This window comes from Winogradskyella sp. ECml5-4 (assembly GCF_036903175.1).
Lineage (GTDB): Bacteria > Bacteroidota > Bacteroidia > Flavobacteriales > Flavobacteriaceae > Winogradskyella > Winogradskyella damuponensis.
In genome coordinates, this window is sequence record NZ_JAYJLF010000005.1 from 115,344 (window position 1) to 230,686 (window position 115,343).

Below are 115,343 nucleotides of genomic sequence, written 5' to 3' on the forward strand. Positions count from 1 at the left end.
ATGCAGCTGGTAACTTCTATATTAATGACAAGCCAACTGGAGCAGTTGTTGGTCAACAACCATTTGGTGGCGCAAGAGCATCTGGAACAAACGATAAAGCTGGTAGCGCACAAAACTTAATGCGTTGGGTGTCTCCAAGATTAATAAAAGAAACTTTTGTAACTCCTGTAGATTACAAATATCCTTTCTTAGGCTAAGGCTTTACAATCTTTTAAATACTAAATCCTTAAAAGCGCTTTTGCTTTTAGGGATTTTTTTATGTCTTATAGAAAGTTGATTTAAAAAAAAACCTTGAATCCTAGCTAAACTTTGTATCTTGTACAAACACAATTAATTAGAACATACCATAAGCACCCTCAAAACTTTATGAGCACAAAAACACTAAATGTAAGATTAGCTTTTAAACATTGAGGAACAATAACTCTAAAGCCATGAAAAAAAATCACCTTTTTATCTTGCTCTTTTTACCTTTTTTTCTAACAGCACAAAACACAATTACATCTAGTATAACTCCAAATTTATCTGCTTATGGAGAAACCACAAACTATCCTGGCGAAGGTGAATATGAAATATTCTTAAGTGCAGATAATATTTTAGACAAACCCATTTTTCTTGTTGATGGTTTTGACCCAGGAGACACAAGAGGCATTACTGATTTATATAATTCATTAGACTTTATTGGAACATCCGGAACCCAAAATTTAGCAGATTTAGTTAGAGCTGAAGGTTTTGATGTCATAGTTCTAAATTTCCCAACTTACACAAGAACTGCTGATAACGAAATTATTGATGGAGGAGCTGATTTTATGGAACGTAATGCCATGGTTTTGGTTGAATTAATAGATATGATTAATACCGACAAAGCAGCCAACAATCCTGATCAAAATGTCATTATTGGACCAAGTATGGGAGGTATAATTTCACGTTATGCCTTAAACTACATGGAGGCAAATTCACTAAATGCAGATACAAGACTTTACATTTCTTTTGATTCTCCTCACCATGGAGCAAATGTACCAATTGGCTTACAGCACCAATTAAACTTTTTAGCCTTTAACAACACTAATGCGGCTACAGAAGTACAACCGCTAATTAACGGCTTATTAAAATCGGCTGCAGCCAAACAATTACTAACAGACCACTTAGATGCCCATTTATTAGGAACAGATTTAGTAACCTTTGATCCTGCATTAAAATTACCAACGGCTCACCCGTTTAGAGACATATTTGAAACTTCAATTAATGCATTAACTCCTTCTGGATTTCCTGAAGATGTTCGTAATGTTTCTATAATTAATGGTAGTGGCAATAATACCCCTTACTTTGCAATAGGGAATTCTGGGCCAACTGTTACAAATGATTACTCCGTAATAAACACAAGTATAGCTATGCCTATTGGCACATTTACAGCAGATATTATTATAGCTATAAACTTCACTCCTGCTGCGGGAATTACAAATACGGCAAGTAGTATTTCCATCCAATTATTTAGTATTGAAATTGATGATTCTATTGCAGAAAGCGAAGCGTTTTCATATTCGGATGGTATTGATGCTGCACCAGGAGGCTTATTTGATTTAGGCGGAATAACAGGAACCTTAGGATCTGATGGAGGAATTGGAGGCGACTTTATAAACGCACTTAATATTGATAAGTTTAATTTTGTTCCTTCAGTTAGTGCATTGGCTTTAGAATTTCCTAATAACGAAATTGATTGGCATGCCACAATAGACTTAACAACGTCGCCATTTGCAAACATATATTTACCTGAAGAAAGCGAACCTCATGTTTTGCTAACACAAGAAAATGTAAATTTTGCTTTAGAAGAAATATTAAATCCGCCATTACACATTTCTAACCATGAATTGTTTGCTTTTCAATTAGAGAAAAATCCAGTAAAAAATGAATTAATATTAAAGTCCAACAGCAGTACTAATGCAAATATTAGTATAACAGATTTAACAGGAAAGACTGTATACAACTCCAATTTAAAATTAGATAACAGCACAATAATACCTTTAGATATAGCTTCTGGATTTTATATTCTCAATATAATTGGCGAAAACAATTCAATATTTACTACAAAATTTATAATAAATAAATAGTACCCTAAATACTAGGTATAAATAAAAATAAAAAAAAACCTGAACGCTAAAATTAGTGTTCAGGTTTTTTCTTATAGAAATTCAGCAAAAGAAATTATTCATAAGACTTATCTTCTCCAACATGTGCATGCTGTGAATTTTTAGCCGTGTTATCAGCACCAACAACCATAGCAACAATACTCAAATTTTCCACAACATAATTTGAAGGAAGTGTAATTGTATTTGACCAAATATGCTCAGTTAATTCAGCTGTTACAGGAATTGCATCTCCCAAAAGACTGGATAAAGAGTTTCTTAAGACCTCGTTATGTTCAAAATCTGGGATTATATCTCCCATATTATAAAAAGGACTTGTAGCATCATCATTATAATAATTAAATTGATCACTTATAATACCATCTTCTAGCAAATAAACTACTAATTTATCTCCTTGAACTGAGCCTTCCTCATAAACCACATTGACTTGAACTTGTAACTCGCCTTCTTCAACCTCAGAGTTTATTGCTATTGCTAAATTAGTATCTAAACCAGCCATACTAGTAACAGCACTATTTGGGTGTGGTGTTGCCCAATCTTCAGTTCTATTTAATCTCGCTGCAGGTAAACCATCGACACCAAAAGCATCTTTTAACAGTTGTATTTGTCCAAAATGCATTGGTTCAGGAAAATTGTTATTTGTTTCATGTATAGCAACAACCGTAATATCATTTGTTTCTTCACTTAATGAATAAATTGCACCCGCAACTCTCGGACAAAAGCCACACCATGTACCAGTGTAATCTTCTACAACAACTTTTCTTTTGGGTATGATAACACTAAATGTTTCTGTATTAGTAGTAACTTCTACTCCATCCTGCATATAAACAGCATACACTTCAAAATCTCCTATAGTATCAGAAGAGAATGACGTCCCTTCAATAGGCTCCCCATTTACATAAAACACCAAGTCGGTAATTTCTCCCGCTTCAGAATCACTTGTAATTGTAAAAGGAATCTCTTGATTAATTAATGACGCTTTACGCACCAACTTATCTACAACAATTTGAGTGGTTGGAGTGTTTAAAGGTACATTATCTTCCGTTTTACTACATGCGACACTTACTAAAACAATTAGTAATAAAAAGAACTTTGGCATTTTTTTTGAAATCATAGCAATTATATTGTTTTTTGCTAAAATAATTAATTTTTAGTACATCACTACATTTGAAAATAATTTAACTAATATTGTGAAACACAATTTCAAAATTATTACTATACAAGCTTGTTAAATGTATTACCTCCTTCTGGAATATATTATAACAAACAGCATGTACTAGTTAAAAACGACAAATTATAAATACATGAAAAAACTAATTTTTATTTTTTGCTTAAGTCTATTTAGTCTAAACGCTATGGCTCAAAACGACCTTCCTAGTGTAGACTTAACCTCTATTGACGGTAAAACCATAGTGTTAAAAGATGCCACTAATAAAGATGGCATTACCATTATTTCCCTTTGGGCAACCTGGTGTGTACCTTGCTTAAAAGAATTGGATGCCATTAATGATATCTACGACGAATGGCAAGAAGAAACCAATGTAGAACTTCTAGCTGTATCAGTAGATGATAGTAGAACTGTAAAGCGTGTAAAATCAATGGTAAATGGTAAAGGTTGGGATTACACCGTTTTACTAGATACGAATAATGATTTAAAGCGTGCACTAAATGCTTCAAGTATTCCGCTTACAATTTTAGTTAAAGACAATAAGATTGTTTATAAACATTCTGGCTACAGTCCTGGTGCAGAACTAGAACTGTACGAAAAAATTAAAGAATTTTCTAAATAATAAAACCCAAGACTAACTTACCGCTAACAACCATATTATAATGAAAAAAATAGTTATTCTAGTTACACTATTGTCAAATCTCTACCTTATAAATGCTCAAGAAAATGGTTCATTTTACGGTGGATTAGAATCTAATTCACAATGGCTTCAAACAGATAAAGGCTTAAATTTTGTAGCACCAGAAGACCAATTTAGAGCTAACAATTACGTTTTAATGAATTACAATCTTGGTAAATTTACTGCTGGTGCTCAATACGAATCATACTTACCATCAGGATTACTTGGTTATAGCCCTATCTATGATAATCAAAACGATATAGCAACTTATTATTTTAATTATAAAGACGAAAATTTAGATGTTACCGCAGGCTATTTTTACGAGCAATTTGGTAGTGGATTAATATTGCGTTCATGGGAAGACAGACAATTAGGACTAAATAATGCTATAAAAGGATTGAACATAAAATTTAATGCAACTAAAGACTTAAGCCTTAAAGCTGTTTTTGGAAAACAACGTTATGGTTTTGAAGAATCTGCAGGTACTATTCAAGGTATAGATGCCGATTTAAGTCTAAGCGGAGCTTTAAATATAGAATCTGTAGATATACAACTAGGTGCTAGTTATGTTGGCAGGTATCAAGATACTAATGGAAACGAAGCACTTCCCACTACAGTTGGAGCTTATGGTGGACGTTTAGATTTTATTATCGACAACTTTTATGCTGGTGTTGAAGCCATTGTAAAAGATCCAGATGTTATTGTAAATGAAGAACAGATTTCATCCAACAAACTTTATGATGGAACAGCTTTACAAGTTAACGCAGGCTATGCAAAAAAAGGATTAGGAATAAATGCTACGTTTAGACGTTTAGAAAACTTTAGCTTTTATTCAGACCGCTTTGCCGAAGGTAATATTTACAACCAACAAGTTGTAAACTATGTACCTGGACTTACCAAACAGCAAGATTATTTATTAACAAATCTATACGTTTACAATCCGCAGCCAAGACTAATTATTGAGTCTTTTGACCAACGCTCTGGAGAAGTTGGCACACAATTCGATTTATTTTACTCTTTTAAAAAAGGCACATCTTTAGGCGGAAAATACGGAACAAAGCTAGCGATGAACTTCTCTTATTGGGGAGGATTAGATGCTGAATATAATATTGAAAACCGATGGTACAAAGCCAAATTTATTGGCAAAGGTCACCAATTGTTCAGAGATTTTAATCTTGAAATTAAAAAGAAATGGTCTAAAAACTGGAGTTCTGTTTTAACCTATCAAAATGTAATAGTAGACAAAGCTATTGTTGAAGGAGGTCCACTTGGAAAAAAATCTATCCTTGCAAATATTGGTGTTATTGAAGCTACAAGACGATTTGACAACGGAAAAGCAGCACGTTTTGTAGTACAACACCTATGGAGCGAAGACGATCGTAAAAACTGGGCAGCCGGAGTTGTTGAATATAATTTTTCTACACGTTTAGCACTTTATGTAGCAGACAACTATAATTACGGTGGAGTAGACAAAATACATTATTATAGTGTTGGAGGAAGTTACAGTAAAGGCAATACTAGATTAGGCATTAACTATGGAAGACAACGTGGTGGTCTAATATGTATTGGTGGTGTATGTAGATTTGTACCTTCAAACACAGGACTTAGCGCTAACTTAACCGTTGCTTTTTAATTTTATCCGAGATAATAGTACTTAGACGGTATTTATTTATAAATACCGTTTTTTTTATGTTAATTTTTTGCAAAAATTAGCTATTTAAGTATCTTCAAGCTCTTTTATTCTCAAATATTAACTAATACTTAAAAACATGATTAAAAAAATTACGCTCTTAACTTTGCTTAGTTTTGCTTTCTTGCAATTCACTACAGCACAAACTTACTTCTATGATGATTTTTCATCAGGAAATATGGACAACTGGACATTAACCGACGCTGATGGAGACAACAATGGTTGGTATTCAGCTGATTTAGATGACGGAGTACAAGAAGAACACGCCACATCAGCATCTTGGATTCCTACACCGCCATTAGGAGAAGCATTATTTCCTGATAACTGGATGGTTTCAAAAGCTATTGATTTAACAGGAGCAAGTGGTTCTGTTTTATTACAATGGAAAGCTTATGGACAAGATCAAGCTTGGGCTAACGAAAATTACACAGTTTATGTAGCAACAGCTTCAGATATTGCAACGTTAGGCGCATCTACAACGACTTTCAACGAGATTATTGGAGCTACAGGAGCGTATGTTGAGAGAGATTTAGATGTATCTTCTTTTGCTGGTCAAACTATATATGTAGCTTTTAGACATCACAATACTACTGACCAATTCCGATTAAATATTGATGACGTTTCTGTTAGAACCATTCCTACTCCAACGGACGTGCTCTTACAATCTCTAAGTTTAAACAGATACTCTTTAGTTTCTGTTGACAATCAATTATCAGTTAATGTTAAAAATATAGGTACAAATCCTATTACTTCTTTAGAAATTAACTGGAATGATGGCACTACAGATCATATCTCTACTATCAATACAAACATTGCAGCAAATGCTACAGCAACATTAAACCACCCAATAATGGTTAACTATCCTACTGCTGAAGAAAAAGATATTAATGTTACAATAACAGAAATTAATAATTCTACCAACCCTAGTCCTTTAGTCAATTCAAAAAACACTAAATTTAATACCATGACTCAATCTGGTACAAAGACTGTACTTATAGAGGAATCTACTGGTACTTGGTGTGGATGGTGTCCTAGAGGTACTGTAGGATTAGATTATATGGCTACAACTTATCCAAATACAGTTGTTGCAATAGCTGTTCATAATGCAGATCCAATGACGGTAGCAGAATATGACACTAACTTAGTTAACACTATTGGTTCTGGATGGCCTAACTCTGGTCTTGATAGAAAATTAGTAGGTGTAGATCCAGGACAAGCTTCTTTACAAGAAGGTTATGATATTCAGATTAATGAAATTGTTCCTGTAGATTTATCATCTAGCGCTATTCAATCTGGGAATACTTTAACCATTTCTGCTCAAGCTGTATTTTATACTTCTTTTAGTGCTGCTAATTATAGATTAGGTGTTATCATTACCGAAGATGGTGTTACAGGTACAGGTGGTACTGGTTGGGGATACAACCAAGTAAATTACTACTCTGGAGGATCAGAAGGACCAATGGGTGGCTATGAAAATTTAGCAGATCCTGTTCCTGATACTCAAATGGTTTACAACCATGTTGGTAGAGCATTATTAGGAGGATTTAATGGACAAGAAAACTCTGTACCTGCAGTTATTAATGCTGGTGAAAATGTATCCTATGATTTTAACTATACTGTTCCTGCCACAAGTGACGTTAACAATATGAATATTGTTGTAGTATTAATTGATGGAACCGACGGTACTATTGTAAGCGCAAAACAAAGCACTGTAGCGCAAGCATTAAGTATTGAAAAAGTATCAGGAATAGATTCAATTAAATTATATCCTAATCCTGCAACAGATACACTTAATATTGCTTTCCAAAATGGAAATGGCAATTACAACATTACTGTAACTGATATGTTAGGAAGAACCGTTATCAACAATAACTACGAAGGTTTATTTGGAACTCAAAACATAGAGTTACCAGTATCTCAGTTAAACGCTGGACATTACATCATGAATATTAATGATGGAAAGGCTTCGTACAGTACAAAATTTGTAGTAAGTAAATAATACAGTATGCTACTATAACATTAAGGGAAGTTCTTCAAAAAAGACTTCCCTTTTTTATTACATACAAAAAAACCTATCTTTGAAAAGATATTTTCAATACTAAAAATCAAAATATTATGAAAAAAACATTACTTTTTTTAGGCTTAGTTTTAGCCGCATTCTCTGCAAACGCACAATTTGAAGTTAGAGACAAAAGTGACGACAGTATTGTCACTGATGGACAAACTATCAGTTTTTCTGAAGCAGGCTGTGGTTATTCTGACCCTTGTAACTGGAAATTTAAAGTCACAAATACTTCTACCGAAAACATATATATGAGAATTTTTGTTGACAATCTTGTAGGAACCGATGGCTCATTGTTTCAGTTATGCTTTGCTGGTGTATGCTTAAATAATGTGACCTTAAATAGTGGTTACCCAAATACAGCAGCTATGATTGCCCCTGGAGCAACCAATAGTGCTGGTAATAATTTTTGGAATCAAAATGCACCTACAACAACAACGCCTATGAGTTGGTCGCTTAGATTTCAAGCATTTAATGCTAGTGGTACAGCAATTGGAACACCTTTAAACGTAACATACAATTTTGACCCAAGTTTAAGTATTAACGAATCTTCATTAGCGACTCTAGATGTTTATCCTACAAATACGAAGAATGAACTTAATGTAAACTCTAATGAAAATTTAACTGCTGATTTTTATGACTTATTAGGAAAAAACATTAAACAAGTTAACATCGTTTCTGGTGACAACACTATTGATATTTCAGATTTATCTGCACAGCCTTACATTATTCGTTTTACTAACGAAGAAGGCAATAGTATCATTAAAAAAATAGTTAAGCAATAACGTACTATTACAATCATAAAAAAAACCGTTTGAGATATATTTCAGACGGTTTTTTTATGATTTTCACTTTGGTAACACCACTAATACAAAGATTCAGGTGTTAAATTATAAATGTATAAATTTAACTTATTAATATACTTACTTGTATACCCCTGTTCTAACCTTTCTTCTGCAAAGAACACGACTTCATCTTCACTAGTCTTCATTGTAACCGTTAGTTTGTCTTGTTGTTTATTAAAAATAATATAAGCAATACGTTTATCATATAAATCTCGAGACGTGAGATAAACGACACCAGACTCTAACTCATTATTTTTAAATACAGCTTTGTGTTCTACTTTTCCATTTATATCATAACGAATGACTTCACCATTGATATAATATCCATCTACAGTATAGCTTAATCGCTTTTTGTCTGAATCTTTATGATAAGCTATAGTTTGCACTTCTTTACCATCTTTGTATTGAGACACACGCTTTCCTTTTTCATCATATATAACACGCTGAGTCACCAAACCATTATAATAACTTTCCTCAGTTGGTTTTTTGTTATAACCTGAGGCAATTACTTTGACTCCCTCGAAAGGCTTACCATCTTTATAAATTAAACTTGAAGTTTGATTTCCTTCGCTATCATAATAGATAGTTTCGCCATGCAACTTATTATTTAAATAGGTCTCTTTAGATTGTAATTGTCCGCTATAATTATATGTTTTAACAACACCCTCTCTTTTATCATTTACAACCTGCCCTACTTCTAAAACAGCTTCTTGATTATAATCAAATACCTTATATACTCCATTTGTTTTGCCGGCTTTAATTGTGACTTTGGTTCGTTGTGTTGCATCATACACAGTACCTTCCCAAGGTTTTCCATCTTTATAAACTGCCTCAGCAAAAACATCTCCATTTTTTTTATATGATTTTGAACAACACGCAACATCGATTTCTTCTATTAAAACTCTGTTTATATGTCCGTATTTTCGATATGGTCCATAATCGTATCGTGTTAACTTTGTTATACTTCCATCAACTTCTTCTTGTATGAGGCGAATAACATTAGACTCTGGAAAGAATTCATATAACGTCCCATTTTTAGTCACATAATCATAAGTACCAATCTGTTCATTGTTATCATTATAGAATTTACCATGAACTTTGTCATAGCCCTTAAATTCAGTATCGCTCTGCCTAGAACCATTACTGTAATACACAACTTCCCTTATTTTACTATATCCATTATCTTCTAAATACTCTGTTCGTTTAAAATCTACTTTTTCATTTTCTCCCATGAATTTTGAGATAAACACTGTTCGCTCCTTAACAAAGCCATTTACATATGTTTCAATACTAGAAATATCTGTATCATAGCCCACATAATACCTTTTTCCATTTATAGGTTTTGCGTATTTATTTTGATACTCAATTTCTAAAACACCCATAATTTTGCCCTGCTTATCGTAATAAGTTTCTTTGTCTTGCGTCTTTTCACTAAACACGATATCAGTTCCATTATAAAAATGAATCTCTTTAACAAGTTCTCCATCAAGATATGTAACCTCTTTATTTAGTGAAATTTCAGTACCTGTTAATGGGTAATAGTTATCATATACCATACGAGCAATTTCCTCTCCCTTTTTATTGTAACTGATTTGCAATTCTCTAACCGCATCTTTATAAGTGGTTAAGGCTCTAACTGTACCATCATTATAACGCTGTTCGTCTTTCTGTAATTTTCCGTCCTTATACGTTTTTACTGAAATTACCTCATTAGCTTTTGTATCCTTATAACCATACGAAAAATTATATACTGTACCATTCTCAGGTTTAAGATAACCGTTATTAATAGTATAGGTTACGCTTCCTAATTGTGTTCCATCCTTGGCATAAAATGTACTTTTATATGTTGGAGACAATTCAAACAGTGCTCTTACTTGACCATTTTCGTAAAAAAAGGTTTCCCCTAATAAATGTTCATAGGGATAGTACCTTATTTGTTTCACTCGCATTGGCTCGTAATAATAAAACACCTCAACACCTTTAGTATAACCATTGTCTAGAGTTTCAAGCTCACCTATAAGTTTACCATTTTCACCATAGTATTTAGATAAAAATCGAGCTCCTTTAGCTACACTATAATTTTCATAACGAACACCTTTAATATCTCCATCATAAATGACATCCTTAATGGTATCATTCGCAATTTCCATGTAATAACCGTAACTCCCTTGATCTCTATTTAAAGCACCTTCTACAACATAACCATTCTTGTATATTGCCACTAGTTTCTGTTGGTTTAGAAATGTTACAAACTCGCCTTCTAATCTATTGTTTTCATAATTAGCAATTTGATAAATTTCACCATTTTCTTTATACCAACTGACTTCTCCATGCCAAATAGACTTTTCTGAGTCTTTAGACAAGCCACTCATTTGAAGCTGTCCAGAAGCATAGTAATCTTTAATCCGAAATAAACCGCCTTCCTTTTTAACTGGTGGACGAAAAAAAGCTGCACTATCTTTTACCGTTTCTTTCCAAGCTATATTGTAATAAATAGTGTCTTGCTGTGCATTTATTTTTGAAGGCAGAAAAAACATTCCGACAAAAACCAGCACTAGGTAGGTCTTAATGCGCTTTTTTATAAAAATCATTGTAGTATAAATTTAAAATGAATAATTAGGTAAGCCTGAAATTTTAAAAACGTAAACACGCATTTATTTTCAGGTTGTAAATTTCCGAAACATACAGATTTAAACCCCTACTGTTTTCAGGGGTTTTAATATTACTGAAAACAACTAATCTGGTTAGACTTTATACTTTAAAGGTAAATGAATTACTTTTTTAGTTTCAAAAAATGGTTCTTTAAAATAATCAGATAACAAGAAGGCCTTTACCGTTTTGTACTGTTTTAATTCTTCCGTTAAATCACCACCTTTAAGATATAGGATCCCATTTTTTAATTCATTTTTTTGGTTTTTTGCAATTTTACCCTTAACCCAAGTGGTAAACTCTGGCATTGTAGTTACAGCTCTACTCACAATAAAATCGAAGTGTTCATCAATAGCTTCTACTCTACTATGCGTTGTTTTTACATTGGTAAGTTCTATTGCTTCGCAAACAGCATTAATTACTTTTAATTTTTTATTAATACTATCTACCAAATGAAATTGGCTTTCTGGAAATAAAATAGCCAAAGGCACACCAGGAAACCCGCCACCTGTACCAACATCTAAAATAGAAGAACCTGGAGCAAAATTTATGACCTTTGCAATCCCTAAAGAATGTAACACATGTCTCAGATACAATTCATCTATATCCTTGCGTGAAATTACGTTTATCTTACTGTTCCATTCTTTGTACAAGTGCTCTAAAGCTTCAAATTGTTGAATTTGGTTTTCCGTTAAATTGGGGAAATATTTTAGAATCAATTCCATAAGTTGTCTTTCTGCAAAAGTAATTCTTTTTAAGATTTACAATTTAACATTCTTCAATAATGGTTGCTTTTTATTTATTAACTATCTTTGTATTGTTATAATGAATTAAAATCCCTTACGTTATAACAATAAATAATTTATATTCTAATGGCACAACAAACAGTAAAATTCTCTAGAACAGACTCTGCTAAGTTCTTTAAAACCCTAAACAAACGCGTTAACAACTACTTCAAAGAAAATAACATTAAAAAAACAGGCAACTGGAAACTCTACATAAAAGCAATAATAATGTTTGCTTTATTACTTGGCCCTTTAGTCGTATTGTTGACAGTTGATCTACCAGCATGGCTACAGGTTATATGCATGATGGTTATTGGTATTGGAATGGCAGGTGTAGGCATGAATGTTATGCACGACGCAAACCATGGCTCATTTTCTAGTAAAAAATGGGTAAACAAACTTATGGGAAGCAGCATACATATACTAGCTGGTAACGACTATAACTGGAAAGTACAACACAACGTTTTACACCACACTTACACAAATATTCAAGGGCACGATGAAGACATTGATGCAGGACGAATTATTCGTTTTTCTAAACATTCTAAATGGTTAAAAATTCATCAATATCAAAAATATTATGCCTTTTTATTATATGGTTTATTAACAGTTAACTGGGCTATTACTACCGATTTTAAACAAACCTACCAATACCTTAAAAGAAAATTATCTTATGGTGAATTTCCTAATCCTGCAACACAATGGACAAAGTTAATTATTGGTAAAATATTATACTACTCTATTTGGGTGGTATTACCTTTAGTTTTAGGTTACGCATGGTGGCAAGTTTTAATTGGATTTCTAATTATGCATTATACAGCTGGAATTATTCTAAGTGTTATTTTTCAATTAGCACATGTAATGCCAAATACAGAAATGCCTTTACCAGACCAAGATGGAAATATGAAAAATACTTGGGCTATTCATCAATTATTCACAACCTCTAATTTCTCACCTAAAAGTTGGATTGTAGAGTTTTACACTGGTGGCTTAAACAGACAAGTAGAACATCATTTATTCTCAAATATTAGCCATGTGCATTACAAAAATATTGCAAAAATAGTAAGAGAAACTGCTCATGAATTTAGTTTACCTTATAACGAGTACAATTCTATTTGGACAGCTATTTCGGAGCATTATCAGCAATTAAAAGAATTAGGTAAAAAGCCAAGCATGGCTTAAGTCACTTCGCAGATTAAAAACAACGAATAATTACAATGATGAACCAACTATCAGATAGAATTAACAACCTAGCGACATCAGCTACGTTAGCTATGGCTGCAAAAGCCAGAGAATTACGTGCAGAAGGAAAAGACATTATTGGACTAAGTTTGGGAGAACCCGACTTTAACACACCCGATTTTATTAAAGAGGCTGCGATTGAAGCTATTAACCAAAATTATAATAGCTACACACCTGTTGATGGTTATGTAGAATTGAAAGAAGCTATTATTACCAAATTTAAACGCGATAATAACCTCAACTATTCATTACCGCAAATTGTAGTGTCTACTGGAGCAAAACAAGCACTTGCAAATGTCGCTGCAGTAATGATTAATCCTGGTGATGAAGTTATTTTACCTTGTCCTTATTGGGTAAGCTACAGTGATATTGTAAAATTGAGTGATGGAGTTCCTGTGGAAGTTCAAACCTCAATTGATAATGATTTTAAAATGACAGCTGAACAGTTAGAAGCTGCCATTACTCCAAAAACCAAAATGATTTGGTACAGCTCACCTTGTAACCCAAGTGGTTCTGTGTATAGTAAAGAAGAATTGAGAGCGTTAGCAGATGTTCTAAAAAAACACCCTCATATCTATGTCGTTTCAGACGAAATCTACGAACATATTAATTTTAAAGGAGGTCATTTTAGTATGGCTGAATTTGAAGATATGTACGACAGAACTGTGACTGTAAATGGGGTTTCTAAAGCCTTTGCTATGACAGGCTGGAGAATTGGTTATATTGGAGCTCCAGATTGGATTGCTAGAGCTTGTAACAAAATGCAAGGCCAAATTACTAGTGGAGCTAATTGTATTGCTCAACGCGCTGTAATTACAGCTTTAGAAGCAGATCCATCTCGTATAAAGTATATGGTTGATGAATTCAAGGAAAGACGTAAACTTATACTTGATTTATTAAGTGAAATCGAAGGATTTAAAACAAATGAACCAGAAGGCGCCTTTTATGTCTTTCCAAATGTATCATCATACTTTGGAAAAACCATTAAAGGAAAAACAATAAACAACGCTTCTGACTTCTCTCTATTTTTATTAGAAGAAGCTTTGGTGGCAACTGTTACAGGTGAAGCTTTTGGAAACCCTGATTGTATAAGAATTTCTTATGCCGCTTCTCAAGACAATATCAAAGAAGCTATTAAGCGTATTAAGTCTGCTTTAAGCTAAATAAAACATATTATAATAGATATAAATAAGTTGTAACGTTACTGTTGCAACTTATTTTTTTATACAGAACCTTAGCTTTAAAGAACTATATAAACTACACTTTATACACAAGCCACAAGAGCTACACATGCAAACACAGCTATTTTTAAGGCCATTGAAGTTGTATGGCTTGTCTTACACAGTTTTGGAAATTTAGAACGCCTCCTAACACCAAATATCGATTTATTACACGCCTTTTTTAAATTATATTTTACAACGCGTTTGTATCTAGAATTCAATAAGCCTTTTGTTGCTAAATGAGACTTATTAGAACGCTTCGTATTCGTTTCTGCTTCTTCGGTTTTATTTAATCTCATAATTGTTGTTTTAAATATTTCAGATAAAATACAAATTATTAATTAAATCTCAAAAAATGAGTCTAAATTCTGCCATTATCACAATAAACAACTATAGAATCTAACAATTCAAAGCATGCAATTTAAAATTCATTAAAATAATTAGAAACACAAATTATGTTACTTTTTTAATTGACTAATACATCTGTTAAATATGTAAAGCCTATTAAAAGAAAAACAGACAAAATAATAGTAAACAATATTACTTTTAGCATTCTAACTTTACGTTCTTCTTTTAAGCGCTTGCCAATTTCCTTTAATTGTTTTGTTGACGCTTTAGGTAAATTATATTCCGTTTTACGGCTACGCTTATAACCACCAAGCAAGTTTTTGAACTTCTCTCGCTTAGGCAACTGATTCCTATTGTAATTAATAACATTCATTGAATTGGATGGCATAGCAGTAAGGTTTTAAATTTAAAAAATAAGCGAGAACAAATTGCATCAATACCTAATGTAATATGCGATTGTAGAGATAAAAGACACAAATACAAGTGTATTAGGTCAGTTAGAAAGAGCTGTACAAAGGCTTTATTTTATTAAAACAAAGCGATGAGCGCAATGGCAAAGACAGATAGTTTTAAAATAACAGCTGTATAATTTACCATGTGACTTTGAATACGCTTTGTACGTTGTCTAATTGCAAATACTGATTTTGACTCTAAAGTTTTAAAGTTTTGTTTCACTACAGATTTGTAATTTGAATTTAATAAGCCACGTGTTGTAAAATGAGATACCGCAATGGGTTCTGGTACAAATTCTAATGACGAGTTTAATGATAATTCCATGATTGATGTTTGTTTGGTTATACAAATATGACGTATTAACATTTAAAATGTTACAGTCTAGAGGTCACAGCATTACAACACCAAACCCTCTAATATCACAGAATTATTAATGAGAATATAGGCTAGCTCAATTTTAAAATAGTAAAAAAAAAGAATAGAATTATTGATTTTCTTTAACCAACGTATAAATAAAAAGTCCTAAACCTATCATTTTAAGAAGTAGGATGAATGGATTAAATTCTAAATCATTTAGAAAAAGCAAAACCGATCCTAGAATTATAAATACTGCCGCTAATAATTTAATTTTATTTACAACCATCCTATTTAATTTATCGATTACGCCAGAAAAAAGGAGTTAACAATATCAAAACTGTAAATAATTCTAATCTACCAATAAGCATTAAAAAAGAAGCCCACCATTTTCCTAAAGGCGGTAAAGCAGCATAATTATTTACAGGTCCAAATTCACCTAATGCTGGCCCTACATTTCCTAAACTAGAGGCCGAAAGTCCTATGGCTGAAGTAAAATCCATATCAAACATTGAAAACACTAAAGCCCCTACAATAAATGACAACATGTAAAGAATAAAGAATCCAAGAACATTGAATACAATATCTTTAGAAACCGATTTACCATTATAACGTACAGGAATAATAGCATTGGGATGTAAAGCACGCTTAAATTCTAAAAAACTATTTTTAATTAAAATTAATTGACGCATTACTTTTACACCACCAGAAGTACTTCCCGCAGAACCACCTAAAAACATCATTCCAAAAAAGAATACTGTCAAAAATGGAGTCCACATAGTATAATCTGCACTTACAAAACCTGTTGTTGTAATTACAGTCAACACCTGAAATAGAGCATGTCTTAATGCACTTTCGGCTTCTCCTAAAACCATTGGGTGTGTTATGGTGGACTGAGACACATCTGCTTTAAAATAGATTAAAACGGCCGCGATTAGAGTAAAAATGATAATAAATTTAAAATAGAGTTTAAATTCTTCATCTTTTAAAATTTTAGAAACTTTACCTTTAAAAAGATAGTAACTTAATACAAAATTAGTACCAGCCAAAAACATAAAGAATATAATAATATACTGTATTAACGGATTATCATTCCAATAAGCAACACTAGCATTTTTAGTAGAAAAACCACCTGTAGATAATGTACTCAACGCATGATTTACAGCGTCAAAAAAAGACATACCTGCAAGTTGCAATAGTAATGTTTCTGCCACGGTATAACCAACGTAAATAAGCCATAATCGTTTAGCCGTATCTGTTATTCTTGGGTGCAATTTATCTGCACTCGGCCCAGGAGCTTCAGCTGTAAATAATTGCATGCCCCCAACACCAAGCAAAGGCAATATCGCAATCGCTAAAACAATAATCCCCATACCACCTATCCAATGTGTCATACTTCGCCAAAACAAAACACCTTTTGGCACTATTTCAATATCATTTAAAATACTAGCACCGGTAGTTGTATAGCCAGACATGGTTTCAAAAAAAGCATCTGTGAACGAAGGAATAGCTTCTGTCGCAATATAAGGTAAGGCGCCGGTTATTGACATCACAATCCAACCGAAGGCAACGACGATATAACCTTCGCGCTTATTCATTTCCTTACGATGGTTTTTTGTTCTAAACATTGCCAAAACACCAATTAAAAATGTTGTAACACCTGCTAAAAACAATTGAAACGTAACACCATCTTTATAAATAAAACTTATCAACGTTGCGATAAGCATAAAACCACCATTAAACAGTAATAGCAACCCTAGGAAATGGAAAATAATCTTATAATTAAGTTTTATTCTAGACATGCTCTTATTAAGAAAAAAAACGTTCTACTTCAGAAATAGACCGAGGCAAACAACAAACTACAACACGGTCACCAGGTTGAATTTTGAAACTTCCTAATGGAATTGATCCTTTTCCATCTCTAATTACACCACCAATGATCGCGGATTTTGGAAATTTTACATCTTTAATAACCTTATTCGTAATTTTAGATTTTTCCTTAACCACAAACTCTAAAAGTTCTGCATTCATATTGGTTAATTTAGTCATGGCTACAACCTCTCCTTTTCTAATGTATCTAAAGATATTATTTGCCGCTAATAACTTTTTGTTGATTAAAGTATCAATCCCAATTGATTGCGATAATTGATAGTAATCCATATTTTCAACCAAGGCTATAGTTTTCTTTACACCTTTAGACTTTGCTAAAAGGCACGACATAATATTGGTTTCAGAATTACCCGTAACAGCAATAAAGGCATCCATATCTGAAATATTTTCTTCATCTAAAATGTCCACATTTCTGCCATCACCGCAAATAACTAAAGCACTTGGTATATCTTCTGCTAATTCTTCAGCTTTACCTCTTCTACTTTCTACCAGTTTCACATTAAACTTACTCGAACACAAATCTTTAGCCGTTTGAAAGCCTATTTGACTTCCTCCAAGAACCATAACATTTTTAATCGTAACTTTAACTTTTCCTGATAATTTAAATAATTCCTCATCACCACTTTTAGAAGTCATAAAAACAACTTTATCGCCTTCTTTAAAAATAGTATCACCACGAGGTATTATAGTATATTGCGTTCCCAATCGTTGAATTGCAATAGGGATAAAATTTAATTCCGGATAAATTTCGGCAGCTTCTTTTACTGTTTTATCAACAAAGGTTGCTGTTCGAGACAAACGTAAACCCAACATGGTTAATGCTCCGTTTTCAAACTCATAGGTATCATTAAAACCATACTGATTTAAAAGTAATCCTATTTCAGAAGCAGCCAAAGATTCTGGTGAAATTAATTCATCAATCCCAAATTTTGAAAACCCAACCGTTTCTTTATTATCTATAAATTCGGTATTAGAAATACGAGCTATCGTTCGTTTAGCTCCAAGTTGTTTTGCTAACACACAAGCTGTAATATTTGTGGTTTCAGAAGATGTAACCGCAATAAAAAGAGCTGCAGTATCTATTCGCGCATCTCTTAAAATAGCAATAGATGTAGCATCGCCTTTAATAGTTTTGATATCTAAATGCTCACCAGCATATCCTAAACTCTCTTTTTTTGTATCAATTAAAGTGATTTCTTGCGACTCGTAAGACAACAATTTTGCCAAATGAAATCCTACTTCTCCTGCACCTGCAATAATTATTTTCATGTGTTTACATTTATTGTTTTTAAAAAGTCACATGCGGCTCGCAATTAATCATACCCTTAGGCTGATCTCTTTTTGAACATGCTCGTTTCATTTTACTTCATTGAAATAAGCGTACAAATATACTAAGAAGTTATAAGTGCAACCAAAAGTTGCAGATTAATAAGTGGCTAAAGCATTTAAAGTTATAAGTAGTTATAACTTCTTAGTATATTTGCAAAAAATTTTTAATGACCAAAAAAATAAATCCATATAAGGACAGTGACCAAACCAAAAAGGTTCAGGTTACTAAAATGTTCGATACAATATCTAAAGAATACGATGGCTTAAACCGTGTCATCTCTTTTGGTGTTGATGTCAAATGGAGAAACAAAGTTGTAGAATTAGTGGCTAAAAATAATCCTGAAAACATTCTTGATATTGCTACAGGAACAGGCGATTTAGCGATTAGTTTAACAACAACAAATGCTAAAGAGATCATTGGATTAGATATTAGCGATGGCATGTTAGAAGTTGGACGCAAAAAAATTAAAGCAAAGCAATTAGATAACGTAATCTCGATGGTTATTGGAGATTCTGAAGATTTGCCTTTTGAAGACAACACTTTTGATGCTATTACTGTAGCATTTGGAGTTCGTAATTTTGAACACTTAGAAAAAGGACTAGCAGAAATTTTAAGAGTCTTAAAACCCAATGGTATTTTCGTTATTTTGGAAACTTCAGTACCTACTAACCCTATTTATAAAGCAGGCTACAACTTCCATTGTAAACTAATTATGCCAACTATAGGAAAATTATTTTCTAAAGATAAAGTGGCCTATAGTTACCTCAGTGAATCGGCCTCTGTTTTCCCTTATGGAGAAGCTTTAAACAATATTTTATCAAAAATTGGGTTTATTAATGTGGAACACAAACCACAAACTATGGGAGTAGCGACAATCTACTCAGCATCTAAAGCATAATATGAGGAAAATAATATATCTAGTACTATTTTTATTAACGTGTCAAAACGTTACTGCTCAACTTTTTACCAAAGAAAAGGTGGCTAATAACCCAGACAATATTGATCAAAAGTTTTTGTCTTGGGGATATTTCATTGGTTTTAATCAGTATGACTTTAATTTTGATTATAATGAAAACTTAGAAGATATTCTGGTTGATAAGTCTTTTGGTTTTCATTTAGGACTTATTGGAGACATGAGAATTAATGATTATTTAAATTTAAGATTAGAACCTGGTGTTTTCTTTACCACTAGGAATTTGCGTTATGACGAAAGTTATTTTGAAGGCATGGAGTTTAATGATTCTGATTTGCTAAGAGAAGTCAAATCTACTTACGTTCACATTCCACTATTATTAAAAGTATCTACCAAACGTATTAACAATTTTAAACCCTTTATTATTGGAGGGATTTCTACCGCTTTAAACCTGTCTAGTAATCAAGACAACCCAAACGACAATAGTTCTGGAGAATTTAGAATGACAAAAAACACGTTTTTCTATGAACTTGGTTTTGGTATAGACCTTTACCTACTCTATTTTAAATTCACCCCTTCAATTCGTGGTGTTTTTGCTATGAATGATGAAATCGTTAAAGATGTAGATCCCAACAGTCCGTGGACAGGTAATATTTCTAAAATGCAAACTAGAGGCATTTTTATTAATTTTACGTTTCAATAGTACGTCTCCTAAATTCGCTTAACAGTATTGCTGTGGCATTGGCCACATTTAAACTTTCTGTTGCTTTAATATGACCAAATTGAGGAATTGTTACTTTCCTTGACACCTCGGCTTCAATGGATTCTGAAATGCCGTTGGCCTCATTCCCTAATACAATTATACCTTTAGTAGGTAAATCTGCAGTGTAGATATTTTCTCCTTCTAAAAAAGTACCAAAAACAGTAGTCTTACAAGATGTTAAATAGTCGTTTAAGTTCACATATTGCACATTTACCCGCGTTAAAGAGCCCATTGTAGCTTGTACAACTTTAGGATTGTAGCAATCTACAGTATTATAACTACAGACCAAATCTTTAACACCATACCAATCGCAAAGCCTAATTATTGTTCCTAAATTACCTGGATCTCTTACATCATCTAAAGCGACAATCAACCCCTTTTCTTGTGTTGATTCTTGGTTTGAAATTTCGAAAACAGCTAAGGCTGTATTAGGATTTTTTAATGCTGAAATTTTTTTTAATTCAACTTCTGAAATTTCAAAAACTAAATCTTTCGGAGCCTCAAAAATGGATTTTGTCGTAAATAAACTTTTCAACTTAAAATCAGATTTTAGAAATTCTGAAATCCCTTTTATACCTTCAACTATAAACAACCGTTCTAGTTGCCTGTTCTTTTTTTGACTTAACCCCTTTATTAACTTTATTTGATTCTTTGATAACGCTGAACTCATCGTAATTTTTTCTGATTTGTTGCAAAATAATCATTTTGCTCTCATATTTCATCTTTTTATGACTTTGTAACACTAGTACGAAGTATAAAAAAGAATTCTTCTAAAAACAAAAGCATCATTTTTAGTTTAAATAAAAAAAGTGAACATGAGTTCTTTAAAATGTCTTTACATTTGTTAGACGAAACCCATAATACTAATTAATAAATCTTTTTTAGTGTTGTTTGATTTCTAAATTAAAGTGATTGCTATTTCATAACAAGAAATGGTATTATTTTTGTTTCATTAACACGTCATTTAAAATTAAGATATCTCAATTGAGTTTACAAGATTTCACTTTAATACCATTTACCAATTACAATGTGCGACACCGCAATGTGTTGCTTTGGCTATGTATTATATTACTAAGCTCTTGTAACGTCGTAAAACGTGTTAAAGCAGACGAACATCTTATAACAAGTAATACCATCTTAGAGGATGGAGATAAAATAAATAGTGAACGCATTAACAATATCATTACACAACGCACCAATTCTGGTATGCGAAAGTTTTTTGGGTTTCCTTTAAAACTCTATATCTACAATCTCGCTAGACCTAACATAGATTCTATAATCAATGCTAATATTTTAAGTGACTCGTCTAAAGTAAAACGAAAAACCGCACTTCTCTCCAAAAAGCAATTTGATAATCTTATTGAATCTAAACGCAATTTTAATGCTTGGTTAAAACGCACGGGTGAAGCTCCTGTAATTTATGATGAAAACAAAACCATTAAAACTGTTAGCAATCTTAGAAAGTATTACTATAGTAAAGGATGGTTTAACAACGAAATAACTTACGAGGTAGAAAAAGACAGTAATAAACTTGCCCAAGTAACTTACAAAGTCACAAAACATAAGCCTTATATTTTAGATTCGCTAAAACCTTTTATAAGTAGTCCTGCCATTGATTCGCTCTACAATAAATTTAGTAAAACAACATTACTAAAAAAAGGAGAACAATACGACGAACAAAATTATGAGAACGAACGCGAACGTATTAACAGTTATTTGAGAAATGCTGGTTTTTATTATTTTGGACAAGATTATATCCGTTTTGAAATGGATACAATTAAGACAAATCATAAAGTCCATACCGATTTAATTATAGCCAACAGAACCATTAGAGGTGATGATTCTACAACCACAACACCTTTTAAAATTTACAAAATAAAAGAGGTTAATATTTTTACAGATGATAATTTTAATAACCGCTTTAAACCTATAGTAGACACAACAACATACAAAGACTTTAACCTCTACAGTAAAGAAAAATTAAGGTTTAGACCCAAAGCACTAACTGATGCTGTTTTTATTAATAAAGGCGACATTTATAGTGATTTAGCACGAAGTAGAACGTCGCGTTACCTCAACGATTTACAAATGTTTAGATACCCAAACATAGAGTATATTGAAAACGAAGAAGACACGACATTAACCGCCAATATTTTTTTAGAACCTAAGAAAAAATACGCTTTAAGTTTTGATCCTGAAATTAATCAAAGTAACATACAAACCATAGGCTTCTCTTTTAGCACAGGTTTAAAAATTAGGAATATTTTTAAAGGTGCAGAAACTTTGGAAATCTCTGGAATTGCAGCTATTGGAGCTTCAAAAAACAGAAATGATCCTGAAGCTGCTTTTTTTGACATTAATGAATTTGGTGGTAATATTCGTCTAACAATCCCACGATTATTTAGTCCTTTTAATACAGACAAAATCATCCCTAAGTATACGTCTCCAAGTACCATTATAAATGTTTCAGCTACGAGCCAACAAAATATAGGTTTAGATAAACAAACGCTTTCTGGTATGTTTAGTTACAATTGGTCTCCATCTAATACTGTAACTAATACCTTAGAATTGTTTAATGTAAATTTTGTAAAAAACTTAAATACAAGTAACTACTTTGGAGTCTACCAAAATTCTTTTGGACGCTTAAATTCTATTGCTCAAGATATAGGATATATAGGTAATGACAGCAGTTTGTATGATGAAACATCAACAACAAACAGGTACGAACCTGCAGATGTCTTCATCAATGAGGTTTTGGCTGGCAATACAAGCTTAACATCAAATGATGATGACTATTTAACCGTAAACAACATCGAAGAACGCAAAGAGCGACTCACAGAAAACAACCTTATTTTTTCTACAAGTTTTAATTATAAAAAAGACAAGCGTAAAAACATCTTTGATAACGATTTCTCTGTTTTTAAATGGCGAATTGAATTAGCTGGCAATTTACTATCTAATATTTCTAGTATTTTAGGATCACCTAAAAACGATGCCGATAATTACGAAATTTTTGGAGTGGCATTTTCGCAATACATAAAAACAGATATAGACTATGTAAAATATGTAGATTTAGGCAGAAAAAATGTATTAGCTTTTCGTGGTTATGCAGGTATTGCTATTCCTTATGGCAATTCTAATAGTATTCCTTTTTCAAAAAGTTTTTTTGCAGGAGGTCCTAACGACAATAGAGCATGGACAGCTTATAATTTAGGACCTGGAGGATCTAAATCTACAAACGAATTTAACGAAGCCAACTTTAAACTTCATTTAAGCGCAGAACAGCGCTTTAGTTTATTTGGCGCATTTAGAGGTGCTGTGTTTATAGATGCTGGTAATATTTGGAATGTTTTAGATAACGTAGAAGAAGACGCAGCCACCTTAACCAGTTTCGATTCTTTAAAAAATATTGCAATAGGCTCAGGCTTTGGTTTGCGTTACGATTTTGACTTCTTTGTGCTGCGTTTTGATATTGGCTTTAAAACTTACGACCCTTCTAATGATGAAGGCAATCGCTGGTTTAAAACCTATAACTTTAGAAATGCAGTTTACAACATTGGTATTAACTATCCTTTCTAAATTTTAATAAAAATCCTTTTGAAGTTTTTCATTATAAGATTTAATCATTCTTTTTTAGAAAAACTTAAACCGCATTAAAAACGATAACGTTTTCGGTTATTTATGGCAATTCTCGTCTAATAAATACTCAAAATTATGTATTTTTGATATCTAAACTTTTTCAATTATAAAATTATGAGTCATAATATTAAACCTGGAGTTGCAACCGGAAGAGACGTTCAAAATATTTTTAAACTAGCTAAGGAAAAAGGCTTTGCCTTACCTGCAGTAAATGTTATTGGGTCTAGTTCTATAAATGGTGTTTTAGAAACTGCAAAAGCATTAAATGCACCAGTCATTATTCAATTTTCTAATGGTGGAGGCGTTTTTAATGCTGGTAAAGGTTTAAGCAACGACAACCAAAAAGCTGCCATTGCAGGTTCTATTGCTGGAGCAAAACATGTGCACCAAATGGCCGAAGCTTATGGAGTACCTGTAATTTTACATACAGACCATTGCGCTAAAAAATTATTACCTTGGATTGATGGTTTATTAGATGCTAGTGAGCAACATTTTAAAGAAACAGGAAAACCACTTTACAGTTCTCACATGATTGATTTGTCTGAAGAACCAATTGAAGAAAATATCGAAATTTGTAAACAATACCTATCGCGTATGAGCAAAATGGGTATGACTTTAGAAATTGAATTGGGTATTACAGGCGGTGAAGAAGATGGTGTTGATAATACAGATGTTGATGATTCTAAACTATACACACAACCTGAAGAAGTAGCTTACGCATATGAAGAGCTAAGTAAAATAAGCGATCAATTTACTATTGCTGCTGCTTTTGGTAATGTTCACGGTGTTTACAAACCTGGTAACGTAAAATTAACTCCAAAAATCTTAAAGAATTCTCAAGATTATATTTCAAAAAAATACGGTGTTGGTCATAACCATATCGATTTTGTCTTTCATGGCGGATCTGGTTCTACAGTTGAAGAAATCAGAGAAGGTATTAGCTATGGCGTTATAAAAATGAATATCGATACAGATATGCAATATGCCTTTATGAGTGGTGTAAGAGATTATATTCAAGATAAAAAAGACTATTTGCAAACACAAATTGGTAATCCAGACGGAGACGATCTTCCTAACAAAAAGTATTACGACCCTCGTGTTTGGCTTCGTAAAGGTGAAGAAGCTTTTGTTGCAAGACTTAAAAAAGCATTCGAAGATTTAAATAATGTAGACACATTATAATTTTTTTTCAACAACTTTTAAAACCCGTCAGAACTTAAAATCAGAGTTTTAGCGGGTTTTTTATTTATATATAATTTCATTTTTTGAGATAGCTATTCCTATTTTTGAGTTATATTTAATAAAATAGTAATTTTGTACACTTTGCATTTGCAAATTATAACGAATTAAAAGTAGCGATTACTGATTATTAAAATCGTAAACCTATCCTTAGTATAATCTAAGGATTAAAATTGTAACCTTAATATGGCTTGGTTTAAAAGAAAAGATAAAGGCATTCAAACCTCAACAGAGGAAAAAAAAGATACTCCCAAAGGACTTTGGTATAAATCTCCTACTGGAAAAATAATAGACACCAAAGAACTAGAACAAAATTTTTATGTAAGTCCAGAAGATGGCTACCACGTAAGAATTGGAAGTAATGAGTATTTTCAAATTCTGTTTGATGATAATAAATTCAAGGAATTAGACGCGAACTTAACGTCTAAAGATCCTTTAAAATTTGAAGACACTAAGAAATATCCAGACCGTTTAAAAGCGGCTCAAGCTAAAACAAACCTAAAGGACGCAGTACGTACTGCAGTTGGTAAATCTAAAGGCAATGATTTAGTTATTGCTTGTATGGACTTTAGCTTTATTGGTGGTTCTATGGGGTCTGTGGTAGGTGAAAAAATTGCCAGAGCTGCAGATTATGCCCTAAAAAAGAAAACTCCTTTAATGATTATTAGTAAATCTGGTGGAGCACGTATGATGGAAGCTGCTTTATCTCTGATGCAGTTAGCAAAAACATCTGTTAAACTTGCTCAGCTCGCAGATGCTGGTATCCCTTATATTTCATTATGTACAGATCCTACAACTGGAGGTACAACAGCTTCGTTTGCAATGTTAGGAGATATTAATATCTCAGAACCGGGAGCATTAATTGGTTTTGCAGGCCCTAGAATTGTAAGAGATACAACGGGTAAAGAATTACCTGAAGGATTTCAAACTTCAGAATTTTTATTAGAACATGGCTTTTTAGATTTTATAACCCATCGTAAAGATTTAAAATCAAAAGTGAATTTGTATATCGATTTAATAAAAAATCAACCGATACGATCATAAAAAAAACAAAAAGAGGTGTAATCAACCTCTTTTTTTTGTTTTAATAACTAACGTGTTACCGTATTAAGCTTTCTTAAAAAATATAGAAAACTCAGTTCCAACATCTACTTCACTCTGCACTTCTACTTTGCCGCCTAAAGATTCAATATGATTTTTAGTAAGAAAAAGACCAATGCCAATGGCGTCTTCATTATTGTGAAACGTTTTATACATCTCAAAAAGCCGATCTCCAAACTTATTTAAATCTATCCCAAGTCCATTATCCTTAATTACCAATACCACAACATCGGCTTCAATTCGAGAGCTTAATTCTATAATTGGATGTCTTTTTTCAGATTTGTACTTAATAGCATTTGTAAGAAAGTTTAGAATTATACTATCAAGATAGGCTGGAATGCCTTTTACACAAACATCTTCATCAATTTCGTTATAAATTATGGCTTCTGCATTTTGAGCTAAAGCAATAATATTATAAGTCGCTTTTTCGGCATAATCATATAAATTAAGAACCTGCATTTTAGAAGCATCAATTTCTTTAATTTTTGCTACTTGAGTTAAATGAGCAACGGTTTCCTGTAAATTCTCAACAGCTTGTTTTAATAATTGAAAATTCTCATTTTGGTTTAAAACAGAAAAATCTTCCTCTAAAAAATCGGTAAGAACAGATAAATTACCAGAGTGCGATCTTAGATTATGAGTCACAATATTAGCAAAAGATCGCAACCTATCATTTTGTTCTTCGGCAACACTAAGCATCAATTTTAACTTATCTTGATTTTTTTGCCTCTTAGTAATATCTGTAAATTGCCAAATCATGTGTGCACGTCCTTCCTTAAAATAAACCAAGGACACATAGATTAACAACCAAATAATGGAACCGTCTTTATGGAAATAGCGTTGTTTTACACGATACTTATCAATTTTACCATTTATAAGTTTTTCGTATTTATGCTCGTGTACACCAAGATCTTGAGCATAGACAATATTATTAATGTCCATATTAAAAAGCTCCCATCTTGTATATCCAAAAATATCGCAGATACTCTCGTTAACCTTTAACCAATTTCCATCTAAGCTTACGATAGCAATACCATTATAAGTATTATTAAATATACGCTCTAAAACATCGTGCGCATTAGAAGAATCCTGTAGATGATTTGAAACTTTCATACATTATATTTAATAAGGATTAAACCATATGAAAGCTATCAGTTAATAAGGGTTTGTTGCTTTAAATTATTTCTAATCGTAATTTCAACATCAAAAAGTTACGAAAAAAATACCAAATCACAAAAAAATAGTATATTTGCCGCTCGAAAGAGAAGCTTTCGTGTACATAACAATCATTTACAATAATATTAGAATGTATTTAGACCCAAAAGAAAAAGAAGCCATTTTTAAAAAACATGGCAAAAACGAAAAAGACACAGGTTCTGCAGAAGGGCAAATTGCTTTATTCACTTACAGAATCAATTACTTAACTGAGCACTTAAAAAACAATCGTAAAGATTTTAATACTGAGCGTTCATTAGTAAAGTTAGTAGGTAAGCGTCGTGCTTTATTAGATTACTTAACTAAGAAAGATATTTTAAGATATCGTGCGATAGTAAAAGAATTAGGATTAAGAAAATAATCTCAATAAAAAGACCACGCCTAACAGCGTGGTTTTTTGTTATATAACAACTCGGTTTTGGACGAGTATAAAAACCAAAATTGAAGAAGCTAGATCTTGAATCGACTTCAGGACTAACAGTTTTTCATTGGTCATACAACAACTACTACACAACAACACAACGACCATTGTTTAACATTATTCTAACGAGCAATAATGCGTTAGAATTAGAATTAAAAAATTTATGATTCCAAAGGTATTTAAAGAGGTCATTGACCTTGGTGATGGTAGAGAAATTTCTATCGAAACTGGAAAATTAGCAAAACAGGCACATGGTTCTGTTGTTGTTCAATCAGGAAAATGTATGTTATTATGTACAGTTGTTTCCAACTACGAGCAAAAAGATGTTAACTTTTTGCCATTAACAGTAGATTACAGAGAAAAATTTGCTGCTGCAGGCCGTTATCCAGGTGGTTTCTTTAAAAGAGAAGCAAGACCTAGTGATGGAGAAGTATTAACCATGCGTTTAGTGGATCGTGTTTTACGTCCGTTATTCCCAAAAGATTACCATTCTGAAACTCAGGTAATGATTCAATTAATGTCTCATGACCCAGAAGTAATGCCAGATGCAATGGCAGGTTTAGCAGCTTCGGCAGCTATTCAATTATCAGATTTCCCATTTGAATGCCCAATTTCTGAAGCTAGAGTTGGTCGTGTTAATGGAGAATTCATCATTAACCCAACATTTGCTCAATTAGAAGAGTCTGACATCGATATGATGATTGGAGCTTCTGCAGATTCTGTAATGATGGTAGAAGGTGAAATGGATGAAATTTCTGAAGAAGAAATGGCAGATGCTATTAAGTTTGCTCACGAAGCAATTAAAGTACAATGTGCTGCTCAAGTAAGATTAGCAGAAGCCTTTGGAAAGAAAGCAACTCGTGAATACGAACCAGAAAGAGAAGACAAAGATTTAGAGAAGAAAGTACATGACATGGCATACGATAAAGTATATGCTATTGCAAAAGCTGGATCTTCTAAGCACGAAAGAAGTGCTGCTTTTCAACAAATAAAAGAAGATATTATAGCTACATTTTCTGAAGAAGAATTAGCAGATTATGGTGGTTTAGTATCTGAGTATTACCGCAAAGCAGAAAAAGCGGCTATTAGAGATTTAACCTTAAACGAAGGCTTACGTTTAGATGGTCGTAAAACTGACGAAATCAGACCAATCTGGTGTGAGGTAGATTACTTACCATCAACACATGGTTCTGCAATCTTTACACGTGGAGAAACGCAAGCATTAGCTACAGTAACTTTAGGTACTTCTAGAGATGCAAACCAAATAGATATGCCTTCTCAAGAAGGTGAAGAGCGTTTCTATTTACACTATAACTTCCCTCCGTTTTGTACAGGTGAAGCAAGACCTATTCGTGGAACGTCTCGTAGAGAAGTTGGACATGGTAACTTAGCACAACGTGCGTTAAAAGGTATGGTGCCAGACGAGAGTCCTTACACTGTAAGAATAGTATCTGAAGTTTTAGAATCTAACGGTTCTTCTTCTATGGCAACTGTTTGTGCTGGTACAATGGCATTAATGGATGCTGGTGTACAAATGACAAAACCGGTTTCTGGTATTGCTATGGGATTAATTTCTGATGCCGATTCTGGAAAATACGCTGTATTATCTGATATCTTAGGAGATGAAGATCACCTTGGTGATATGGATTTTAAAGTAACAGGTACTGCAGATGGTATTACAGCTTGTCAAATGGACATTAAAGTAAAAGGTCTGTCTTACGAAATTCTTGTAAATGCACTAAAACAAGCTCGTAATGGTCGTTTACATATCTTAGAAAAATTAACAGATACCATTGCTACACCAAACGCAAATGTTAAAGAACATGCGCCTACAATGGTAACAAGACGTATTCCTAATGAATTCATTGGAGCTTTAATTGGTCCTGGTGGAAAAGTAATTCAGGAAATGCAAAAAGAAACTGAGACAACTATCGTTATTAACGAAGACCCAGTGACTGAAGAAGGTATTGTTGAAATTTTAGGAGTTGGTAAAAAAGGTATCGATGCTGTAATGGCAAAAATTGATGCTATTTTATTTAAGCCTGAAGTTGGTAGCATTTACGAAGTAAAAGTAATTAAGATGTTAGATTTTGGTGCTGTAGTAGAATATACAGCTGCACCAGGAAACGAAGTATTATTACACGTATCTGAATTAGCTTGGGAACGTACAGAAAATGTATCTGATGTGGTAAACATGGGAGATGTTTTTGATGTTAAATACTTCGGTATCGATTCTAGAACACGTAAAGAAAAAGTATCTCGTAAGGCAATCTTACCAAAACCTGAAGGTTATGTAGCAAGACCACCAAGAGATGACAAACGTTCTGGTGGACGTGATAATAACAGAGGAAGAGATAATCGTGGACGTGATAACAGACGTGATGATCGCAAACCTAGAGAAGATAAGAAAGAAGATTAATTTCTAATTTCTTTTTATATAAATTAAACCTGTCAAGTTTTTAAGCCTGACAGGTTTTTTTATGCGCTCTATTTTGGTTATTTCAGAAATACCAAATGCAATAGTATAATCAACTAGGCTTGTTTATCATTAGACTATAAAATACCCATTATCAGGTATAGGAGTAACTATTTTGCTTATTTAATTTTGAATACTATGAATTGTAAAGCCACAATTATGAAAATCAAAATATTTTTTATCGCAATAATGAGTTACGTTTTCTTGCTATGTAGTTGTAGTAAAAATACTAATGATGGAAATTCCAATTGTGAAGCCCCTCTTACAATTGCAACATCTGTATTCCCTTTAGGCACTGGTGTAATTAATTATAGAGATGAAGCTTACTGCTTTGGAGATTCGCTTTTATGTACCGCAGTTCCAAATTTAAATTATGAATTTTTTGAATGGGAATTAGGCAGCAAATCTCCTCATTCGCCTCCCGGAAACTCCGCATACTTTTATATTTATGATGAAGAAAGTTCTCATATTAGTGCAAAGTTTAGAGCAATAGACAATTCATTTATTAGTTCTAGTCTAAATTTCCCCGAAAGCTTTACTTGTGATACGGATAGGTATCCAGCATGTGAAGTAAGAGTCGAAAGGTATTATGTTTCAATCGGAATGACTGGAGTTTACGCAACTGGTCCACAAGTTATTGTCGGAGTGTTAGGTGATGGTATGCATACAGGCATGACCTACCAATTAGAAGACGGTTTGGTGTCGGTTTCTTATGATCCAGATACATCAGTTAATTATGATGAATTTGACGACGCATGGTGGGCTTATAATGTAGATTTTGGGTCGTTTACAGTAAATTATATAAGCCCTGAAACAAATACCGTAGAAATAACATTTAATAATGTGTACCTTGAGAATTTGGACGACGAAGGAGAGTATTTATCTGGAACCATTAGTGCTCAAGGACTTATACCTATTGATTAAGCGTATTATTGTTAGATTTACATAAGTAATTGCTTAAGCCAACAGTTTTAGTTGTAATGTTAAATAAAACTCAAAAAAAATCTAAACTGTAATATTAAACGTACATCTGTTTTAATCATCTCATCAACAAAACAAGATATATGGCTTCAAAAGACACCTTCTCAAAAACAATAATATCAACTTCAAAAAGCACTACTAAAAAACTATCCAAAAATTTCAACCTGTTTCTCAACAGCAAATCAAAAACAGAAAACACTAATAACAAAATTGTCCTTTTTAGTACATTTTTACTCATGCTTTTAGGCATCTATTTTTTATCTGTTTTTTATGGCGACTTTGAACAATTCAACGCCGATAAAATGAGCAGCACTATTGGATATACATTTATAATCTTAGCCACTACCCTCTTAGCCTTTAAAGCCTTATTTTTTATTTATAAGGCCTATAATTATTACAAATACAAACCTATTGCCTCTGTTTCAGACAAAGAATTACCAACTTGTACTGTAATTGTTCCAGCATATAACGAAGGCAAACAAGTGTATGATACATTAATAAGTTTAGACAATAGCAACTATCCCAAACATAAACTACAAATTATATCTATTGACGATGGTAGTAAGGACGACACCTGGGATTGGATGCTAGATGCTAAAAAGAAATTAGGAGATCGTTTAGAAATATACCAACAACCCAAAAACCAAGGAAAACGTCATGCACTTTACCGTGGATTTAATTTAGGAACAGGTGATGTATATGTTACCGTAGATAGCGATTCTATCGTTACTGAAGACACACTGAGAAATTTAGTCAGCCCTTTTATTAAAGACGAAAATTGTGGAGCTGTTGCTGGTAATATTAGAGTTTTAAACAACAAAAAGGAAATGTTACCTAAAATGCTAGATGTTAGCTTTGTTTTAAGTTTTGAATTTGTGCGTTCTGCAGAAAGTAACTTAAATTCTGTACTCTGTACTCCTGGAGCCTTAGCTGCTTACAGAAGCACTGCTGTGCATAACTGTTTACCACAGTGGATCAATCAAACGTTTATGGGACAACCATCAGACATTGGAGAAGACAGAGCGATGACCAATATGATTTTAAAACAAGGTAAACACGTTTTGTTTCAAAAAAATGCAGTGGCTTATACCAATGTCCCTGAAGAATATATCGGTTTGTATAAAATGTTTATCCGTTGGGGACGAAGTAATGTTAGAGAAAACCTAGAAATGGCTAAATATGTATTTACAAACTTTAGAGCCAAAGGAAAATCTGCTACACGAATTTTATTTATTAGCCAATTTGTAAAAATACTTATGAGCTATCCTTTATTAATCTCTATGCTGTTCTTCGTTTTAGTACATCCTTTATTATTTTTAGGTTCTACCCTAGTTAGTATTTTAGTGGTTTCAACTTTTTCTGTACTATTTTTTACTAGCCAATATAAAACCACGCAAGGATTTTGGGCTTACTCGTATAGCATTTTATTCACCTTTGCTTTATTCTGGATTACACCTTATGCTATTGCAACAGCAAATAGAAGAGGTTGGTTAACACGTGGCTTAGCCGAACAGAAGTAAAAAAACTTTTTACACAACATATATAAACCTATCAAAATAAAACTTGATAGGTTTTTTTTATACAAATCACTCAATTTGTCACCGACAGGCTGTCAGTTTTATAGGTTTAGTAAAATTTTAAGATTTTCATTTCCACAAGTATACCACTCATAAGTTTACAGTTTCTCAATGATTGACACAAATATGTTAAGATTCCATAATTCTTAAAATCAATCTTTCTTTTTGGCACTTCCGTACAGTCCTTGTGGTAATTAAAGTGAATTAATTTAATAAAAAAATGAAAGTATTAGTAATTGGAGCTGGTAATATGGGTTTAACATATTCTGAAGGTATGGCAGAATCGCCATTACTTAATAAGCATAAACTGAGAATATATGATACCGATCCAAAAAAAATAGAAACCTTACGCCAAGATTCAAGATTTAACGTTTTTGACAATTTAGAGGATTGCTTACCAAAAGCAGATATTGTCTTTATTGCTGTAAAACCGTATCACAGTGATGGTTTATTTGAAAAAATGAAACCCATGATAAATCACAGTCAAATCTTTGTGTCCTTAATGGCAGGAGTCACTATTGAAACCATTCAGCAAAAATTAGACGCAAAAAAAGTCATTAGAACCATGCCTAATTTACCCGCACAAGTTGGTAAAGGTGTCACCTCTTACACAGAATCTAAAGACGTTTCCAAAGTAGAACTAATCATGGTAAGAAATCTTTTAGACACTACAGGAACATCCATTCATGTTAACACGGAAAAGTTTATTGACGCCTCTACAGGAATTTCAGGAAGCGGCCCTGCTTATGTGTTCTATTTTATGCAATCCATGTTAGAAGCAGCTTTAAAAATGGGCTTTTCGGATTACGATTCCAAAGTCTTAGTAAGCAGTACGTTTGAAGGAGCCATAGAACTCTTCAATCAAAACAATATATCGCCAAAATCATGGATAGCTAAAGTCGCTTCAAAAGGAGGCACAACTCAAGCAGCCATTGATTCTATGGAAGACAATAATGTAAAACAATTAATACAAGATGCAGCCTATGCAGCATTTGATCGTGCTGTAGAATTAGGCAAAGACAAATAAAATATGAATAACAATATAAAACGTGTGGTCGTCAAAGTAGGCACCAACGTATTAACAAACAAAGACAATAGAATATTAGGACCAGTACTTAGAGAATTGGTAAGGCAAATTGCCGTTTTATACGAAGAAGACATCATGGTTATTTTAGTCTCCTCCGGCTCTGCAATTGCAGGTATGGAAGTTTTGGGCGACACTGATATCAAGGATAAATCGGTAAGAAGACAAGTCTATTCTGCTGTTGGCCAGCCAAGGATGATGCGTCATTATTATAGCATTTTCCATGACTACGGCATGCGTTGTGCTCAAATTTTAGCCACAAAACGCGATTTTGATGCTGGAAAACACAGGCAAAATATGATTAACTGTTATGAAGGCTTATTGTCCGAAGGCGTCATTCCTATTGCCAACGAAGACGATGCCGTATCCTTAACCATGTCTATGTTTTCAGACAATGACGAGCTCGCAAGCTTAGTTGCCGAACTTTTAGATGCCGACCGATTAATCATTTTATCCGATACAGACGGACTCTACACAGGACATCCAGACGACGAAGATTCTATTAGATTACACGAAGTTAAAACCAATCAGAATGTCGAACAATATGTTCAGGCTTCTGATAAAAAAGAAGGAGAAGGCCGTGGCGGAATGGCCTCAAAATTAAAAATAGCCAAAGGCACTGCAAATAAAGACATCCCAACTTACATCGCCAATGGTAAACGCGAAAATGTAATCATAGATATTATTAATAATAAAGCAGTAGGCACAAAATTTATTAGTGCTTAAAATAAACCTCTCAATTATAAAAATTAAAAAAATGAAACTATTACAAACACGTATAAAAAACAAAGTCCTCAAATCAATGATAAGGATTTTAGGACACGAAAGACATGCCATTATCGAAGCCAATAAAAAGGATTTAGAGGCTTTTCAAAAAGAAGACCAAGCCCTTTATGAGCGTTTAATTGTAAACGACAAAAAGGTAGATGAAATGATTACTGCGGTTGAAGCCGTTATGAATCAGGAAGATCCTGTTGGACAAGAACTATCTAATCGTACACTAAAAAACGGCTTAAATATAGTAAACACTACAGCTCCTTTTGGTACCATCCTTATTATTTACGAATCGCGACCAGACGTTACTATTGAAGCAGCCGTTTTAGCCTTTAAAGCCAATAATAAAATTTTATTAAAAGGTGGTAAAGAAGCTCTAAACAGCAATCTTATTTTAGAAAAATGCTGGCACCAAGCTTTAGAAGAAAATGGCTTGTCTAAAGAATGGATTAAGCTATTGCATTTAAAACGTGAAGAAACCCAAGAATTTCTTAAAAACCCAACCGAACCCTTAGATTTAATTGTTCCTCGTGGTGGTGAGCGTTTAATCAATTTTGTAAAAACACATGCCACTTGCGCCGTTTTAGTTAGTGGACGCGGCAATAACTTCTTGTATGTTTCTGAACATGCCGATTGGAGCAAAGCTGTAAATGTGATTATTAATGCTAAAACAGATAAAATTTCGGGCTGTAATGCTTTAGACAAAGTATTAATCAATAAAAACCTTCCAGAATACGAAACCAAACTAAAAATGCTTCAAGAAAAATTAGAACAACATCATGTTGAAATTCTAGTCGATGATAAGGTCTCAAGCATTTTACCTCAAAAAGAAACGGTTTCGAATAGTGAAGTTTGGCACGAAGAATTTCTAGCTCTAAAACTTCTCATCGGAGAGGTAGATACTTTAGAAGAAGCTATTGATCTTATTAACACCTATTCTGGAAAACATTCGGCTGCTATTATTACGGAACACACAGACGAAGCCATGGAATTTATGCACAACGTTGATAGTGCTGCAGTATATCATAATGCCTCTACCAGATTTACAGATGGTGGACAAATGGGTGTTGGCGCAGAACTCGCTATTAGTACAGACAAACTACACCATAGAGGACCTTTGGGCTTAAACCAATTGGTAACGAATAAATATTACGTATATGGAAATGGACAGGTTAGGATTTAGAGTTAGGGATTAGGAGATAGGTGTTAGATTTTGGGGAATTAGAGAGTCTTGAGCCAACAGCCAAAACCAAGAGCTAACAACATGCTTTTCAAAGTTTTAACCAAAATAATTAGGGTATCTCAATAAAATTTGGTATACTATAAGTTATGATAACACAAGACAAAGCGAAGTACGTAAATGAGTTAAATCAGTCCATTTCCTATCTACAAAATTTAGGCTATTCTAATATCAAGGCCGATATTGAAGGTTATGAAACCCCAAAGTCGTATTTAAAAAGGGGAAGTACAATTGAAGTTACACCAGATATCGTCGCAGAAAAAGAAGGCCGTAAACACATCTTCGATTTAAGTTTAAAATCTCAAAAACCAAGATTGTTAAAATCCAAATGGCTATTTTTAAATACATTAAGCCAATTAAAATCGTATCGTTTTAGATTAATAACAACGAGAGGACATTTTAAATTTACAAACCAAATTGTAGAAGACATTCATTTGGACTCCATTAAACTCATTAAAATTTAAGAGACTGTATCTTATAAGCTAAATGCCACTATAAGATACAGTCTTTTTATTATAATGTTTTAGCAACTTGTTCTACAGCTGCAATGGTTGCATTTAAATCTTCATAGGTTAAAGCATCTGTAATAAACCAAGTTTCAAAAGCACTTGGTGCAATATAAATGCCCGCATTTAGCATGCCGTGGAAGAACGTTTTAAACGTCTCATTATTTCCTTTGGCAGCCGAATCAAAATCTACCACAGCTCCTTCTGCAAAGTGAACAGAAATCATAGAGCCAATGCTATTTATAGTATGTGTTACTCCATTTTTATTTAAAGCATCAGCAATACCATTATGAAGATATTTCGTTTTTTCTTCTAACCTATTCATCAAGCCTGTATCTGCATTAACGGCTTTAAGCATTGCTAATCCTGCAGCCATAGCTAATGGATTTCCACTTAGCGTACCTGCCTGGTATACGGGACCTAATGGCGCTAAGTAATTCATAATTTCATTCCGTGCCGCAAATGCTCCAACAGGCAATCCGCCTCCAACAACTTTACCAAAACACACAATATCGGCTTTAATACCTTTTAGCTCTTGCACTCCACCTTTAGCCAATCTAAAACCAGTCATTACCTCATCAAAAATTAATAAGATATGATGAGCATCGCATAGATGTCTTAAACCTTCTAAAAATCCATCTACTGGAGGAATACACCCCATATTACCGGCAACAGGCTCTATTATAATAGCTGCAATTTCATTGGTATTAGCTTCAACAAGTTCCTTTACGTTTTCAAGATCATTATACCGCGCTAACAAGGTATCTTTTGCCGTTCCTTGGGTTACTCCAGGACTATTAGGTGTTCCAAAAGTAACAGCACCACTACCTGCTGCTATTAAAAATGAATCACTATGACCATGATAACACCCCGCAAACTTTATAATTTTATCTTTTTTGGTAAATCCTCTTGCTAATCTTATAGCACTCATACAAGCTTCTGTACCAGAATTCACAAAACGAATTTTATCAATATTTGGCACCATAGATACAGCTAATTCTGCTATTTCTGTTTCAATAGCTGTAGGCATTCCAAAAGATGTTCCCAATTTTGTCTTTTCTATAACAGCATCAACAACTGGTGGAAATGCATGACCAAGCAACATTGGTCCCCAAGAATTAATATAATCGATAAAACGGTTGCCATCTTCATCATAAACATAAGCACCTTTAGCAGATTTTGCAAAAATTGGTGTACCACCAACAGCATTAAAAGCTCTAACGGGTGAATTTACTCCTCCCGGAATCACCTCTTGCGCTTCTTTAAACAAAGCGCTACTTCTTTGATATAACATAACTTAATTAGGAATAATAAGTTCTTGACCAATAGTTAGGTCATTTGATTTTAATTTATTTTGAGACTTTATAGCCTCAACAGTAGTTTTATAGAGTCTTGAAAGCGAATACAAGGTATCGCCTTTTGTAACAGTATGCTTTTTTATAGCAGACGTCTTCCTACCTTCAATAATTGTTGTAGATTTTCGTTTGGTCTGAGCAGTCGTTGCACCACTAAGCACCTCATCATCATACTTATGCAGCTGGTAACGCTCTATTAAACTGATTAGTTTTTGAGGATATTTTCTATCTGTAGCATAACCTGCAGCCCTTAATCCTTTTGCCCAACCTTTATAATCATTTGGTCGTAATTTAAACAAACTCGCATAACGACTTCGGCCTGTTAAAAATTTAGAATGATCTTCATAAGACATTTCTGCCTTGGTATATTTTCTAAAACATTCTTGTGAACGGTCATCATCATGGTAAATTTTGGCTCCCTTCCACCCATGGCATTTTATACCAAAGTGATTGTTTGCCTCTACAGCTAAACGCCCTCTACCTACACCAGATTCTAAAATACCTTGCGCAAGTGTAATACTAGCTGGTATTTTATGGTGTCGCATATTGTCTTTAGCAATCGCTGCATAAATAGCAATATAAGCATCTACAGTACTTGGTGCTTTATGGGTTGTTGTACTAGGGGTTACGGTTGGCTTTTTGGTCTCTACCTTATCATTTTTAACAACAACCGTTTTATTAGTACTATCATTTTTTCGTTTTGTAACAATACCTTTTTTAGGACCACAACTCATTGCAGACACTACAATTAATACAATTATATATCTAAACTTCATGTGCTTGCTAGTATTGTTTTATATGTTTGTTTCATTTTCATAGCTCTATTAGGGGCTGGTTTTTTCGTTTCAATATTTGATTAACACCAGCTATACCTTGTAAACCTCCGGTATGAATGGCTAATATTTTCGACTCTTTTTGAAAAAACCCTTTGTCAATTAAATCAAATATACCAAATAGCATTTTACCTGTATAAATAGGATCTAACGGAATATGATAAGCCTTCTTAAATTGATTTATAAACGCAATTAATTCGGGCTTTATTTTACCATAACCACCAAAATGATACGCTGTTATCAGTTCCCAATTGTCTTGATTTGCAAATTTACGAATATCTTGTTGTAAAAAATCACCTTTTAACGCAGGAAAACCTAATATTTTCTGATGTGATTCTGACGCATTAATAAGTCCCGAAATTGTACCACCTGTACCTACCGCACAACAAATATAATCGTACACATTATCTGTAGCTTGTAAAATGTCTTCACAACCTTTAACCGCTAAATCATTAGTACCTCCTTCTGGTAAAAGGTAGAAGTTTCCAAACCTACTTTTTAATCCGTCAATAAAATCGTCATCATTTTTCTGCCTATAGTGAGCTCTCGAAACAAATTCTAAATGCATCCCACAGGTTTTAGCAAATTGTAAGGTGGGATTTAATGGTGTTTTTAAAGCTAACTCCTCTCCTCTTATAACACCAACCGTTTTAAACCCATACATGTTTCCCGCATATGCAACAGCGGCAATATGATTTGAAAACGCACCACCAAAGGTTAATAAAGAAGTGGCATTTATCCTTTTGGCTTCATCAATATTATAGGTCAATTTACGGTACTTATTGCCCGAAATAAAAGGGTGAATTAAATCTTCACGCTTTATAGTTATTAACAAATTCTTAAACCTTATATCTTGATGATGAACAGACGGAATTTCCAAATCTTTTTTTTACAAAAATAGGCAACTCCTTTTAATTTAAGTGTTTTTCAAATTTGTAAGAAAATATATTAAAAATGCAGATAATCGGTGTTTTTAATCGTTTTGTCGGTAAAAAATTATTTTTTATCCTTTTTTTTTCCTACACTTGTCCTCGGATTTAAAATCAATTAGTCCTATTTAACCCTAGATTAAGCTAATTATTAATATCAATTAAACGGTATTCTTAACGCTAAAACCTACTAATTATGAACAATAATTTTCGTTCTCCGCTATCTCAATTACTTATCAATTTTAGAATAAGTAATTGCAAAACATTAAGCGTTGTCTTTTTTGCAATAGTTCTTTTATCAAGTCATTCTGCTACGGCCCAATTACCCGTAACTTACGATTTTGAATCGGGCTTTCAAGGTTGGACAAGTAATGGTAATGATTCTGGAAGATACAATAGTTCAACCTGGGCTTGTGGCGGCTCTAAATCTATCTATTCAAAAGACAATGATACAGGCAGAAACATCATGCAGTCTCCAGCACTTAATTTAACGAGTTATTCTGAAGTCACTATTTCTTTTTGTCATAAAACAACATCTAATATAGAAAACGGTGATGGCTTTAGAATCGATTACTATAATGGAACCTATTGGACAACAATAAAAACATTTACATTAGGTACTGACTTTTACTCACAAGGCCCAGGAAACTCACATAATTTATCCGCCACTATTTCTAATCCAGGATACACCTTCGCTACCAATTCATATTTTAGATTTATTGGAATTAGCAATAGAGATGACGAATGGAATCTTTTTGACGACATTACAATTACAGGCACAAACCCTTTACCATGTACACAACCGGCTAACCAACCCACAAGCCTAACCTTTAGTAATGTTTTAGACAGCACTATGGATTTTAGTTTTACGCCCGCTACAAGTGCTCCAGACAATTACCTAGTGGTTTATAACACCACGGGCGTAACTCCTCCTGTAGCAGACGGCTCTACTTATACTGTAGGCGTAACTTATGGAGATCATACGGTTGTAAGCGACAATACAGATACTTCATTCACCCTAACAGGCTTAAACAATAACACCACTTATTATGTGTATGTGTTTTCTTATAATTCATTATGTACTAATGGACCAAATTACCTAAACGGTTCTCCATTAAATGGAAACGAAACAACTTTAAATTGTATTCCTAACGGCACAAATTCATCGTATTATATCGATGATTTTTCAACCTCAGGAGGTGTAACTAATATTACCAACAATAATTCTGGATATTCTACAAATGGTTACGGAAATTTCACCAACTTATCTGTTAGTCAATATCGTGGCGCTGCAGTCAATTTTTATGGTAATTTTAGAGATGGCTCTAATCGATACGATGGTTTTGGTGTAGGTATATGGGTCGATTTTAACAATGATGGTGATTTTAATGACGTAGGCGAAACCATGTTCAACGACGGCTATTACGATCCTATAAATAGCAGTTTCACCATTCCTACAGGAACAACTCCTGGAGACTATAAAATGAGAGTCTTAATCGATTGGAATGATAGCTCTCCTAGTTGGTGCCCTAGTTCTTTCGTTGGAGAAGCTGAAGACTATACACTAACCGTATTAGACATAGTAACTTGTACGCCTTCAGATGCGCTTGGTACTACAACCTTAGCTTGTCCTTCTGTAGATACTGGTGGATTGGGACTGTCTGGCGCTGACCCAGCACCAATTAATTGCTCGGTAGAAAACACGACGGCAACATTAGAAGCCACATACTTAAACTTAGGTGATACCTCTACCTATAACGTAGAATCTATTCCTTATGCTCCTCCGTTTCAATTTAGCTGTCTAGAAAATCCTGTGAGTGTTAACGATGACGATGTATGGTCTCCAGAAATAGAATTACCTTTTGACTTCTGTTTCTTTGGTAATACCTATGATTCTTGTGTTATCGGTTCTAATGGAGTTATTTCTTTCGACACCAGCCTAGCTAGTACGCCATCATATGCCTCACCAACGGGATGGAGAACGATATATAATATTCCACATTCAGAAAATGCTAGAGATTATATTAACAACAACATCAATACTCGCTTTTTTGGACCTTCAATATATGGTGTGCATCATGATGTAGATCCTAGTGTCGGTGGAGAAATAGGCTATCAATTAATAACTTTAGACACCGGTTGTAGAGCACTAGTTGCTGCTTGGAGCGATGTACCAATGTATGATGATAATTCTTTATTATACACCGGTATGATTGTATTCTACGAAGACACCAATGTTATTGAAGTCTATATTAAAGAAAAAAGAGTCTTAAGCTCATGGAATGATGGTAATGCAACTGTTGGTCTTCAAGCAAATGCTACTAATGCTATAGCTGCCCCTAACAGAAACACAACAGACCCTAACTGGACGGCCTTTGACGAAGCTTGGAGATTTGTACCTGCTGGTCCTTCTATTACAACGCTTAAATGGTACAAAGATGCTATCTCACCTGCCAATGAAATTGATGACCCAGACAACGATGGTATTATTACCGTAACCCCTACAAGCACCACAACTTATTATTCTGAAGTGACTTACGACCTTTGTTCTGGTTCTACAATTGTAGAAATTGATACGGCTACAGTAACTTTAAATGGTAGTAAAGTTTGGGATGGCTCTGAAAGCTCAGATTGGAACAACCCTAACAACTGGACTCCTGCTGGTGTACCTGTGATTACAGACTGTATTGTAATTCCTGTTACCGCAAACGACCCTGTTATTACTGGTGTGGTAGATGGAACCGGTTTTAATATGGAAATTGAAGATGGTGCCACACTAATACAACAACCTAATTCGTCTTTAACTATTGAAGATAAAATTACCATAGATACTAATGCCGATTACGAACTAAAAGACAGCGCCAGCCTTATACAAATTACAGATGTGGCTACCAACCAAAATGTAGGTACAGCCAAAGTGCAACGCGAAGTTAACGGATTAACCAATTTTGATTATGTCTATTGGTCTACTCCTGTAGAAGCTTTTGATGTAGGAGATGTGTCGCCAAGCACACCTAATTATGGTGTTTTTGAATGGCTTCCAACCGTAAATAACGGTAGCCCTGGAAAACATGGAGAATGGAGCTACGCTTCGGGCAATATGACCTTAGGAAAAGGCTATGCCATTAGAGATTTAGAAGGGACGGCTATTGCCAATACAGCCCAATTTGAAGGCAAATTAAACAACGGACAAATTACACATTACATCACTAGAGGTACCTACAACGGCCTACCTTACCAAGGTAACGGAAATACCGCTACAGCCGAAGATGATAACTGGAATTTAATAGGAAACCCATACCCTTCTGCTATTTCTTTAACCGATTTTACAACCGCAAACCCTTATATAGATGGTACACTCTATTTTTGGAGACACACCGCTCCACCAAGTACTTTTGTAGGCGATCCGTTTTATACAGGTTTTCTATATAATTACTCAGAAAACGATTATTTAAGTGCCAACAGCTTAGGCTCTACACCTCCTGGTTTTAACGGTTATATTGCCGCAGGTCAAGGTTTCTTTGTGCAACTTCTTAATTCTTCACCAAGACCTAGTCCTGTAGTGTTTAACAATTCAATGCGAGGTACCTATGCTAACGATGGCTTCTATAGAAGTGCCAATCTAAATGCAGACAATACCACCAATACAAACGAAAAACATCGTATTTGGTTAGACTTAATTGACAGCAATAATACCGCTTTATCACTATTGGTAGGTTATGCTGCTGGTGCAACAGATGCTATAGATAGATTATATGATGGCCATTTACTAAACGATTCTAACTATCAGTTTTATTCTACGCTAAATACTCCTGAAAAAAGTAATAAACTGGCTATTAATGGTAGAGCTTTACCTTTTGTAGAAACTGACACTATTCCGTTAGGATTTAAAACCGCTACACAAGGAGAATACACTATTGCACTTAATACGGTTGATGGTTTATTTGAAACCACAGACCAAGACATTTATCTTGAAGACAAAGTGCTAAATCTAATTCACGATTTAAGAACAAGTCCGTATAGTTTTACTACAGATTTAGGAACTTTTGAAGACCGTTTTGTCTTAAGATTTAACACCAACAACAGCCTAAGTGTTACAGACCTAGACGCCAATGCCAATTTAGATATAAGAACCTTATCTAATGCTATAGTAGCCACGGCCACTAAGAGTTTCATTAAAACCTTTGAATTACACGATATTACAGGCCGTTTAATTCATAAAAACCTTAATATCACAGCAGCAGATTACAGCTACCCAACTCAAAATTTAAGTCGTGGTACATATATTGTAACGGTTGCGCTTGCCAATGGCTCTACAGTGTCTAAAAAGCTTATGATTTAAAACCTTAAAACAACTTTACAACCCAACCGAGATCTTAACATTACAACCGTTAAGATCTTTGTGTTTTTATACCCTTTTTTAGGGCCGTTTTTTACGGCTTTTTTCAAGTGATTTTTTACAACTTTTTCTTCCTTTTTTAGAGCATTTTAAAGGGCATTTTTAAGCCCGTTTTTACCCGTTTTTAAGCCAAAACTAAAGACCTCCCAAAAGGCCTTCAACCTTAATAATCAGTGATTAAACGAATATATTTTTTAAATAAAAAACTACATTTTCACAAAAAATTAAAGCTATTCGCAATTAAACACTACAAAAACCTCACTTTCATCCGCTAATTTTTAGGTTTTATCGATAATATATTGAAATATACCTCCAAAAACTCAGAATAGCTTTAATTTAACTCCTTAACAGTAAGGTAACACTACGGTGTTTATAATATAACATGCATCTGTTTTTACCTGCTGTAAAACGTATAACATAGTTTTTAAAACCCAAGTTGAAAAAACAACGGATGTCTAAGCATATCCAACCTTATTTTAACCCTACATTAAAACATAGAATACATGCTTAAAAAATTACTTTTTGCTATTGCATTAACTACTTATGGTGTAATAAGCGCACAAACCGTACTTATAGACCCTAACGGAGATGGTGGTTTTGAATCTGGAGCTGATCTTACTGCTAATGGGTGGTCTTTTTCACCTCCTATTGCCCCCACTTTCAATCAATGGACTACAAACACAGGAGCCTCAGGCTATACAGGAGCCAGAGCCGCTTATATTACAAACAATACAGCAGTTACACCTCCTACCCATGCTTATAGTACCTTTGGTGACTTTTATAATCCAAAAATACATCGTCAGGTAACTTTTAATCCTTCAGAAAGCGATATTACTCTAAGTTTTGATTGGAAAAACCTAGCAGACGCTGGTGATGAATTAAGGGTATTGCTAGTGCCTACAGGCACGCCTGTGTCTGACGGAGTAACTCTTAACCACTCTGGCACAACACCAACAGACATTAACGTATTAGGTAGTTATACAGGAGCCGTAAATTGGACAAATGAAACCATTACCATTCCTAGTGCTTATGCTGATAGCGCAACATATATTTTAGTTTTTGAGTGGGAAGATGATGGTACTTCTTCAGGTACAATACCCGCAGCTATAGACAATATTAGCTTGGTCACCAACTGTGTGCCAACAAGCGTGTATGATACACGCTATATTAATGATTTTGCAACTGCTGTTCCAGGAAGTGTTGCAAATATTAATAGAACAGGCTCTGGTGCTAATGGAGGCTACCAAGATTTTACAGGTACAGATGTGGTACAGCAATTTGCTGGTGGAGAAGTCGATTTTACTATTATTTTTGGAGGCGGAGGTACCAATGGCCTTAATATTTGGGTCGATTGGGATGGCGATGGCGATTTTTTAAGTGCACCCAACGAAAAAGTGTTTGCCACAGGAATTTTAACACTAGGTTTTGTTTCTAGTTTTCAAATTCCATCTACAATTCCGCCTGGTACATACACCATGCGTATTAGGTCCGATTATTTTGACAGCGACCCACCACCTTGTAGTGCTACAAATTACGGAGAAGCAGAAGACTACACCCTTGTTATACCTTCTATTACATGTTTAGATAACCCTTCAAACATTGCCATTAGTGCTATAGATTATACCACAGCAACAGTAACTTGGGATGCCGCATCTCCGGCTCCGGCTAATGGTTATGAGTATTTTATCACTGAAAATCCAAATCCTATTATATACAATCAAACACCAACAGGAACTTCGGCTACAACTTCAGTAAACTTAACAGGTTTATCAGCAGATACAACTTACTATGTTTGGGTACGATCGGTTTGTGGTTCGGCTTGGGGAGAAGATGGCGAATGGCAAGGTTCTGAAACTTTTAATACGCTTATTTATCCGCCAACAACAACCAATGTGTCTATTTGTCCTGGAGATCCTTCAGATGTATTAACCGCAGATGCGGCTTGTGTTACTGGAGCTACGCTTAGTAATACTGTTGTAGGATCAATAACATCTTCTTCTACTTATGCAAATATATTAGATTGGTTTACTGTAAGTTCAGACCCTTGTGATTTTACCAACAGCTACTCCCAACAAAGATATGAGACTTTTGATTTTCAGGTAGATACAGCAGGCACCTATTTTTTTAGCATAGATGGCATAGTAACCACATTTGACTCCATGGGCTATATTGTTTATGGTGGCTTTACCCCTGGAGATTGTACTGCTGGCGGTACTTATGTTGCTGGAGCTGATGATGGCTTTTCAAGCTCTTTAGATGCCCAAATTGAAGCAAATCTTGTTCCTGGTATTACTTACACTTTAGTTACAACATCCTCTGGTTTTGGTTCGCCAGGCATAGGCCCATTTCAATGGGATATTACTGGAGCAGGAAATTTAATAGACCCTTATTCGCCTCCTAGCGGCATAGAATGGTACGCTAGTGCAAGTGGTGGCACACCTATTTTTACAGGTACAGATTTTGACCCTGTTGCCGAAGGAGTTATAACCGGGTCCACACCAGGTGTATATTCTTATTGGGCGGCATGCTCATCGTCTCCAGATGTAAGAGCACGTGCCGATTTTAATGTTGGTAAAGCATGGATTGGTGCTGTAGATTCTAATTGGAACACTCCAGGAAACTGGTCTCCAAGCGGAGCGCCAACAGATTCGGATTGTGTAATTATTACCACTGCAGGATTCAGTCCTATTATAGATGGCATAACAGAAGGTGAAGGTTACAGATTAATTATTGAGAATGGAGCCACACTTACACAACAACCCAATTCTATATTAACCATTACAGATGCTATAAACGTTGAAGCAGGCGGAACATATACGATGTTAGATAGTGCGAGTTTATTTCAAGATACTGATGTCGCCAATACGGTTAATGGGACATTTACTATGCAACGTACAGCAACTATAAAAGAGGACGATTATGTGTATTGGTCTTCGCCAGTTGACAATTTCCTTATTCAAAATGTATCTCCCGGAACAACTAATTTTAAATATGAGTGGCTTCCTACAGTCGATCGTGGTCCTGCTCCACCACCAGGTCCAATTAATTATGGAGATTGGCAAAGCTACAACACAGGAGCCATGGATGTTGGAAAAGGTTATATTGTAAAAGGGCCTGTTGGTCATGGCTCTACAGATGCTCCGTTTACTGCAACATTTTCGGGTACACCTAACAATGGCACTATAATTCAACCTATTACAAGAGGCACACACACAACAGGCGACTACTTTTATACACCATACCCAGGAGGTGACGTACTTGCCATAACAAATGACGATGACAATTGGAATCTTATAGGAAATCCATATCCTTCGGCCTTGAGTATTGAAGATTTCTTAACAGATAATAGTACTATCGATGGCAACGTTTATCTCTGGACACATGGTACAGATATTGGCGCAGGAAATGTAGATTCCTTTTATGATGATTTCACCTACAATTACAACACCGCCGATTATATCGCTATTAATTCTGTTGGTGTTTCAAGTCCAGTAGTCATTGATCACAAGTTTATTGGCGCTGGTCAAGGCTTCTTTGTGTTAATGAATGATGCTGGCACTACTAACGAAAGTGTAACGTTTGAAAATTATATGAGACACACTGCTTCTTACAGAAACGACCAATTCTATAGAAGTGCAGATACAGATACCGATGCCGCAGAAGAAGACCTAGCAACTAAACATAGAATTTGGTTAGATTATATTAGCCCATCTGGTAGCACTAATACCACATTAATTGGTTATGCTAATGGTGCTACAAATGATAAAGACCGTATGTATGATGCCAAAACCACTAGAGGCGAAGGCTTAAATTTCTATTCTATGATTGAAGAAGACGCCTATCTAATTCAAGGTCGCCAAACACCGTTTGTAGATACAGACACAGTGCCTTTGGGTCTTAATATTACAGAAGCAGGTATTCAAACCATAGCCATCAATACCGTTGACGGTTTATTTTTAGATACAGACCAAGACATTTATATTGAAGACCTATTAACAGGCATTACGCATAATATTAGCAATGCGCCTTATACATTTACAAGTGAGGCTGGTATTATAAACGATAGATTGGTTTTAACATACCGAGCTAACAACTTAAGTGTAGATACCTATGACCATGCAAATGCGGTAAAAGTGTACAAAGAAAACAACAGCATTGTTGTAAACGCTATACACGAAACCATACAAGCTATTGAAGTGTACGATATGTTAGGCCGAACGTTATTTACAAATACAGCGCTTCACCAAACGCAGTTTACTATTAATGCGCTTCAGCCTACCAATTCAACGTTATTCTTAAAAGTGAAGTTAACTAACGGCGAACAAAGTATTGCTAAAATTATTTTTTAATATAATTTACAACATTATAAGAAGGCCTTGTTTTTAAATATTCAAGGTCTTTTTCTTTGGCATAGGCTTCACGTTCAAAAGAGATATTTCTATAAGCCAGATCCCAGTTTTTATACTGAATTAATCGCCATAAAAATTCAAAGACATATATTATAAAAAACGGAAGAATAAGTAATTCTAACTGTTGTTTAAGGTGTATTTTTTCATGATTAATGAGCACAGCATCGCCTTTTAAGCTTGTGGTCTTTAAAATCATAAAAGGAAATATGGTCATTCCAAGATAGCCTTTAGGCACCATATATTTTGAAATTAATATCATAGTTTATTCGTTTCAAAAATCAATCCAAATTACATTATCTTTGTTAAGATATGAAAAAATACGTTCCCATTGAAGACGGAGACTACTACCTTACACCAGAAGGCTACCGTTGTTTTACAGCACAATACCACTTAAAACGCGGTTATTGTTGTGAGAGCGGCTGCAGACATTGTCCGTATGGATTTAACACATCGTCTCCGCTTAAAAAAGAAAAAAATACGTTAAAAAAAAAGTAATGCATACAACCACATTATCATTTAAAGACCAAATATTAGAAGGCATTCCCAACCCTTTACCAGCACCAAAACCTTTTGATGCTGCTATTAATCATGCCCCAAAACGTAAAGCTATTCTATCTAAAGCCGAAGAAAAATTAGCTTTAAAAAATGCCTTACGCTACTTTGACAAAAAGGACCATAAGACCTTATTGCCTGAGTTTAAAAACGAATTAGACACTTACGGTCGTATTTATATGTATCGCTTAAGGCCAGACTACAAAATGTACGCCAGACCAATATCGGAATATCCTGCAAAATCAACACAGGCCGCAGCGATTATGCTTATGATTCAGAACAATTTGGATTATGCTGTAGCACAGCATCCGCACGAATTAATTACCTATGGTGGTAATGGAGGAGTGTTTTCAAACTGGGCGCAATACCGATTAACCATGAAGTATTTAGCCGAAATGAATGACGAACAAACTCTAGTGATGTATTCTGGTCATCCTATGGGATTATTTCCTTCACATAAAGAAGCGCCAAGAGTTGTAGTAACTAACGGGATGATGATTCCTAATTATTCTAAACCCGACGACTGGGAAAAATTTAACGCCTTAGGAGTTACCCAATACGGACAAATGACGGCGGGAAGTTATATGTATATTGGACCACAAGGTATTGTTCATGGCACAACAATTACAGTACTTAATGGCTTTAGAAAAATAAATAAAGAACCTAAAGGCAATCTTTTTGTAACCTCAGGACTTGGAGGCATGTCTGGAGCACAACCCAAAGCTGGTAATATTGCAGGTTGCATTACGGTTTGTGCCGAAGTAAACCCAAAAATTACACAAGTACGATTAGACCAAGGTTGGATAGACGAAAAAATTACCGATTTAGATGCGCTTGTTAATCGTGTTAATAAAGCCAAAGCGGAAAAAGAAACCATTTCTATAGCGTATTTAGGCAACGTGGTAGATGTTTGGGAAAAATTTGATGAAGCCAATATTCATATCGACTTAGGAAGTGACCAAACCTCATTACACAATCCGTGGGCTGGTGGCTATTATCCTGTAGATATTTCTTTTGAAGACGCTAACGAAATGATGGCGAACCAACCAGAATTATTTAAAGAAAAAGTTCAAGACACCTTACGTCGTCATGCAGATGCCATTAATAAACACACCGCAAAAGGCACCTATTTCTTTGATTATGGAAATGCATTTTTATTAGAAGCTTCTCGTGCTGGAGCTAATGTTATGGCTAAAAACGGTATTGATTTTAAATACCCAAGCTATGTTCAAGATATTATGGGTCCTATGTGTTTTGATTATGGTTTTGGCCCCTTTAGATGGGTATGTGCTTCTGGAAAAGCAGAAGATTTAGCCAAAACAGATGCTATTGCTTGTCGTGTTTTAGAAGACATCAAAAAAAATTCGCCTGAGGAAATTCAGCAACAAATGGCTGATAACATTCAATGGATAAAAGGAGCACAAGAAAACAAACTTGTTGTAGGCTCACAAGCCCGAATTTTGTATGCAGATGCCGAAGGCCGTATGAAAATAGCCGAAGCATTTAACCAAGCCATAAAAAATGGAGATATTGGTACTGTTGTTTTAGGAAGAGACCATCACGATGTCTCGGGAACAGATTCTCCATACAGGGAAACCAGTAATATTTACGATGGCTCACGCTTTACCGCAGATATGGCCATTCAGAATGTTATTGGGGATAGTTTTAGAGGAGCCACTTGGGTAAGCATTCACAATGGCGGAGGCGTTGGCTGGGGCGAAGTTATTAACGGTGGTTTTGGTATGGTTCTTGATGGTAGTATAGAAGCATCAAAACGATTAAAACAAATGCTGTTTTGGGACGTTAACAATGGCATCTCTAGACGCAGTTGGGCAAGAAACGAAGGAGCCGTATTTGCAATAAAACGCGCCATGGAAACGGAACCAAACTTAAAAGTAACCTTACCAAATTTCGTAGATGATGATTTATTAAATGAAGTGTAATAAAAAAACAAAGCTGTTATGAAAAAACTACTCAAACTTACTCCAATGTTTCTTTTACTTATAGTCTTATCATCTTGTAGCTCGGTAAGAGTGGCAACAGATTATGACAGAGAAGCCAATTTTGAAAATTACAAGACTTTCGCATTTTTTAAACCCGGAATTGACAAAGCCGAAATTAACGATCTTGATAAAAGGCGAATTCTTAGAGCTATTGAGTCTGAATTAATGGCAAAAGGCTATACCAAGTCTGAAAACCCAGATATGCTGGTTAGCATATTTACCAAATCTAACCAACGTGTAGACATCTACAACAATGCTTGGGGCAGTGGTGCTTGGGGCTGGGGAGGTTATGGCGGTTGGGGCTGGAGATCTGGCTGGAACAACAACCAAGTATCTACTACAACAGAAGGTGTTTTATACATTGACCTTATAGATGCGAATAAGAAAGAATTAATTTGGCAAGGTTCTGGAACAGGAAATCTTGAAACTAGAAGTGTAGAAAAGAAAGAAGCACGCATTAATGAATTTGTCTCTCAAATGTTAGCACAGTTTCCACCAGAAAAAAAATAAGCATCACACCTATTAAAAAAAAGCATCGGGAAACCGATGCTTTTTTTGTTAAATTCAAAAAGTCTATCTTTGCCGCCTTTTAATTTAAGGAACTATGAAGCTAGGTAGAAACATCATTAAAAAAATCACGCAAAACCCTAAAAATGACATCCTTGCAGGTATAACCGTTTCATTGGCTATGATTCCTGAGGTCGTCGCTTTTGCTTTTGTGGCACAGATAAGCCCTATTGTTGCACTTTTTGGTGCTTTTATAATTGGTATTATTTCGGCACTTTTTGGAGGTAGACCTGGTTTAATTTCAGGAGCTGCAGGTGCTGTAGCTGTTATTTTTGTTTACATGATCCAAGAAGGACATGCCAAAGGCCTCTTATTTGATACTCCGGTAGAAAATATGGGCTATTTTTATCTATTAGCAGCCGTCGTGTTAATGGGAATTATTCAAATTATAGCCGGTGTTTTTAAGCTCGGAAAGTTTGTACGCCTAATTCCACACCCTGTAATGATGGGATTTGTTAACGGTTTAGCCATTGTTATTTTTATTGCACAATTGGGAATGTTTAAAGAAAACAAAAAAGATGTTTTTGGACAAAACATGCGTAAAACCGTATCAAAAGAATTGGTTTATAATGTTAGTGATAACAAGGTAAGAGATTTAATTTCTGACACTGAATTATTTTCTATAGAAGGCGAAAATATAATCAACATTAATACAGGCGAAACTGTTTTTATAGCATCAAACGATCAGGTTTTTGATGTTAAAACAAAAAGAGTGGTCTTTAATATTAAAAACAACGGCTTCTATTCTATAAAAGATAAGGGCGTTGTTAAATCTACTTTACAAGGTCAAAAGCTATACATTATGATAGGCCTTGTACTATTAACTATGCTTCTAATTTGGGGCTTACCTAAATTTAAACTCACAAAAAAATTACCTGCGGCATTAACAGCAATTCTTATTGTTACTTTAATTTCTATTTTTAGTGGACTGCATTCTATAAATGTTGGAGACTTTATTAGAGATGGTGGCGGAGCTGGCCTTAATGGATTTGATGAATTATCTAGTAAACTCAACCTCTTTGACCTTTGGAGTCATCTACCCTTTAACTTAGACACCTTAAAGTTTATAGCTCCTTATGCCTTTTTAGCGGCTTCTGTTGGATTAATAGAAACACTCATGACGATGAATCTTGTAGACGAGCTAACCGATTCTAGAGGAAATGGTAACAGAGAATGTGTTGCTCAAGGAGCAGGAAACATGCTAAGTGGTATATTTGGTGGTACTGGTGGTTGTGGTATGATTGGCCAAACCGTTATAAATATTAATGCTGGTGGTAGAGGACGTTTGTCTGGTGTAATGATGGCAATAACGCTACTTACTTTTATCCTTTTTGCAGATAAGTATATAGAACAAGTACCAATTGCAGCTTTAGTAGGTGTTATGTTTATGATGGTTATTGAAACTTTTGCTTGGTCTAGTTTCCGAATCATGAAAAAAATTCCTGTATCTGATGCTGTAGTACTAATTATTGTTTCTGTAGTAACTGTAATTTTTGATTTAGCCATTGCTGTATTTGTAGGGGTTATTATTTCGGCCTTATCATTTGCATGGGAAAATGCCAAAAGAATTAGAGCCCGTAAACGTTTTAAAGAAGACGGTACAAAAACTTATGAAATTTGGGGCCCATTATTCTTTGGAAGTATTACCTCATTTAACGAAAAATTTGATATCAAAAACGATCCTAACATTGTAGAGATTGACTTTGTAGAAGCTCGAATTTCGGATCATTCGGCTATTGAAGCTATTTATACATTGGTTGAAAAATATCAGGCTGCAGGCAAAACCATAAAACTAAAACACCTGAGCGAGGATTGTAAAATATTGCTTTATAAAGCCAGTCCTAAATTTAAAGATGTCATTGTTGAAGCTATTGATGACCCTCGTTATCATTTGGCTGAAAATCCAGAAAAATTTACAAAACCACTTTCGGAATATAACATCTAATTTATAAGCTTTTTAGAATCTCTAAAGACTAATCTTTAGACACTTATCTTTTTTTAAAAATAAAAGACTCAAAATAATTGATTACCAACTATTTAAACTATATTTGCATCTTAATTTAATATATTTTAATATGAGTACTGGTACAGTAAAATTTTTTAATGACTCTAAAGGTTTTGGATTCATAACAGAAGAAGGAAACAACAAAGAGCATTTTGTACATATTTCTGGTTTAGTCGATGAGATTAGAGAAGGCGATAATGTAGAATTCGATTTAGCAGAAGGAAAAAAGGGATTAAACGCAGTAAATGTAAAAGTTATATAATTATATACCTTACAATCTTTTTAAGCATAAGACCTATCTTTTAGATAGGTTTTTTTTGTGCTTAATTTTAAGCTTACCAATACTTAGCCACTTTAAATATACCAGCTATGATTTATAAAATCCAATTCCTATAACCAAATGTTTTTAGTCTAACAGTTAAACCAAAATTTGGCGCTTTATTTTAGATCATACGATTACTTTAGGGCATTAATTTTTAATACAAATTGTTTTTATCTTAAATTTACAAACTTATTATTTCTGTATTGACAGAAATCCACAAAACGCATAAAACATTAATAAAACTCCTGCTTTTACAGGAACACAGAACAAATGATTTCACAAAATTCTATAGCACAAGTATTTGAAACCGCTCGCGTAGAAGAGGTTATTGGTGATTTTGTACAACTTAAAAAATCAGGTAGTAATTTTAAAGGCCTTAGTCCTTTTAGTGAAGAACGTTCTCCGAGCTTTATGGTTTCGCCCGTAAAGCAAATTTGGAAAGATTTCTCTAGTGGAAAAGGCGGAAATGCTGTTACCTTTTTAATGGAACACGAGCATTTTACCTATCCTGAAGCTATAAAATATCTCGCCAAAAAATATAATATTGAAATAGAAGAAACCGAACAAACAGACGCAGAAAAGGCTCAAGCTGATACTAGAGAAAGTTTGTATTTGGTTAGCGAATACGCAAACACGTATTTTCAAAAAGTACTACATAACACCAACCAAGGCAAGGCTATTGGCTTAAGCTACTTTAAAGAGCGTGGTTTTACAGAAGACACCATTAAAAAGTTTCAGTTAGGTTATTCTTTAGACGAATGGCAAGCCTTTACAGACGATGCCTTAGGAAAAGGCTATAACATCAATTTCCTTGAACAAACAGGCTTAACGATTGTTAAAGGAGAAAAACGCTTTGATAGATTTAAAGGCAGAGTTATCTTTCCTATTCATAGTATGAGTGGACGTATTCTTGGCTTTGGTGGACGAATTTTAGTTAACGATAAAAAAGCAGCTAAATATTTAAACTCGCCTGAAAGCGAAATTTACCATAAAAGTAAAGTGTTGTATGGTTTGTTTCACGCTAAGCAAAGTATTGCCAAAGAAGACAATTGCTATTTAGTTGAAGGCTATACAGATGTGATTCAGTTTCACCAAACCGGAATTACGAATGTAGTCTCTTCTTCAGGAACGGCTTTATCTGCAGACCAAGTTCGTTTAATTAACAGACTTACTAATAACATTACAGTGCTTTTTGATGGTGATGCCGCTGGAATTAGAGCATCTATTCGCGGTATAGATTTAATTCTAGAACAAGGAGTTAATGTTAAAGTTTGTACGTTTCCTGATGGTGAAGATCCAGATAGTTTTTCAAAATCAAACACCTTAGAAGAACTTACGGCTTATCTTGAAGCGAATGCCAAAGATTTTATTCAGTTTAAAGCATCACTATTAGTTAAAGAAGCTAATAATGACCCGATTAAAAAAGCGGAAACCATTCGTGATATTGTAAATAGTATTGCTAAAATTCCAGATCAGATTAAACGCGAAATCTATATTCAAGAATGTGCACGCATTATGGATATTAGTGAGAATGTGCTATTTAGTACCTTAGCGCAAATCAATAAAAAAGAAAATCAAGAGGCTAATAAAACATACAAACAAGACCAAAAAGCATTTCAAGTTGTAAAAAACGAACCTCAACCTAAACAAAAAGTAGATGTTCAGTTTGAATTAGAACGAAAAATCATAGAAATATTAATGCTTTATGGAGATCGTACAGAACAATTTGAAGATTTAATTTTAAAGGAAGACGAAGCCTCTAAAGAGTTGGTATTAGAACCTACCAAACATGAAGCACGTGTATTTGAAAAAATATATTTAGATCTTCAGGAAGATGAAATGCAGTTTTCTAATACACAATTTAAAGCCCTCTACTACGCTATTATTGACCGGTTGAATCAAGACGAAAATTTTTCTACCAAAAATTTCATCAATCAGCTAGACCAAGAATCTGCAAGTACGGTAACAAGTATTTTAATGGAAGATGAGCGCTATAATTTACACGATTGGGAACGCAATCAAATTGTTCCAAAAGAAAAGACAGATTCTGTTCCTCAATTGGTAAGCCAAACCATTTTAAGTTTACGTTGTCATTTAATTGACCAAAAAGTGGCCGAATATAAAAATGAGACCTTAAATAAAAATGCAGACCTACGTGCTATTATGGAAGATGTAAAAGACTACGTTAGCCTTAAAAGGTTATTATCTAGAAAATTAGGAAAAGTATTAGGATAACAGCAAAAACAAGCTTCTATGTTAAATTGTGATGCTTAGCTTGATGAATTAAATCTACAATATTAGTCACGTTAAGCTTTTTGAAAAGTCGCGCTTTGTACGTACTAACTGTTTTTTCGTTAATATCTAATTCTTGTGCAATTTCTTTGTTTTTACGACCAATAGAAAGCAGTTTTAAGACTTCAACTTCTCTAGTTGAAAGTTTTTTAAACATACGGCTTCTGCTTTTTCTGGTATCCTCATAACGCAAATGCTTGTCCATTTTTTCACTGAGAGAGGTTTCTCCTGCGCTAATTTTTCGGATTGCAGTTTCTATATCTTGAACATTAGCCGTTTTACTTAAGTATCCTGATGCTCCTGCTTTAAGCGTACTTATAGCATAGATTTCTTCAGGCTGATGACTAAACATTAAAACATTTACAGACTTGTTTTCTTTTTTAATCGCTCTAAGTGCTGTAATACCATTGAGTTCTGGCAAGTCGACTTCAGATATAATAATATCAACTTTATGGCGACGTACAAATTCAAAGATTTCAATACCACTACCTAAACTACCTATAACTTTTAAATCTGGCTTACTGTTTAAAAATAGTTCTAATCCAGTTCTAATGATAGGATGACTATCAACAATCAAAATATTTATCATGATAATCGACTTTTTTTTGTTAGGTGTTAATTATTTATAACAACGGCTAGGCTAAATGGTTATGTGTAGATTTGTTACACAAAAATAACCAAAAATTAAAGAATTTTAAGAATTTATTCGACAAACTACAGTTTTTACCTTAAAATTTTAGGAATTTCACAAACTGGTATCGCAACCATTTTATGTTTATTTGAGCTATTGTATTTATTAAAAATTTCAAATACTTCACGGTTTCTACCTTCAAAGTCGGCAACAGTTTTCCCATTGGCTTTCATTTCCATAGCCCATTCTAGCTCGGGATAAGAAGCTCCTATTTGATCTTCATCGCTACGGGCATCTCCAAATAAGCCATCACTAGGAGCCGCTTTTATAATAGAAGCTGGCACGTCTAAAAAACGTCCTATTTCATAAACTTCAGATTTTAACAAATCTGCAATTGGACTTAAATCTACTCCACCATCTCCATACTTGGTATAAAAACCAACTCCAAAGTCTTCTACTTTATTTCCTGTACCAGCAACCAACAAGCCATACAAACCAGCATGATAATATAGGGTTGTCATACGCAAACGTGCTCTTGTATTAGCCAAAGCCATATCTACTGTAGATTGCTTTCCTTCTAAACTTACTTCTGTTTTAAATTCTTCGAAAACGGGAGTTAAATCTACCACCTTATCTTTTACATTAGGAAAGCGTTTTTTTAATTGCGCAATATGCTCTTGCGCTCTAGTAACGTGACTTGGCGCTTGATGAATAGGCATTTCTAAACACAAAAGTTCCAAACCTGTTTTTGCACAGAGCGTTGAAGTTACGGCAGAATCTATTCCACCTGAAATACCAATAACAAAACCTTTAACTCCTGCTTTTGCAGCATAGTCTTTTAACCAATCTACAATGTGATTTATAACTTTTTCAGTTTGCATAATTTTTGAATTTTTAAAACAAAGAAGTGTACCTTTGCACAACAAAAATAACGCAATCGTGTTAGTATTAAAAACATTTTATCAAATGCAAATTAAATTCTACCTTATATGTATACTCTTACTGACACTTACGTCTTGTAATGAAGAGTCTAAGATTGAAAAAGAAATTGCTAATATTAAAACAGATTTTACTGTAGAGCGTTTTGACAAAGCTTTTTTTGAAGCTACACCTAAGGATTTACCAAAGCTAAAAAAGGCATATCCTTTTTTCTTTTCTAAACATATACCAGACTCTATATTGGTTCATAAAATGAACGATACTTTACAACGTGAGCTATTATCCGAAGTACAAAAAACTTTTCCTGACTTTAAATCTTCTAAACAAGAATTAAAACAGTTATTTCAACATTTAAAATATTACGACAAAACCTTTACATCTCCTCGTGTAATTACCTTAACCAATGATGTAGCTTATAGAGATAAAATTATAGTTAATGATTCTTTAGTACTTATTGCTTTAGACAACTATTTAGGTGCAGAACACGAATTTTACCAAAACATCTCAATGTATATTGCTGCTAATTTACGTAAGGACCTAATTACAGTTGATGTAGCTAATGGTTATGCCGAAAAATATATATTTCAGACCAATAGAAAAACCTTATTAGATGAAATGATATACTTTGGAAAGCTGCTGTACTTTAAAGATGTTATGATTCCATTTAAAACAGATGCTGAAAAAATAGGTTATACTGAAGCTCAAATAAAATGGGCCGAAGCCAATGAAAGTCCAATATGGAGCTATTTTATTGAAAAAGAATTATTGTACAATACAGACCCTAAATTACCCAATCGCTTTATTGCTGACGCTCCTTTCTCTAAATTTTATTTAGAATTAGACAATGAGTCTCCAGGACGTTTAGGACAATATATGGGCTGGCAAATTGTAAGAGCTTATGCTGAAACTACAGGCGAAGATATCATGACCATCATGCAAACTGAATCTGAAGAAATCTTTAGAAAATCAAAATTTAAACCAAAAAAGTAATGTCTGAAATTATAAAATCTAAAATTGTATTAAACGTTGAACTCGACGAAAACAGAGTGCCAGAAAAACTAAACTGGTCTGCCCAAGATGGTGGTGTTGACAACGAAGAAGCCAAAGCTATAATGTTATCTGTTTGGGATAGTAATGCTCAAGAAACTTTAAAAATAGATTTATGGACAAAAGATATGCCTGTAGATGAAATGAAACTTTTCTTTCACCAGACATTAGTAACCATGAGCGATACATTTTTAAGAGCGACACAAGACGAAAAAATGACCGCTACTATGAAAGATTTCTGCGATTATTTTGCTGATAAATTAGAGCTTAAAAAGAAATAAACACGGCGTCTTTTCTTTTAAATTTAAAATTGTATCAATAAAAAATCTCAGGCTATAATTGACCTGAGATTTTTTATTTATATATTATTAAGAGCTCGTACTTTTATAAATCACTAGACTTATCTTCATCTACTACCCTTTTATAATAAGGCTCCATATTAAAACTCTCTGAAGCAATATTCATATAATCTTCTTTATTCTTTTTCTTGTGTTGCACAAACTCAGAAGGATCGTAAACCGTCCAAACTGTAAGCTCATTTAATCGACCTGTTTTTGTTTTCATGTCAATCTCAATTTTCTTAATCATTCTGTCAACAACATCTTGATCACTCATTTTCTGTATTTTTTCAGAACTTTGACCATTATTTATTTTATAAACAACCCAATACGTACTAACAACTCTGTTTGCTCTGGCTGCATCAATCTCACGTGTTGAGATCTCAGGGGCTTTTTTAGTCACCTCTGTTTTTGCACTAAACAATGACAAACTGCTCTTTTTAGGTGCCTTTTTCTTTGCTACAGCAACTTTCTTTTCAGGTTGCTTGGCCTTTTGTGGCTGAGCTTTTTTACCGGCTACCGCTAAGTCAGTTTTTTTTATACTGCTTTCACTACCATACAATTCTTCTTTAGGCTGTATAGGCTTTTTTATAACTTCTGTTTTTGTTTCTGCTATTTTCTTAGTTACAGTTTCTTTAGGCAATGCTTTAGGAGCTTCGGCACTAGCTACAGCAGCTTTGGGTGACACTAACTTCCTTCCAAAAAGATCTGAGCTATCTGCAACTAAAGGAGTGTCGTTAAGCGACTCTATAGGCTCATTTCTTAATAAAGTAATAACTATTAACTTATCACTTAATAAAGCTTCTACAATATATCTACCTACAGGTATATCTCCAATAGGTATTATAGCTTCAGATTCTCTTACTTTTATAACGCGTTCAAAATCGTCATTAAAAATAACGACTTCATAAATAGTACGTTCACATTTAAAGATAAGGCTATCTCCGGAGTCATTAAGCTTGTGCTTAAGTTCTTTTGCTCTTACATTAACGTTTTGAAATAATGTGGATTTTTGACCATAGATAACAGACGTCATCAATAAGAATACAAGCGTGTATAATAGTCTCATAATAAGTAGGTTTTTTTTGCTTTGGGAAACAATTTTTTTTCACATGGAAAAGACAAATATGTACAATTCCTTATTAAAAACAAAGGTATTCGCTTTATTTTATGGCGCTTTAAAATTTAGATATTCTACATTTATTTTTGGTCAACGTGCACCAATCCTCGACATAACGGGGAAAACACAGGTTAAAGGGAGACTATTTTTTAGCGCATTTTTTATTTTTACCCCAACAAAATCTGTATGAAAAATACTACTAAATAAAGTTGTTTGTCCGAAAAAAGCATACTTACAACTGACGCAAGACGCTTCAAAATTCTTAAAATCTCACTAAAATTATCAGTTAAAAATTGGAGTTTAATTAGCTCTAAAACGCTAAAAAACCTCTCTATAAATTTTGAAGGGTATTTTCGGTGATATAATAAGGTGTTGTATTAAACAAATCGGAATATAACGAATAGAAGAAATCAGGATTTAACATCTGATACTCCATAAATTTAGCTGAATTATAAACTTCCCAAACGGTTAATTCGTTGTGTTTACCAGAAATACTATTCAGTTCTAATTTATGTTTTAAAATCATTCTATCAGCAACGTCTTTACTTACTAACCTCATTGTTTTACTAGAGCCACTTTCACTATTCACTTTAGTTAACACCCAGTAAAATTTTTGTTTTTTCTCTGTATTTCTTTTAGCACTAGACCCTGTTAAAAGAAACTCAATACTTTTATTTGGCGTTTTTTGTATGACATTTAAACTTTCGTCTAACATCATACCTTTGCCCTCTGCAATGTTTTCCTTTGTAGCTGTTTTAGAATAAGCACCTTCATCAGCATAGTCATATCGCATTAATCCCATGACGATGTTCTTATCCTCCAATCTCGCTTCAATCACAAATTTACCTTCAGGAATATCTGCTAAGGAAATTTGAGATTCAAAACCTTCAACTTTTACCAACTTTTCGTAATCTTCGTTAAAAATCTCAATCTGAAGGATTTTAGTTTCACTACTCAAAATCAAGCTGTCTTTAGCATGATTCAAATCATGCTTTAATGCTTTTGCTTTTGGATTGTTATTTTTGAATAGTATAGAATTCTGACTATAATTAATTAATGTCGAGAATAGAATCAGTAGCGTGCATATATTCTTTGTCATAATAATCACTTTTAAGTTAAAGAGCTTTCTTCAAACAGGATGTACAAAACACAAATGTTCTTCTAATTAAGAGCTAAGTTATAGCCTTAAAACCAAACGGTTATATATTTAAGATATGATGCATTTTTCTTAGACCATACACTTTCATCTTCGTTATAAAGCAAAAAAACAGGATTTAATTATCCCTAATTATTGGTGTGTTAATTTGTAATTATATTAAATTAGCCTATGCGAAAAATTTTATTTGGTGTTGTTATAACATTAATTGTTCTATTGACCTTTAAGTATTGTGAAGACAAGAAAGAAGATAAAATTGTCATTGAAGCACATAGTGCTTTAATTCAAGAACAGATTAAAAATGTTGGGAAATTAGTCGTTACTGAAGGCCATTTTTCAGAGGTCTTTAGTTACAAAAATTCTAAAGCAGTTTTTGGAGATTTAATGTCTGCAGAAAAGAAAGCATTAGTTGTGGTTAATGCCGATGTAACCATAGCTTATGATTTAAGCAAAATAGAATATCATATTGATGAAACAACTAAAACCCTACAGATTATAAGCATTCCTAAAGAGGAAATAAAAATTAATCCCGATTTTGAATATTACGATGTACAGGCTGATTTTTTAAATCAGTTTGATGCCAAAGATTATAATACCATTAAGAATACAGTTAAAGAATCATTAATGAAAAAAATTGAGGCTTCTGAATTAAAATCTAATGCTCAGAATAGATTAATTAGCGAGCTTTCAAAATTCTTTATTCTCACTAATTCTTTGGGATGGACCTTACAATACAATGAAAATCCTATAGAAGACTTAAATCAATTTCAAAACTTAGAAAAGATTTTAGCAGACTAGCTCTTAACCCAACTTACGTTGTAAACTACCTATACCTCCGCCATTAATAGCATCAACCCCTTTAGATTTTAATAGACTCGCGGCACTACCAGAACGCATACCACTGGCACAGTATGCAATCACAGGTTTGTTTAACTTTTTAACTTCATTAAGTCTATTACCCAATTCCTGTACAGGAATATGTAAAGCATTTTTAATATGACCACCTTGGTACTCACTATGAGTTCGTACATCTAAAATAACAGCGTCTTTTTCAATATAGTCTGCAACGTTATTCGTCGATTTTCCAAATAGAGCATTTAATAATCCCATAATTTTAATTTTGAGCAAAATTCTAAATAATACGAAGAACATTGCGTAACCAAAGTTACATTATAATTATTAATACATTAAAATCTTCTTATTTTAGTACTTTGCATACACATGAGACAAGAAACGCGTCAACAAGAAATTTTAAGAGTTGCAGCCAAACTTTTTAAAGAAAAAGGTTACAGTGCTGTCACTATGCGAGATTTAGCCAAAGCCATTGGTATAAAAGCAGCAAGCCTGTATAATCATATAAACTCCAAACAAGACATCCTAAATAAAATTATAATTTCATTAGCTGAAGAATTTACAGAAGGAATGACATCCATTCAATCTTCTGATGCTAGTTGTATTGAAAAACTCAAAAAAATTATAGAGCTACATGTGCGTATTTCTAGCCAAAATATTTACGGTATGGCATCGCTTAATAACGATTGGATGCACTTAGAAGACAAACTTAATTATTACCAAAAATTAAGAATTGATTACGAAAATGATTTTAGGGCAATTCTAAAAGAAGGAATAGCATCTGGCGAAATCGTAGACACCAAACCAGACGTAATGATGTTTTCTATTTTAACAACATTACGCTCCCTCTATATCTGGATACCTAAAAAAGAAGACATTAACCCTGAAGAATTATCTCATACCCTAAATCAAATACTGATAAAAGGCATTAACAAATAGTTTAGAATATATTTTATAACTTTGCTGAACAAACTAACAAGTGTTAGTTAAATGTTTAAGAAAAACATATGGCAGATTTTCACATCTTAAAAGTTGCAGACATTTATAAGGAGACAGAAGACACTTCTGTAATTACTTTTGAAGTACCCTCAGAATTAAAAAAAGAGTTTCAATTTAGGCAAGGTCAGCATTTAACCTTAAAAGCAGACATTAACGGAGAAGATGTACGTCGTTCGTATTCGCTTTGTTCAAGTCCATTAGATGGTCAATGGAAAGTCGCTGTAAAGTTAATTCCTGGCGGAAAGTTCTCTACCTATATAAACGACGAATTAAGACGTGGTGACCAGTTAGAAGTAATGTCGCCAAGCGGAACCTTTGGTGTAGACGTCAATGCTACAAAAGCTAAAAACTATCTTTTTTTTGCAGCAGGTAGCGGAATCACACCTGTACTGTCCATGGTAAAAGCGCATTTAGAAGCCGAACCAAATTCAACATGTAAATTATTTTATGTCAATAAGACCGCAAAATCCATTATCTTTAAAGAAGAACTAGAGCAGCTTAGAAATAAATATTTTGGGCGGTTCGAAATCTATTACTTCTTAACCAAAGAACGTAGAGATATAGAACTGTTTAATGGAAGATTCGATGACGAAAAGATGCGAATTTTAACGCAAACGTTTATCGATATTCCAGATACTAGCGAAGTCTTTTTGTGTGGTCCAGAAAAAATGGTGAATTATGTTAGTACTTACCTCATTAATGCCGGATTACCAAAAGAACTCGTGCATTTTGAATTGTTTGTCACCGGACTTTCAGATGAAGATATAAAACGAGCAGAACGCTTAGCGCAACAAAATGTAGAAGGAATAGAGGTCACTATTGTTGATGGAGGAAAAGAATTTGCTTTCACCATGACCAAAGAATATGATAATATTTTAGACGCAGCCTTAGGTGCAGGAGCCGATTTACCTTTCGCATGTAAAGGTGGTGTTTGCAGTACTTGTAAATGTGAAGTTATTGAAGGGTCTGTTGAAATGAAAATTAACTATGCCTTAGACGAAAAAGAAGTCTCTCAAAATTTGGTATTAAGCTGTCAAGCCGTGCCAACATCTGAGAAAGTAGTGGTCGACTTTGATGTGTAAAATTCCTGCGAAGACAGGAATCTTATAAAGCAAATTCCTTAACGCACCAACAGCAAAAGGCCAACGGCCACAGCTAATAAAAAATAAAGTTCAACGAGCTAAAGGTCAAAAGCCAATAGCTAATAGCTATAAAGATGAGTGAAGAACAAATAAAAAATCTAGAAAAGCAGTTCGAAGAACGTATCGCAAGAGACGAGAAAATCGAACCTAAAGATTGGATGCCTGAAAAATATCGCAAGACGCATATTAGACAAATGTCGCAACATGCGCATTCCGAAATTATAGGGATGCTTCCCGAAGGCAATTGGATCACAAGAGCACCTTCGTTAAGACGAAAAGTAGCTTTATTAGCTAAAGTTCAAGATGAAGCAGGTCATGGCTTGTACCTCTACTCTGCTTGCGAAACTTTAGGAGTTTCTCGCGATGAATTATATGAGCAATTGCATTCAGGAAAAGCAAAATATTCGTCCATATTCAATTACCCAACCATTACTTGGGCAGATATGGGAGCCATTGGTTGGTTGGTAGATGGTGCAGCCATTATTAATCAAGTACCACTTTGTAATACCTCATACGGCCCATACGCACGTGCCATGATTCGCGTGTGTAAAGAAGAAAGTTTTCATCAGCGACAAGGCTTCGAGATTATGATGAAACTAGCAAATGGAACACCAGAGCAAAAGGATATGGCACAAGATGCTTTAAACCGCTGGTGGTGGCCAAGCTTAATGATGTTAGGCCCAACAGATGCAGAATCTATTCACACCGAGCAATCGATGAAATGGAAATTAAAACGAAAATCTAATGATGATTTACGTCAGCAATTTATAGATCAAACCGTTCCTCAAGCAGAATTAATTGGACTTACCATTCCAGATCCCGATTTAAAATGGAACGAAGAACGCCAAAGCTATGATTTCGGAGAGATTAATTGGGATGAATTTTGGCAAGTTGTCAAAGGTCATGGACCAATGAATAAAGAACGAATGAAAGCTAGAGTGAACGCATGGGAAGAGGGAGAATGGGTTCGTGATGCTGCAATGGCTTACGCAGAAAAGAAACAAGCAAGAAAACAAAAACAAGCAATTTAAGAAGTCGAAACTGAAACTGAAGTTGAAAAATGAGCGACAGGAAATTTGATTTAACGGAAAGACTTGAAGATTTTGCTGCTACAATTATAATTTTATATGATAAAAAGCCTTTGTCTTATGCAGGTGATTATCTAGCTAAACAATTGATAAGGTCGTCATGTTCTTCAGCTTTAAATTATGGTGAAGTTTTAGGTGCAGGAACCGATAGAGATAAAATAAATAAACTAAGAATTTGCTTAAAAGAGTTAAGAGAATCGCTAAGAAACTTAAATATTCAAACTAAAGCAAGGTTGTTTTCAGAAGAAGATTTAAAAGGTCTGAAAGACGAAAATGACCAATTGATTAGAATAATAGTAACAAGAATTAAAAACATAGGTTGAATTTTAGATTGATGTATTTCAATTTCGAGTTCAACTTCAAATTCAATTTCATAATGAGTAAAAACTGGCCACTTTGGGAAATCTTCGTTAGAAGTAAAAATGGATTAGAGCATCGTCATTTCGGAAGCCTTCATGCTGCAGATGCAGAAATGGCTTTAGAAAATGCAAGAGATGTCTACACTAGACGAAACGAAGGTGTAAGTATTTGGGTTGTAGAATCTAAAAATATTACAGCATCAAATCCAGAACACAATGGTGAAATGTTTGAGCCTGCTCAAGACAAGGTGTATCGTCATCCAACATTTTACGATTTGCCAGACGAGGTGAAACATATGTAACAGTGAAATCGAAATCGAAATCGAAATTGAAATTGAAGTTGAATCTGAATCTGAATCTGAATCTGAAAATATGAATGGGATAAAATTTGATTTAACAGAACGACTTGAAAATTTTGCTGCTGCAATCATTATTTTATATGATAAGAAACCGCTTTCTTATGCTGGCGATTATTTAGCAAAACAACTTATCCGTTCTTCATGTTCTTCAGCTTTAAATTACGGTGAAGTTTTAGGTGCTGGAACAAATAAAGACAAAATAAATAAACTTAGAATTTGCTTAAAAGAGTTAAGAGAATCCTTAAGGAATTTAAACATTCAGACTAAAGCAAAATTAATTTCTGAGGAAAGTATAAGAGAATTGAAAGATGAAAATGATCAATTAATTCGAATTATTGTAACTAGAATAAAAAATATCAATTGAAGGTTTTCGAATTCAAATTCGACTTCAATTTCAATTTTGATTAAGATGAAAGAAAATTTATACAAATATATTTTAGGCATAGCAGACAACAGCCTAATCCTCGGTCAAAGACTAGGAGAATTAACAGGTCATGGTCCAAGCCTAGAAACAGATATCGCCTGTACTAATATTTCATTGGATTTATTTGGTCAAGTGCGAAGCTATTTTCAATATGCAGCAAAAATAGCAGGTGACGATAGAACAGAAGATGATATTGCTATGCTTCGAAAAGAGCGCGATTATAAAAATGTACTATTGGTAGAACAACCAAACACAAACTTTGCCTACACTATGGCGCGTCAGTTTTTATTCGATGTTTACCATTTAGCTTTTCTTAGCGAATTACAAAAAAGTACCGATTTAACATTGTCTGCAATTGCTAATAAATGTATTAAAGAAGTCAGTTATCACGAACGTTTTTCTTCAGATTGGATAAAGCGTTTAGGTGACGGTACAGAAGAAAGCAAAGTAAAAATGCAAGAAGCTATTGATGGTTTATGGACGTACACTGATGAATTATTTCATCAAACAGAAGCCGATAAAGCTATGGTTACTGAAGGAATCGGTGTGGATGTTACTAAACTAAAAGACGCTTATTATGCTAGAGTGAATGAAATTTTAGAAGAAGCAACGCTTGAAACACCAGAATCAAAATGGTTCCAAAAAGGTGGAAAAGAAGGTATTCATACAGAACATATGGGCTATTTATTAGCAGAGCTTCAGTATATGCAACGCGCCTACCCTAATATGGAATGGTAATAAATAAAAGAAATTGAAATCGAACTTGAATTTGAAAGAAGAACACTTCAAATTCAGTTTCAACTTCAACTTCAAATTCAAAAAATGACAACAACAGAACAAAATATAGACGAAATCTTAATTCCAATTCTGGAAAAAGTTTCAGATCCCGAGATCCCCGTATTATCCATCATGGATATGGGCGTGGTGCGTTCTGCGGTTGTAAAAAATAATATCGTTAATGTTAAAATCACGCCAACCTACAGTGGTTGTCCTGCAATGGATGTGATTGGTGATGATATAAAATCAGCATTAAAACAAGCCGGATACGAATCTAAAATAGAATTGATTTTACATCCTGCATGGACAACCGATTGGATTACACCAAGAGGTAGAAAAGCATTGGAAGATTACGGAATTGCAGCACCTTTAAATGCAGAAGCAGATAAAGATGTATTGCTTAATGGAAAGCGTATTGTTAAGTGTACCAATTGTGGTTCTACCAATACAAGACTAGTAAGTCAGTTTGGTTCCACAGCTTGTAAAGCACAATTTCAGTGTGACGATTGCCAAGAACCTTTTGATTATTTCAAATGTTTAAAGTAAGAAACAGACCTGTCAGGTTTTAAAAACCTGACAGGTCTAAAAAAATAAAACATGAGCAAAAGCATACAACTTAAAGTTGAAAACAAAGTAGCGTACATCACGTTCAATAGACCTGATGTATTTAATAGTTTCAATCGTGAAATGGCATTTAGTTTACAAGAAACTTTGGATGCTTGCGAAGCAAATAAAGATGTTAGAGCTATTGTCTTAACCGGAAACGGAAAAGCATTTTGTGCTGGTCAAGATTTAAAAGAAGTTACAGATCCTGATTTAAATCCGGGATTCAAAAAAATACTAGAAGAACATTATAACCCAATCATCACCAGAATACGTTCCATTAAAAAACCAATTATTGGTGCAATTAACGGAGTGGCTGCTGGTGCTGGTGCAAATATCGCTTTGGCTTGCGATATAGTAGTTGCTCACGAAAAAGTAAGCTTCATTCAAGCATTTAGTCTAATAGGTTTAGTGCCAGATAGTGCAGGAACGTACTTTTTACCAAGACTAATCGGTTTTCAAAAAGCACTAGCATTAGCGATGCTAGGTGATAAAATTGGAGCTGAAGAAGCTGAAAAAATGGGCATGATTTACAAATGTGTCCCAACGGAAGAATTTGGCGAAACGATTAATAAACTAGCTTTAAAACTAGCAAATATGCCAACTAAAGCATTAGGTATGATTAAAGAATTGTTCAATAAATCCATGACTAACGATTTAGAATCGCAATTAGCTTTAGAATCTAAATTACAAATAGAAGCCGCACAAAGTGACGATTATAAAGAAGGTGTTGCTGCGTTTATAGAAAAAAGAAAACCGAACTTTAAAGGGAATTAAAATTAGACATCCGAATATTGTCCCCTTAAGGGAGCTTTAGGGGTGTTAAAACAGAATAGAAATAAAATGTAGATCTCATCGGAAGCTCAAGAAACATTAAAAAAGATAAAATAATACGCATCTGAGTATTGTCCCCTTGAGGGGACCTTAGGGGTGTTAAAATAAAAAGTGAAAAACAAAATTATTCCATACAATCCAAAACTTAAAGAATACGCAAGAGAGCTAAGAAAAAATAGCACACTTGCAGAGGTTTTAATGTGGAAAGCTATTAAAAATCAAGCGCTAGATGTTCAGTTTCATAGACAAGTTCCGATGCTAAATTATATAGTAGATTTTTATTGTCACGAGCTTATGTTAGCTATTGAAATTGATGGTGATTCACACGGTTTCAGATATTTTGAAGATAAAAATAGACAGTGTGAACTTGAAAAATTAGGTGTCGAGTTTATCAGATTCTCTGATTCGGATGTAAAAAATAATATGTTTAGTGTTTCTATGACTTTAGAAGAAAAAATTAAATCTTTAACCCTCCCCCTCAAGTCCCCTCAAGGGGACAATCCATGCGATTTAAAACAAACCCTCATACAAACCCACAACCGAATAAAACCCTTTATTCACAAAACACCTGTGTTAACATCGCAGTTGTTGAATGAAAAAGCAGGTTGTAACCTGTTTTTTAAGTGTGAGAATTTCCAGAAAATGGGAGCCTTTAAAATGCGAGGTGCTGCAAACGCTATTCTATCACTTTCAGAAGAAGAAAGACAACGAGGCGTAGTAACACATTCGTCTGGTAATTTTGCGCAAGCGGTGTCGTTGGCAGCACAGAAATTAGGTGTTAAAGCTTATATTGTAATGCCAGAAAATGCACCTCAAGTTAAAAAAGATGGCGTTAAAACGTATGAAGGAGAAATCATAGAATGCGAATCGACACCTCAAGCAAGAGAAGCAACTGCCAATAGCATAAAAGAAGAAAAAGGTGCGACATTTTTACATCCATCAAATCAAGATGAGGTGATTTACGGAAATAGTACAGCTGCAATGGAGTTGTTAGAAAAACAACCCAATTTAGATGTCATTGTAACACCAGTTGGTGGCGGAGGATTAATTGCAGGCACAGCGCTGGCAGCACACTATTTTTCAAACAACTGTAAGGTGATTGGAGGAGAACCTAAAAATGCGGATGATGCGTTTCGATCTAAACAATCAGGAAAAATTGAATATAACAGCGCGGTAAATACCATTGCCGATGGCCTAAGAACACATTTAGGCGAACGTAATTTTCCGATTATTCAAACGTATGTGGATAAGATTATTTGTGTTGAAGAAGTTGAAATTATTGAAGCAATGCAATTGATTTGGGAACACATGAAAATTATTGTAGAACCATCAAGTGCTGTAGCCTTTGCTGCTGTGTTGAAGAATAGAAAAGAATTTGCAACTAAAAACGTCGGCATCATTTTATCTGGCGGTAATGTAGATGTGAGAAATTTACCGTTTTGATTAACGATTGTCCCCTTGAGGGGACTTTAGGGGTGTTTAGACATTTTAGAATAAATATTAAAAGAAAATGATGAATTAATTTCAATTTTTGTTGTTAGTATTAAAACAGCTTCAAACAAGTTGAAATCATAAAATATAGATGGAATATCAGGTATGAGTGAAAATCAAAAATCAGAAATCGTTAATCCACAATCTCAAATCAATAGAGTTGGAATAATAGGATCAGGAACCATGGGAAGCGGCATTGCGCAAGTTGCAGCAACTTCGGGGTGTAAAGTAAAGTTATACGATACCAATCAAGAGGCTTTAGATAAAGCAAAAGCTTCACTAGAAAAAATATTGAATCGCTTAATTGAAAAAGGAAGAATTGATACGTCTGAAAAAGATAGAATTCAGTCAAACATCGCTTACGTCAATAACCTAAAAGATTTAGCCGATTCAAACCTAACCATTGAAGCTATTATTGAAAATCTTGACATCAAGAAAAAAGTGTTTTCAGAATTAGAAAGCTATGTGGCTGAAGATTGTATTATTGCATCAAACACATCAAGTTTATCTATAGCATCAATCGCTGCATCGCTGAATAAACCAGAACGTTGTGTAGGGATTCACTTTTTTAATCCAGCACCTTTAATGAAGTTGGTTGAGGTTATTCCAGCAATTCAAACTTCAACTGAAGTTCTTGAAAAAGCCATACAAACCATTAAAGATTGGAAGAAAGTAGTCGCAGTTGCCAAAGACACACCAGGATTTATAGTAAACAGAGTGGCAAGACCATTTTATGGTGAAGCATTACGTATTTATGAAGAAGGAATAGCCGATTTTGCAACCATAGATCATAGCTTAAAGTCTTTAGGTGATTTCAGAATGGGGCCATTCGAATTGATGGATTTCATAGGAAACGATGTAAACTATACCGTAACCGAAACCGTTTTTACAGCATTCTATTTCGACCCAAGATATAAGCCGTCATTCACTCAAAAACGGTTTGCAGAAGCAGGGTATTTAGGACGTAAATCAGGAAAAGGCTATTATGATTACGATCAAAATGGAAAAATAATTAACACTAATCACACTAATTCAAGAACTTTTGAAACCTATGAAGAGGAAATGGAGCTTAAAAATCAAATTTTTGATCGTGTCTTAGTCATGCTTATCAACGAAGCCGCAGATGCCTTGTTTTTAAATATCGCATCAGCTGAAGATATCGATAATGCCATGACCAAAGGGGTTAATTATCCAAATGGATTATTGGCTTGGGCAGACGAGAAAGGAATTGATTGGTGTGTCAGTAAAATGGATGAATTGTATAACGAATATCACGAAGATAGATACCGTTGTAGTCCGTTGTTGCGTAAAATGAGCAAATCAGGTATGAGGTTTTATTAAAAAAGGTATGAGGTATGAGGAAATCGAAGTATCATTTTAAATTTGAAGATTTAGGAATATACACCAAGGCCATGGAATTTGGAGAAGTTGTAAATCGATTGGTTAAAAATTTTCCCAAAGAGGAACGTTTTGAACTTACCTCACAATTTAAGAGAGCCGCAGATTCTATTGCCTTAAATATAGCTGAAGGTTCAAGTGGTACAGATAAACAGTTTTATCATTATTTAGGGAATGCATGGCATAGTGCGCACGAATGTGTTTCATGTAGTTCGAAAGCTCAAATGAGAAATTATATTTCTGATGACGAAGATGAAGAAAATCGTAAATTAATAACGGAATTATCAAAAATGATAACATCATTGCGTACCATGATATCTAAAAGAATTTAATAAGTTTAAATGGAATCTAAAAATAAACCTTTAGCCTCACACCTCATACCTAAGCGAATGCTTTCCCAAGACGCCTATAGCACGTGGCTAGGCATAGAAATTCTAGACTGCGAAATCGGACGCTGTAAAGTCGGAATGACCATTAGAAAGGAAATGCTAAACAGTATGAACAAAGCTCATGGCGGCATTAGTTATTCATTAGCAGATACCGCTTTCGGATTTGCAGCAAATACACATGGTAAATATGCCGTGTCTATTGAAACAAGCATTAACCATATTGAAGCTTTAAACGAAGGAGATTATATTACAGCAGAATCGGTAATAGAATCTGTAAAAAATAGATTAGGCTTTAATATTATTGAAGTCAAACGCGGTGAGGAATTAGTCGCACTTTTTAAAGGTGTGGTATACAGGACGCAAAAAGATTGGGAATAAAACAGTAAATACATTAAATTATGAAATGGAAAGGTAGACGACAAAGCGGGAATCTTGAAGATCAACGCGGCATGAGCAGCAAAGGAAAAGTGGTTGCAGGAGGTGGAGTCATTGCTGTTGTGGTAATTCTTTTACAACTTTTTGGAGGTGAAACCGGGCAACAAATAGCACCAATTATAGAACAAGTAGCCAATAGTCAAACGACACAACAAGTTGAGCAACGAGATCTAACGAGTCAAGAAGTTGAAATGGGTGATTTTATGAACGCAGTCTTGGTAGATACAGAAGATGTTTGGAATCGACTTTTTAGGGAATATAACCTAGGTGATTATAAAGAACCAAAACTTGTTTTATTTACAGATGCCGTAAGTACAGGTTGTGGAAATGCAAGTGCAGCTTCAGGTCCTTTTTATTGTCCAGCAGATCAAAAATTATATATGGATATGTCTTTCTTTGATGAACTAAAAACACGTTTCGGAGCTAAAGGAGGTGATTTTGCAATTGCATACGTAACAGCACACGAAGTCGGACATCACATTCAGACTTTATTAGGCACTTCTAACAAAGTAAGACAATTACAGAGTCAGACCAACCAAACCGAAGCAAATAAATTATCGGTAGCACAAGAATTGCAAGCCGATTTTTACGCAGGAGTTTGGGCGCATCACAATAAAAAATATTTACAAGAAGGAGATATTGAAGAAGCAATGAGTGCTGCCAATGCGGTTGGTGATGATGCCATTCAGAAAAGAACAAGCGGAAGCGTAAATTCAGATAGTTTTACTCATGGCACATCACAACAACGTATGGAGTGGTTTATGAAAGGCTATAATACAGGTGATATAAGAAACGGAGATACATTCTCTGCTTTATTAAATTAATTAGTTCTGCAAGGTCTCAAAAACCTTATAGGTATTAAAAAACAGAAGTAAATAACACATTAATTATGAAATAGAAGTTTCATTTTTCGACTTCAATTTCAATTTCAATTTCAAACATGGAAGCATATATAATAGACGGCATTAGAACACCAATAGGAAACTACAAAGGCACATTAGCTGCTGTTCGTACAGACGATTTAGGAGCCTTAGTCATTGCAGAAATCGTAAAACGTAATCCAAACATCCCAAAAGAAGCGTATGACGATGTGATTATGGGCTGCGCCAACCAAGCAGGTGAAGACAATCGAAATGTAGCGAGAATGTCATCTCTGTTAGCCGGATTACCATTTACAGTGCCAGGAGAAACCGTAAACCGTTTATGCAGTTCTGGATTATCAGCAATCATTCACGCCAATCGTGCTATAAAAGCAGGAGATGGCGATGTGTTTATTTCTGGTGGAGTCGAGAACATGACACGCGGACCATACGTCATGGCAAAACCATCAACGGCTTTTGGTGGAGATTCAAAACTATACGATTCTACTTTCGGATGGCGATTTATAAACCCGAAAATGCAACAAATGTATGGCACAGACGGCATGGGAAATACAGCCGAAAATCTTGTAGAGAAATATAATATTTCAAGAGAAGACCAAGATAAATTTGCACTTTGGAGTCAACAGAAAGCAACCAAAGCACAAGAAAACGGACGCTTAGCAAAAGAAATTGTAACCGTTGAAATTCCACAGCGTAAAAAAGATCCAATCAGATTTTCTAAAGACGAATTTGTTAAGCCTACAACCTCTTTAGAAGTTTTAGGGAAATTAAGACCTGCCTTTAAAAAAGAAGGTGGTAGCGTAACCGCTGGTAACTCTTCAGGATTAAACGATGGCGCAGCAGCAACTATTATCGCTTCAGGCGATGCAGTTAAAAAATACAATTTAAAACCATTAGCACGAATCGTAAGTTCTGCTGTGGTTGGTGTCGAGCCTAGGATTATGGGAATTGGCCCTGTTACAGCTTCTAATAAAGCGCTAGAAAAAGCAGGATTAACCATGGACGATATGGATATTATCGAGCTTAACGAAGCGTTCGCTGCGCAAGCATTAGCATGCACTAGAGCTTGGGGATTAGCAGACAACGATGAGCGATTAAATCCAAATGGTGGTGCTATCGCTATTGGTCACCCATTAGGAGTAACAGGCGCAAGAGTTGCGTATTCTGCCGCTTTGGAGTTGCAGGAGCAAAACAAACGTTATGCCTTAATTACCATGTGTATTGGAGTTGGGCAAGGTTATGCAGCGATTATTGAGAATGTGAATTTATAACATCATTTGGGCGTTACCACAAGGGTCGCGCTTTCCGCTATATCTTTTTTGCTTTTAATGGCCAAAAAGGATGCCGCTACAATCGCTAACGCGTGTGCAGTTAATTGAATAAAAAAAACGTCACTTCGAGTGATTCCGAATTTTATCGGATCTGTATCGAAAAGACATAAATTAGATTTCCGTTTTTAAGGAAATGATAAATAAACGTATCAATGAAAAAATTACAAAATTACGTCACAGGACAATGGCTAGAAGGTAAAGGTGAAGGAGTTCCTATGTTCGACGCCATTACAGGAGAGCTTGTTGCACTTTCAGATACCGAAGGCTTAGATTTTGCCGAAATTCTTCAATACGGAAGAACTAAAGGTGGTGAAGTACTTCGTAAAATGACTTTTCAAGAACGTGGCAACATGTTAAAAAGCTTAGCTTTATATCTTACCAAAAGAAAAGCTAGTTTTTACGAATTAAGTTACAGAACAGGAGCTACCAAAGTAGATAGCTGGATAGATATTGAAGGTGGTTTTGGAAATCTTTTTGCTAATGCGTCATTACGTAAACTATTTCCAAACCAACCGTATCACGTAGAAGGTGATGCTATCGACTTGTCTCGTGGTGGACGCTTTATGGCACATCACATTATGGTACCAAAACGCGGTGTAGCGATTCATATCAATGCCTTTAACTTTCCTGTTTGGGGCATGTTAGAAAAATGTGCTGTCAATTGGATGGCTGGTGTTCCTGCTGTGGTTAAACCAGCAACAAACACTTCATTTTTAACAGAAGCAGTTGTTCGAGAAATTATTGCTTCAGGTATTTTACCAGAAGGTGCTTTACAACTGATTACAGGTTCGGCAAGAACAATTTTAGATACTGTCGAGTCTCAAGATGTTGTAACCTTTACAGGGTCTGCTACGACAGGAAGACTTTTAAAATCTCATAAACGTATCATTGATGAAGCAGTGCCTTTTACTATGGAAGCCGATTCATTAAATGCATCAATATTAGGTGAAGATGCGGTTCCTGGAACACCAGAATTCGATTTGTTCATAAAGGAAGTTCGTAATGAAATGACTGTTAAATGTGGTCAAAAATGTACTGCAATCCGTAGAATTATTGTACCTCAAAATCTTATAGATGATGTACAAGCTGCTCTAGGAAAAGCCTTAGATAAAATTACCATTGGAGATCCACGACTTAAAGAAGTGCGTATGGGAGCCTTGGTAAGTAAAGATCAAGTTACCGAAGTTAGAGAACGTGTACAAGAATTAGCAAAAACAGCTAGTATTGTTTATGGAGATTTAGATAAAATTGAAACTATTGGTGCAGATGCTAAAAAAGGTGCGTTTTTAGCGCCAATACTGCTTCGCGAAGATCAACCATTTAGCAATTTAGCCGTTCACGAAACAGAAGCATTTGGCCCTGTAAGTACCATAATGCCATATAAGAATTTAGACGAAGCTATTACTTTAGCGCAGATGGGTAAAGGATCTTTAGTGTCTTCTATTGCAACTTATGACGATAAAATTGCCAAAGAGTATGTGGTTAATGCAGCTAGTCATCATGGTCGAATTTTAGTGGTTAATCGCGATATGGCCAAAGAAAGTACAGGTCATGGTTCTCCATTACCATATTTGGTACATGGTGGTCCTGGTCGAGCTGGAGGTGGCGAAGAAATGGGAGGCATGCGTGGTATTAAGCATTATTTACAACGTACTGCCATTCAGGGGTCACCAACAACGTTGACGGAAATCACTGGTATTTATCAGCAAAATGCAAAATATAAGGAAGCAGAGCAGCATCCATTTAAATACCATTGGGAAGACATCCAACCAGGAATGTCTATGAAAACCCACAATCGTACATTCACTGACACAGACATCATTAACTTTTCAAACCTTACTTGGGATCACTTCTATGCACATACAGACATCACCTCATTAGATGGTAGTATTTTCGAGAAGAGAACCGCACATGGGTATTTTATTATTTCAGCAGCTGCAGGATTATTTGTATACCCAAATAAAGGACCAGTGTCTGCAAATTACGGATTAGAAGAATGCAGATTCCTTCGTCCATTATATCACAACGATACCATTTACGTGCGCTTAACCTGTAAGCAAAAAGTAGATCGCGATGTGGCTTCAGCAGAACATCCAAGTGGCATTGTAAAATGGTATGCCGAAATTTTTGATGCAAACAACGATGAGAAAGTAGCTTTCGCAACTGTCTTAACCATGGTGCAAAAAAAGCAAGAGGTTTTTGTTGAAATGACAGAAGATAAGATCAACGCATGTCTTTCTGCATTAAAAGAAGACATGAAACCAAAATGGGGCATTATGACGCCGCAACACATGGTTGAACATTTAGAATACACCTATAAAATTGCTTCAGGAGAAATTCAAGATTTTGAAATCGCAACACCTTCAACCATTTTAGATAAAGTGCATAATAGTTTATGGAATTATGATAAGTTCCCTAAGAACTCTCAATTTCCACAATTAGAAAAAGATACTTTAGAACCACTAAAACATCCAGACTTAGCAACAGCAATCGAAAAGTTTAAAGCACAACGCGAAAAGTATTTAGAGTTTTTTAAAGAAAACCCAGAAGCTAAATTAAAGAATTTAGTTTTCGGAGAATTGAATAAATACGAATCGTATTTATTAGAACGAAAACACTTGAATCATCACTTTGAGCAATTCGGATTACTGTAATTATTAATAGAAAGTCACTGCGCATTTATTGCGCAGTCGCTTAAATTTTAGCGATAATATAAATTGAAGTCGCTTAAATTGAAACGAAATGTCTAAAAAATATTATACATACATTCTAACACATGAAAGAAATCACATCTTTTATGTTGGTGTAACAAATAATATTGAACGACGAATGAGTGAACACAAAGCAGCAACTTTTGGAACTCATGTTGGGCATTATAACATTAAAAAATTAGTTTATTTTGAAGTGCATTCAGATATACGAATCGCCATCAAAAGAGAAAAGACTATTAAGAAATGGAAAAAAGAATGGAAGAGAAATCTAATAACAGAAATGAATCCGGAATGGATGGATTTGAGTTTAGATTGGGAGCTTTCTAAATATAATAAGAACAAAGATTAATACGAATGCGCAACAAGTGCGCATTGACAAACTAAGAATATGAACACACCATACGTAACATTAGATATACAAAACGAAGTAGGATACATCGAGTTTTTCCATCCTGCTCACAATTCCTTACCTGGAGATGTATTAGCAAAACTAGCGCAAACCATTTCGGATGCTGGAACTAACGACGCTATTAAAGTGGTCGTTCTTAAAAGTGGCGGAGACAGAACCTTTTGCGCAGGAGCTAGCTTTGAAGAACTAATAAACATCAACGATGCCGCAACAGGAAAAGTATTCTTTTCGGGTTTCGCAAATGTGATTAATGCGATGCGTAAATGTCCGAAATTTATTATCGGCCGCATTCAAGGGAAAACCGTTGGTGGTGGTGTTGGACTTGCTGCTGCAACCGATTATTGTATGGCATCTAAATTCGCAGCTATTAAGTTAAGCGAATTAAATATTGGTATTGGACCATTTGTAGTCGGACCAGCAATCGAGCGTAAAATGGGATTAAGCGCCATGTCGCAAATCGCAATTGACGCCAATACATTTTATCCTGCAGAATGGGCAAAACAAAAAGGCTTATTCACGCAAGTTTATGATAGTACAGAAGAACTAGATGAAGCTGTAAAAACAACAGCAGAACATTTATGTACCTATAACACAGAAGCGATGCTAGAAATGAAAAAAGTATTCTGGCAAGGCACAGACGATTGGGATTCACTTTTGGCCGAACGTGCAGCAACTAGTGGAAAACTAGTGTTAAGCGATTTTACAAAAGAAAAATTAAAAGGATTTAAGTAGTGATGAGGTTTGAGCTATGAGTTGTGAGAAGTTTTATTCAAAAACAATTGTAATATGGAATTTGAAAGCAAGTATCATTTTAGTTTTGAAAATTTAATTGTCTATCAGAAAGCAATTACTTTTGGAGAAGATATTAATAAGTTAGTAGAAACTTTTCCAAAAAAAGAAATGTTTAGGTTAACTTCTCAATTTTCACGAGCAGCAGATTCTATAGCAGCAAATATATCTGAAGGTTCGGCAAGTACGGATGCTAATTTTAATAGGTATTTAAAAATGGCGTGGGATAGTAGTCATGAATGCGTAACATGGAATACAAAAGCTTATTTAAGAGCATATATTTCTAAAGAGGAATTTGAATCAAACCGTGCTATGTTAACAGAAATAGGAAAAATGATTTCCTCTTTAAGAAGAAAACTGAATTTAAAAAAGTAATCCAACTCACAGCTAATAACTCAAAGCTCAAAACTAATGATATACAAATTCAATAATTACACACCTGTCGTTCACGAATCCAGTTTCGTGCATCCATTAGCAGCAGTAACAGGAAACGTCATCATTGGTAAAAATTGTTATATTGGTCCAGGAGCAGCCATTCGTGGTGATTGGGGGCAAATCATTTTAGAAGATGGCGTCAACGTGCAAGAAAATTGTACGGTGCACATGTTTCCTGGTAAGTCCATTACCCTAAAAGAAAGTGCACACGTTGGCCATGGAGCTATTATTCATGGCGCAAATCTTGGTAAAAATTGCCTTATCGGAATGAACACCGTAATTATGGACGATGCCGAAATAGGCGACGAATCCATAGTAGGTGCCATGGCATTTGTAAAAGCCGAAACCAAAATTCCAAAGCGAAGTTTAGTCGTTGGTAATCCTGCCAAAGTCATCAAGCAGGTCAGTGATGAGATGATTTCGTGGAAAACAAAAGGCACGCAATTGTATCAGCAATTACCTGCAGATTGCCACGAGAGTTTAAAAGCCGTTGAGCCATTACGAGAAGTGCCTGAGAATATGAAAATGCAGGATGATGTTTATAAAACACTTCGAGAAACATTCAAAAAATAAGATGATGTCACTTCGAGTGATTCCGATTTTTATCGGAATTATATCGAGAAGCTCTATCAGGTTTTCAAAAACCTTACAGGTCTACAACACCCGACTCAAATCAATCTCATTCGTTTCTTTACTTGTCGATAACGCAATCAAACTTTGTACATTTCCTAAATAAGGAAGTAGTGTCAATTTTGAAATGATAAAGGTTTCATAAGCTTCAATATCTTCAACGACGAGTTTCAATAAATAATCAAAATTCCCGCTGACCCTGTGGCATTCTACAACTTCCGGGAAGTTATTAATTTCCTTTACAAACTTTTCCAAATAACTTCGGGTATGCCCTTGCAAGGTAATACCTATAAAAACAGTCAGTTTTAAGCCGATTTTCTTATTGTTTAAAACAGCCACATATTTTTCAATATAACCTTCCTTTTCTAATTTTTTAATGCGTTCAAATATTGGTGAAGTGCTCATGCCGAGTTCTTCAGCAATACTTTTGGTCGTCCGATTGCTATTCTTTTGAAGTATGGTGAGTAGTTGTGTGTCTATGTTATCGAGTGTATGTGACATGAGAAAATTAGTTGTTTTAAAGCGGTAAATTTAAGGATTAAAAGACAAATCATCTGTAATATTATTTAAATAAAGAATAATATCCTTTTTAATAGTAAATTAAAAGATTTTAACAATTGTATAATTCGATATATATTATCTTTAATTCTTATAATCCTAAACTATATTCGCTTGATGACTTTTGAATTAAAGATGCCCAAAATGGGTGAAAGTATTACTGAAGGAACCAACTTCCTGCGCATGCAGGAATCTTATTAGTTTATAATTTGAGTCTTTGGTATACCTATATAATGTCGAATAAATTTAATGGAACTATTTATATAGGTGTTACAAATAATTTGGAAGAACGAGTGAAAGAACACAAATTAAAAATATATCCAGATTCATTTACATCAAAATATAATTGTAATAAACTAGTATATTTTGAAGAATATAGTAAAGCGGAAGAAGCAATTGTTAGAGAAAAACGATTGAAAAAGTGGAAGCGTGATTGGAAAATAAAATTAATTGAAGATATGAATCCAAGTTGGGTTGATATTAGTGATAATTGGAATATAGACTTTAATAGATTGAGAGATGAAAGATAAAAAGGTTCCTGCCTTCGCAGGAATATTTGAATTAAAGATGCCCAAAATGGGTGAAAGCATAACTGAAGGAACTATTATCAATTGGTTAATAGCTGAAGGCGATGCATTCGAAGAAGGAGATATTATTCTTGAAGTCGCCACAGATAAAGTAGATAACGAAGTACCTGCACCAGCATCTGGAACATTAGTAAAAACCATGTTTCAAGCTAAAGATGTGGTTCCTGTAGGAGAAGTTCTAGCGATTTTAGACCTTTCAGAAGAAGTAAAGAAATCCAAAACACTTAATGAATCTAAAGCTGTCCCTTCGAGCGCAGTCGAGAACAAGGCTAAGACTAAAAGACCAAAGCCAGTTCAGCAGCCTACCAATTCGAATTCAACTTCATTTTCGGTAAATAATACTAACACTTTCTTTTCGCCATTAATTATAAACATAGCCAAAGAACATCATATTAGCTTTGAAGAATTAGCACGAATACCTGCAACAGGAAATGAAGGCAGATTACGCAAAAGTGACGTCTTTCAGTATATAGAAGACGGACGACCTTATAAATTTGCACAAGCTGTAACGCAAGATCCAACGGCTTATAGAATTCCGCAATTAAATTTCGATAAAGGCAAAGGAAAAGTCATCGAAATGGATCGCATGCGCCAAATGATTGCAGATCACATGGTCTATTCCAAACATACCTCGCCTCATGTTACCGCTTATGTGGAAGCTGATATGACCAATATGGTCAACTGGCGTAATGCTAACAAAGTTGCCTTTCAAGAAAAGCATGGAGAGCGTTTAACCTTCACACCTTTATTTGTAGAAGCCGTAGCTAAAGCCGTTAAAGATTTTCCGAATATTAATGCTTCTGTCGATGGTAATAACATCATTGTAAAAGAAGATATCAATATTGGAATGGCAACCGCATTACCAAGTGGAAACCTAATCGTTCCTGTAGTAAAAAATGCAGATACTAAAGATTTGAAAACAATTGCTAGTAACGTCAATGAACTCGCCAATAAAGCTAGAGAGAATAAGCTAGCAGGAGACGATATAAAAGGCAGCACTTTCACCATTTCTAATGTAGGAACTTTTGGAAGCGTCATGGGAACACCAATAATCAATCAGCCAGAAGTTGCCATTTTAGCATTGGGAATAATTAAAAAAAGACCAGAAGTCATCATCACTGAAAAAGGAGATGAAATCGCTATTCGTAGTATGATGTATTTATCATTATCATTCGACCACAGAGTCGTAGATGGTTTTTTAGGCGGAAGCTTTGTACGACGCGTAGCCGATTATTTTGAACAATTTGATAGTAATAGAGAAATATAAATTCAGAATTGTCCCCTTGAGGGGACTTTAGGGGTGTTTTAAACACTCTAAAAAACATACATATATGAAACCTAACATTTCAATCACTAAAGTAGAAACATCAAAAGTTGATGCCTTAGACTTCAACAATATTCCATTAGGCACCACATTCACCGATCACATGTTTATTTGCGACTACGAAAACGGAGAATGGGTTAACCCAAGAATTGAACCATTAGGATTAATTCCTACACATCCAGCTGCAATGGCTTTACATTACGGACAAGCTATTTTTGAAGGGATGAAAGCCTATAAAGATACCGAAGGTGCACCAATGTTGTTTCGACCAGAAGAAAATGCCAAGCGTTTAAACAAAAGTGCAGACCGAATGGGAATGCCTCATATTCCTGAAGATTTATTTGTAGAAGGACTTAAAGAATTAGTCGGCTTAGAGCACAATTGGATTCCGCCAACCGATGGAAGCGCACTCTATTTAAGACCATTCATGTATGCCGATGAGCCTTTTATTGGTATGCGTGCAGCAACCCATTATAAGTTTATAATAATGGCATCACCAGCGGGTCCATTTTTTAGTAAACGCATTAAATTATGGGCAGAAAAGCAATTCATTAGAGCAGCACAAGGTGGAACCGGTGAAGCTAAAGCCGCTGGAAATTATGCAGCAGCCATTCGTCCAACAGAATTAGCAAAAGCTAAAGGTTACGATCAAGTATTATGGTTAGATGCCGCTGAGCATAACTACATTCAAGAAGTTGGTACCATGAATATTTTCTTCAAAATCAATGGAGAATTTATCACACCAGAGCTCGACGGTTCTGTGTTGCATGGCATCACAAGAGCCAGTGTTATAGAGATGTTACGTGCTATGAATTTCACGGTAACAGAACGAAAGATCACTATTGATGAAATTAAAACAGCATCAGAAAACGGGACTTTAGAAGAAGCCTTCGGAACAGGAACGGCCGTTGGTATAGCGTACATTCAAGAGATTGGATTAGAAGACGAGACGATTCATGTTTCTAATGAAAGTCCAATTGGATTAGAAGTTAATGACACCTTGAATGCTATTAAAACGGGTAAGCTAGACGACCAATTTAACTGGATGACTAAAGTAGAAAAGGAATTAGCTTAGGGTTATTGGGGCGTTACCACAAGGGTCGGGCTTTCACTACTCGCTCTTTTTGAAAAAAGCAAAAAGGAGCTCAAACAGGTCGTTCAACTGCGAAGCAATCACGAGTTCTTATTTATTAAATAAGAATGAACGAGTAATCCCTAACGCAAAACACCTCTAATGAGCTACACTCGGTATCTTCTAAGAAAATATACTTTTTCTTAGATAATCCTCAAGAGGAAAATAGTTCACTATTCAGAGGATTGTCCCCTTGAGGGGACTTCAGGGGTGTAAAAGAAGAAACATTAAAAAAAGACAACCGCTTTCGCGGCCATTAAAGATGAAAAAAGAAACACTAAAAAAAGGATTTTCAAAACTCTGCACAGCAAAAGCTATGGCAGAACTATACGAAGCTAATTTTAAACAAGTTTCAAAATATGTACATGCAACATCTCGTGGACACGAAGCCATTCAAATAGCTTTAGGACTTCAATTATTACCTCAAGATTATGCCTTTCCATATTATAGAGACGATGCCATGTTGTTATCGTTTGGTTTAGAACCTTACGATTTAATGTTGCAATTATTAGCAAAAAAAGACGATCCATTTTCTGGCGGAAGAACATACTACTCACATCCAAGTTTAAAAGATAATGACAAACCTAAAATTCCACACCAATCTTCTGCAACGGGAATGCAAACCATTCCAGCAACAGGCGTTGCCATGGGAATGCAGTATAAAGAATTACAAGGTTTAGACGATTATAGTTTAGAATCTGACCCTGTCAGTTCGAGCGCAGTCGAGAACGCTCTAAAACCAATTACCGTTTGTAGTTTAGGAGACGCATCAGTAACCGAAGGTGAAATAGCCGAAGCGTTTCAAATGGCAGCATTAAAACAAATGCCCATCTTATATTTAGTACAGGATAATGGTTGGGATATTAGTGCCAATGCAGCAGAAACGAGAGCGCAAAATGCGTTTGAATATGCACAAGGGTTTAAAGGTTTAGAGGCGATCTCAATAGATGGAGCCAATTTTACAGAAAGTTATGAAGCCTTAGAAAAAGTCATAGAAACCATTCGTGCAGAGCGTAGACCATTTTTAGTACACGCCAAAGTTCCGTTATTAAATCACCATACGTCTGGAGTACGAATGGAATGGTATCGCGATGATTTAGAAGAGGCACGTTCTCGTGATCCTTATCCGGTTATTAAACAACAATTACTAGATGCAGGATTTTCAGAACAAGACGTTTTAGACATTGAAAATTCCGCGAAAGCGAAAGTACAATCAGATTTCGAAAAAGCGTTAAAAGCCGAAGACCCAAAACCTGAGGATTTATTTACAAACGATTTTGTACCCACACCAATTACCGAGGAAAAAGGAACACGTTCACCAGAAGGTGCAGAGAAAGTAGTTATGGTCGATTGTGCTTTATTCGCCGTAGAAGAGCTGATGAAAAAGCATAAAGAATGTTTACTCTATGGGCAAGATGTAGGAGGAAGACTTGGTGGTGTTTTTAGAGAAGCAGCAACTTTAGCACAAAAATTTGGAGACGATCGTGTGTTTAATACACCAATTCAAGAGGCTTTTATTGTCGGTTCTACCGTTGGTATGAGTGCCGTTGGATTAAAGCCCATTGTTGAGGTTCAGTTTGCCGATTATATTTGGCCTGGCTTAAATCAGTTATTTACAGAAGTCAGTAGAAGTTGTTATTTATCTAACGGAAAATGGCCGGTTTCTATGATTCTTAGAGTGCCCATTGGTGCTTATGGAAGTGGTGGACCTTATCATTCATCTTCAGTTGAATCTGTAATTACAAATATTCGTGGTATTAAAATAGCGTATCCAAGTAATGGAGCCGATTTAAAAGGTTTAATGAAAGCGGCTTACTACGATCCTAATCCAGTTGTCATTTTAGAACACAAAGGTTTATATTGGTCTAAAGTACCAGGAACGCAGGGTGCAACCTCTGTTGAGCCAAGTGAAGATTACGTATTGCCTTTTGGTAAAGCATGGGTGTTACAAGAAATTTGGAAACAAGACAATGTAGAGACTTTAACCATAGTAACCTATGGAATGGGAGTACATTGGGCAATGAATGCTTCAGAAGCATTAGGAATGCAAGACCAAATTGAAGTGATTGATTTGCGTACGTTGTTTCCTTTAGATGAAGCCACGATTATGACATCGGTTAAGAAAACTGGAAAGTGTCTTGTTGTAACAGAAGAACCTTCAAACAATAGTTTTGCAAGAGCATTAGCTGGAAAAATTCAAGAGGAATGCTTTAAACATTTAGATGCACCAGTAATGACGATTGGTAGTGAGAATATGCCAGCAATTCCTTTAAATTCGACTTTAGAGCAAACGATGATTCCTTCAACAGATAAAGTGAAAGCTAAAATTGAAGACTTGTTGAATTATTGATTTATTCCAACTTTAAAATTCTACTTTTATTTGAAAGTGTATTGATGCATAACAGTTGATTGTTTAAGACATTATTTTCATTACAAATAATTTTATAGCATTCTATTACTTGATAGTTCGCAATGGTATGAACTACAAAAGGGAGTACACCAGAGGCTTCACAGTTTTCAACTTTTAATAATGAATTAATATTTGGGAATATATGATGAAAGGGTTTGCTGTTTTTATAATTAAAAACACCGACTTGACCTTCGAATCCTTGGACTCCACCAAAAATCATCGGTTTACTAATAGATTCACAAGTTTTACTAATAGCGTAACGTGCCATATAATTGTCTGTGCAATCAACAATAATATCAGCACTCTTTAATATGTTAATTCCGTTTTGAGTTGTTATATAATCTTGAATGCATGTGATATCTAGATCGTCAAAAATCGCTGTTAAAGCATGTTTAGCAGTTTCAACTTTTGATGCTCCGACATTAGACTTTGTAAATAGAATTTGTCTGGCAACATTAGACTGTTCTATTTTATCATTATCAACTAATACTAATTTGTTGATTCCTAAACGGGTTAATCCCATAGCAACAGAACAGCCTAATCCACCAAGTCCTACAACAGCAATTCGTGAATTCTTCAGCAGATCAATTTTTTCTTTGCCTATGCATTTTTCATGTACTTCAAAAAATGACGTCATTAGTTTCGGTTAATTTGGCTTAAAATCGTTGTGTCTGTAATTTTAGTGTCCTCAGCTAGAAGAAAAGCCTTGCTTAAAACAATAGATAAACCTTTATCACCTTCGAAAGGAATAAATAATTTGTCGGTTGATTTGTTAGGTGATCTAGAAGGTACAATACATAAATATTGATCGTTAGGTTCCATCAAAATATTTCCACTACCAATATGTATTTTGTAGGTTCTTATAGTTCCTTGAACAATTAAAAACTTACCATCAATAGTAGCTTTGTCTTTAATTTTACTTAGCCTTGGAAGTAATCTTTCAAGAATAGATTTTCGGGTTTTTGCAATTTCTGTTAAATCCCCAAATGAATAGGATGTCCAATAATCTCTATGCGTTTGTCTATCTCCATTATTATCTTGCCATTCTGGGTCATTTCCGACACTACATACTCCAACAAACAAATCGACATCGCGCATAATTTCCGAAAAAACAATTTTTGGAACATCAATTAGATTCATGACATGGCCATCAGCATTTTTAAACTTTACTTGATCTGTGGCAACATATAGCCAAATTCCAGCATCGTTATAAGCATCGTGGTCATTGAGTTCATCAATCCAATATTCCGCAGTTATTTGGTGTTCAGGTAAATATTTTGAACACAATTCGTCATCACGCCCATCATCATAAGCTCCCATTAATGAATATTTCCAACCACGAAGACCCGCAAGGGCATTAAATTGGTGTTGTTTTAAAATATGAGCCGCCATTCTGTTAGAATAGGTTTGCGTATTAATTTCTGCGTCTGTTAGAATATAAAGCTCCCGAAATGCTTGTTTAATGGGTTGTTTTAATTCTAAGTCTATAATTCTATCTCTCCAATCAACTATTTCTTTTTCAGTAGCAAAAACAGGATGCCAGAGTTGTACGGTGCAATTGTCATCAATCCAACTTATTATTTCACCATTAGCATTTTGCCATGTATTATCTATCCATAAAACAGAAGTAGATTGGGTTTCATTTTTAATTGTCCAAATAAGTTTTGTTGAAATAGGATTGACTAAACCATGATTTAAATAATACTTTTTAAAAGAAGGGAAATCCCAACTTCTATTGAGAATAAATTGATTATCAATTCTTTGTTTTTGAGCTGAATATACCTTTTGGATTTCTTTGATTTCCTTACGTAATTCTTTAAGTTGATTGCTTAGCTTTGTAGAGTTTTTAACAGTTGATGGTACAGATTTCATACTCTTACCATCGGGTTTTATCCATTGTTGGTTGACCTTGCTTTCTGTGATAGAAATATTGAGACTATAGTCTTCAAACAAAACAGATTTAATTCCACCTTCTAATTGAAAATCGGGAACAGCCATTTCCTTAAGTTCTTCAACCGAAACGTTGTATTTTTTTGCACCTTCCACAAGATATTTGTCTATGCTCTTTTTAACGTTATTTTGTTTTAGTTTTAATTTTATTCGAGATAAAGCCCCCAATCCATCTTTTCCTCTCATGTTACCCATTACGTAGATGCATGCATTACCTATAGCTGCTGCTGCTGGACCAACTCCTGGCATTTTGGTATACGATTTTTCAAGGAGTTTACTTAATATATGTAATGTTTCTTTATCTGAAAAAGGGGACATTGTCCAGATAATTCCTTTTATGAATTGTTTGCTAGGATCGCATAAATATGAATATTGCGTGTACTCTCTTACTTCATTTGAATATGTATAAGTCTCTGTTTTCTCTGAAATAGGATGACTTACAGCAATGGAAAGAATCTCTTGAGCAATTTTTCGATACTTATTTTTTCCAATAGCATTTATTAACTTTTCTGTTTGTGCTTGAAATTTTTTAGAAGGTTTAGAGCTTGTAGCATCATAGGTTAAGAATAATAATTGATGAAGTTCATTTACATTTTCACCACTATGATTAACAATCGCGTTTACTTCGTTTCCAATATCATTTGTTTTTAATATAAACGGGACAAATTCTCCGTCGACTTGTACTATTTTACTCAATTTTGAAACTGATTTCTTAAGATCACTTCCCCAATAACTAGTGGAGGTATCGGTAAGACTATTCCATTCCAACATGCTTTTAATAAAGTTAGATAATTCATCCGATAGTCCTTCTTTTTTAATAGTGCGCTCAATTTGTTGAATAGCGTAGTTTGTTGGAAAATCACTTAGAGAAAAACCATAGGCGTTTCTATTTAAAGCTATAATTTTTTCATTGACTAATTCAAATAGACTTATCCATTCTTTCTCGGTATAATCAAGATTTCTGCGCATTAATCCATTTAATATTGCAAATGCAGTCAAGCGATACCTATAGATATCATTGTCTCTCTTTTTTACTGATTTTTGTTGATTTTCAAATTCTCTGTTGAGGATTTCTTCAATGTAATTGACGCTATCTATAATATATTGTTTTTGGTAGGTCTTAGATTCTTTTTTTAAATTCTCATATTCGGAATTTCCCGAAAGATCATTAGAACTGTATACATAACTTACTGAAGAATTAACTTTTGTAATAATGTCATCAATATATTTAAATTTTGATGGAGTTGTTTTTTTCTTGAAAATATTAAGCATTTCTAGGATGATTTATCCACCAACTAATGGTGTTAATTTAATGAATGATACTGTTGTTGACTTATCGACAAGTACTTTTTGATGGATGTTTTCCACTTGTTGATCATCAACAAGTAAAATAAAGCCATTAGTTTTAAAAGCGTCTAAAGCGATGTATAATTGCTTTTCTACATCTATAGATTTGCTTTTTTTGTTATTGAGTTTAGACTCTAATTGACCTGGTGTAACTAAGCCTTTTTTATAAGTTTCTACGTTGTCATTATACCGCGAAATCTCCAATTCTATTCGAGCCTTGATAAGCTCAGAAACTGTAATATATTCTTCATTAAATTTCAGTGTTATTTCATTTAATATATCACCTGCAGCACTTTCATCTTGAATTGTTATTGTGTTCATAAAACAGAAGTTTATTTAAGAAGTTAAGTTATTAAAATTATAATGGAGGTCTGTCTTTTTTAGGTTAAATTTTAAAATATAGGCTATTGTACGTCATACGAAGCTTTTATATTAACACTAGTCCTTCATGGAAATCATATGCTAATTAGGAGCAGGTACTTCAGACATTAAGCATAAAAAAAGCCTATCTAAAAAGATAGGCTTTACTCTTAAAAAGATTGTACGATATATACTTATATAACTTTTACATTAACTGCGTTTAATCCTTTTTTTCCTTCTGCTAAATCGAATTCTACATTATCACCTTCTCTAATCGCATCAACTAAACCTGAAATATGTTCAAGAATTTAATGAGTTGGAAGCCATAAAAACTATTCAAGAAGATTACTTTAAATATACCGGTAATGATTATTGAAAGCGAGAATATGCCAGCAATTCCTTTAAATTCGACTTTAGAGCAAACGATGATTCCTTCAACGGACAAAGTAAAAGCTAAAATTGAAGCTTTATTAAATTACTAATTTAAAACACAAAAAGCCTAAATCTAAAATTTAGACTTAGGCTTTTCTAACACTCAAAAATTGATTGATTGATTTAATCCATATCGAATCGTAATCCGACAGATATGTTATTTTGGTCTACCACTTGATTTTTAAACAATGGATTCAGATCGTATTTAACATATAAAGCGACATCACCTAAAGCTATATATCCGCTTAGTCCGTAGATAAATTCGCTTACTTCAAATTGATCACGTTGTTTCTCTTTTTCGCGTTCGCCATCTTCTTTATACTTTATCTTTTGCATATTCCCCAAGTTTAAACCGGCATAACCTCCTAACCCTATTTTTAGTTTTTTGTGTGTTGAATATCTAAAATAATCTTCTTTTTCAATCTTTTTGGAAGGGCCAAATTCTATATGCATCGGGAATACCAAATTTGTTGTTCTAAATTTTATTTTATCGGCATCTATAGGATATTCTTGTAAAGAAATGTCTCCATCGGTATTAACTAAGTAGTTATTATCTTTAATCTTTAACTTATTCCATTGTAAAGAAAAACCATATTTCAATCTCCAGAAGTTGGTATTATCAAAGATTCGCGTTTTCCATGCGTAACCCAATTCTATAAACCCAGATCCACCTAATTTGTATGGCGAATCTTCCAAATCTTGACCGTCGATTAAAGCATTATTAAATCCAAAGGCAAAGACAATATCTGTAGATATACGTCTATCGTATTTTCTAGGTTTATCTTTTGATGGATTTCCAAAATAAATAAAACTATCACTAGAGTTATCATCGGCACCGATTCTAAATGTAAATCCATCACCACTAGCATCTTCCACCTTATCATTTCGTTCTAATAAAGCAATTTTATTGTCAATAATCGCTAATCTATTTTCAATATTTAAAGCTCTTTTTTTTGCAGCTTCTTTCTTTAAATCTTCTGCCTCTGCTGCTGTTATTTTTCCATCGTCTAAGCGTTTATTAATTGATGTTATTTCTATTTTCAGAAATTCGCGTTCCTCACTTTCTATTTTTGATTTGAGGCTTGTAAGTGTTTTAATTTTTAATTCGTTTGCCGACTTTTGTATGCTGTCCTTTTTTGTTTCCTGCCCTTGAACTGTAGCAAATGTTAGTGATAACACTAAGTATACTACCAATCTTGTAATTGTTTTCATAACTGTTCGTTTTTTGATTTATTGATGATTTATTGATTTGATTCTTCTGATGAGAGTCCTTATTTCCTCATCTATTTCTTATTTTATATTTATGAATATGTGATTCTTTTATTTCAAATAAATATTAGTTATTACGATCTGCAACTGCAGTTTTTACAGATTCGTAACTATCTTTTAAAGCTTCAAAAACTTTAGTTCTAAAAGATTGCCCCATTTCGTCTTCAACACTTTCTAATAGCTGAGTAGCATCAACTGTTTTTGATGTTTCTTTTTGTAGTTTTTCTCTAAACAATTCTTTACTTGCGAGTTTTAATAACGAATCGATTTCTTGTTCTGTAACCGAATTGTTTTCAGACTTTAAGGTTTCCATGGCTTCTGCTATAGCATTTTTGATAATAGTATCATCAATTTCTGTTTGCAACTCCTGATTTACCTTTTTATTTGTAGTTAATGCAGTTGGATCTTCTAACACTTCACGATTCTCCGCCAATTGAGTTTTAGATTCTGAATTTAGTTTACCTGCTTTTTTATAATCTATTATTTTAGATGTTTTAACGCTTGGCAACGCTTCTTGACTCTTATCTTCTACTCCATGTGCTTCATTTGCTAATTCAATAGATTCTTTTTGCTCTGGTTGTATCGTTTCTTTTTGGATATGCTCTTTAATTGCTTCTTCTTCGACCATTCGAGGCTGAATCACTTCTGAATCATTGTTGTTAAAAAACGGTATTGATATAGCCATCAAAATCAATAATCCCGCTGCAATACTTAACCACCAATACATTGGTTTTTTAGATTTCTTTTCGTCTTCATCTAACCGATCTGATAATTTAGACCAACTCTCTGATGTTGGAGATAAGGTTCGTTTTTCGAGCTTATCTTTTATATTTTCTTCAAATTTAATTGGAGCCATAACTGTTGTTATTTAATTCTTTAATTTTTTTCTGAAGCATTTGTCTTGCTTTAAATAATTGCGACTTTGATGTGCCTTCAGAAATTTTTAATAGTTCGGCAATTTCCTGATGCTTGTACCCTTCTATAGCATACATTACAAAAACCATTCGGTAACCTTCAGGTAAACTATCTATAAGTAATTGTATTTCTGCTACTTCAATATTTGAATTGATATTGTTTGAGGAATCGTATTCTAAATAATCATCCTCTACAGCAAATTCAATATGCTTTTGTTGTCTTATATAAGAAATAGCCTCTCGCACCATTATTCGTCTTACCCAACCTTCAAAACTACCTTCATTTTTAAATGATTTTAAGTACTTAAATACTTTAAAGAAACCATTTAACATTACTTCTTCTGCCTGATGTACATCCTTTACATAGTACCTGCAAACACTAAGCATTTTTGGAGCATGTAACTCGTACAATACATGTTGCGCTTCACGATTTTGCTTCGCAGCACGCTCTATGAGTTTTGTTTCGTTTTTATGAAGTTGAATAACTTTCATGTTTAATTTTAAGTTCTAAATACGCTTCAGGTTGCTTTCTATTTATAAAGACGTAATTTTGTAGCCAAGGGTTGCCTGGAGAGTGAAAATAATATACAAATAGCTAAAAAAAGAGCTGGTTGTGATTTATTTTTTTCTATCAATAACATAATCCACCATAAGCTTTAGAGATGCTTTGTATGGTGATTCTGGATAAGTTGCTAAAATATTTAGAGCTTCTTCTTGAAATGCTTTCATTTTAGACACGGCGTAATCTAAACCACCATTATCCTTTACAAAAACAATAACATCTTTAACACGTTGTTTATCTTTGTTATGATTTTTAACCGAATTAATAAGCCAAGATTTTTCTTTTTTGGTACAGTTATTTAAAACATATATTAAAGGTAAGGTCATTTTTTGCTCCTTAATATCTATACCTGTTGGTTTACCTATGGCTTCTTGTCCATAATCAAATAAATCATCTTTAATTTGAAATGCCATACCAATCAACTCACCAAACTTTCGCATGGTTTCCACTTCTGGCGAATTGGGTTTTACTGAAGCGGCTCCAAGACTACAACATGCGGCTATTAAAGTCGCTGTTTTTTGTCTTATGATTTCATAATAAATAGCTTCAGTAATATCGAGTTGTCTTGCCTTTTCGATTTGAAGTAGCTCTCCTTCGCTCATTTCCCGAACAGCAACTGAAATAATTTTAAGTAAATCAAAATCATTATTATCTATTGAAAGCAAGAGGCCTTTAGACAATAAGAAATCTCCTATGAGAACAGCTATTTTATTTTTCCAAAGCGCATTAATTGAGAAAAAACCTCGTCTTCTATTACTGTCATCAACAACATCATCATGAACTAAAGTCGCAGTATGAATTAGTTCAATAACCGAAGCACCTCTATAAGTGCGTTCACTCACCTCGCCATTGTTCATCATTTTAGCAACCAAGAACACAAACATAGGTCGCATTTGTTTCCCTTTTCGGTTTACAATATAATGTGTAATACGATTAAGAAGCGCTACTTTACTTGCCATTGAGAGTTGGAACTTTTGTTCAAAAAGGTCCATCTCATAAGTAATAGGTTGTTTTATTTGTTCGGTTATTTTCATTAAAGACTTTAACTCTGTAAAATTACAAATTCTATTAGCTTTTCATTCAAAAAAAAAGGAATTATAGCATTTTAACTTTTAGTACTCAAAAATATTTGTAACTTTATGGAATTAATCTAAAAAATCATAAAACACATGAAAAAAACTACTTTATTATTGGCATTATTTTTTGCTTCAAACCTTATGTTTGCTCAAGAAGTATTGTCTGAAGATTTTGAAGCTGGACTTACAGTACCGACGGGTTGGACAATTGAAGATTTAACAACAAGTGGCGAAATATGGACAATTGAAACTGGCGGTGAAGCTGGAGGATTTACGGCACCTAACACTTTACTTTATGAGAGTGGTTTAGAAGGTAACTACGCTACTATGGATAGTGATGGTTATGGTTCTGAAGGAGGTGCAGAGAACACCACTCTAACAAGCCCTGTCTTTGACGCTTCTTCTATAACTTCAGCGACACTTACTTTTGACACTGTTTACAACGGAAATTTCGGAGGACTAGGTGAGATAGAAGTGTACAATGGTAGTGCATGGGTAAACGTTCAAACTTATGCTACTGCAATTGGAAGTACACCTAATACCACTATAACTGGTTCTCAATTATTTGATATATCAGAAATAGCAGGTGTAACTAATGCACAAATAAGATTTGTATGGACAGGTAATTGGTCTATATCTTGGTCTATTGACAATATATCTGTTTTTCAGTGTACAGAAACAGCAGCTCCTGCTGTAGCAACAACTCCTCTGCCTGCTGATGCTGCAACAGCTATTGGTATTACTGCTGATGGCGGCTTAAATTTTAGCTGGAACGACGCAGGTAACGCTGGTGATAACTACACATTAAATATTGGTACTACCAATCCACCGTCACAAGCAATTGAAGGTATTGAAAATGGAGTATTAATTACAGGTTTAGGTCTTAGTACAACTTATTTTTGGAGTATTGACATTACCAATTGCTTTGGAACTACAACAAGTTCTGTTTGGAGTTTCACAACTGATGATCAATTCTTAAGTATTGGAGAAGAAGTTTCATTAGAAACTCTTAATGTATATCCTAATCCTACTTCTGATGTTTTAAATATTAAATCATCACAAGATGTTGATAATGTAACTGTATTTAACTTACTTGGTCAAAATGTAGCAAATTTCACTAAAAATGAAATAAACAATTCATCTATTGACTTATCAGAATTATCTAAAGGTCTTTACTTAGTTAAGATTTCTTCTGGAACTAAAACTAAAACTCTTAGAGTTACTAAAGAGTAATTAATTAGAGCTCTTTAATATTACAAGAAAAAGCGGCAATTGCCGCTTTTTTTTATTTCTAAAACTAAAAAATTCACATTATGTTTTAGCTTTTATTTGCCAATTGTCCGCAAGCGGCATCAATATCTTTACCTCTACTTCTTCTTACTGTCACAGTAATATTATTAGCTTCTAGCACGGATACGTACATATCTATAGCTTTTGAGTTGGCTTGTTGAAATTCGCCATCGTCAATTGGATTATATTCTATAAGGTTGACTTTACTCGGAGCAAATTTGCAGAACTCTACCAATGCTTCAGCATCTTTTCGTTTATCATTAATACCATCCCAAACGACATACTCATAAGTAATTCTATTTTTAGTTGCGGCATACCAATATTGCAACGCTTCTCTTAGATCGGCTAAAGGAAATGTAGCATTAAAAGGCATTATAGATGTACGTATGTCATCTATTGCAGAATGTAATGATACCGCTAACTTAAACTTTACATTTTCATCAGCCATTTTTTTAATCATTTTTGGCACTCCAGAAGTTGAAACCACAATACGCTTTGGAGACATTCCCAAACCTTCTGGTGAAGTAATTTTGTCAATGGCTTTAAGAACATTATTGTAGTTCATTAAAGGTTCTCCCATTCCCATAAATACAATATTACTTAAAGGTCTATTATGATATAATCTACTTTCATTATCTATAGCAACAACTTGATCATAAATTTCATCTGGATTTAGATTTCGCATGCGTTTTAATCGCGCTGTTGCACAAAACCTACAATCGAGACTACAACCTACTTGAGAAGAGACACAAGCTGTGGTTCTAGTTGCTGTTGGAATAAGTACTGATTCTACAATTAAATCATCATGTAATCGTACTGCATTTTTTATAGTACCATCAGAGCTCCGTTGCATCTGATCTACTTTGATATGATTAATAACAAAATTATCCTCAAGCATTTGTCTAGTTTCTATAGATATATTGGTCATATCTTCAAAACTATAGGCTGATTTTTGCCACAACCATTCGTACACTTGATTTCCTCTAAAGGCTTTATCTCCTTGTTTTACGAAGAATGCTCTAAGTTGCTCTTTAGTTAAAGCGCGTATGTCTTTCTTTTTTACTTCCATTTGATGCAAAAGTACTTAAATGAATTTGGTTTTCTTACACAAATAAAAAAGCCTCAACTAAGAGGCTTTTAAATATAGGGTATATTCTTATTTTAGATGATAAGCATCGCATCACCATAAGAATAGAATTTATACTTTTCTTTTACTGCTTCTTCATAAGCCTTTTTAATAAAATCATGACCTGCAAAAGCAGATGTCATCATTAATAAGGTTGATTTTGGTGTATGAAAATTAGTAATCATACAATTTGCAATACTAAAATCGTAAGGTGGGAAAATAAATTTATTGGTCCAGCCTTCAAATTCATTAAGTCTTCCGTTTGAAGACACAGAACTTTCAACGGTACGCATTGATGTTGTACCAACAGCACATACACGTTTTTTATTTTCTATTCCTCTATTTACTATATCTGCAGCTTGTTTTGTAATAATAATCTCTTCGCTATCCATTTTGTGCTTAGATAAATCCTCTACCTCAACAGGGTTAAAAGTTCCTAAACCAACATGTAATGTCACTTCTGCCGTCTCTACACCTTTAATTTCTAAACGTTTTAATAAATGTTTAGAAAAATGTAAACCTGCTGTTGGTGCTGCTACTGCTCCTTCGTTTTTTGCATATATGGTTTGATAGCGCTCTTCATCTTCTGGCTCTACAGCTCTATTAATATATTTTGGTAAAGGTGTTTCACCAAGCTCCGTTAATTTTGTTCTAAAGTCCATATAAGACCCGTCATAAAGGAAACGTAAGGTTCTACCTCTTGAAGTTGTATTATCTATAACCTCAGCAACAAGAGTTTCGTCTTCGCCAAAATATAATTTATTACCAATTCTAATTTTACGAGCAGGATCTACTAATACATCCCAAAGACGTTGGTCTTGGTTTAATTCGCGTAATAAAAACACTTCGATACGTGCTCCTGTTTTTTCTTTATTACCGTATAAACGTGCTGGAAAAACTTTAGTATCATTCATTATCATCACATCACCTTCATCAAAATAATCGATAATGTCTTTGAAAAGTTTGTGTTCTATAGTTTGTTTTTCTCTATTCAATACCATTAACCTAGATTCATCTCTGTGTTCAGCAGGATGCTCGGCTAGTAATTCGTCTGGAAGGTCAAAACTAAAGTGTGATAATTTCATGTATTTTATTATTTTTTTAGAATTAGCAAATATACAATCTCAACATAGGCCTTGTCAAGTAAATAGGTGTTTATTTTACTTTGAGTGGCTTAAAAAAACGTTAGATCAGTTAATTGAACTAATAAAACAGAAATTTACAGATGGTTAGTGGTTTTAATTCTGAGATTAGATTTTTAATAAATCGTTATGTTATACTAAATCCTATGGTTTTAAAATCTTCCCAAAATTGCGGATAAGATTTACTTACGACCTCTGCGTTTTTTATTGCCAATGTTGTTTTTAATCCTAATGGCGCAAAGGCCATAGCCATTCTATGATCGTTATATGTTGCGATTGAAACGTCGGTTGTTATTTTATTTGAAGCTTTTAAATGCAATGCGTTTTCTGTAATTTCTACCTGAGCTCCTAATTTTTCTAATTCTGTTTTAAGTGCGACTAAACGATCTGTCTCTTTAATTTTTAGCGTATGTAAACCTATCATATGACATTCTAACCCTAAACCAAATGCGGTAACAGCTATAGTTTGTGCTATATCTGGTGCATTACTTAAATCTAATTCGATAATAGTTTTTGTTTCAACACTTGACGATTTACGAAGGGTTATGGCATCGTCTAAAAAAGTGGTTGTAACTCCAAACTTTTTATAAATGGTTGCTAAAACAGAATCTCCTTGTAAGCTTTTTTCTTTATAAGATGCTATTGTTAGTTCTTTACCAACATCACTTAATGCAATAACACTATAAAAATAAGAAGCAGAAGACCAATCTGACTCCACTGTTAAAGTGCAAGGTTTAATCTCTGATGTTTGAGGTTTTACAGAAATGATATTATCAATAAAACTCGTTTTAACATCTATTTCATTTAATAAACTCAATGTCATATTGATATATGGCACAGAGGTTATTTTACCTTTTAAAGTAAGCTCTAAACCATTTTCTAATTTAGACGCAATAAGCAATAGTGCAGAAATATATTGACTACTAACATTAGCATCTAAAGTGACTTCTTTTTTATTTAATGTGTTCCCAACTATTTTTAATGGAGGGAAACCATCATTTTCTAAATATGTAATATCTGCTCCAAGGGTTTTTAGAGCATCGACCAATATTTTAATTGGGCGTTCTTTCATTCGTTTAGATCCTGTTATTGTTACTTCTCTGCCCTTTTGAATAGAGAAATAAGCTGTAAGAAATCGCATAGCTGTACCTGCGTGATGGATATCTATAAGCTGATCTGTTGAAGTTAAAGCCTTTTGCATTAACACCGAGTCATCTGAATTAGAGATGTTCTTAATACTAATCTGAGGATATAAAGCTTGCAATAACAATAATCGGTTAGATTCGCTTTTAGATCCTGTGATTTGAATCGTTTGTTGATTTTGAAGTTTTGATTTTTGGATATTAATGTCCATAAGGCATCTCTAAAATAGGTTGATATGACAAAACTACTTTAATTTCTCGTTATTATGATGCCTGTTATGATCGCGTTTTGTTTTCTTATGCATTTTTTTATCAAAAGCTTCTTGTAAATCAATACCTGTTTGATTGGCTAAGCAAAGCACAACAAACACAACATCAGATAGTTCCTCGCCTAAATCTTTATCTTTATCACTTTCTTTTTCACTTTGCTCACCATAACGTCTGGCAATAATTCGTGCAACCTCTCCAACCTCTTCTGTTAATTGAGCCATATTAGTAAGCTCGTTAAAATAACGTACGCCATGTGCATTAATCCAATCATCAACTTCTTTTTGTGCGTTTTTAATGTTCATATTTAGTTTTTAGTTAGTATAATTTGTTCTGCTTGTTTCTCTACAATTTTAGTATAAAAAGCCTTAAAACCTTTATAATTTTCTGGTAAAATAAGTGTATTAACAATATCTAATTGAACTTTCAATTGTTAATAATTTCCATTTTGTTGCGCAAGATAAGTAAACTTAACGTCAGAGTTTTTGAATTGTATATAAGTCTGGTAATACTGCAGAACTGATTGCCAGTATTAAAAGCAATCTACTCGATTTAGAATCTACAAGTTTAGAGGTTGTATAAGCGACCAATCCATGACCAAATAGTGATGCCATGATATCACTCTTTATTTTTAGAATCGATGATAATAGTTACTGGACCATCATTAACTAAGTGCACTTTCATATCTGCGCCGAATTCTCCGGTTTGTATCTTTTTTCCCAAAGTCTTTTGAAGCGTTTCTATAAAACTTTCATACAACGGAATAGCTACATCTGGTTTTGCTGCTTTTATATAACTTGGTCTATTTCCTTTTTTTGTACTAGCATGAAGCGTAAATTGACTTACCAAAATTACATCCCCTTCTGCATCTTTTAATGATTTGTTCATCACTCCGTCTTCATCAGGAAAAATACGAAGATTGGTTATTTTATTACAGAGCCAATTAATATCTTCTTGGCTGTCTTCGTTTACAACACCTAACAGAATCAAAAGACCATTATCTATTTCTGCAACTTTATTGCTTTTAATGGTAACACTTGCTTCAGAAACCCTTTGTATTACTATTTTCATATCATTGCCCAAAAACATGGGAATTTTTTAAAATTAGACCTACTGTTATTTTGAAGAGATATTCCTTTTAATACATATACCTTACTATAAAAGAAAATTGCTTACTGCGCATCATCCCAATTATCAGTTCTGTAATGCTCATCTTCTCCTTCTAAGATTTGAACATAACTTTTATACCTTGAATAAGACACCTTATTCGCTTCTAAAGCCTCTTTTACGGCACATTTTGGTTCGTTTAAGTGAATACAATTATTAAACTTACAATCTTGCTTTAGTGCAAAAAACTCAGGGAAATAATCGCCCACTTCTTCTTTTTCCATATCAACCACTCCAAAACCTTTTATACCTGGTGTATCAATTATTTTGGCATCAAAGCTTAAATCGAACATCTCAGCAAATGTTGTGGTGTGTTGTCCTTGGCTATGTTGTGTTGAAATCGCTTTTGTTTTTAAGTCTAAAGAGGGCTCAATAGCATTTACCAAGGTAGACTTACCAACTCCTGAATGACCAGCAAACATGCTTACATTGCCTTTCATTAAAGCTTTTACTTTGTCTATGTTTTTTCCTGTGGTTGCAGAAATACCTATACACTCATAACCAATTGCGCGGTATATACTTGCTAAATACTTTACTTCTAACAACGTTTCTTCGTTATAAGTATCTATTTTATTAAAAAGTAAAACTGTTTTAATATCATAGGCTTCTGCTGTAACTAAAAAACGATCTATAAACGTAGTAAATGTTGGTGGATTGTCTATGGTTACTAATAAAAATACCAGATCAATATTTGACGCAATTATATGCGTTTGCTTAGATAGATTTACCGATTTTCTAACAATATAGTTTTTACGTTCTTCAATTCGGTTTATAACTCCTGTTTCGGTATTATTTTTTGTTTCTAGCTCAAACTCTACTTTATCGCCAACAGCAATTGGGTTGGTACTTTTAATACCATCCAACCTAAAACGGCCTTTAATTCTACATTCATAGAATTTACCGTTAAGGTTTTTTACAGTGTACCAACTGCCTGTAGATTTATATACTGTTCCTGTCATGTTTTTTATAGTATAACAAAGAAACGATTTTAAACTAAAAAAATACTTAATTTAGAGTCTTAAACTTAAAAACATTCTTTATGAAAAAAAATTTATTGATTATTGGATTACTCATTGCGGGCTTTATTTCCTTCTCCTTTGTTCAGGAAGAAGACACCGTTCCTGAAGTTGAATATAAGGTCATTACTAGTATAGAGTCTATTGTATCTAATGGATTGGGACGTTCACGTTTGATATCCTCTAATATTGATAGAAATTACGAAGATTTCACCTCTGGTCAAACCGAAGAAGATAATAGCAGAAACAAATCTAAGCGTGGCGATATACGTGTCAAGGATTTTGAGGAAACTAAATTATTAAACTTTTATAATATTGGTGGTATCCGTTTTCAAAATATTGTTGCTAATGATGCCGTTGTTAGTTCTAAACTTACGTCTATGGCAAAAGAAGGTTGGGAACTTATGTTTATAAATAGTGCTGTAGAAAGCGATAGTGGTAAAGGCGATGGTCAAGGTATTTTTATTACTCGTTATACATTCAAGAGATCTCTTTAGTCAAAGATAAAACACTCAAATAAAAAGGCTCGCTAATGGCGAGCCTTTAAGTTTTAGTTATTTATAATCTTTTCTTGATGGTTAATTGATTCTTGGTGAATCGCCTTAAACATGCGTAAAATAAACTCTTCGCTTAGTCCTTTTTCATCACCTTCTAACACCATTTTACCTAAAATTTCGTTCCATCGCTTGTTTTGTAACACGGCAACATTCTTTTGTTTTTTAAGTAAACCAATACCATCTGCCACTTTCATACGTTTACCAAGTAATTCGATAATTTGATTATCGACAACATCAATCTGTGCTCTTAAGTTATTAAGTTCTGAATTGTATTCTGCTTCAGGATCTGATTCTTTTCTAATCTTTAAATCTTTCATTATTTGAACAAGACTACTTGGCGTTACCTGCTGTGCAGCATCACTCCATGCATTTTCAGGATCAAAATGTGTTTCTACCATTAAGCCGTCAAAATTAAGATCTAAGGCTGTTTGAGAAACCTCTAAAATCATATCTCTATTCCCTGTAATATGAGAAGGGTCATTAATCAAAGGCAAATCTGGAAATCTATTTTGAAACTCAATAGCCAATTGCCATTCTGGTATATTTCTATATTTAGATTTTTCATATGTAGAAAACCCTCTATGTATAGCACCTAAATTTTTAATTCCCGCAGAATATAATCGTTCAATTCCACCTAACCATAATGATAAATCTGGATTTACTGGATTTTTAACCAATACAATTTTATCGGTTCCTTGTAAGGCATCGGCAATTTCTTGCATTATAAAAGGGCTTACAGTAGAACGTGCACCAATCCATAATAAATCGACATCATGCTCTAAAGCTAATTTTACATGTGCTGCATTTGCAACTTCTGTACAGGTTTTCATTCCTGTTTCTGCCTTTACTTTTTGCAACCATTTTAAGCCTAATGCTCCTACTCCTTCAAAATTACCCGGACGCGTTCTTGGTTTCCAAATACCTGCTCTATAGTAATTAACATCTGTATCTTTTAGCTCGTGTGCTATTTTTAATACTTGTTCTTCAGTTTCTGCACTACATGGTCCTGCTATCACTAAAGGATGATCTAAATTCATAGCATCCAACCAGGTTCTCATTTCTTTCTTATTTTCCATTTTTGCTTTTTATTCTTAATTACTATTGTATTCCGTTTAATATGTCTTTTATATGATTTGTTTTTTCCATTTCGTTATAAACGGCTTCAAAATCATCGTCTTCCATCAGTTGTTTAAAATGTTTTAGATTATTAATATACTCGTCTAAAGTCTCTATAACATTTGTTTTATTTTGTTTAAAAATTGGTGTCCACATCGCTGGTGAACTCTTTGCTAAACGCACTGTACTCGCAAAACCACTACCTGCCATATCAAAGATATCGCGTTCATTTCTTTCTTTATCAATCACTGTTTTTCCCAACATAAACGCACTGATATGCGATAAATGTGAGACATAAGCAATATGTTTATCGTGTGCTTTAGGGTTCATATAACGAATTCTCATCCCTAAATCTGAAAACAACTTTAATGCTTTTTCTTGAAGTTTGAAGGCTGTTTCTTCTACTTCACAAATAATATTCGTCTTGTTTTTATACAAATTACGAATTGCGGCTTTTGGACCAGAATGTTCTGTACCTGCAATAGGATGTGCTGCTAAATAATTTCTGCGCTTAGGGTGATTTCTCACTATATCACAAATATCTTCTTTAGTAGAACCCACATCAAAAACAATGGCATCCTCAGAAATATGATCTAACACTTTAGGCAAAACCTCTAAAGTTGCATCTACAGGAATCGCTATAATTACGACGTCTGCTTTATTTAAATCTTCAAAATGTGCTTTTTCATCAATAACTCCTAATTGCAAAGCCTCTTCAAGATGTGCTTCAGTTGAATCAATACCAAAAACCTTACATTTTGGATGTAATGCTTTTACATCAAACGCAAAACTGCCGCCAATTAATCCAACTCCTATTATAAAAATATTGTTCATACTTACTAAACTCTTGCTATTGCTTCTTCTATAACTTCTTCAGAAGCACATAACGAAAAACGTACATATCCTTCTCCATTACTTCCAAAAACGGTTCCTGGTGTTATAAAAATTGAATGTTCTTTTAAAACCAAATCTGTAAATTCTTCAGATTTTATATGAGGTGGTAATTTTGCCCAAACAAATAAGCCTGTGGCATCTTTATCATAAATACAATTAAGGTTTTCTGCTAATTTCCAGATTAATTCTCGCCGTTTTTTATACACACTATTCAAGCTTTTAAACCACATGTCTGAACATTTTAAAGCCTCAATGGCTCCTTTTTGAATGCCATAAAACATTCCTGAATCCATATTGCTTTTTACGCGTAATACTGCGTTTACAAAATCGTAATTACCAACTAACATTCCAACGCGCCAACCAGCCATATTAAACGTTTTACTTAACGAATTCAACTCTAAACACACGTTTTTTGCATTTTTATATCTTAAAATACTTATTGGCTTTTCATTTAATATAAAACTGTATGGATTATCATTTACTATTAAAATATCATGCCGTTTTCCAAAGGCAATTACGCGATCATAAAACTTATTTGTAGCATTCACACCTGTTGGCATGTGCGGATAATTAATCCACATAATTTTTACACGCTTTAAATCTAAACGTTCTAATGCTCTAAAATCTGGCAACCAATTATCTTTTTCATTTAAGTCGTAATAAATAGGTTTTGCTTCCAATAATTTAGTTACAGACGCATAAGTTGGGTAACCAGGATTTGGAACTAAAACCTTATCCCCTTTGTTTAAAAAAGCCATAGAAATATGCATAATCCCTTCCTTACTCCCCATTAATGGCAATACTTCTGTTTGAGCACTTAAATTGACATTATAATGGTTTTTATAAAAATCAGAAATTCCTTCTCTCAATTCAGGCAAGCCTTGATAGCTTTGATATTGGTGTGCTTGCTCATCTATTAAACTATCTTGAAGCAACATCGTAGCTTTAAAAGGTGGCTCTAAATCCGGACTACCAATACCTAAGTTTATGATTGGTTTTCCTTGCGCTTTTAAAAGCGCAACCTCTCTCAACTTTTTAGAAAAGTAGTATTCTTGAACACTCTGTAAACGTTTAGCAACTTCTATCATCATCTTGTATTTTTATATTCTCCCAACACTTTAAAATTTTCTGCCATTAAATTTATAATGGATTTAGCTTTTTCAAAGTCTTTATATGTTTCAAATCTTACATCAACAAAAAAAGCATATTTCCAAGGGGTTTCAATTTTTGGTAACGATTGTATTTTAGTAAGGTTGAGTTTACAATCGCTCAGCACATTTAAAATTGCAGCCAAACTTCCTCGCTTGTGATCTAATTCAAATTTTAGTGATGCTTTATTGACTTCATCTGGCACTATTTCATCATTATCGCGCTTTACAATAACAAAACGCGTTTCGTTATGTTTTATCGTTTGAATACTTTCTGCCAAAACCTTTAAACCATATAACTTTCCTGCATTTTTACTTGCAATAGCTGCAATTCCTTTTATATTTTGCTCTGAAATCTGTTTTGCAACATCTGCTGTATCCTTAGCTTCTACCAGCTTTATCTGCGGGTATTTTTTAAAAAAAACTTTACATTGCAATAATGCCATTGGGTGCGAATGTACCTCTGTAATATCTGCTATAGACTGATTGTTTAACGCTAATAAATTATGCTGAATATCTAAATAATGCTCACCGACTATTCTTAAATTATGAGTATCAATAAGTGCATAATTAGGAATTATTGAACCTGCTATAGAATTCTCTAATGCCATTACAATAAAATCTGTATCTGCATTTAACAGACGTTCTACAGTACTGTCAAAAGACATACACTCTACAACTTCTGTAGTGTCACTAAAATATTGCTGAGCCACTTCGTGATGAAATGATCCTTTTATTCCTTGTATGGCTATTGGTTTTTTCAAATTTTTTATCTTTTAAATTCTGAATCTTATCCAGAATTATTTCAACTTCAAAAATGCTGAAACAAAAAAAGTCTCGATTAAATCGAGACTTTTAAAACTATATTTTAAATAAAACATACTCAGTCTCGTTCCTTTAACTAAAAAAGAAATAAAACCAGTTATAATATGCTCTAGATATGTTCATATTCATTTTCCACATCTGTGGAAATCTATAATTATAATGCTAATGTAATTATTATTTTTACAAATCAAAATTGTTGAAATGCTTTTTTGAGAAATATTCTAAAGTTTTAAAGAATTATCAATATTTGTGATACACTATTCTGAATTACTTATTTTTGACTAAATTTCTTTCTATATGTCTATTGAAGTTCAAAACATTACAAAACTATACAAAAACCAAAAAGCACTTAACAATGTTTCTTTTAAAGTAAACGATGCTGAAATTGTTGGTTTTTTAGGTCCTAATGGTGCAGGAAAATCGACCATGATGAAAATCTTAACCACGTACATTGAAGCTTCTGAAGGTTCTGCTAGTGTAAATGGTTTTGATGTAACTTCCGATAAAAAGAATGTCCAAAGTAGTGTTGGTTATTTACCAGAACACAATCCGTTGTACACCGAGTTATACGTTAAAGAATATTTAAATTTTAACGCAAATGTGTATGGCACTCCTAAATCCAGAATTAATGAAGTTATTGAACTAACTGGGTTAACTCCTGAAGCACACAAAAAAATTGGCCAACTTTCTAAAGGTTATAGACAACGTGTTGGTTTAGCAAATGCCTTATTACACAATCCGGACGTTTTAATTTTAGATGAGCCAACAACAGGTTTAGATCCTAATCAATTAGTAGATATCAGAAACTTAATTAGAACTATTGGTAAAGAAAAAACCATTTTTCTTTCTACACATATCATGCAAGAAGTTGAAGCTATGTGCGACCGTGTTATTATTATAAATAAAGGTGAAGTTGTTGCAGATAAATATTTGAAGGATTTAAGAGATGGCCAACAGCAGGTTGTGATTGTTGAATTTGATTATAGAGTTGAAGATGCATTTCTCTTAAAACTTCCAAAAGTAGATGCGGTAAAAAACACACACGATTTTATTTACGAAATCACCTTTTCTACCAAAGAAGACATGCGCTCTCATGTATTTGATTTTGCACATGATAATGATTTAAAAATTCTACAACTAAACCAGAAAAACGCGAGTTTAGAAAGCTTGTTTCAAGAACTAACAAAATAGGCCTGCAGTAATAAAGCTTATTATAGCAGTTTTTAATAACGCTTGGCATAAACACATAAGTATTCTAAATTATTTATAAGATTTGTAGTATTGAAACCATTTACGGTTTATTCAAACAACAACTGTCCTGTATAAAACCGCTCAACTTCTACAATGGGAGGTTCATTAACAGAAATTAAATTACCTGTACTTTTAAGATTTCCTGTAAGCTTTTGTTGTGGATTTACAACCATATCATTACTACTACGATGAAAAACATGAACGTTTTGAGCCAATAAGTGTTCTCCTTCAAAACGACCAGAACCGGAATAAAAGCCCACAAATAAATCTTCTACAACACCATTTATATAATAAAAGGAAAGATTATTGGACTCAATATTTAGTCTTTCTGAATTAATTTGGAGTCTAAAATCACCAACTGCAAACTCACTTATTCCATTAAAATCTTCTGAATACAAGTTTAGGGTATTGTAATTTAAAACTCCATCTGAAGAAATAGAATATTGGGTTGATGTTCTTATTTCTTTAAGGTTTGGTGCTTCAACATAAATTTTAGTGATACCATAATCTCTTACATAATTACAAGAATTATGATCTGTTAATACCAGTTGGTTACCAATAACTTCAACCTTAACATCGTTAATTAAATGTTCCCCTGTTTCAATAATCACTTTATATTCTGGAGCTTCTTTAATTATTAATTCAATATCTCTATTAACAATAATACGCTCAAAGTCTAACACAACAACCTCTTGCTGTATAATATTACCTGAAGCTTGAAAACAATCATTAACATCTTCACTATTGCAAGCACAAAATAGAAAAAGCGTAAGTATGTATAAAATTATCTTATTCATGTATTTATAAAATTTTAAAAGTGCCTTTACTAAATATTAAACTTACAGCCTTACTCCTACACCAAACTCAACAGCTTCAGCTTTTGCACCATGCGATTTTAGCGTAACGGCTCCAAATAAGGTCTTGCCAAAATAGCGTTTTAAACCAATCCTTAAATAAGTTCTCCCTTCAAAATCATAAGGATAATACACATAATAGCCTACTTGAGTTTCAACAGACATTTTATTGACAAATAATTCGTGCCCTACAAATAATCCGACGCGTTTATAGTCATCATCTCTGTTTACATTTAATTCAGGATATGCAACCGATTGGTAATAAATTAGTTCTTTCAAAAAATTAGAAAAGAACACATCTGTACCAAACTGAATAGCGCTATAATGGCTTAATCGTTTATCTGCATAAGCCGAAAGCACATAAAAGGAATATTGGCCACTACCTATAATGTCACTTTCGTTAATACCAGACCTAAAAGCTAAATTATATTTTATCTTTTCAGTGAATTTACCATCAACACTATCAGTAATAAAATCTTTATCTTCTGATGCTAAATTATAAGTTAAACCAAGATTAAACGAAATGGTATTAACACTTGTGTTTGGTGCTTTTACATTAGCATTAGAATAATGCACTAAGGTAACACCGGTTTGAAAACCAAATCCATTAAAAAGGCGGTCTTTTTTATAATTGAACATTAGATAGGTTGAACTCAAAATATCAGATCCAAATGCAATATTTTTTGGATTTTCATATTTATCGTAAGGATTAGTACTATACACTAAACCTTGAGCAATACGCAACATTAAATGGCGCTTAAAGAAATAAAAATTGTAATGTCCGTAGAGTCCAATATTATTCCCTAATACATCATTTTTTAAATCTTGATACATAAAAGACACGCCGTATTCTGGATAATTATAGCGTTGCTCCCAAACTTTGTTTCCGTAAGTTTTTTTATTAAAACTAAAAACAAAACCTTCTGGGTGACCTTTAATTAAGTGGAGAATATCATTGTTGTGAAGTGCTATGTTTCCACCAAAATAATTGAAATCGAAATACGTATTTTTTTTATCGTCTTGTGCGTAGAGCACAACTGAGGTGAGTAATAAAATTATACTTAATAAATTCCGCATTGACTATTATTGAGCAGCAAAAATAATCAATAAATACAATTAATAATTGTATTCTAAAATCTAAACTATGACACAAAAAGTGACGCTAGTAAAGAAACAACTGTTAGCAACACAATTTGCACTGCAAATTTAAAATCTGACTTATGCTTTTTAATTAATTTCATCTTTTCTGAGGCTTAATAATACAGTACAAATATCTCATTAAAAGTCTTTTTGTTTGTTAATTAAAGCCTAAGAAATAGTTATCTATTTATGTGCTTAATTAATATTAAACACAGAATTAATTCTCTAATTTACAAACTAGAGATCTAACTTAATTACGTTATTAAATCTTCATTCCATTTAATTTTTCTACTTTTGCCTTATTAAAATTTAAGAGGAAAAATTTGTCTGATTGCAACCTCTAGTACTGAAACCATTTTCAGTACCTGTTCTTTAAAGAGCAGATTCTGAAATTATTTCAGAATAAAAAATGCTAAAGCAGTAAGTTATGTACTTCTCTAGCGACTTGTAATCTAAGTTTTTCAGCAAATAACCATAACCTAAACATAGGAATTTATGCCATATTTATTTACCTCAGAAAGTGTTTCTGAAGGCCATCCAGACAAAGTAGCAGATCAAATTAGTGATGCTTTAATTGATAATTTTTTAGCCTTTGACCCAGAATCTAAAGTCGCTTGCGAAACCTTAGTAACCACAGGACAAGTAGTGCTTGCAGGTGAAGTAAAATCGAATACTTATTTAGATGTTCAGAAAATTGCAAGAGATACCATAAACAAAATAGGTTATACTAAAAGTGCCTATATGTTTGATGGCAATTCTTGTGGAGTATTTTCAGCTATACACGAACAGTCAGAAGACATAAATCGCGGTGTTGATAGAGCAACCAAAGAAGAACAAGGCGCTGGCGACCAAGGAATGATGTTTGGCTACGCAACAAACGAAACCGATAACTATATGCCTTTGGCCTTAGATTTATCGCATAGAATTTTAAAAGCATTGGCAGAATTACGTCGCGAAAATAAAGATATCACCTATTTACGCCCAGATTCTAAAAGTCAAGTAACAATTGAATATAGCGATGACAATACACCTCAACGTATAGATTCTATTGTAGTCTCTACACAGCATGATGATTTTGACGCAGAAGATAAAATGTTAGCTAAAATTAGAAAAGATATTGTTGAAATATTGATTCCAAGAGTAGTTGCTAACTTACCAGAACACATCCAATTATTATTTAATGATGATATAACTTACCACATTAATCCAACTGGTAAATTTGTTATTGGCGGACCGCATGGAGATACAGGCTTAACAGGTCGTAAGATTATTGTTGATACTTATGGAGGAAAAGGTGCCCATGGTGGAGGTGCATTCTCTGGAAAAGATCCAAGTAAAGTAGACAGAAGTGCAGCGTATGCAACCAGGCATATTGCAAAAAATTTAGTTGCAGCTGGGTTATGTGAAGAAATATTAGTGCAAGTATCTTATGCTATTGGTGTTGTAGAACCAATGGGAATTTTTATAGATACATATGGCACTTGTCCTTTTAACTTAACAGATGGTGAGATTGCTAAAAAAGTAGAACAGCTTTTTGATATGCGACCAGCAGCAATAGAAGAACGACTAAAACTACGTCAACCAATGTATAGCGAAACCGCTGCTTATGGACATATGGGAAGAACAAACGAAGTTGTAAGTAAAACATTTGAACAACCAAATGGAGAACCTATAACTTTAGATGTAGAATTGTTTACTTGGGAAAAGTTAGATTACGTAGATAAAGTAAAAGCTGCGTTTGATATTTAAAACTAAATAGACTTTATAAAATTTCACAAAAACACCCTAACTAATTATTTTAGTTAGGGTGTTTTAAGTTGTATAAACATACATTTCTATACTTTTAAATAGGTAATAAAAGAAAACGCAAAGGCATGCTTCTCGTCAACCTTATGAGTCGTTCTGTTCACTTCTTGCCATTTAGATTTGTCTATCTCAGGAAAAAAAGTGTCAGCATCTTTAAATTCAGAGTGAACACGTGTAATTTCAATTTTATCAACTAAAGGCATAGCTTGTTTATAGATTTCTCCACCGCCAATAATAAAAGGTTGTTTGTCTAGTCTTGCAGCATCAAGAGCATCTTCTAATGAATTGACTATAATGACTCCACTTGGCGCCTTATAATCTTCCTGTCGCGTAATAACAATATGCGTTCTGTTAGGTAGTGGTTTTGGAAAACTTTCAAACGTTTTGCGTCCCATAATAATATGATGACCGTTAGTTAAGGATTTAAATCGCTTAAGATCGTCACTTAAATGCCAAATTAAATCATTGTCTTTTCCGATAGCATTATTTTCTCCTGCAGCAACAATAATAGTTAATTCGTTAGATTTTTTTTTTTCTGAAGCGTTAGGCAAATTTTTAGCTTCGTTGTAAGCTTTGGTCTGCGCTATTTTAGTCTCTTCCTTTAGAAAGTTCTGCTTCAATTTATCAATACGTACCTGTTGTGCACTAACTAACTTTTCTAGTTGTTGCTTCTCCCAGTCCTTACCCATAAATTTATTGGTTATAAAAACACTCACAAAGTGGTAAATAAATAAAAAGAACCATGCAATTATAGCATACACAAACCAATCAATACCTGCAATCTTAAAATCTTTTTTAATACCTAAAACAGTATTGGCCACGATTAAAAATACAGCACCAATTAAGAATATAACAAAATGAATATACAAACGCTTTTTTTGTTTTATGCGTTTTTGAGCGTTTTCTATAAGCTCTAACTGATCTTTATCTATAGTTGAAACCTGTTTTTTCTTACCAAACATAATCGTAATTTAATAAGATAAAGATACTTGTTTTTTTAGTAAATCAATATTGTGAATTAAAGACTTTGAAGAAAAGCTTCTAACGAAAACGATATCATTGATAATCAGCCACCAAGCAATTCCGCTTAACACTAACAATCCAATAAATTAAGTGTTCATATTTTACATTCTAAATAAAAATTAATGGCAATTTTATGAAATCGATAATTCTTTAGTTTTTAAGCACTTAATCAATATTATATGCGCTATTCTTTTATATTTTTGTGTTGTAATTAAATCTATTATTATGGCAATTAAAAAGCAGTATTTAAAAAGTAAGCCCGTTTGTAAGGTAACATTTTCTGTCCCTGCAGAAGCGGCTAAAAGTGTAGCAGTTGTTGGGAGCTTTAACCAGTGGGATACTACAAAAGCGACTAAATTAAAGAAATTAAAAAACGGAACCTTTAAAGGTACTGTTGATTTAGCACGTGATAATTCTTACGAATTCAGATACCTTATTGATGGAGCTTATATTAATGACGACGAGGCTGATTCTTATGCTTATAATGAATTTGCAGGGGAAGAAAATTGCGTAATCAATCTATAGGACTTTTCTATAAAAAACATAAAAAAAGCGTCTCAATTTAGTTTGAGACGCTTTTTCTTTTATCCTAACAATCTAACCGTCATTAAACAAGCAAAGCGTGTATCTACAGGCTTCCCTTTAACGGTTCCTGGTGCCTTAAATCTAGGCATACGTTTTATCAGCTGAATCACATCTATAGCAATAGCTTTATGATGTGCTTTTACATTAATTTGTTCTGTTTTACCTTTTTTATTAATGGTAAATTCTACAAAGAATTCGGTGGTTAAATCTGTTGGAAAGACTTTATCTGCTAACTCATAGTTAAAGCTCAATTTGATATAATCCATGATTTTATCAGATGTACACTTTTTAGTCTCCTCGAAACTTAATTCTTGTTTACAACCTCTAAAAACAGGATACGTACCATCCTCTCGTTCTTGCGCACTTAAAGATAAGCCGCAAAGAAAGGTCATAACAAATACAAATAATTTCATAGAGAAAATTTAAACGGCAACTTTACCTTTAATATGTGGATGCGGATTGTAATCGACCAATGTAAAATCTTCAAATTTAAAGTCGAAAATATCTTTTATTTCAGGGTTTAAAATCATTTTAGGCAATGGTCTAATATCTCTAGACAATTGTAATTCTAGCTGTTCCTTATGGTTATTGTAAATATGTGCATCACCAAAAGTGTGAATAAAATCTCCTGCTTCATAGCCACAAACTTGAGCCATCATCATCGTAAACAAAGCGTAAGATCCAATATTGAAAGGCACACCTAAAAAGATATCTGCACTACGTTGGTAAAGCTGACAAGACAATTTCCCATCTGCTACATAAAATTGAAAAAAGGCATGACATGGTGGTAAAGCTGCCTTACCATTAGCCACATTCTCTGAAAATGATTTAGACGTATCTGGTAAAACTGAAGGGTTCCAAGCTGAAACCAACATTCTTCTGCTGTTTGGATTATTTTTTAAAGTTGTTATAACCTCTTTAATCTGGTCTATTTCTTCACTTGCCCAATTTCTCCATTGATGGCCATAAACAGGTCCTAAATCTCCATTTTCATCAGCCCATTCATTCCAAATTCTTACTCCATTATCGTTGAGATATTTAATATTGGTATCCCCTTTTAAGAACCAAAGCAATTCGTATATAATAGACTTTAAATGCAGTTTTTTGGTTGTAACCATTGGAAAACCTTCGCTTAAATCGAAACGCATTTGGTAACCAAAAACACTTGTTGTTCCAGTACCTGTACGGTCTCCTTTATCATTACCTTCTGCTAAAACGTGCTTTACTAAATCGTGATATTGTTTCATAATATTCCCCACGAAAGTGGGAATCTGTTTAAATTAAACTTTAGTCCTATATTATAAGACACTTCGCCTTGCTTTGCAATGTACTTTCAACAAAAATATAGTTTCATTTCAGTAATGCTAAGTGTGACAAATGCTATAAAATGCAATTACGAATTTAGGTAAATGTTAAATAATCACTTGAAATATCATGTAGCAGATATTAAAAGTTATTAACGAGTTGGATTTGAAGTGGTGTTTATTCTAAACCATTATGAGATTCCTGCTTTCTCAGCAATTTGTTACCCTATAATCATACCTGCAATAGTCGCAGATATTAAAGAAGCAATCGTTCCACCTATTAAAGCTTTCATTCCAAATTTAGACAATTGTGTACGCTGTCCTGGGGCTAAAGACCCAATACCACCAATTTGAATTCCTATAGAAGCAAAATTAGCAAATCCGCAAAGCATATAAGTTGCCATAATAATAGACTTCTCATACGTAAGGTGTGTTGCATTTGCAGCATTTTTCAAATCAGCCAATTGAATATAACCTATAAACTCACTTGCTGCTAATTTAATACCTAAAAGTTGCCCCATCATCATAACATCTTCTTTCGCAACTCCAATTAACCACATTAATGGTGCAAAAACAGTTCCCAAAATAGCTTCAAGAGAGAAGCTAGAGTAAGGTGTATTTGCTGCCATCCAACCATTTAAGGTCGTTATATCTCCAATCCAACCTAGAATACCATTTATCATGGCTATAAAAGCAACAAATACAAGAAGCATTGCCCCAACATTTACAGCTAATTTTAGACCTTCTGTTGTTCCATTTGCTATAGCATCAAGAATGTTGGCTCCAATTTTTTCTTGTGACACTGAAACATCAGTATTTATTGTCTCTGTTTGTGGAAATAATATTTTTGAAATTACAATAGCTCCAGGAGCTGCCATTACTGAAGCTGCTAATAAATGTTTGGCATAAAATAGTCGTAACTCAGCATCATCACCACCTAAAAAGCCAATGTAAGCCGCTAAAACAGCACCTGCAACCGTTGCCATTCCACCTATCATAACAAGGAGAATTTCAGACTTATTCATTTTTTCTAAATAAGCCTTTATTAATAAAGGTGCTTCTGTTTGACCTAAGAAAATGTTACCTGCTACGCTGAGACTTTCTGCTCCAGATATTTTTAAAGTCTTAGATAATAACCAAGCCATTGCTTTTACAACCTTTTGTATAATACCTAGATAGAAAAGCACCGAAGTTAATGCAGAGAAAAATATGATTGTTGGTAACACTTGAAATGCAAAAATAAAACCATAAGAATTTACATCCATAACTCCGCTAAATAGAAATTCACTACCTGCTCCTGTAAAGTCTAAAATATTTATAAATACTTGCCCTATACCTTCAAATACATTTTTTATAAAATCAACTCGCAGTACACCGACAGCTATAATGAGTTGAAAAGCTAAACCAATTCCTACCGTTTTCCAGTTTATCGCTTTACGATTACTACTAAATAAAAAGGCTATAAATATCAATGAAACCATACCTAAAACTCCACGCCAAAAACTATTGAATGTAAAACCTTCACTTTTAATTATAGTACTAATTGGTGCATCTAAGACTAGGTAGTTTGGATGTGATTCTGAGACAAAGGTTAAGACTGTATTATTCTTTTTTAATTGTAAAGTGGTAGCGTCTTGCTTCAAAACTTCATAATAAATATCAACAGCAGCTGGTACTTTTTGCTTAAAGACTAAAAGGTTATTATTTTGAAGCCAAACTCCTTCATTGAGACTACCATTAAGTACTGATTT

General features: G+C 33.9%; 106 protein-coding genes and 2 pseudogenes (2 of these 108 cut by a window edge). 62 read left to right on the forward strand and 46 right to left on the reverse strand.

The features are described from left to right. Together pruA and VDP25_RS05375 are read left to right on the forward strand one after the other, a co-directional pair. Window positions 1-197, forward strand: partial view of an L-glutamate gamma-semialdehyde dehydrogenase gene (gene pruA, locus VDP25_RS05370; RefSeq protein WP_334467583.1) — the final stretch only. Its footprint begins 1,429 nt before the window's first position; 197 of the gene's 1,626 nt are visible here — the last part of the coding sequence; the start codon falls outside the window, past its left edge; its stop codon occupies window positions 195-197. A gap of 234 nt (window positions 198-431) precedes the next feature. Next, a complete protein-coding gene (locus tag VDP25_RS05375) occupies window positions 432-2,105 on the forward strand; it encodes a T9SS type A sorting domain-containing protein (protein WP_334467585.1) in 1,674 nt (557 codons plus the stop codon). Window positions 2,106-2,199: 94 nt separating this feature from the next. Here the strand turns inward: VDP25_RS05375 and VDP25_RS05380 are convergent, their stop codons facing one another. Beyond that, window positions 2,200-3,255: an Omp28-related outer membrane protein gene (locus tag VDP25_RS05380; RefSeq protein ID WP_334467586.1), complete on the reverse strand. Its 1,056-nt coding sequence runs from the start codon at window positions 3,253-3,255 to the stop codon at window positions 2,200-2,202. Window positions 3,256-3,445: 190 nt separating this feature from the next. Between VDP25_RS05380 and VDP25_RS05385 the strand changes: the two genes are divergently transcribed. From VDP25_RS05385 to VDP25_RS05400, 4 genes are all read left to right on the forward strand, one after another. Then, window positions 3,446-3,931 (forward strand): TlpA family protein disulfide reductase, encoded by a 486-nt coding sequence (locus VDP25_RS05385; protein WP_215928602.1) that lies wholly within the window; start codon window positions 3,446-3,448, stop codon window positions 3,929-3,931. Window positions 3,932-3,971: 40 nt separating this feature from the next. Further along, window positions 3,972-5,621 (forward strand): DUF6029 family protein, encoded by a 1,650-nt coding sequence (locus VDP25_RS05390; RefSeq protein WP_334467589.1) that lies wholly within the window; start codon window positions 3,972-3,974, stop codon window positions 5,619-5,621. A 136-nt stretch (window positions 5,622-5,757) separates the two neighbouring features. Continuing rightward, window positions 5,758-7,677 carry a T9SS-dependent choice-of-anchor J family protein gene (locus VDP25_RS05395; RefSeq protein WP_334467591.1) on the forward strand — a complete coding sequence of 640 codons (1,920 nt, stop codon included), beginning with the start codon at window positions 5,758-5,760 and terminating at the stop codon, window positions 7,675-7,677. Window positions 7,678-7,793: 116 nt separating this feature from the next. Further along, complete coding sequence (locus tag VDP25_RS05400) at window positions 7,794-8,525, forward strand: T9SS type A sorting domain-containing protein (protein ID WP_334467593.1); 732 nt, start codon at window positions 7,794-7,796, stop codon at window positions 8,523-8,525. A gap of 80 nt (window positions 8,526-8,605) precedes the next feature. On the opposite strand, the gene VDP25_RS05405 is transcribed toward VDP25_RS05400, so the two are convergent. Both VDP25_RS05405 and rsmG read right to left on the reverse strand, forming a co-directional pair. Beyond that, the gene (locus VDP25_RS05405; protein WP_334467595.1) at window positions 8,606-11,176 is read right to left on the reverse strand and encodes a toxin-antitoxin system YwqK family antitoxin; all 2,571 of its coding nucleotides are present in this window, start codon (window positions 11,174-11,176) and stop codon (window positions 8,606-8,608) included. 153 nt (window positions 11,177-11,329) lie between these two features. Continuing rightward, window positions 11,330-11,959: a 16S rRNA (guanine(527)-N(7))-methyltransferase RsmG gene (rsmG, locus tag VDP25_RS05410; RefSeq protein ID WP_334467597.1), complete on the reverse strand. Its 630-nt coding sequence runs from the start codon at window positions 11,957-11,959 to the stop codon at window positions 11,330-11,332. A 147-nt stretch (window positions 11,960-12,106) separates the two neighbouring features. On the opposite strand from rsmG, the gene VDP25_RS05415 reads away from it, so the two are divergent. Beyond that, window positions 12,107-13,201 carry a fatty acid desaturase family protein gene (locus VDP25_RS05415; protein ID WP_334467599.1) on the forward strand — a complete coding sequence of 365 codons (1,095 nt, stop codon included), beginning with the start codon at window positions 12,107-12,109 and terminating at the stop codon, window positions 13,199-13,201. Between the two features lie 38 nt (window positions 13,202-13,239). Further along, complete coding sequence (locus tag VDP25_RS05420; protein ID WP_334467918.1) at window positions 13,240-14,424, forward strand: pyridoxal phosphate-dependent aminotransferase; 1,185 nt, start codon at window positions 13,240-13,242, stop codon at window positions 14,422-14,424. Window positions 14,425-14,525: 101 nt separating this feature from the next. Here the strand turns inward: VDP25_RS05420 and VDP25_RS05425 are convergent, their stop codons facing one another. From VDP25_RS05425 to trkA, 5 genes are all read right to left on the reverse strand, one after another. Then, window positions 14,526-14,780: a hypothetical protein gene (locus VDP25_RS05425; protein ID WP_334467601.1), complete on the reverse strand. Its 255-nt coding sequence runs from the start codon at window positions 14,778-14,780 to the stop codon at window positions 14,526-14,528. 167 nt (window positions 14,781-14,947) lie between these two features. Beyond that, window positions 14,948-15,217, reverse strand: coding sequence for a hypothetical protein (locus tag VDP25_RS05430; RefSeq protein WP_334467603.1), 270 nt, complete (start codon window positions 15,215-15,217; stop codon window positions 14,948-14,950). Between the two features lie 140 nt (window positions 15,218-15,357). Continuing rightward, a complete protein-coding gene (locus VDP25_RS05435) occupies window positions 15,358-15,606 on the reverse strand; it encodes a hypothetical protein (RefSeq protein ID WP_215928583.1) in 249 nt (82 codons plus the stop codon). Between the two features lie 329 nt (window positions 15,607-15,935). Further along, a complete protein-coding gene (locus VDP25_RS05440) occupies window positions 15,936-17,438 on the reverse strand; it encodes a TrkH family potassium uptake protein (protein WP_334467606.1) in 1,503 nt (500 codons plus the stop codon). 7 nt (window positions 17,439-17,445) lie between these two features. Continuing rightward, window positions 17,446-18,795, reverse strand: coding sequence for a Trk system potassium transporter TrkA (gene trkA / locus VDP25_RS05445; protein ID WP_334467608.1), 1,350 nt, complete (start codon window positions 18,793-18,795; stop codon window positions 17,446-17,448). Between the two features lie 227 nt (window positions 18,796-19,022). On the opposite strand from trkA, the gene ubiE reads away from it, so the two are divergent. Next, on the forward strand, window positions 19,023-19,754 hold the full coding sequence (gene ubiE / locus VDP25_RS05450; protein WP_215928577.1) for a bifunctional demethylmenaquinone methyltransferase/2-methoxy-6-polyprenyl-1,4-benzoquinol methylase UbiE: 732 nt from the start codon (window positions 19,023-19,025) through the stop codon (window positions 19,752-19,754). A gap of 1 nt (window position 19,755) precedes the next feature. Further along, window positions 19,756-20,472, forward strand: coding sequence for a type IX secretion/gliding motility protein PorT/SprT (porT, locus tag VDP25_RS05455; RefSeq protein ID WP_215928575.1), 717 nt, complete (start codon window positions 19,756-19,758; stop codon window positions 20,470-20,472). Here the strand turns inward: porT and VDP25_RS05460 are convergent. Continuing rightward, a complete protein-coding gene (locus VDP25_RS05460) occupies window positions 20,459-21,202 on the reverse strand; it encodes a TrmH family RNA methyltransferase (RefSeq protein ID WP_334467612.1) in 744 nt (247 codons plus the stop codon). The two genes, porT and VDP25_RS05460, sit on opposite strands and share 14 nt — an antisense overlap. A gap of 314 nt (window positions 21,203-21,516) precedes the next feature. Here VDP25_RS05460 and tamL point away from each other — a divergent pair, with 314 nt between their 5' ends. The 3 genes from tamL (at window position 21,517) to accD (ending at window position 26,454) form a co-directional block, all read left to right on the forward strand. Then, entirely contained in the window at window positions 21,517-24,111 is a 2,595-nt protein-coding gene (gene tamL, locus VDP25_RS05465; protein WP_334467614.1) for a translocation and assembly module lipoprotein TamL, read from the forward strand. A gap of 174 nt (window positions 24,112-24,285) precedes the next feature. Further along, window positions 24,286-25,353: a class II fructose-bisphosphate aldolase gene (fbaA, locus tag VDP25_RS05470; protein WP_334467616.1), complete on the forward strand. Its 1,068-nt coding sequence runs from the start codon at window positions 24,286-24,288 to the stop codon at window positions 25,351-25,353. Between the two features lie 243 nt (window positions 25,354-25,596). Next, the gene (accD, locus tag VDP25_RS05475) at window positions 25,597-26,454 is read left to right on the forward strand and encodes an acetyl-CoA carboxylase, carboxyltransferase subunit beta (protein WP_215928570.1); all 858 of its coding nucleotides are present in this window, start codon (window positions 25,597-25,599) and stop codon (window positions 26,452-26,454) included. Between the two features lie 63 nt (window positions 26,455-26,517). Here the strand turns inward: accD and VDP25_RS05480 are convergent, their stop codons facing one another. Beyond that, on the reverse strand, window positions 26,518-27,624 hold the full coding sequence (locus VDP25_RS05480; protein ID WP_334467618.1) for a sensor histidine kinase: 1,107 nt from the start codon (window positions 27,622-27,624) through the stop codon (window positions 26,518-26,520). A 193-nt stretch (window positions 27,625-27,817) separates the two neighbouring features. Here VDP25_RS05480 and rpsO point away from each other — a divergent pair, with 193 nt between their 5' ends. The 8 genes from rpsO to VDP25_RS05520 all read left to right on the forward strand — a co-directional run bounded on the left by rpsO (window position 27,818) and on the right by VDP25_RS05520 (window position 36,743). Further along, window positions 27,818-28,087, forward strand: a complete 270-nt coding sequence (gene rpsO / locus VDP25_RS05485) for a 30S ribosomal protein S15 (RefSeq protein ID WP_215928972.1) — start codon at window positions 27,818-27,820, stop codon at window positions 28,085-28,087. 223 nt (window positions 28,088-28,310) lie between these two features. After that, entirely contained in the window at window positions 28,311-30,566 is a 2,256-nt protein-coding gene (locus VDP25_RS05490) for a polyribonucleotide nucleotidyltransferase (protein ID WP_334467623.1), read from the forward strand. A 216-nt stretch (window positions 30,567-30,782) separates the two neighbouring features. After that, window positions 30,783-31,547, forward strand: coding sequence for a hypothetical protein (locus VDP25_RS05495; RefSeq protein ID WP_334467624.1), 765 nt, complete (start codon window positions 30,783-30,785; stop codon window positions 31,545-31,547). Between the two features lie 140 nt (window positions 31,548-31,687). Next, on the forward strand, window positions 31,688-33,124 hold the full coding sequence (locus VDP25_RS05500; protein WP_334467626.1) for a glycosyltransferase: 1,437 nt from the start codon (window positions 31,688-31,690) through the stop codon (window positions 33,122-33,124). 277 nt (window positions 33,125-33,401) lie between these two features. Then, window positions 33,402-34,208, forward strand: a complete 807-nt coding sequence (gene proC, locus VDP25_RS05505; protein ID WP_334467628.1) for a pyrroline-5-carboxylate reductase — start codon at window positions 33,402-33,404, stop codon at window positions 34,206-34,208. A 3-nt stretch (window positions 34,209-34,211) separates the two neighbouring features. After that, a complete protein-coding gene (proB, locus tag VDP25_RS05510; protein WP_334467629.1) occupies window positions 34,212-34,991 on the forward strand; it encodes a glutamate 5-kinase in 780 nt (259 codons plus the stop codon). Between the two features lie 31 nt (window positions 34,992-35,022). Beyond that, window positions 35,023-36,222, forward strand: a complete 1,200-nt coding sequence (locus VDP25_RS05515) for a glutamate-5-semialdehyde dehydrogenase (RefSeq protein ID WP_334467630.1) — start codon at window positions 35,023-35,025, stop codon at window positions 36,220-36,222. A gap of 146 nt (window positions 36,223-36,368) precedes the next feature. After that, window positions 36,369-36,743 carry a hypothetical protein gene (locus VDP25_RS05520; protein ID WP_334467632.1) on the forward strand — a complete coding sequence of 125 codons (375 nt, stop codon included), beginning with the start codon at window positions 36,369-36,371 and terminating at the stop codon, window positions 36,741-36,743. Window positions 36,744-36,792: 49 nt separating this feature from the next. On the opposite strand, the gene hemL is transcribed toward VDP25_RS05520, so the two are convergent. The 3 genes from hemL to VDP25_RS05535 are packed head-to-tail and all read right to left on the reverse strand — an operon-like array spanning window position 36,793 to window position 39,853. Next, complete coding sequence (hemL, locus tag VDP25_RS05525) at window positions 36,793-38,079, reverse strand: glutamate-1-semialdehyde 2,1-aminomutase (protein WP_334467634.1); 1,287 nt, start codon at window positions 38,077-38,079, stop codon at window positions 36,793-36,795. Window positions 38,080-38,082: 3 nt separating this feature from the next. Further along, window positions 38,083-38,916: a glucosaminidase domain-containing protein gene (locus tag VDP25_RS05530; RefSeq protein ID WP_334467636.1), complete on the reverse strand. Its 834-nt coding sequence runs from the start codon at window positions 38,914-38,916 to the stop codon at window positions 38,083-38,085. A 37-nt stretch (window positions 38,917-38,953) separates the two neighbouring features. Continuing rightward, complete coding sequence (locus tag VDP25_RS05535; RefSeq protein ID WP_443089849.1) at window positions 38,954-39,853, reverse strand: 1-aminocyclopropane-1-carboxylate deaminase/D-cysteine desulfhydrase; 900 nt, start codon at window positions 39,851-39,853, stop codon at window positions 38,954-38,956. 245 nt (window positions 39,854-40,098) lie between these two features. Between VDP25_RS05535 and VDP25_RS05540 the strand changes: the two genes are divergently transcribed. Together VDP25_RS05540 and VDP25_RS05545 are read left to right on the forward strand one after the other, a co-directional pair. Continuing rightward, window positions 40,099-44,244 (forward strand): GEVED domain-containing protein, encoded by a 4,146-nt coding sequence (locus VDP25_RS05540; protein WP_334467638.1) that lies wholly within the window; start codon window positions 40,099-40,101, stop codon window positions 44,242-44,244. A 560-nt stretch (window positions 44,245-44,804) separates the two neighbouring features. After that, window positions 44,805-48,650: a GEVED domain-containing protein gene (locus VDP25_RS05545; protein WP_334467640.1), complete on the forward strand. Its 3,846-nt coding sequence runs from the start codon at window positions 44,805-44,807 to the stop codon at window positions 48,648-48,650. Here VDP25_RS05545 and VDP25_RS05550 read toward each other — a convergent pair. After that, window positions 48,640-48,969 carry a hypothetical protein gene (locus VDP25_RS05550; protein ID WP_334467642.1) on the reverse strand — a complete coding sequence of 110 codons (330 nt, stop codon included), beginning with the start codon at window positions 48,967-48,969 and terminating at the stop codon, window positions 48,640-48,642. The genes VDP25_RS05545 and VDP25_RS05550 overlap by 11 nt on opposite strands. 50 nt (window positions 48,970-49,019) lie before the next feature. Between VDP25_RS05550 and VDP25_RS05555 the strand changes: the two genes are divergently transcribed. From VDP25_RS05555 to dnaG, 6 genes are all read left to right on the forward strand, one after another. Further along, window positions 49,020-49,205, forward strand: coding sequence for a DUF5522 domain-containing protein (locus VDP25_RS05555; RefSeq protein WP_334467644.1), 186 nt, complete (start codon window positions 49,020-49,022; stop codon window positions 49,203-49,205). After that, on the forward strand, window positions 49,205-51,205 hold the full coding sequence (locus VDP25_RS05560; RefSeq protein ID WP_334467646.1) for a urocanate hydratase: 2,001 nt from the start codon (window positions 49,205-49,207) through the stop codon (window positions 51,203-51,205). Before VDP25_RS05555 ends, VDP25_RS05560 begins: the two co-directional genes overlap by 1 nt. An 18-nt stretch (window positions 51,206-51,223) precedes the next feature. After that, complete coding sequence (locus tag VDP25_RS05565; RefSeq protein ID WP_334467649.1) at window positions 51,224-51,775, forward strand: DUF4136 domain-containing protein; 552 nt, start codon at window positions 51,224-51,226, stop codon at window positions 51,773-51,775. 94 nt (window positions 51,776-51,869) lie between these two features. Beyond that, entirely contained in the window at window positions 51,870-53,777 is a 1,908-nt protein-coding gene (locus tag VDP25_RS05570; protein WP_334467650.1) for a SulP family inorganic anion transporter, read from the forward strand. A 130-nt stretch (window positions 53,778-53,907) separates the two neighbouring features. Next, a complete protein-coding gene (locus VDP25_RS05575; protein WP_020895249.1) occupies window positions 53,908-54,099 on the forward strand; it encodes a cold-shock protein in 192 nt (63 codons plus the stop codon). Between the two features lie 330 nt (window positions 54,100-54,429). After that, window positions 54,430-56,394, forward strand: coding sequence for a DNA primase (gene dnaG / locus VDP25_RS05580; protein WP_334467659.1), 1,965 nt, complete (start codon window positions 54,430-54,432; stop codon window positions 56,392-56,394). A 16-nt stretch (window positions 56,395-56,410) separates the two neighbouring features. Here dnaG and VDP25_RS05585 read toward each other — a convergent pair whose 3' ends face one another. Together VDP25_RS05585 and nadE are read right to left on the reverse strand one after the other, a co-directional pair. Beyond that, complete coding sequence (locus tag VDP25_RS05585) at window positions 56,411-57,040, reverse strand: response regulator (RefSeq protein WP_215928534.1); 630 nt, start codon at window positions 57,038-57,040, stop codon at window positions 56,411-56,413. Window positions 57,041-57,174: 134 nt separating this feature from the next. Further along, window positions 57,175-57,963, reverse strand: a complete 789-nt coding sequence (gene nadE / locus VDP25_RS05590; protein ID WP_334467661.1) for an NAD(+) synthase — start codon at window positions 57,961-57,963, stop codon at window positions 57,175-57,177. An 85-nt stretch (window positions 57,964-58,048) separates the two neighbouring features. Between nadE and gldB the strand changes: the two genes are divergently transcribed. Continuing rightward, window positions 58,049-59,011, forward strand: a complete 963-nt coding sequence (gene gldB / locus VDP25_RS05595; RefSeq protein ID WP_334467663.1) for a gliding motility lipoprotein GldB — start codon at window positions 58,049-58,051, stop codon at window positions 59,009-59,011. Further along, the gene (gldC, locus tag VDP25_RS05600; protein WP_215928530.1) at window positions 59,011-59,349 is read left to right on the forward strand and encodes a gliding motility protein GldC; all 339 of its coding nucleotides are present in this window, start codon (window positions 59,011-59,013) and stop codon (window positions 59,347-59,349) included. The genes gldB and gldC overlap by 1 nt, the downstream gene beginning before the upstream one ends. 103 nt (window positions 59,350-59,452) lie before the next feature. Here the strand turns inward: gldC and VDP25_RS05605 are convergent, their stop codons facing one another. Both VDP25_RS05605 and VDP25_RS05610 read right to left on the reverse strand, forming a co-directional pair. Next, on the reverse strand, window positions 59,453-60,475 hold the full coding sequence (locus tag VDP25_RS05605; RefSeq protein WP_334467666.1) for a hypothetical protein: 1,023 nt from the start codon (window positions 60,473-60,475) through the stop codon (window positions 59,453-59,455). A 382-nt stretch (window positions 60,476-60,857) separates the two neighbouring features. After that, a complete protein-coding gene (locus VDP25_RS05610) occupies window positions 60,858-61,625 on the reverse strand; it encodes a hypothetical protein (protein WP_334467668.1) in 768 nt (255 codons plus the stop codon). Window positions 61,626-61,853: 228 nt separating this feature from the next. Between VDP25_RS05610 and VDP25_RS05615 the strand changes: the two genes are divergently transcribed. Beyond that, window positions 61,854-62,480, forward strand: coding sequence for a DUF4230 domain-containing protein (locus VDP25_RS05615; RefSeq protein WP_334467670.1), 627 nt, complete (start codon window positions 61,854-61,856; stop codon window positions 62,478-62,480). A 3-nt stretch (window positions 62,481-62,483) separates the two neighbouring features. On the opposite strand, the gene VDP25_RS05620 is transcribed toward VDP25_RS05615, so the two are convergent. Continuing rightward, the gene (locus VDP25_RS05620; RefSeq protein ID WP_334467672.1) at window positions 62,484-62,792 is read right to left on the reverse strand and encodes a rhodanese-like domain-containing protein; all 309 of its coding nucleotides are present in this window, start codon (window positions 62,790-62,792) and stop codon (window positions 62,484-62,486) included. A gap of 111 nt (window positions 62,793-62,903) precedes the next feature. On the opposite strand from VDP25_RS05620, the gene VDP25_RS05625 reads away from it, so the two are divergent. The 21 genes and pseudogenes from VDP25_RS05625 to VDP25_RS05725 all read left to right on the forward strand — a co-directional run bounded on the left by VDP25_RS05625 (window position 62,904) and on the right by VDP25_RS05725 (window position 79,961). After that, window positions 62,904-63,473, forward strand: coding sequence for a TetR/AcrR family transcriptional regulator (locus VDP25_RS05625; RefSeq protein WP_334467674.1), 570 nt, complete (start codon window positions 62,904-62,906; stop codon window positions 63,471-63,473). A 68-nt stretch (window positions 63,474-63,541) separates the two neighbouring features. Further along, on the forward strand, window positions 63,542-64,615 hold the full coding sequence (gene paaE / locus VDP25_RS05630; RefSeq protein WP_334467676.1) for a 1,2-phenylacetyl-CoA epoxidase subunit PaaE: 1,074 nt from the start codon (window positions 63,542-63,544) through the stop codon (window positions 64,613-64,615). A 134-nt stretch (window positions 64,616-64,749) separates the two neighbouring features. Continuing rightward, window positions 64,750-65,706 (forward strand): 1,2-phenylacetyl-CoA epoxidase subunit PaaA, encoded by a 957-nt coding sequence (gene paaA, locus VDP25_RS05635; protein WP_334467678.1) that lies wholly within the window; start codon window positions 64,750-64,752, stop codon window positions 65,704-65,706. A 29-nt stretch (window positions 65,707-65,735) separates the two neighbouring features. Next, window positions 65,736-66,086: a four helix bundle protein gene (locus VDP25_RS05640; protein ID WP_334467680.1), complete on the forward strand. Its 351-nt coding sequence runs from the start codon at window positions 65,736-65,738 to the stop codon at window positions 66,084-66,086. A gap of 53 nt (window positions 66,087-66,139) precedes the next feature. After that, window positions 66,140-66,424, forward strand: a complete 285-nt coding sequence (gene paaB / locus VDP25_RS05645; RefSeq protein ID WP_195871423.1) for a 1,2-phenylacetyl-CoA epoxidase subunit PaaB — start codon at window positions 66,140-66,142, stop codon at window positions 66,422-66,424. Window positions 66,425-66,494: 70 nt separating this feature from the next. Next, window positions 66,495-66,845, forward strand: coding sequence for a four helix bundle protein (locus VDP25_RS05650; protein ID WP_334467685.1), 351 nt, complete (start codon window positions 66,495-66,497; stop codon window positions 66,843-66,845). Between the two features lie 45 nt (window positions 66,846-66,890). Beyond that, complete coding sequence (gene paaC, locus VDP25_RS05655) at window positions 66,891-67,643, forward strand: 1,2-phenylacetyl-CoA epoxidase subunit PaaC (RefSeq protein WP_334467687.1); 753 nt, start codon at window positions 66,891-66,893, stop codon at window positions 67,641-67,643. A gap of 84 nt (window positions 67,644-67,727) precedes the next feature. Further along, window positions 67,728-68,228 carry a 1,2-phenylacetyl-CoA epoxidase subunit PaaD gene (gene paaD, locus VDP25_RS05660; RefSeq protein WP_334467689.1) on the forward strand — a complete coding sequence of 167 codons (501 nt, stop codon included), beginning with the start codon at window positions 67,728-67,730 and terminating at the stop codon, window positions 68,226-68,228. A gap of 51 nt (window positions 68,229-68,279) precedes the next feature. After that, a complete protein-coding gene (locus VDP25_RS05665; protein ID WP_334467690.1) occupies window positions 68,280-69,062 on the forward strand; it encodes an enoyl-CoA hydratase-related protein in 783 nt (260 codons plus the stop codon). A gap of 168 nt (window positions 69,063-69,230) precedes the next feature. After that, a pseudogene (locus tag VDP25_RS05670) lies at window positions 69,231-69,551 on the forward strand (endonuclease domain-containing protein); the annotation flags it as partial. A 123-nt stretch (window positions 69,552-69,674) separates the two neighbouring features. Then, window positions 69,675-70,562 carry a pyridoxal-phosphate dependent enzyme gene (locus tag VDP25_RS05675; RefSeq protein WP_443089852.1) on the forward strand — a complete coding sequence of 296 codons (888 nt, stop codon included), beginning with the start codon at window positions 69,675-69,677 and terminating at the stop codon, window positions 70,560-70,562. A gap of 153 nt (window positions 70,563-70,715) precedes the next feature. Then, complete coding sequence (locus VDP25_RS05680; protein ID WP_334467691.1) at window positions 70,716-71,951, forward strand: 3-hydroxyacyl-CoA dehydrogenase NAD-binding domain-containing protein; 1,236 nt, start codon at window positions 70,716-70,718, stop codon at window positions 71,949-71,951. A 14-nt stretch (window positions 71,952-71,965) separates the two neighbouring features. Further along, window positions 71,966-72,340 carry a four helix bundle protein gene (locus VDP25_RS05685; protein ID WP_334467692.1) on the forward strand — a complete coding sequence of 125 codons (375 nt, stop codon included), beginning with the start codon at window positions 71,966-71,968 and terminating at the stop codon, window positions 72,338-72,340. A gap of 9 nt (window positions 72,341-72,349) precedes the next feature. Beyond that, the gene (locus VDP25_RS05690; protein WP_334467695.1) at window positions 72,350-72,775 is read left to right on the forward strand and encodes a PaaI family thioesterase; all 426 of its coding nucleotides are present in this window, start codon (window positions 72,350-72,352) and stop codon (window positions 72,773-72,775) included. Between the two features lie 20 nt (window positions 72,776-72,795). Further along, window positions 72,796-73,656, forward strand: coding sequence for a KPN_02809 family neutral zinc metallopeptidase (gene ypfJ / locus VDP25_RS05695; RefSeq protein WP_334467697.1), 861 nt, complete (start codon window positions 72,796-72,798; stop codon window positions 73,654-73,656). Between the two features lie 116 nt (window positions 73,657-73,772). Then, window positions 73,773-74,984, forward strand: coding sequence for a 3-oxoadipyl-CoA thiolase (gene pcaF, locus VDP25_RS05700; protein WP_334467699.1), 1,212 nt, complete (start codon window positions 73,773-73,775; stop codon window positions 74,982-74,984). Window positions 74,985-75,196: 212 nt separating this feature from the next. After that, window positions 75,197-77,698, forward strand: coding sequence for a phenylacetic acid degradation bifunctional protein PaaZ (gene paaZ / locus VDP25_RS05705; RefSeq protein ID WP_334467701.1), 2,502 nt, complete (start codon window positions 75,197-75,199; stop codon window positions 77,696-77,698). Window positions 77,699-77,786: 88 nt separating this feature from the next. Beyond that, window positions 77,787-78,104 (forward strand): GIY-YIG nuclease family protein, encoded by a 318-nt coding sequence (locus tag VDP25_RS05710; protein ID WP_334467703.1) that lies wholly within the window; start codon window positions 77,787-77,789, stop codon window positions 78,102-78,104. Between the two features lie 39 nt (window positions 78,105-78,143). After that, a complete protein-coding gene (locus tag VDP25_RS05715; RefSeq protein WP_334467705.1) occupies window positions 78,144-78,896 on the forward strand; it encodes an enoyl-CoA hydratase/isomerase family protein in 753 nt (250 codons plus the stop codon). A 54-nt stretch (window positions 78,897-78,950) separates the two neighbouring features. Then, window positions 78,951-79,328: a four helix bundle protein gene (locus VDP25_RS05720; protein ID WP_334467707.1), complete on the forward strand. Its 378-nt coding sequence runs from the start codon at window positions 78,951-78,953 to the stop codon at window positions 79,326-79,328. Window positions 79,329-79,364: 36 nt separating this feature from the next. Continuing rightward, on the forward strand, window positions 79,365-79,961 hold the full coding sequence (locus VDP25_RS05725; RefSeq protein ID WP_334467709.1) for an acyltransferase: 597 nt from the start codon (window positions 79,365-79,367) through the stop codon (window positions 79,959-79,961). Between the two features lie 81 nt (window positions 79,962-80,042). On the opposite strand, the gene VDP25_RS05730 is transcribed toward VDP25_RS05725, so the two are convergent. Then, on the reverse strand, window positions 80,043-80,519 hold the full coding sequence (locus tag VDP25_RS05730) for an Lrp/AsnC family transcriptional regulator (RefSeq protein WP_334467711.1): 477 nt from the start codon (window positions 80,517-80,519) through the stop codon (window positions 80,043-80,045). A gap of 266 nt (window positions 80,520-80,785) precedes the next feature. On the opposite strand from VDP25_RS05730, the gene VDP25_RS05735 reads away from it, so the two are divergent. From VDP25_RS05735 to VDP25_RS05750, 4 genes are all read left to right on the forward strand, one after another. Beyond that, complete coding sequence (locus VDP25_RS05735; RefSeq protein WP_334467713.1) at window positions 80,786-81,106, forward strand: GIY-YIG nuclease family protein; 321 nt, start codon at window positions 80,786-80,788, stop codon at window positions 81,104-81,106. Beyond that, on the forward strand, window positions 81,096-82,430 hold the full coding sequence (locus VDP25_RS05740) for a dihydrolipoamide acetyltransferase family protein (RefSeq protein ID WP_334467715.1): 1,335 nt from the start codon (window positions 81,096-81,098) through the stop codon (window positions 82,428-82,430). Before VDP25_RS05735 ends, VDP25_RS05740 begins: the two co-directional genes overlap by 11 nt. 64 nt (window positions 82,431-82,494) lie before the next feature. Next, window positions 82,495-83,562 carry a branched-chain amino acid aminotransferase gene (locus VDP25_RS05745; RefSeq protein ID WP_334467717.1) on the forward strand — a complete coding sequence of 356 codons (1,068 nt, stop codon included), beginning with the start codon at window positions 82,495-82,497 and terminating at the stop codon, window positions 83,560-83,562. 319 nt (window positions 83,563-83,881) lie between these two features. Further along, window positions 83,882-85,969: an alpha-ketoacid dehydrogenase subunit alpha/beta gene (locus VDP25_RS05750; RefSeq protein ID WP_334467719.1), complete on the forward strand. Its 2,088-nt coding sequence runs from the start codon at window positions 83,882-83,884 to the stop codon at window positions 85,967-85,969. A gap of 1 nt (window position 85,970) precedes the next feature. On the opposite strand, the gene VDP25_RS05755 is transcribed toward VDP25_RS05750, so the two are convergent. The 8 genes and pseudogenes from VDP25_RS05755 to VDP25_RS05790 form a co-directional block, all read right to left on the reverse strand. Next, entirely contained in the window at window positions 85,971-86,666 is a 696-nt protein-coding gene (locus VDP25_RS05755; protein WP_334467721.1) for a HesA/MoeB/ThiF family protein, read from the reverse strand. Continuing rightward, window positions 86,666-89,251, reverse strand: a complete 2,586-nt coding sequence (locus VDP25_RS05760) for a DUF4132 domain-containing protein (RefSeq protein ID WP_334467723.1) — start codon at window positions 89,249-89,251, stop codon at window positions 86,666-86,668. Before VDP25_RS05760 ends, VDP25_RS05755 begins: the two co-directional genes overlap by 1 nt. Before the next feature lie 12 nt (window positions 89,252-89,263). Then, on the reverse strand, window positions 89,264-89,647 hold the full coding sequence (locus VDP25_RS05765; protein WP_334467725.1) for a hypothetical protein: 384 nt from the start codon (window positions 89,645-89,647) through the stop codon (window positions 89,264-89,266). Between the two features lie 233 nt (window positions 89,648-89,880). Continuing rightward, window positions 89,881-89,985 (reverse strand): annotated as a pseudogene (locus VDP25_RS05770) (cold-shock protein); the annotation flags it as partial. A gap of 256 nt (window positions 89,986-90,241) precedes the next feature. Next, window positions 90,242-91,330, reverse strand: coding sequence for a hypothetical protein (locus tag VDP25_RS05775; protein ID WP_334467727.1), 1,089 nt, complete (start codon window positions 91,328-91,330; stop codon window positions 90,242-90,244). Window positions 91,331-91,454: 124 nt separating this feature from the next. Then, a complete protein-coding gene (locus VDP25_RS05780; RefSeq protein WP_334467729.1) occupies window positions 91,455-92,243 on the reverse strand; it encodes a hypothetical protein in 789 nt (262 codons plus the stop codon). Beyond that, on the reverse strand, window positions 92,230-92,793 hold the full coding sequence (locus VDP25_RS05785) for an RNA polymerase sigma factor (protein ID WP_334467731.1): 564 nt from the start codon (window positions 92,791-92,793) through the stop codon (window positions 92,230-92,232). Before VDP25_RS05785 ends, VDP25_RS05780 begins: the two co-directional genes overlap by 14 nt. Window positions 92,794-92,919: 126 nt before the next feature. Next, complete coding sequence (locus tag VDP25_RS05790) at window positions 92,920-93,897, reverse strand: polyprenyl synthetase family protein (RefSeq protein WP_334467734.1); 978 nt, start codon at window positions 93,895-93,897, stop codon at window positions 92,920-92,922. Between the two features lie 135 nt (window positions 93,898-94,032). Here VDP25_RS05790 and VDP25_RS05795 point away from each other — a divergent pair, with 135 nt between their 5' ends. Beyond that, complete coding sequence (locus tag VDP25_RS05795; RefSeq protein ID WP_334467736.1) at window positions 94,033-95,172, forward strand: T9SS type A sorting domain-containing protein; 1,140 nt, start codon at window positions 94,033-94,035, stop codon at window positions 95,170-95,172. Window positions 95,173-95,257: 85 nt separating this feature from the next. On the opposite strand, the gene rlmN is transcribed toward VDP25_RS05795, so the two are convergent. The 8 genes from rlmN to rsgA form a co-directional block, all read right to left on the reverse strand. Then, window positions 95,258-96,298, reverse strand: coding sequence for a 23S rRNA (adenine(2503)-C(2))-methyltransferase RlmN (gene rlmN, locus VDP25_RS05800; protein WP_334467738.1), 1,041 nt, complete (start codon window positions 96,296-96,298; stop codon window positions 95,258-95,260). 92 nt (window positions 96,299-96,390) lie between these two features. Then, window positions 96,391-97,440 (reverse strand): tRNA preQ1(34) S-adenosylmethionine ribosyltransferase-isomerase QueA, encoded by a 1,050-nt coding sequence (queA, locus tag VDP25_RS05805; RefSeq protein ID WP_334467741.1) that lies wholly within the window; start codon window positions 97,438-97,440, stop codon window positions 96,391-96,393. Between the two features lie 184 nt (window positions 97,441-97,624). After that, the gene (locus tag VDP25_RS05810) at window positions 97,625-98,851 is read right to left on the reverse strand and encodes a 3-phosphoshikimate 1-carboxyvinyltransferase (RefSeq protein WP_334467743.1); all 1,227 of its coding nucleotides are present in this window, start codon (window positions 98,849-98,851) and stop codon (window positions 97,625-97,627) included. Window positions 98,852-98,884: 33 nt separating this feature from the next. Continuing rightward, window positions 98,885-99,211 carry a nucleotide pyrophosphohydrolase gene (locus VDP25_RS05815; protein ID WP_215928467.1) on the reverse strand — a complete coding sequence of 109 codons (327 nt, stop codon included), beginning with the start codon at window positions 99,209-99,211 and terminating at the stop codon, window positions 98,885-98,887. A gap of 2 nt (window positions 99,212-99,213) precedes the next feature. Next, window positions 99,214-99,336, reverse strand: a complete 123-nt coding sequence (locus VDP25_RS05820; protein WP_334467746.1) for a hypothetical protein — start codon at window positions 99,334-99,336, stop codon at window positions 99,214-99,216. 46 nt (window positions 99,337-99,382) lie between these two features. Further along, window positions 99,383-99,520: a hypothetical protein gene (locus VDP25_RS05825; protein ID WP_334467748.1), complete on the reverse strand. Its 138-nt coding sequence runs from the start codon at window positions 99,518-99,520 to the stop codon at window positions 99,383-99,385. 4 nt (window positions 99,521-99,524) lie between these two features. Continuing rightward, window positions 99,525-99,977 (reverse strand): D-aminoacyl-tRNA deacylase, encoded by a 453-nt coding sequence (gene dtd, locus VDP25_RS05830; RefSeq protein WP_334467750.1) that lies wholly within the window; start codon window positions 99,975-99,977, stop codon window positions 99,525-99,527. Between the two features lie 101 nt (window positions 99,978-100,078). Then, window positions 100,079-101,032: a ribosome small subunit-dependent GTPase A gene (gene rsgA, locus VDP25_RS05835; protein WP_334467752.1), complete on the reverse strand. Its 954-nt coding sequence runs from the start codon at window positions 101,030-101,032 to the stop codon at window positions 100,079-100,081. A gap of 80 nt (window positions 101,033-101,112) precedes the next feature. Here rsgA and VDP25_RS05840 point away from each other — a divergent pair, with 80 nt between their 5' ends. Beyond that, complete coding sequence (locus VDP25_RS05840) at window positions 101,113-101,586, forward strand: hypothetical protein (RefSeq protein WP_334467754.1); 474 nt, start codon at window positions 101,113-101,115, stop codon at window positions 101,584-101,586. 53 nt (window positions 101,587-101,639) lie between these two features. Here the strand turns inward: VDP25_RS05840 and VDP25_RS05845 are convergent, their stop codons facing one another. From VDP25_RS05845 to VDP25_RS05860, 4 genes are read right to left on the reverse strand one after another with little or no spacing between them, the layout of a single operon-like run. Further along, window positions 101,640-102,722 carry a bifunctional 3-deoxy-7-phosphoheptulonate synthase/chorismate mutase type II gene (locus VDP25_RS05845; RefSeq protein ID WP_334467756.1) on the reverse strand — a complete coding sequence of 361 codons (1,083 nt, stop codon included), beginning with the start codon at window positions 102,720-102,722 and terminating at the stop codon, window positions 101,640-101,642. 22 nt (window positions 102,723-102,744) lie between these two features. Further along, the gene (locus VDP25_RS05850; RefSeq protein WP_334467758.1) at window positions 102,745-103,596 is read right to left on the reverse strand and encodes a prephenate dehydrogenase; all 852 of its coding nucleotides are present in this window, start codon (window positions 103,594-103,596) and stop codon (window positions 102,745-102,747) included. Between the two features lie 5 nt (window positions 103,597-103,601). Further along, window positions 103,602-104,744, reverse strand: coding sequence for a pyridoxal phosphate-dependent aminotransferase (locus VDP25_RS05855; protein WP_334467924.1), 1,143 nt, complete (start codon window positions 104,742-104,744; stop codon window positions 103,602-103,604). Next, window positions 104,744-105,568 (reverse strand): prephenate dehydratase, encoded by an 825-nt coding sequence (locus VDP25_RS05860; protein WP_334467760.1) that lies wholly within the window; start codon window positions 105,566-105,568, stop codon window positions 104,744-104,746. The genes VDP25_RS05855 and VDP25_RS05860 overlap by 1 nt, the downstream gene beginning before the upstream one ends. Window positions 105,569-105,926: 358 nt before the next feature. Here VDP25_RS05860 and gldA point away from each other — a divergent pair, with 358 nt between their 5' ends. Continuing rightward, window positions 105,927-106,820, forward strand: coding sequence for a gliding motility-associated ABC transporter ATP-binding subunit GldA (gene gldA / locus VDP25_RS05865; RefSeq protein WP_334467762.1), 894 nt, complete (start codon window positions 105,927-105,929; stop codon window positions 106,818-106,820). 107 nt (window positions 106,821-106,927) lie between these two features. On the opposite strand, the gene VDP25_RS05870 is transcribed toward gldA, so the two are convergent. Further along, entirely contained in the window at window positions 106,928-107,677 is a 750-nt protein-coding gene (locus tag VDP25_RS05870) for a head GIN domain-containing protein (RefSeq protein WP_215928456.1), read from the reverse strand. Between the two features lie 42 nt (window positions 107,678-107,719). Further along, window positions 107,720-108,811, reverse strand: coding sequence for an acyloxyacyl hydrolase (locus tag VDP25_RS05875; RefSeq protein WP_334467766.1), 1,092 nt, complete (start codon window positions 108,809-108,811; stop codon window positions 107,720-107,722). A gap of 558 nt (window positions 108,812-109,369) precedes the next feature. On the opposite strand from VDP25_RS05875, the gene metK reads away from it, so the two are divergent. After that, window positions 109,370-110,623: a methionine adenosyltransferase gene (metK, locus tag VDP25_RS05880; protein WP_215928453.1), complete on the forward strand. Its 1,254-nt coding sequence runs from the start codon at window positions 109,370-109,372 to the stop codon at window positions 110,621-110,623. Between the two features lie 86 nt (window positions 110,624-110,709). Here the strand turns inward: metK and VDP25_RS05885 are convergent, their stop codons facing one another. Beyond that, window positions 110,710-111,642, reverse strand: a complete 933-nt coding sequence (locus VDP25_RS05885; RefSeq protein WP_334467769.1) for a dihydrofolate reductase — start codon at window positions 111,640-111,642, stop codon at window positions 110,710-110,712. 286 nt (window positions 111,643-111,928) lie between these two features. On the opposite strand from VDP25_RS05885, the gene VDP25_RS05890 reads away from it, so the two are divergent. Beyond that, window positions 111,929-112,228, forward strand: coding sequence for an isoamylase early set domain-containing protein (locus VDP25_RS05890; protein ID WP_334467771.1), 300 nt, complete (start codon window positions 111,929-111,931; stop codon window positions 112,226-112,228). Between the two features lie 59 nt (window positions 112,229-112,287). On the opposite strand, the gene VDP25_RS05895 is transcribed toward VDP25_RS05890, so the two are convergent. The 3 genes from VDP25_RS05895 to VDP25_RS05905 form a co-directional block, all read right to left on the reverse strand. Beyond that, window positions 112,288-112,701: an energy transducer TonB gene (locus tag VDP25_RS05895; RefSeq protein ID WP_334467773.1), complete on the reverse strand. Its 414-nt coding sequence runs from the start codon at window positions 112,699-112,701 to the stop codon at window positions 112,288-112,290. 9 nt (window positions 112,702-112,710) lie between these two features. After that, on the reverse strand, window positions 112,711-113,535 hold the full coding sequence (locus VDP25_RS05900; RefSeq protein ID WP_334467775.1) for a thymidylate synthase: 825 nt from the start codon (window positions 113,533-113,535) through the stop codon (window positions 112,711-112,713). Between the two features lie 278 nt (window positions 113,536-113,813). Next, window positions 113,814-115,343, reverse strand: the 3' portion of a protein-coding gene (locus VDP25_RS05905; RefSeq protein ID WP_334467777.1) for a NupC/NupG family nucleoside CNT transporter. The gene runs 270 nt beyond the window's last position; 1,530 of the gene's 1,800 nt are visible here — the last part of the coding sequence; its start codon lies beyond the right edge, outside the window; the stop codon is at window positions 113,814-113,816.

Excerpts from the sequence above, each read along its gene's own strand:
- VDP25_RS05375 (WP_334467585.1), top strand. The coding sequence starts at position 432 with ATGAAAAAAAATCACCTTTTTATCTTGCTCTTTTTACCTTTTTTTCTA.
- VDP25_RS05380 (WP_334467586.1), bottom strand. The coding sequence starts at position 3,255 with ATGATTTCAAAAAAAATGCCAAAGTTCTTTTTATTACTAATTGTTTTA.
- VDP25_RS05385 (WP_215928602.1), top strand. The coding sequence starts at position 3,446 with ATGAAAAAACTAATTTTTATTTTTTGCTTAAGTCTATTTAGTCTAAAC.
- VDP25_RS05390 (WP_334467589.1), top strand. The coding sequence starts at position 3,972 with ATGAAAAAAATAGTTATTCTAGTTACACTATTGTCAAATCTCTACCTT.
- VDP25_RS05395 (WP_334467591.1), top strand. The coding sequence starts at position 5,758 with ATGATTAAAAAAATTACGCTCTTAACTTTGCTTAGTTTTGCTTTCTTG.
- VDP25_RS05400 (WP_334467593.1), top strand. The coding sequence starts at position 7,794 with ATGAAAAAAACATTACTTTTTTTAGGCTTAGTTTTAGCCGCATTCTCT.
- VDP25_RS05405 (WP_334467595.1), bottom strand. The coding sequence starts at position 11,176 with ATGATTTTTATAAAAAAGCGCATTAAGACCTACCTAGTGCTGGTTTTT.
- rsmG (WP_334467597.1), bottom strand. The coding sequence starts at position 11,959 with ATGGAATTGATTCTAAAATATTTCCCCAATTTAACGGAAAACCAAATT.
- VDP25_RS05415 (WP_334467599.1), top strand. The coding sequence starts at position 12,107 with ATGGCACAACAAACAGTAAAATTCTCTAGAACAGACTCTGCTAAGTTC.
- VDP25_RS05420 (WP_334467918.1), top strand. The coding sequence starts at position 13,240 with ATGAACCAACTATCAGATAGAATTAACAACCTAGCGACATCAGCTACG.
- VDP25_RS05425 (WP_334467601.1), bottom strand. The coding sequence starts at position 14,780 with ATGAGATTAAATAAAACCGAAGAAGCAGAAACGAATACGAAGCGTTCT.
- VDP25_RS05430 (WP_334467603.1), bottom strand. The coding sequence starts at position 15,217 with ATGCCATCCAATTCAATGAATGTTATTAATTACAATAGGAATCAGTTG.
- VDP25_RS05435 (WP_215928583.1), bottom strand. The coding sequence starts at position 15,606 with ATGGAATTATCATTAAACTCGTCATTAGAATTTGTACCAGAACCCATT.
- VDP25_RS05440 (WP_334467606.1), bottom strand. The coding sequence starts at position 17,438 with ATGTCTAGAATAAAACTTAATTATAAGATTATTTTCCATTTCCTAGGG.
- trkA (WP_334467608.1), bottom strand. The coding sequence starts at position 18,795 with ATGAAAATAATTATTGCAGGTGCAGGAGAAGTAGGATTTCATTTGGCA.
- ubiE (WP_215928577.1), top strand. The coding sequence starts at position 19,023 with ATGACCAAAAAAATAAATCCATATAAGGACAGTGACCAAACCAAAAAG.
- porT (WP_215928575.1), top strand. The coding sequence starts at position 19,756 with ATGAGGAAAATAATATATCTAGTACTATTTTTATTAACGTGTCAAAAC.
- VDP25_RS05460 (WP_334467612.1), bottom strand. The coding sequence starts at position 21,202 with ATGAGTTCAGCGTTATCAAAGAATCAAATAAAGTTAATAAAGGGGTTA.
- fbaA (WP_334467616.1), top strand. The coding sequence starts at position 24,286 with ATGAGTCATAATATTAAACCTGGAGTTGCAACCGGAAGAGACGTTCAA.
- accD (WP_215928570.1), top strand. The coding sequence starts at position 25,597 with ATGGCTTGGTTTAAAAGAAAAGATAAAGGCATTCAAACCTCAACAGAG.
- VDP25_RS05480 (WP_334467618.1), bottom strand. The coding sequence starts at position 27,624 with ATGAAAGTTTCAAATCATCTACAGGATTCTTCTAATGCGCACGATGTT.
- rpsO (WP_215928972.1), top strand. The coding sequence starts at position 27,818 with ATGTATTTAGACCCAAAAGAAAAAGAAGCCATTTTTAAAAAACATGGC.
- VDP25_RS05490 (WP_334467623.1), top strand. The coding sequence starts at position 28,311 with ATGATTCCAAAGGTATTTAAAGAGGTCATTGACCTTGGTGATGGTAGA.
- VDP25_RS05495 (WP_334467624.1), top strand. The coding sequence starts at position 30,783 with ATGAAAATCAAAATATTTTTTATCGCAATAATGAGTTACGTTTTCTTG.
- VDP25_RS05500 (WP_334467626.1), top strand. The coding sequence starts at position 31,688 with ATGGCTTCAAAAGACACCTTCTCAAAAACAATAATATCAACTTCAAAA.
- proC (WP_334467628.1), top strand. The coding sequence starts at position 33,402 with ATGAAAGTATTAGTAATTGGAGCTGGTAATATGGGTTTAACATATTCT.
- proB (WP_334467629.1), top strand. The coding sequence starts at position 34,212 with ATGAATAACAATATAAAACGTGTGGTCGTCAAAGTAGGCACCAACGTA.
- VDP25_RS05515 (WP_334467630.1), top strand. The coding sequence starts at position 35,023 with ATGAAACTATTACAAACACGTATAAAAAACAAAGTCCTCAAATCAATG.
- VDP25_RS05520 (WP_334467632.1), top strand. The coding sequence starts at position 36,369 with ATGATAACACAAGACAAAGCGAAGTACGTAAATGAGTTAAATCAGTCC.
- hemL (WP_334467634.1), bottom strand. The coding sequence starts at position 38,079 with ATGTTATATCAAAGAAGTAGCGCTTTGTTTAAAGAAGCGCAAGAGGTG.
- VDP25_RS05530 (WP_334467636.1), bottom strand. The coding sequence starts at position 38,916 with ATGAAGTTTAGATATATAATTGTATTAATTGTAGTGTCTGCAATGAGT.
- VDP25_RS05540 (WP_334467638.1), top strand. The coding sequence starts at position 40,099 with ATGAACAATAATTTTCGTTCTCCGCTATCTCAATTACTTATCAATTTT.
- VDP25_RS05545 (WP_334467640.1), top strand. The coding sequence starts at position 44,805 with ATGCTTAAAAAATTACTTTTTGCTATTGCATTAACTACTTATGGTGTA.
- VDP25_RS05550 (WP_334467642.1), bottom strand. The coding sequence starts at position 48,969 with ATGATATTAATTTCAAAATATATGGTGCCTAAAGGCTATCTTGGAATG.
- VDP25_RS05555 (WP_334467644.1), top strand. The coding sequence starts at position 49,020 with ATGAAAAAATACGTTCCCATTGAAGACGGAGACTACTACCTTACACCA.
- VDP25_RS05560 (WP_334467646.1), top strand. The coding sequence starts at position 49,205 with ATGCATACAACCACATTATCATTTAAAGACCAAATATTAGAAGGCATT.
- VDP25_RS05565 (WP_334467649.1), top strand. The coding sequence starts at position 51,224 with ATGAAAAAACTACTCAAACTTACTCCAATGTTTCTTTTACTTATAGTC.
- VDP25_RS05570 (WP_334467650.1), top strand. The coding sequence starts at position 51,870 with ATGAAGCTAGGTAGAAACATCATTAAAAAAATCACGCAAAACCCTAAA.
- VDP25_RS05575 (WP_020895249.1), top strand. The coding sequence starts at position 53,908 with ATGAGTACTGGTACAGTAAAATTTTTTAATGACTCTAAAGGTTTTGGA.
- dnaG (WP_334467659.1), top strand. The coding sequence starts at position 54,430 with ATGATTTCACAAAATTCTATAGCACAAGTATTTGAAACCGCTCGCGTA.
- VDP25_RS05585 (WP_215928534.1), bottom strand. The coding sequence starts at position 57,040 with ATGATAAATATTTTGATTGTTGATAGTCATCCTATCATTAGAACTGGA.
- nadE (WP_334467661.1), bottom strand. The coding sequence starts at position 57,963 with ATGCAAACTGAAAAAGTTATAAATCACATTGTAGATTGGTTAAAAGAC.
- gldB (WP_334467663.1), top strand. The coding sequence starts at position 58,049 with ATGCAAATTAAATTCTACCTTATATGTATACTCTTACTGACACTTACG.
- gldC (WP_215928530.1), top strand. The coding sequence starts at position 59,011 with ATGTCTGAAATTATAAAATCTAAAATTGTATTAAACGTTGAACTCGAC.
- VDP25_RS05605 (WP_334467666.1), bottom strand. The coding sequence starts at position 60,475 with ATGAGACTATTATACACGCTTGTATTCTTATTGATGACGTCTGTTATC.
- VDP25_RS05610 (WP_334467668.1), bottom strand. The coding sequence starts at position 61,625 with ATGACAAAGAATATATGCACGCTACTGATTCTATTCTCGACATTAATT.
- VDP25_RS05615 (WP_334467670.1), top strand. The coding sequence starts at position 61,854 with ATGCGAAAAATTTTATTTGGTGTTGTTATAACATTAATTGTTCTATTG.
- VDP25_RS05620 (WP_334467672.1), bottom strand. The coding sequence starts at position 62,792 with ATGGGATTATTAAATGCTCTATTTGGAAAATCGACGAATAACGTTGCA.
- VDP25_RS05625 (WP_334467674.1), top strand. The coding sequence starts at position 62,904 with ATGAGACAAGAAACGCGTCAACAAGAAATTTTAAGAGTTGCAGCCAAA.
- paaE (WP_334467676.1), top strand. The coding sequence starts at position 63,542 with ATGGCAGATTTTCACATCTTAAAAGTTGCAGACATTTATAAGGAGACA.
- paaA (WP_334467678.1), top strand. The coding sequence starts at position 64,750 with ATGAGTGAAGAACAAATAAAAAATCTAGAAAAGCAGTTCGAAGAACGT.
- VDP25_RS05640 (WP_334467680.1), top strand. The coding sequence starts at position 65,736 with ATGAGCGACAGGAAATTTGATTTAACGGAAAGACTTGAAGATTTTGCT.
- paaB (WP_195871423.1), top strand. The coding sequence starts at position 66,140 with ATGAGTAAAAACTGGCCACTTTGGGAAATCTTCGTTAGAAGTAAAAAT.
- VDP25_RS05650 (WP_334467685.1), top strand. The coding sequence starts at position 66,495 with ATGAATGGGATAAAATTTGATTTAACAGAACGACTTGAAAATTTTGCT.
- paaC (WP_334467687.1), top strand. The coding sequence starts at position 66,891 with ATGAAAGAAAATTTATACAAATATATTTTAGGCATAGCAGACAACAGC.
- paaD (WP_334467689.1), top strand. The coding sequence starts at position 67,728 with ATGACAACAACAGAACAAAATATAGACGAAATCTTAATTCCAATTCTG.
- VDP25_RS05665 (WP_334467690.1), top strand. The coding sequence starts at position 68,280 with ATGAGCAAAAGCATACAACTTAAAGTTGAAAACAAAGTAGCGTACATC.
- VDP25_RS05680 (WP_334467691.1), top strand. The coding sequence starts at position 70,716 with ATGAGTGAAAATCAAAAATCAGAAATCGTTAATCCACAATCTCAAATC.
- VDP25_RS05685 (WP_334467692.1), top strand. The coding sequence starts at position 71,966 with ATGAGGAAATCGAAGTATCATTTTAAATTTGAAGATTTAGGAATATAC.
- VDP25_RS05690 (WP_334467695.1), top strand. The coding sequence starts at position 72,350 with ATGGAATCTAAAAATAAACCTTTAGCCTCACACCTCATACCTAAGCGA.
- ypfJ (WP_334467697.1), top strand. The coding sequence starts at position 72,796 with ATGAAATGGAAAGGTAGACGACAAAGCGGGAATCTTGAAGATCAACGC.
- pcaF (WP_334467699.1), top strand. The coding sequence starts at position 73,773 with ATGGAAGCATATATAATAGACGGCATTAGAACACCAATAGGAAACTAC.
- paaZ (WP_334467701.1), top strand. The coding sequence starts at position 75,197 with ATGAAAAAATTACAAAATTACGTCACAGGACAATGGCTAGAAGGTAAA.
- VDP25_RS05710 (WP_334467703.1), top strand. The coding sequence starts at position 77,787 with ATGTCTAAAAAATATTATACATACATTCTAACACATGAAAGAAATCAC.
- VDP25_RS05715 (WP_334467705.1), top strand. The coding sequence starts at position 78,144 with ATGAACACACCATACGTAACATTAGATATACAAAACGAAGTAGGATAC.
- VDP25_RS05720 (WP_334467707.1), top strand. The coding sequence starts at position 78,951 with ATGGAATTTGAAAGCAAGTATCATTTTAGTTTTGAAAATTTAATTGTC.
- VDP25_RS05725 (WP_334467709.1), top strand. The coding sequence starts at position 79,365 with ATGATATACAAATTCAATAATTACACACCTGTCGTTCACGAATCCAGT.
- VDP25_RS05730 (WP_334467711.1), bottom strand. The coding sequence starts at position 80,519 with ATGTCACATACACTCGATAACATAGACACACAACTACTCACCATACTT.
- VDP25_RS05740 (WP_334467715.1), top strand. The coding sequence starts at position 81,096 with ATGAAAGATAAAAAGGTTCCTGCCTTCGCAGGAATATTTGAATTAAAG.
- VDP25_RS05745 (WP_334467717.1), top strand. The coding sequence starts at position 82,495 with ATGAAACCTAACATTTCAATCACTAAAGTAGAAACATCAAAAGTTGAT.
- VDP25_RS05750 (WP_334467719.1), top strand. The coding sequence starts at position 83,882 with ATGAAAAAAGAAACACTAAAAAAAGGATTTTCAAAACTCTGCACAGCA.
- VDP25_RS05755 (WP_334467721.1), bottom strand. The coding sequence starts at position 86,666 with ATGACGTCATTTTTTGAAGTACATGAAAAATGCATAGGCAAAGAAAAA.
- VDP25_RS05760 (WP_334467723.1), bottom strand. The coding sequence starts at position 89,251 with ATGCTTAATATTTTCAAGAAAAAAACAACTCCATCAAAATTTAAATAT.
- VDP25_RS05765 (WP_334467725.1), bottom strand. The coding sequence starts at position 89,647 with ATGAACACAATAACAATTCAAGATGAAAGTGCTGCAGGTGATATATTA.
- VDP25_RS05775 (WP_334467727.1), bottom strand. The coding sequence starts at position 91,330 with ATGAAAACAATTACAAGATTGGTAGTATACTTAGTGTTATCACTAACA.
- VDP25_RS05780 (WP_334467729.1), bottom strand. The coding sequence starts at position 92,243 with ATGGCTCCAATTAAATTTGAAGAAAATATAAAAGATAAGCTCGAAAAA.
- VDP25_RS05785 (WP_334467731.1), bottom strand. The coding sequence starts at position 92,793 with ATGAAAGTTATTCAACTTCATAAAAACGAAACAAAACTCATAGAGCGT.
- VDP25_RS05790 (WP_334467734.1), bottom strand. The coding sequence starts at position 93,897 with ATGAAAATAACCGAACAAATAAAACAACCTATTACTTATGAGATGGAC.
- VDP25_RS05795 (WP_334467736.1), top strand. The coding sequence starts at position 94,033 with ATGAAAAAAACTACTTTATTATTGGCATTATTTTTTGCTTCAAACCTT.
- rlmN (WP_334467738.1), bottom strand. The coding sequence starts at position 96,298 with ATGGAAGTAAAAAAGAAAGACATACGCGCTTTAACTAAAGAGCAACTT.
- queA (WP_334467741.1), bottom strand. The coding sequence starts at position 97,440 with ATGAAATTATCACACTTTAGTTTTGACCTTCCAGACGAATTACTAGCC.
- VDP25_RS05810 (WP_334467743.1), bottom strand. The coding sequence starts at position 98,851 with ATGGACATTAATATCCAAAAATCAAAACTTCAAAATCAACAAACGATT.
- VDP25_RS05815 (WP_215928467.1), bottom strand. The coding sequence starts at position 99,211 with ATGAACATTAAAAACGCACAAAAAGAAGTTGATGATTGGATTAATGCA.
- VDP25_RS05825 (WP_334467748.1), bottom strand. The coding sequence starts at position 99,520 with ATGGCATCACTATTTGGTCATGGATTGGTCGCTTATACAACCTCTAAA.
- dtd (WP_334467750.1), bottom strand. The coding sequence starts at position 99,977 with ATGAAAATAGTAATACAAAGGGTTTCTGAAGCAAGTGTTACCATTAAA.
- rsgA (WP_334467752.1), bottom strand. The coding sequence starts at position 101,032 with ATGACAGGAACAGTATATAAATCTACAGGCAGTTGGTACACTGTAAAA.
- VDP25_RS05840 (WP_334467754.1), top strand. The coding sequence starts at position 101,113 with ATGAAAAAAAATTTATTGATTATTGGATTACTCATTGCGGGCTTTATT.
- VDP25_RS05845 (WP_334467756.1), bottom strand. The coding sequence starts at position 102,722 with ATGGAAAATAAGAAAGAAATGAGAACCTGGTTGGATGCTATGAATTTA.
- VDP25_RS05850 (WP_334467758.1), bottom strand. The coding sequence starts at position 103,596 with ATGAACAATATTTTTATAATAGGAGTTGGATTAATTGGCGGCAGTTTT.
- VDP25_RS05855 (WP_334467924.1), bottom strand. The coding sequence starts at position 104,744 with ATGATAGAAGTTGCTAAACGTTTACAGAGTGTTCAAGAATACTACTTT.
- gldA (WP_334467762.1), top strand. The coding sequence starts at position 105,927 with ATGTCTATTGAAGTTCAAAACATTACAAAACTATACAAAAACCAAAAA.
- VDP25_RS05870 (WP_215928456.1), bottom strand. The coding sequence starts at position 107,677 with ATGAATAAGATAATTTTATACATACTTACGCTTTTTCTATTTTGTGCT.
- VDP25_RS05875 (WP_334467766.1), bottom strand. The coding sequence starts at position 108,811 with ATGCGGAATTTATTAAGTATAATTTTATTACTCACCTCAGTTGTGCTC.
- metK (WP_215928453.1), top strand. The coding sequence starts at position 109,370 with ATGCCATATTTATTTACCTCAGAAAGTGTTTCTGAAGGCCATCCAGAC.
- VDP25_RS05885 (WP_334467769.1), bottom strand. The coding sequence starts at position 111,642 with ATGTTTGGTAAGAAAAAACAGGTTTCAACTATAGATAAAGATCAGTTA.
- VDP25_RS05890 (WP_334467771.1), top strand. The coding sequence starts at position 111,929 with ATGGCAATTAAAAAGCAGTATTTAAAAAGTAAGCCCGTTTGTAAGGTA.
- VDP25_RS05895 (WP_334467773.1), bottom strand. The coding sequence starts at position 112,701 with ATGAAATTATTTGTATTTGTTATGACCTTTCTTTGCGGCTTATCTTTA.
- VDP25_RS05900 (WP_334467775.1), bottom strand. The coding sequence starts at position 113,535 with ATGAAACAATATCACGATTTAGTAAAGCACGTTTTAGCAGAAGGTAAT.